The sequence below is a fragment of the Legionella nautarum genome, assembly GCF_001467895.1.
In the GTDB taxonomy this organism is placed as follows: domain Bacteria; phylum Pseudomonadota; class Gammaproteobacteria; order Legionellales; family Legionellaceae; genus Tatlockia; species Tatlockia nautarum.
The window spans coordinates 1-115,343 of the sequence record NZ_LNYO01000024.1 but is presented as its reverse complement, the minus strand read 5'-3'; the positions used below and the strand labels follow the sequence as shown (position 1 = coordinate 115,343).

Genomic DNA, 115,343 nt, shown 5'->3' with positions numbered 1-115,343 from the left:
CAACGGTAACAACAATTGGACAAACTACATTGACAGGGTTTGGCGGCAGCAAAAACTGAGCAAGAAATCGACCTTCAGTGTGCAAAAATAATTTGTACTATACTAAATCCACATCAGGAATTGCACACTAAAAGGGAATTTAAAATGAAAAAACAAGTTGTGCTCATTACTGGAGCTCTCGCAGGAATTGGTAAAGCCACTGCCTTAGCTTTTGCTCAACAAGGAGCAAAGCTTGTTATTTCGGGACGCAAAAAAGAATTAGGGCTTTCTTTAGCAAAAGAGCTCAAAGCACTCGGCTCTGAAGTAGAATTTATTCAAACTGACGTGCGTTATGAACCAGAAGTTCGCTCGCTCATTGATCAGACTGTAAAACATTTTGGCCACCTTGATGTAGCAGTGAATAATGCTGGAACAGAAGGCGCGATGACACCTATTGTCGAGTCAACAGTTGATAATTATCAATTGACCTTTGATACGAATGTATTAGGTGTCTTTTTATGTATGAAATACGAACTTCAGGTCATGATGTCACAGGGTTCGGGATCTATTATTAATCTCTCATCGATTGCCGGTAAAAAGGGCTTTCCAACAGCCGGGATCTATTGTGCATCTAAGCATGCCGTAGAAGGTTTTACGCAAGTTGCAGCGCTTGAAGCAGCTGAGTCTAATGTGAGAGTCAATGCAGTGGCGCCAGGTCCGATTATGACTGATATGTTTGACCGCTTTACTCAAACAGAGGAAAGAAAAACCGCTTTTACCTCATTGGTTCCTTTAAAACGCGCAGGAAAAGCTGCAGAAGTTGCCCAAACCATCCTATTTTTAAGTTCGGACGCAGCTTCATATATTACGGGACAAATTGTTGGCATAGATGGCGGGTTAATGGCCTAGGAGTAGCAAGCAATGATAGGGCCCCCTATCATTGCTTGCTATCACGATGTTCAGCATTTCTATCTTGTTTAAAACTGAGCTATAGTGCAAAAAAATTATTGTAGATAGTAAGAATGATCATTTGGATTGATGGCGATGCCTGTCCCAAGGCAATAAAACAAATTTTATATCGAGCGGCGATAAAACGTCAGGTTCCAGTGACAATCGTTGCAAACCATTTGGCGATGACACCCCCTTCTCCCTTTATAAAAAGGGTACAAGTAGAACCAGGATTCGATAGTGCAGATAACTATATTGTCAATCAGATTCAACCCCGCGACCTTGTTATTACTGCCGACATTATTTTGGCTGATCAGATTGTCACCAAACAGGCCCTTGCTCTTAGCCCAAGAGGTACGCTTTACTCAGTCAACAATATCAAACAAATATTAACAATGCGTAATTTAAATGAATCGCTGCGAGAAAATGGTATGTTGCGCGGAAATTTAAATACGCTCAGTGCTAAAGAAATTCAGCTTTTCTCAAATCATTTAGACAAAATAATTACCCAACATCACAGGCCGTCCTAAGCTGAGGGTATCGCCAGGAATTAAATAGATTATTTAGTTCATTGATCGTTTTGTTTGTACCGTTCACACTGAGGAAGCGCGCAGCGCTGTCGCGAAAAGCACCTCCCTTCGAGAGCTCAGGATGCGCGGAGACGTTAGGACGTCTCGAAGCCTTGCAAATCCTGATGTGAGACTTCGAGACGGCCTGAGCGTAGCAAGGATGACGTTCGGGGAATCTAATGAGCAGCTCGGTCGAATAATTAATCTTTATATTCAGAAATTGCACCAGTGGTTGCATTAATTTCTATCTTAAATTTCTTACCATCAGCGTTTAGTCCTTTCACTTCCCATTTGCCATGCTCATATTCAATTTTGCGAATATTGGTATACCCTGCCTTCTCAGCTGTAGAAAGTGCCTGCTGAATAGTTATTGAAGGATTAGTAGCTAAACTTGCAAAAGCCACTGAAGATCCTAAGAATAACAAGGCTAGACTAATTGTTCTCATTTTCATTTTTGATTCCCTCCAAAGTTTTCTATTTATTTTAATCAACTGGTCCGATATCCTACTGTATCTAATTGAGAATAGTTAATCAAAATGATTCAAGCTTTAGGTTTAATATATTGACAAATTCAACCTTATTGGGCATGATCACCATTTTTTTGTGACATCTGATTGATGTGGAGATTTTTAAGTGGCAAATATTAAATCAGCGATCAAACGTGCTCGCCAAAACGTAAAACTGCGTCAACATAATGCCAGTGCGCGTTCTATGTACCGCACCTACGTTAAAAATGTACTTAAGGCCGTTGAAGCCGGTGACCAAGAAGCTGCCCACGCAGCCTATGCTAAAGCACAACCAATTATTGATAAAGCTGCTGGAAAGGGTTTAATTCACAAAAATAAAGCTGCTCGTATTAAAAGCCGCCTGAGCGCACGCGTTAAAGCTATGGCTGCTTAACCCCGCGTTTCCGTCGCTCTAAGTCCGTAAACACCCGAACCGGTATTTTTTACCGGTTCGGTTCTATTTGAATCAATCGTTTTTCTATTGAAATCTGTTTATAAACTGAAGTGGATCCAGTCCTAATAACGGGTTTAGAAATGAACCTACTAGGCTCTGCGACTAACTCCAACTTGTTCGCGTGCCAGTGATTGGAGTATGGAATGAAATCCCTTATCTACAACAGAGAACCCACAGTATATAAGCATAAGACCTGACTTCAAGGCCACTTACTTCCAAAAACAAACCCCGTGGACAAACCACGGGGTTTCGTCAAATTACAGACATAATTAATCGGATTGATTACGTTCATTAAAAACTATTGAGAACGAAGCAGAATGCTGATTTAACTGTTCGTAAGCTCGTTTTGCTGGTACGTATTGTGGGAACTGAGTCATTAAACGTTTCAGAATCAAACGTGATAAATCCTCATCACCACGGTTCCATTCGTTTAGCGCATCAAAGTACATTAAATCAGCAGGTTGACGGGCTAGAACAGGGGAGCGATTTATTGAAATTGGCTCAATAAAACTGATCCTTTCTTGTTGTTGCGCATCGAGCCATTGCAGCATTTTGCGTGCTTGGAAACTACCATTATCGCTTGCTTGCTGTAATAAGCGCTTACCCTCTTCTGATTTATAATCTTGCGCGGTATTAAACAACATAAGAGCAAGTTGATATTGCGCATAACCATTATTGTTTGCTGCTAATTCACCATACAATTGTTTTGCTTGCTCAGTATCTTTGCTCACACCTAAACCATATTGATACATCCTAGCCAAAGCTAGTTTCGCTGTATCGTTACCTTTTGCAGCAGCTTCACTGTAATAATTCACTGCACTTGAGAAATCAAGCTTGGTTGCAACACCAGTCTCAGACAGCAAACCAAGTTGATAAAGCGCGTCTGGATCCCCTTGGACTGCCGCTTGTTTATAGAGTTGTAATGCTTTTTGTTCATTTCTATCTGTACCGAGGCCGTTAAAATACATTTCTGCCAATTGAGTCATCGCTTCGCTATAGCCTTTATCAGCAGATTTAGTAAACAGCGCTTGTGCTTTGGCATAATCAACCGGTAAGCCTTTGCCCTTTTCGTAAATTAAACCTAAGTCGTATTCACCTACTGCGTCACCTTTTTGGGCTGCTAGCTGAAAACTTTCTAAAGCCTTGAGGTAATTATCGTCAACAGTATCATAGATGAACCCAAGAGCCACGGCTGCTTTTGGATAGACTGCTTGTGCAGCAGCATACCATTTCTTAGCTTCAGCATAATCGGGTTCTTTACCGATTCGGCCTAATTGATAAAGTTGACCTAGCAAGAATTGCGCGATAGGTTGGCCTTGTTCCGCTGAAGCCAAATACCATTTAGCCGCTAATTCGCGATCAAGCTGCCCACCTAAACCTGTATCATAGAGATAACCGAGTTTTACTTGCCCCTCTTTATCTCCTTTTTCTGCTAAATATTGGTAGATATCACGAGCCTGTTGTATATTCGCTGGATCATCAGCTTGTGCAAGGTAGTAATCTGCAAGCAATAAGCTGGCTGTGGTATTACCTTCGTCTCGTGCTTTAATTAAATCATCAAGGAAGGATTCACCCTGCTGATGTTTTAGCACGGCTAAATTGAGACTTGCATAAGAAAAGCTAGCATCGGCAGCTTGTTGTAACAGTTCCAAGCCTTTTTCCACATTTTTGCCCAGACCCCTACCTTGACTGTAGTAAGTACCAAGCACGAAGGCATTTACAGGATTAAGGGGCGCTTGCTGATACCAATACAGCGCTTCAACTTGGTTAGCAGGTACCGCAATGCCTCGTTCATACATCATTCCTAATAAAAGAGCTGCTTCACCATTACCAGATCTTGCTTCTTTTTTAGCAACTTCAAAAGCTTGCATTTGCTTATCAGGATGAGCTGTGTCCATTGCATTGTAATAAGCTAAAGGCAATTCAGCTTCTGCAACACCTTGATTGACTGCACCTTGATAGAGTCGACGGATCAATTGGGTGCGATTTTGTTTAGCCATCACACTCAAGCCCCCTTGTTTTTGCTTAACTAAATACTCGGCTAAACGATATTCAGCAGGGCCATAGCCATTAGAGGAAGCAAGATAATACATCGCTAAAGCTTGTTGAACATTGGGCTCAACAATCATCGTGCCATTTCCATCAGTGAAACCTTTATCGTAAATATTAGCTAACACATATTGGGCATAAACATTTCCTTTAAACGCTGCATCAGTCATCCAACTCATTCCCTGCTTATAATCCACAGGATTGGTTTGACCTTCAAGGTATAAGATACCTAAATTGTATTCAGCACGAACATCTTGCTGTGCTGCTGCTAATTGGTAGTAAATGATAGCTTGTTGAGGACTTTTCACTACACCAATACCATATTGATAGAGCTGGCCAATTTCAAATTGAGCTGAGGAATTACCTAAAATAGCTTGGTTATAAAGTTGGCTGAGAACGGCTTGATAGTTTGCTTTATTCTTCCAGCCTACTGTTTTTTCTTTAAAATAATTAAAATCTTGTGGTCCTGATTGGTCAGGGAAGGGTGTACCTTCTTTAACCATAGATTCTCTTGGTTTATGCTCCACAGCCAGAGATTCATTTTTTTGCAAAGCCTCGATTTGCCTATCCAAGGGATAACGGGGGAAAGTCCAGGTTGCAATATGATTCGCATTTAACACGGGAGCTATGAGATCAAAATAATCATTGATCGGAATTTCACTAGGCTGAGCCATAGTAAAATTAGGTTTGTAAAGCTCAGCACGTGATAAGGCTTCCATTTGTGGAGCAGAATTATAGCTATTTTCTTTCAAGGCGAGAGGATTTTGCCAAGCGCTGTAAATACCTCCCAAACTATAATTATCAGCCGCAAAACTATCATCTCGACCATTGCTGAGCCAGCGGGCAGCTTGAATATCAGCAGCAACTTCTGATTCTTTTTTTGACAAGGTGTCTTTCGCTTTTTGTTGCCATTCGTCGGATAATTGTTGATTAGCGACCACACCTTTGCCGTCTTTATAAAGAAGCGCTAAAGCTTGTTGGGCTTCGCCAGAACCATTTTGCGCAGCTTTCAGAGTCCACATAAATCCAGTCTGCAGATTAAACAAAGCCGATTTAGGATCGGAATATAGACGAGCCAGAATCAGCTCTGCCTTCACATCATGCGCATTGGCTGCTTTGGTTAGCCAATCTTTACCAGTATCCAGTTGATTTTGTTTAATGGCCAACTCACCGAGTGTTACCATCGCTGCAGTAGAATTTTGAGCAGCGGCTTTCGTTAATAACTCAACCGCCTTAGCCGCATCACGAGTTACCCCTACGCCAGTCGCATAGAGCTCACCTAATTTGGCTTGTGCATCAACCATGCCTTGGTCGGCTGCTTTAGTTAACCAGATGGCTCCTAATTTTTTACTATTTTGATCGCGGCTACCCAGGAAATGGACTCCTAAGGTATATTGGGCAAGTGCATTACCCCCTTTCGCAGCCTCGATATAATATTTTCTAGCTATATCCTCATTCTTTTTCGTGCCTAAACCAAAGATATAAGCGGCAGCACAGTACATTTGCGCTTGGATATCTCCTGCAGCCGCCGATTTTTTAAACCAGTACAATGCCTTTTCCGGATCTTTTTCTTCGAGGAGATAATAACGGCTAAGTAATTGTTGGGCAGGTAAAATCCCTTTTTCCGCCGCTTGATTAAAATAGCGCAAGGCCAGAGTATTATTTTTTAATTGGCCGTAACCATATAAACGCATCCGACCCATATAATAATCAGCCACAGGATCGCTTCCAGACTGACTAAGTGTTTGTGCTGCAAGTGGATAATTTCCTAGACGATAAGCGTCCAATCCATCTGTAGCATAAGCCAATTGGCTTCCGGTAGCTGCAACCAAGTAAAACCATGGCACGAATGATTTCATGGTAACTCCCCTCTCATATATGTTTACTGCAAAAAATCTATCTGAGTAACTCGCTTATTTTTATTACATTCCTGGAATAATGCCATAGTGCACTACCGCACTTACCGCACCATTCCTTGTACTGCTATTCATTAACCAATAATTACCGCGATTATTTAAGCCATACCTTACATTGGTGTACTCGCAAACTCTCAAACTTTGGGCACAATCAATAACTTGTCCATATTGAGATTTTTTGTCAGGAATCGTGCAAATGAATTTAACCATTTTTTCACTTGTCGATAAAATTCCCCACTCGTGAGGCCCAATCACATGATTTAAATACAAACTCCGTGAACTTTCTTCCCCACGCATCTGAAAAAGGTTCACGGGTTGGCCGAGGGTGTTAAATAAAAAATACATCGATTGATTCTGACCATTTGCGCCGGTAACTAAATGTAAGGTTTCCAATTCAAATTGATATCCTGAGTTATAACAACCAATAGGTGGTCTATTATCCTCTTTTTCCGCTTTGTCTTCTTTCTGGCCCTTCGCATTCGCTAGGCCAACTGACAATAAAATCAATAACAGGCTTAAACCTAGGTTGGTTTTGATTGTGTTCATTCTTGTGGCTCCTCTTTTGTCAGAACAGGACGAATCACTACTTTTGTACCCAAAAAGTGATTAGCATCATTAGATAAATCGACAAAATTATGGTTTAGCCATTCCGCATCGCGAGTAAACATTCTCACACAACCATGACTTGCTCTATATCCAGGAATATCCGGGGAACCGTGTAAAGCAAAACCCTTATGGAAATACATGCAGAAGGGCATTTTTGCTCCGCCACGTCCGATAGGATATACATTAGATCGGCAGCGTTCATTTTCTTTGCTGAAAAAGCGGAAGATCCCTGTCATTGTGCGGCAGGAACGAGCAGCATCTGGACATCTGTCCCTTCCTGAGGAGATAGGGCCCCATTTCACTAACTGCCCTTCTTTATCATAAGCTCCCCAAGCTAACTTATCCTGATCAACAATCACTTGCTTTTCACCTTCGGGATTAATTTTTAATGGGAAAGGAGAAAAATCAAGAAGGTTTTTTTCAGCAAGATTACGTGGGACAGCAATCACTTTACCAGCCCACAGAGAGTTATAAGTTCTATTCAAGCGTTGGACAACATCACGCTGCTGTTCGTTAGGAAATAATTTTTCCCAAGTTTCCCCAGACCCCACTTTAATGCATTGATAATCTGGATAAGCACAGAGCGCGGTACCGTAGTAGTTTGCAGCATTAACTGCGGCTGCCTGTATCATCAGCGCAATCACTCCTGTTATTTTTTTCATGTCGTGATTCCCCTAATTCATCTTTAATTTTTCTAATGCAAGAAGCATGCTTAAATGCAAAAAATTTCTTCTTACTCGTTATTATTATTTCAATTCCCAGATTGCAGCTTAAAAGCAAGCTCCATCTCCTGTGTCGGTAGAATGTTTAAAAAGTTTAGCTTTTGGACAAAATTTATAACGAATAACTATAATTAGCTTATGTAGACTTGAATTTAAACTCTATGAATACAAAAAAATTCCTTATAAATGAGCACTCTCCGCCAAACAAGATTTGGGAGAATCGCATTCTAAATGAGGAAACTAAACGGAATTTACAAGCGACTAAGGATGCGGTAATTGTATTCGATCTGCATGGTAAGGTGATTTTTCTGAATGAGTCTGCAATAAAATATTTCCCATGCCCGCTTAGCCAAACCATAGGCAAACCAATAGGAAAATTAATCCCTCTGAACACCATTGCCCAGAAACGATTATTCTGTAAAGCAATGAAATATTTTTTTCTGGCCAGCACAGGCATTCCACAACAATTTCATTGGGTGGAAGAAAAAGGTAAACATCCGATTCGGGCTTTTAATCTGATCTTTAATGCCACTGTTCTTAACGATGAAAAAGTTATCATTACCCGATTTATTGATATCCTACAAGTAAAAACCTTTGAATGGGCACTGTGGTCTTTGGCTAAAATTACTAATTACGGCTGTATAAACGAGGTCATTGATGACATTACTGAATTAGCCTCTGAAGTATTTCGTGCCGAGTATGCTGTAGTTAATCTTTTTGATCAGGAAACTACTCACTCCATTAGTTATTTTTATCAGGGAAAAAAAGAACCGAATTTCACCCATGCCTTAGCTAATACTCCTTGTGCGCAAGTAAGAAAAGAAAAGAAAATTTGTCATTATAATGGCAATGTTCGCACTAAATTTCCTGAGACTCAGCTATTCACTGATTTCAATATTACTTCTTATTTAGGTGGTCCGCTGATTAATTCTGAGGACGAAGTGGTTGGGGCCTTGGTCGTCATGTCAGCACGAAAATTTGAAGTCGACTCTATCTATAAGACCTTGTTTCAACTGTTTATAGACAGAATAAGTCTAGAAATTGAACGACTACTTGCGCAAAGAAAATTACAATTCCTAGCCAGCATCCCACAGCAAGATCCCAATCCTGTAATTCGTATTCACTCGGATGGTACTTTTCTTTATGCCAATCAATCGGGGCTAGAAATTCTTCATCAGTGGTCAATGCGTAACAACAAAATTCCCAACGAGCTCCTGAAAGTCTGCCAACGAGCACAAGAGCAAAGGAAAGTAATTCGAGAAGAATTTACCATTAATCATCGAATTTATCTTTTCACTCTAGTTTGGATTGAAAGCTTTTCTCAAATCAATATTTATGCCATCGATATCAGCGAACTCAAATGGGCGCAGCAAAAAATGCGTGATCTTGCCAACTTCGACACCTTAACCAATGTGGCCAATCGCGAGCACTTTAAAAGGACCTTCAATCATTGGCTCATCGATGCTAAAAATAATAACGAACCATTGGCTCTTTTACTGATTGATCTTGATAATTTTAAATCAGTTAATGATACCTTTGGCCATCCGATTGGTGATCGCCTATTAAAAACGGTCACACGTAGAATATCTGGTTGTTTAAGAAGTTCAGATTTTATCGCTCGATTGGGCGGTGATGAATTCGTCGTTCTTTTAAAAATACATCAGTCTTATGATATCTTTAAAATTGCCAAAAAAATCAACCAAGTACTTTCCTCGCCCTTTGAACTCGGCGAATACCATATCGAATCCTCTTGCAGTACCGGAATTAGTTTTTACCCGCAAGATGGAGTCACGACAAGCGAGCTGCTTAAAAATGCCGATATTGCCATGTATCAAGCGAAAAAAAATGGCCGCAACCAATTTTGTTTATTTTCTAACGTCAAACATAGTAGTGAATCTAAACGACGAACTATTATCAAAAGAAGTTTAAAAAGCGCGGACTTGGCCACTCAGCTATCGATTAATTATCAACCACAATTTGATTTGCAATCAAAAAAAATAATCGGTTTTGAAGCTTTCGTTCGCTGGTATCATCCTAAAGAAGGATTAATCTCCCCCTATGAATTTATTCCTCTTGCAGAACAAACTGGCGCGATTTATTCCATTGGTTATTGGGTCATTCAGCAAGCGCTGCAAGATTATCAAAAAACGATGCAGCTCGTTTCGGATGCTAAGCTTTCGCTAAATATTGCTCTATCACAACTTAATGACCATCATTTTATTGAGTATTTGTGTGAAAATATCCATCGTTTTGAAGTCAGTAATGAACTCATTGTATTAGACTTGGCAGAGCAGATATCCACCATTCAGTACCGCCATCTTGATGAGCATTTACAAGAAATTCATAAACTGGGAATCCAATTAAGCTTAGATAATTACGGCAGCGAACATTCATCCATCTCCCGCTTACTCGAGGTTCCGATTAACGTTGTAAAAATAGACCAAAATTTTCTTCACACCCTGGAAACTCAGCCGCGGCATAGAGCGTTTATTAGCGGTATCATTGATTTGGCCAATAAAATGGAATTACAAGTGATTCAAAAAGGGGTAGAAAGCAAAAGTCAGAATGAAGTACTAAAAAATTTAGGCTGCCGCTATGCCCAGGGATTTTATTATTGCCCTCCTCTTTCATTAAGTCAGTTAAAAGAATTTTTAACAAAATATGCTATTTTGAATTAACGTCAATTATCTTCGCCCCCTTCGGGCTGAGTCCTTCGAGAACCTCAGGATGCACGAAGATGTTAGGCCGTCTCAAAGCTTTGCAAATCCTGATGTGAGACTTCGAGACGGCGTAACGCCTCCTCAGTCTGAACGGAATAAAATTAATACAAATTCCTTAGATACCCCTTCCGTGGGGATACCTCAGAGCCCGAATAGCTCACCCTAATAAAATCTTCCCACAACTGACCTAAACATCGTGAAAATGCTCAAATATTCGTGCGGCTAATTCATTGTTTATCCCATTTACCTTCGCAATTTCAGAAAGCGGCGCCTTGGCTAATTCCCGCAACCCGCCAAAGCGTCGTAATAAAGCTTGTCGCCTTTTAGGACCGACACCTTCAATTGATTCCAGCGAGGAATCGAGACTGGCATGTTGCCGTTTTTTTCGATGCGAGGTAATTGCAAAGCGATGTGCCTCGTCACGAATATGCTGCAGTAAATGTAAGGCCGGTGAATCGGAGGGTAGAGTCAGCTCTTTATTCTCAGCCACTAAAATCAAACGCTCCCAGCCCGCTTTGCGGTCAGGACCTTTAGCAATTCCTAAAAGGGTAACACCCTGGACCTGCAGAGACTTCAGAACCCTTTCTGCAACTGCCACCTGGCCTTTGCCACCGTCAATAATAAGTACATCGGGTAATTGCTGTTCTTGCTGCAAACGCTTAAACCGTCGCCCAATCGCCTGCTCCAGCGCCGCATAATCGTCTCCAGGCGTAATACCACTAATATTAAAACGACGATAATCGCTCTTACGCGGACCTTCTGCATCAAAAATCACACAGGAAGCCACCGTTTCTTCCCCTTGGGTATGGCTAATATCAAAACACTCCATACGCAGAATACTATCTTCACGTTGAAGTAGGTTGGCCAAGGCCTGATACCTCATTCTTATTGTCGATGAAGAGGCAATATGCTCGGCAATTGAAAGACGCAGATTGTTAAGCGCAAAATCCAACCATCGAGCCTTCACACCTCGTGGCTGAATTTGGATCTGACAATTTTTGCCACGTAACTCGCTCAACAACTGTTCTAAGGTTTCGCGCTCAGGAACAGCATGATGGCTAATGATCAGCGCCGGGATACGCTCTGGTGTATCGATATAATAAAAAGAAATGAAAGCGGTAAACACTTCTTGCCACAGATTCTGCCCATCATTTTCAGTTTCGGCAAAACCTTGCCTTGGTACTGATGGAAAAAAGTTTTGACTAGTCAACACATGGCCATCGCGAACAGTAACATATTGAATACAAGCAAAGCCGGGCTGGGCCTCAATAGCTATTACATCAGCATCGCCCCGGAGCTGCACAACCCCCTGCTGTTCTTGAACCAAGCGTAGGCTTTTGATTTGATCACGTAAAATTGCCGCTTCCTCAAACGCCAATTGCTTCACTGCTTGCTCCATGCGTTTAGCCAATTCTTCAAGCAAAAGTTGTGATTTACCCTGTAAAAACCTTGTTGCATCATCCACGGATTGTTGATAATCCTCTGGCGAAATATAGCCAGTACAAGGCGCTGTGCAACGTTTAATTTGGTATTGCAAACAGGGTCGAGAGCGCGTGCTAAAATAACTATCACTGCAATTGCGAATTTTAAATACTTTTTGAATCGTAGCTAAAGTCTCCCGCACTGCCGCCGCACTTGGATAAGGCCCATAAAACTCCCCCTTACGTGGCTTTTTTTTGGAGCGATATAATTCCATGCGCGGAAAAAGATGATTCGAAGTGACATGAATATAAGGATAGGATTTATCATCACGAAGAAGAACATTGTACTTAGGTCGCAGTGCTTTGATTAAATTAGATTCCAATAAAAGCGCTTCGGTTTCACTGCGGGTCACGCTGACTTCAATTGAAGCAACCTGACTAATCAAAGAGCGGGTTTTCACCCCAAGATTTTGCTTGTTAAAATAACTAGATACTCTTTTTTTTAAATTTCGCGCTTTGCCCACATAAAGCACTCTACCACTTGTATCTACCATCCGGTAAACACCAGGTTCAGTGGTGAGATTGGTTAGAAAATTGGTGATATCGATTGATGTTTTATCAGTCATGTACTGCAAGCCGGTCTAAATGCAATGGTGAATCTATTAAAGTATAGACAGTTTCCTTAACCCCCTCTTACCAACCAATAGGAGCTGGGCCAAGGCCCATAGCCGTCAAGTTAAGAGTATTTATCTGCTCCGCGCATCCTGGGCTGTCGAAGGACTCAGCCCGATCGGTTAATTTTCAACCTAAAAAACCCAATTATCAGCCAGCTTCACCTGAGACGGCTATCGGTCTTGGCTAGTGGGCTCTGCCTTAACAATAACCCTCTACAGCCTAGCTCCCGCAGCTTGTCCGCCGAATTCATGAATTTAATGCCCTAGCAAGATCGCTAGATCTTAGGGACAAACTTCCGGGGTAAAAGCAGCAGATTAGGCCAAAGCCCCACCTACAAACCTATCCTTCATCATGCAAAGCATCATTAGGCTGTTCAATAACACGATGTTTCATCGCTAAGAAAGTAAGCTCAACATCATTTTTTATACCCAGCTTCTCAAACATACGATATCGATAACCATTGATTGTTTTAGAGCTTAGGAATAAACGGTCTGCGATATCTTGTACAGTCATGCCACTCGTGATCATCAGCATCACTTGCATTTCACGCTCTGACAGTAGGTCAAAAGGAGAATCTTGTACAGCTTCTAAGCTATTAATTGCCATTTTCTGCGCAATTTCAGCACTTAAATACTTCTCTCCCTTAGCCACTTTACGGATAGCTGCAGCCATTTCTTCGGCACCCGACTCTTTTGTTAGATAACCCATAGCACCTAGTTGTAAAACTCTTGTAGGCAATGGTTCGGTACACATAGCTGTGACAGCGATGACTTTGACTTGCGGATTTGATTTTTTAAGTCGTCTAGTGACTTCCCAACCATCGATACCCGGCATTTTCATATCAAGTAGCACGACATCCGGCTTATGGGATTTAACCAAAGCCAAAGCCTGCTCACCGCTCTCCGCATCAGCAAACACTTCCATATCAGAAAGGTCATCTAATAATCGTCGAATACCCATTCGCACTAGGGCGTGGTCATCAACAATTAGCACTTTTATCAAGCCTTGCTCCTTGACTCATTCATGTCAATGAACAGAAAACATGCAAGGATATTAGCAAGACTGACTTAGCATTACAATTAGATCTCATTTTAGCCGAAACCTTTATCATCTTTTTGCTAAAATATTGCCTTATGAGCACAAAATTAGAAACTGTTGATCAGGGAAATTTACCTCCCAACAGCCTTAAAACTAGCAAGCTAAAATATGAATATTGGGATTATTCGGATCAACCGGGAATAAAGCTGGGTATTCACCTAGTTCCCGAGCGCGATCGATAAAGTGACTAATATCCGCTTCAACAAAATCATAAAGTTCTTGGTAATCATTAATGACAAAATACACGGCCTGCAACATATCAATGCGATAAGGCATACGAAAAGCAACAACTGGATCAAAGAGCACCCGCATGGATTTATCACTTTCAACGCTATAAGCCGTCTCACTGATCGAGGACAAAATTCCCCCCCCGTAAGCTCGCAAACCTTGGGGAGTTTTAATCAACCCAAACTCCACGGTAAACCAGAAAAGTCTCTGCAATAACTCCCATTTCTCTTCGGGTAGACTTAAAACCCTACGCGCATAATTACAAACAAAATCCGCATACACGGGATTGGTCAACATGGGGCAATGCCCAAAGATTTCATGAAAAATATCAGGCTCTTTCACATAATCGATCTCTTCTTCACAACGAATAAAGGTTGCGGCAGGAAATCGTCGATCCGCTAATAATTCAAAAAAAGCACGTGCGGAAATCAATGCTTCCACCGGTTCAACTCGCCATCCAGTTAAAGAATTGAGACGACGGCTCAGATCCGGTAGTTGTGGAATATGATCAGAAGATAAATTAAGGCTATCTAAACCCTGCAAAAACTCATCACAGGCTCTTCCAGGTATTACCTTCATCTGACGCTCATAAAGTATTTGCCAGATGCGATGCTCTTCATTTGAATATTCCACCAAACCTTGTGCATTAGGTCGGTGAGCAACGTAACGACTGACAAATTCCATAATAGCTCCTAAAACTGACAAATATGATCTAATTGTTTAAATTATAGCGCTTTGCTTTATTGTGCAATACCATTGCGCATCTTTGACCGGTGTTTTATATAAAGGAGATGTTGAGCTAAGTCCTACCCTCTCTCCCCTTATCAAGACTCAACCAAAATCTTACATAGCTTATCTTCCAAGGCCTTATATTTCGCACCTGATCCGATAAAACCATTAATCATAATCGAAAATATCAAAGTCTGCTTTTTGTCAGTTTCCAGATAACCCGACAAAGCAGTCACCGCGGTTTCTGAACCGGTTTTAGCATGTATTTTTCCTAACGTCGCCACCCCTTTCAATCGATCTTTAAGAGTTCCATCGACGCCTGAAACAGCGAGAGAAGCGATAAAATCAGTTGCTGCTGTAGAAGAGTAAATTTTTTGCAATAAATTGACTACCTGCTGCGGCGTCAAAAAATTATAACGGGAGGCACCCGCCCCATCGATTAGCATAGTTTTAGGAAATTTAACCTGTAGCGACTGGGCCAAAATATCACGCACCGCCCGATTTCCATTCTGGAAACTACCTGCTTCATGGGCATAATTAGAACCCATGGTCTTAAATAAGGCTTCTGCAATCGTATTATCCGAGTCTTTTAACATGATTGCTACCAGCTTTTTTAAAGGAGGCGAATCTTGACTAGCAAAGGGTTTAGTTGTCATTTCAAATTTTTTAAATTCGATCTCTCCCGAGGTAGCAATTTGGTTTTTATCGAATAAATATTTTAATAAAATTTGCACATTAGCACGCGGATTATTAATTGCCATTTCAACAGGATAAGGAGTGGCAGAAGTCTTAAGACAGCCGTTGATCACATAGCTTGTCTCATCATTTCGTTTGACTTTGATGGCACAATTTTTAACCGAAGCCGGTTCTGTTACTGCTTGATTGACAAATTGCATCGGCTGAGGATAGTTCGGCAACTCAAGTTTTACAGGCTGCCCTGCCTCTGAAGCCGGTACTAAAGTCGCAGTGACACAATTATGATTAATAATCAATGCACTAATGGGTGAACCCCAGCAATAATCCTGATCATCCCAAGCAGTTCCGGGACTCATTTTCATTTCATCAAAAGCCGTATCGTCAATAATTATTTTACCTTTGATGCGTCGAAGTCCTATTTCTGCTAATGAATTGATAAGTTGTTCAAATTGTAGGGTTGTTAAACTTGGATCCCCGGAAAATTGCAGATAAAGGTTGTCTTTTAAAATGCCTTTATGAATTTTGGTATAGTCTAAAAATAACTGCGTGTGATATCTAAACTCAGGACCTAGGGCTTGCAATGCGGCATAGGCGGTGAATAATTTCTGGGTACTAGCCGGCGTAAAATAGCGATCGACATCTTTTTTATAAAGGATCTCACCCGTTTTTGCGTCTTGCACAAAAATGCCAATGTTTATGTTTTCACCAAAGTCTTTTAAAGCCGTTTGTATTTTTTCAGCAAGCTGCCCAGACTCGGCAGCTGCGGTTGCAAAACTCATCGTTGAGAAAAAAGAGGCAAAAAACGCTAAGGCTAAAAAATACTTTTTCATAGTTATTTATTCCAATTTTGGTTGAATCAATGAGAGCCTATTAACCACTGCCATTATTAATGGTGTTGCTCTTTATCTCTACTTCCCGCGGCTTGTCCACGGGATATCGACAAAGGAGTTTTCATTAACCCTACCCTTGGTTTCGCCGAATTTGGGAAATAGGTATAAAGGTTTCCGTGCCTTTTTCCAAGCGCCGCTGACTCCCTTTCCAAGCATGTCCGTACACTACTTCATAGGTCAGTGGATATTTACCTTCTGCTGTACATAAAACCTGGTACGCCGACTCAAAAGCTTGCCACGAAGTCTTACCAGTCAAACCTTCATTGCGCGATTGATTAATGTTACGCACGCCTTGTGCTTTTAAATTCTGCAATAAATGATTGAGACTAGGATAGTGTACTGTCAATAACTCCATATCGACAACTGGATCAAGAAAATGCTCCATTAATAAACAATCACCAATGTCATGCATATCGATAAACTCATTGGTGTGCGCGTATTGATCTGCTTGTAACCATGCCTGCTTTAATTCTTTGAAGGTATCAGGGCCCAGTGTCGAAAACATTAAACAACTGTTCACGTTCATGACGCGATTTAATTCCTGAATGACCGCTGACAGCGGCTGCGCCCAATGAACTACTTGATTGGCAAAGACTAAATCAAATAAGCCATCAACAAAGGGCAGCGCGACCATATCCGCATTAATTAAAGGCCATTTGCGTCGCCATCCTTGTTTTTTCTGTGCTTGTTGCAACATCGCATAAGATAAATCCAAGCCAATAATCTCTGCTTGCGGATAAAGTTTTTTTAGCATCTTGCTAAAAAGACCCGTGCCACAGCCTAAATCAAGCACATAACGCGGATTAATTTTTAAATAATGTAGGCGTTCGAATAACCGCTCACCAATTTCATTTTGCACTTTTGCAGCTTGTTCATATTCTGTAGCATGCTTACTAAAAGCATTGCAAATTTCAGTTCTAAGATTCATCATGGATTAAAATTATTATGGAAATCCAACGTCGTGCGTCAGAAAATCGCCAGTATAACACAGATGCTGCGTTTGCCTTCGGTCTGTGTGCTTTGTTCCCAATATCATCGTCAGCCCTTTGCAGTTTGCGATAGCTGTATCCCTTTATTTCAACAAATTGGTCCGGCTTGTCGTTATTGCGCTCTTCCGCTACCCGATGAAACTTTTTTAAGCTGTGGAGTTTGTCTCAAAAAAAAACCGGCTATCGATAACACCATAACAGCTTATTTATTCGAAGAACCCTTGCGGACCCTAGTACATGAGTTTAAATATCATGAAGCACTTTATTTAGTGAGCTTTTTAGCACGGTTGATGTTGAACGCTTTACCTAATGGCGCCCTAGAAACACAATGTCTTGTTCCCGTTCCTTTGCATCCTAAGCGATTAAGGCAAAGGGGCTTTAATCAAGCAGCCGAACTTTGCAAATTTTTAGCGCGAAAATTAGATCTACCCTACGAATTGAATCTTTGTAAAAAGATTACTCATACAGCAGCGCAAGCCAGCTTAAATAAAAAGCAAAGAAAACAAAATCTACAACATGCTTTTCAAAGCCAATTGACCTCTTATCAACATATTACTTTAGTAGATGATCTGGTAACCACGGGAAGCACCGCCAATGAATTAGCGCTAGTTTTTAAGAAACAAGGCGTCGCTCAAGTTGATCTTTGGTGTTGTGCAAGAGCGGTTTAGTGCAAATAGCGCTGTAGATCATTCATCAACAGTTGCACTAACAAGACTGCAAAGATGATAAAGGCCAAGCGATGCAATAATACTTCAAGCGCAATGGGCACAGGCTTTCCACGCAATTTTTCTAGAAGGGTATAGATAATTGAGCCGCCATCCAATCCCGGGATTGGAAATAAATTAACGAAGCCCACTGCCAAACTTAAACTCGCAATAAAAGACAGAAAAACGGCAATGCCTTGAAAAAACGAACTAACCGAAGCAGCAAATAATCCCAGTGGACCCAATAAAACAGCAAAAGGAAGCACTCCTGTGATTAATTGTTTAAGCATGACCACAAAGAAAGTCAGTAAGCGGCCTAATTGCTTGATAGCATAGCCGGCGGAGGAACCAAAGGATTTACCCGCAACATGGTGGGTATGCAGCTTGGTAGCAGCAGGTTCAATCCCCAGGGCACTCAATAAAGAAGGCTCCTTTTTTTGATACTTCCATTGACTCAAATCTAAATTAACCTGATGTAAAGTTTCTTCATGATTACTAATCCAAACGGGTACCTTGGGTTTTCCCAACGCCATGATGAGACTCATGCCCACTTCTTGCCAAGAATTTGTTTTCCACCCCGCTACATTAACAATCCGATCATTCGCTTGCAACCCAGCTTCAGAAGCAATACTGGGGATAAATACTTTTTGAATAACTGGCCTTTGCTGTTCAAACCCAATCATAAATAAGAGGGTCAATGCAAACCAAGCGGTGAGCAAATTAGCTAAAGCCCCAGAAATTAAAATGATACAACGCATCCAAACGGGTTTTTTATCAAAACAAAGAGAGTAGTTTTTTTTAGGAACTTTTTCGATTCGTGAATTAAGTAAATGCACATAGCCGCCTAGTGGCCACAAAGCCCAAACCCACTCACGGCCGGATTTATCTTTATGAGTTAACAAAGGCTTGCCAAAACCAATAGCAATTCGCTTGATTTTTACACCGAACAATTTCGCTGCTAATGCATGACCTGCTTCATGGATACCAACTACTACAACTAAAGTGATAACCATGGCAAGTAACGCCAAGATCATGGACTCCCCCCTGGTCTACTTGCTTCTTTATGTTAAATCGTCTTTATTTAACCGTATTATCAACAACGAGTTGCAATAACGGCTGCCCTTTTCGCCCTTTTAACTCATGTCCTTTTCGGTAAACTTCAAATATTCGATAAGCCTGGCAGGTTTCGCTATCCACAAGCTCTACATCATCACCTTGATCATCGACTAAAGTAACCGTTAAATGCATTTCACGAAAATTTCCAATTTTATACCGCTCTTTAAACAAGCGCAGCACGCTCAATAAACTTTCCGCGGCCTCTTCACTATTGTGGTTACCTTGAAAAATGATATCCATTGCCACCCCTTATCAGGACGATACCTGTTCAAAAAGTGCTTACTAATGTTAGCGGCGCTAACCAAAAGTACTTGAGAAACCCATGTACAAATTTTAGCAAAAAAATGTTTTTTTAGAGCAACAGCGAATATTTCCTGGGTTTCTATTTTTTGAAATAAGCATTAGGGGAAAGTAAGTTAAATGGTCAATTTGCTCAAATACTGGTAGATGAAAATCTAACGACTCGTGAAATTACAAGAATTAAAAAAATCAGTCAATACAGAAAAAAGACATTTCAAGCTTATACAACCCACTCTTTTTGATTGAGGCTACAAATTTTTCCCCTAATGGTTTACAATCCCAGGATTATTCTGTGGGTCTTAAACTTCCTATGGTCTTTGTCGCTTGTGGACTAAATCATAAAACTGCTCCTTTGTCTGTGCGTGAAAAAATCGCACTGCCCCTGGCTATGCATGATAGCCTGCTTAATAATCTGGTTAATCTTAATGCTGTCAATGAAGCGGCTATTTTATCGACTTGTAATCGGACTGAAATTTACTGTGAAACCAATGAGCCGGAGAGCATCGCGTCGTGGCTGGCCCATCAGCATCAACTGTCAGCTGAATCTCTATCTCCTTACCTTTATATGCATCATGGCCCTGAGGGCATTCGCCACACTTTGCGTGTAGCAAGTGGTTTAGATTCTATGATGCTAGGTGAACCACAAATTCTGGGGCAAATGAAACAGGCTTACCAATATGCTTGCCAACTCGGAACAGTTAAAACTAATTTACGCCAAGTTTTTCAATACATTTTTAGCGCAAGCAAGCGCATCAGAAATCGCAGTGGTATCGGCAGTAACCCTGTCTCCATTGCTTACGCAGCCGTGCAACTTGTCGGTCAATTATTTTCTAATTTTAACGACTTAAACGTTTTTTTAATTGGCTCAGGCGAAACAGCCACTCTCGTCGCTAAATACTTACATAAACAAGGGGTTAGACGTTTTCTCATTGCAAGCCGCACGAGTGAAAATGCCAAACAGCTTGCAGCAGCATTTGATGGCGAGGCACTAACTATTGGCGATATTCCCCAATATCTTGCCCAAGCGGATGTCGTTATTTCAGCAACTGCTTGCCCTCTACCCTTTATTAATAAAAGTTTGGTTGAACACGCTTTGAGTAACCGAGCTAATGCGCCGATGTTTTTTCTCGACTTAGCGGTCCCTCGTGATATTGAGCCCGATGTCGCAGACTTAGAGAACGTTCACCTTTTTAATATTGATGATCTCCAATCCAAGATCGAAAAAGGCATGGACGAGCGCCGCTCTGCTGCCCTTCAAGCTGAACAATTAATCGAATCCGAATTAGACAATTATATTCGCTGGCATCGCTCATTGCGCGCTAAAGATGTCATTTGCGACTATCGTACTCGCATGCAAGATTTAGCACAGCGCGAATTACAGCGAGCCCAAGAAAAACTGCTTGCCGGCTATGGCCATGATAATGTCTTACAAGAATTTTGTGAGCGCTTACTCAATAAGCTGACGCATCTTCCAACCGTTGGCCTTCGCCAAGCAGCGCAGGATGGACGTGAAGAACTCCTCGATTTAGTCCATTATTTATTTAATTCCACCCTAACTCAAACATCTTATGAAGAAATCTCTTGAATCGAAACTCGAACAAATGCTCGAGCGCTTTCAGGAAGTAGGCCGCCTACTCTCGGAAGCATCTATCATTGCTGATCACGACAAATTTAAAAATTTATCAAAAGAATACGCACAACTGGAACCAGTCGCTAATTGTTACAATAGCTATGTGCAAACTCGCGATAACTTAAACTCCCTCCAAGAACTACTCGAAGGCGACGATAAAGAATTAGCTGCCCTGGCAACGGATGAATTGGACGCTGCGAAAGAAAAATTAGCGGTCTTGGATGAGGAATTACAATGGCATCTCATCCCTAAAGATCCAGATGATGAACGCAATATCTATCTTGAAGTAAGAGCCGGAACCGGCGGTGACGAAGCGGCAATTTTTGCCGGTGATTTATTCCGTATGTATAGTCGCTTCGCAGAAACGCAAGGCTGGCAAGTTGAAGTAGTCAGCTCCAGTCATGGGGAACATGGCGGTTATAAGGAAGTCATTGCGAGAATTAGCGGTCATTCCGTATATTCGCAATTAAAATTTGAATCAGGTGCTCACCGCGTACAACGAGTTCCTGAAACGGAATCGCAGGGTCGTGTTCATACTTCCGCCTGTACAGTCGCCATTTTGCCGGAAGTGGAAGAAATTGATGATATTGAAATTAATAACGATGAATTACGCATCGACACCTACCGCTCTTCAGGCGCTGGTGGTCAGCACGTCAATAAAACTGATTCTGCAATAAGAATTACGCATTTGCCAACAGGGCTAGTCGTTGAATGCCAAGATGAGCGTTCTCAACATAAAAATCGCGCGAAAGCCATGTCACTGCTCAGAACTCGTCTATTGGATGCCGAACAAACTAAGCAACGTCAGCAACAGGCTCAAACGCGTAAATCTTTAGTCGGTAGCGGTGATCGTTCCGAACGTATTCGCACTTATAATTTTCCCCAAGGGCGCTTAACCGATCACCGCATCAATTTAACGCTTTATCAATTGAATGAGGTCATCGCTGGGGATTTATCACCTGTAATTGATGCACTGAAACGCGAATATCATGCCGAATTACTTGCTGAGCTCGGACGACATGACTGAGATAAAAACGGCGCTATTACAAGCTACGGCTCAACTTGCCGCTGAAAGTGATAGCGCACGTTTGGATGCAGAAATTCTCCTTGCCCATGTCCTCATGAAATCACGCACCTATCTTTATACTCATCCAGACGAACAGTTAACCAAAGCGCAATGGCAAACCTTTCAGCAATTCCTATCTAAACGAGCTGAAGGGGTACCAATTGCCTATTTAACGGGTACAAGAGAATTCTGGTCCCTACCCTTAAAAGTTTGCGAAGATACTCTTATACCCCGTCCAGAAACCGAATTGCTCGTTGAACTTAGCCTAACCATGCTTAAGGATAAATTTCAAGCTCAAATTCTTGATTTAGGCACTGGAAGTGGAGCTATCGCCTTAGCCTGTGCTTCTGAGCGACCCGATTGGCAAGTGCTTGCCTGTGATTGCAGTCTCGCTGCTTTGCAGATTGCAGAAGAAAATGCGGCTCGGCTTAACCTCACTAATGTTGAGTTCTTCTATTCGAATTGGTTTGAAAAAATCGCTGAAACACAAAAATTTGACGCGATTATTACTAATCCCCCTTATATTGCAGTCGATGATCCCCATCTTGTTAGAGGCGATGTTCGCTTCGAACCAAGTTTAGCTTTAGTCGCTGGTAACAATGGTTTAGCAGCGATAAAATATATCATTCAACAGAGTCTTGCTAGGCTTCATCCGGGCGGGCTATTATTAGTTGAACATGGTTTTGATCAAAAATCTGCTGTACAGTCTATGCTTAATAATTATGGGTATAGCGAACTACAGTGTTGGCAAGACTGGCAAGGTAATGACCGAGTCAGTGGTGGTAAGCGATAAGGGTTGATGGCTGAACCGTTTTTTGATATACCTAGCGGTTTTCTATCGCATGCCATATTGGCTTGTTGGAGAGATACAAGAGCAGGAGGCATGATGCCAGAACAATTAATTGATTCAAACAATGAGAGTAAACAAAACGTGAAAAATGACGCCGTTAGCAGTATGGGAATAGCTCCTTATCAGGAAACTGAAGGCGAAGAGTACATGAACGAAAAGCAACTAGCACATATTGAAAAAATATTGCTTGCTTGGCGCCAATCCCTTATGGAAGAAGTAGACCGAACAGTAACTCATATGAAAGATGAGGCTGCTAATTTTCCCGATCCTTCCGATCGTGCGAGTCAAGAAGAAGAGTTTAGCCTTGAGTTGAGAACTCGTGATCGAGAACGTAAATTAATCAAGAAAATTGAAGATGCGCTTGAGCGCTTGCGTGATCAAGATTTCGGTTATTGTGAAGCCTGCGGTATCGAAATTGGCCTTCGCCGTTTGGAAGCACGCCCAACTGCTACGCTTTGCATCGATTGTAAAACACTTTCTGAGATTAAAGAGCGCCAAAACCAGGGCGGTTAGTAGTTAACTCTCAAATTAACCAGGATGGTCGATCGCTTGACGGCCATCCGACGCCAATAAATTTAATTTATTCTCACCCTGTAGGTCACCCCAAGTCCCGTAATCCCTACCTGAAGCATCCTCTGTTTTTTGGGCATGAATCTGTATTAATTACTCTCTTTATATGATTGTCAGCCCTGCAAAGGAGGGATAGCTCAACTTGGGATGCGGTACAGAGCAAGTTCTATTAACCAACCTTACAGCTAGATCACCATAGCTTGTGGTTTCATTGTCTCGTAATAGGCAGCTAACTCTGCGGGCATCTCTAAAGCATGTTCAGTTATAAATGAGGACAATTCATCTTCATCACCCATCTCGACACTCTCTCTTTTTAGAGCGAGGACGTCCAATATATCTTTTAGCCTACTACCGGAGCCAAAGAATTCATCCCTAATTTTATTGTGTACCAATTCAACGGCCCTAACTCTTATTGAATCAGTGCAACCCTCTGTTGCCGATAAGGTGGTTAGAAATTGAATTTCCAAATCCCTTTCGCTGCGTTGAAATTTCTGTTTTATCCATTTTATCCATCGCCAAAAGGAACTCATCGATTGATAGCCAGCCTGATACTTCTCATTAAGACTAGCCAAGCTGGCTTCTAAATCCTCATTTGGCGACGGCACTCTTAATTCTCTCTCGCTCAGGTATGAAGCACAGGCGTCGAGATCAGCAGAAAACTTATCAATCTTTTTTTGTAGAAATTGGATCGCATCCAACATATGTGAATAATGGGCCCTATCCCACTCTTCATTCTCTTCTTCACTCTCATACACTTCAATCCATTTTTGCTGACATTCCTGCAAGAGCTCAAGATGCCTTAGATAGCATTCAGCAACTTGTTCTAGTTTTTGAAGGAGACAATCATTCATTGAAAGATCTGCACCTGTTACTTGGTCTTTCCTATGTTCAAACTCCAAGTAACTAGATCCATATCTAGAGTTTGCACGAATCTCCGCATGTATCGAATTTATATTAGTCCAAGTAAGCTTTTCATAACTCTTCCAAAGTGCATTTTTTGCTTTATTCATATCCTTATCATCGGATCGGAAATCGCGACGCACACCTAGGCGCCCTTTCGCACGGGGATCTGTTTTGGAATACACAGCGAAGGGTTTAGCCAAATCTTGAAGCTTTTTTGCATTGACTTCAACTGCGCCTTTTAATTTTCGTACCCACTGTTCTTTAGACATATTTCCCCAAATTGCATATAAAATATCATAGAAGCACACGTTATAAACAAATAAAATAAGCAAAGCAATTTCAGGATGCAGTTAGGATAAAGTTCAGTCAAAGAGGTAAAACGAGGGGCTAAGTTAAATAAATGTTGGATCTTGTTGTAGCTCCAAAAATTAACCGTTCGGGCTCTGAGGTATCCCCGCGACATTAAATAGACTGTTTAGTTCATTGATCGTTTTGTTTATGCCGTTCGCTCTGAGGAAGCGCGCAGCGCTGTCTCGAAGTGTCGCAAAAATCCCCCTCCTTCGAGAACCTCAGGACAGGCCTTCGAGAACCTCAGGGCAGGCTTCGAGAACCTGAGGACAGGCCCTTCGAGCACCACAAGCCTTCGAGATGCACGCCATGCGTGCTCCTCAGGCTGAACGGAATAATGAATACAAACTCCCTAAATCATCATTTCGTGGGGATACCTCAGCCCGAACGGAGTCAGGTAAATATGAAAAATATCCTAGCCTGACGGCTATAAGCTACAAAGGGTCGCTCGCTCAGGCCAAGACCCAACATACGACTAGATAGTCAGAGTTTGTCGCGTCACTGTTTCATAATAGGCGGTTAATTGGGGAGGCATCGTTAAATTATGTTCATTAATAAATGAGCAAAACTCTTCTTCCTCACTCATCGCGACACTGTTTTCTTTTTGATCAAATATATCCGCTAAGATCTGTCTTAGCTTACTGCCTGAGCCAAAGATACTAGCTAAACCGAAGGTTTCTTTATCATAAATCTTATTGTGTAGTAAGGCGACGGCACGCATTCTTATTGCATCCGTGCAACCTTCAGTCTGCGATAACTTAGCCAGAAACTCAATCTCCTGCTCTCTTTCACTTTGTTGAAAAAACGGTTTTATCAGTCGCCAAAGAATATTCATCGACTTATAACCGGCAGTATATCGATCCTGAAGATCTGCCAAAATATCCTCTAAACTTTCTTCTGGCAGCGGCTCTTCTAAAAACTTTTCGCTAAAATATTGATAACAGTGATCTAGGTGTTTAAAAAAATCATCGATCTCGTTCTGTAATCCTTGAATAAAATGCTCTAGAAGCCCAGATTGAGCATGAGGATTGATCCCTTCTTCTTCGTCCTGTTTGTCAAACACTTCAACCCATTTACTCAGGCACTCCTGCATAATCTCGAGATGCCTTAAATAACGCTCCGCAGCTAATTCAAGTCTAGCCAAAATATCATCATTACAACGGGTTTCATCCAATGCTAGCAATTTCAGCGCTTTAAATTCATCACGGTAACCTGGTCCTCGGTATGCACCTAGTCCTCTATAAAGCGCGTCGTGGATTTCATCCATTCGCTCCCAATCAGGCGCTTCATAATAAGGATTCCAAATGTCATACCTTGCTGCGTCTATATCACTGAAATCTGCTATGAATGCAAAGAATCCCCCTGCTAATCCTTGTGCGCGTGCGCGAGAGTTTATTCTTCCATGAATGACGAAAAGTTTAGATAATTCTTTGAGTTTATTCTCATTGGCCTTAGCTAGGACTTTTAAATCCTTAACCCAAAACTTCTTTGCCTCAGCTAACTCTTCTATCGAGTATTTGCTTCGCATTATAATTCCTCAAATTGTTTATAAAATGAAAAAATAGGTTTATTGTAAACAAAGCAAATGAGATAAATCAATTTCTTAGCAACGATACACTTAAATTCAGCTCTAGTCTCTTGGATAGATCCACCATTTTAGGCCAAAACCGCCTCCGCCTTAGCCGCATAACGCTCTACAGCGCCTTTATTAGCCTCGAGCACAGAAGTCGCATTAGCGATCAAGCTTCTTTTACGACTTTCATCGCGATGTAACGCAACAATACGATCAATCAAATCATCCGCATTATCTGCAAGTTCAATCGCCTGTGCTTCCTGTAAATCGCGACAGATTGTTTTAAAATTATGAACTTGTGGCCCACAAAAAACTGGAACACGCATGGCAATAGGCTCTAAAACGTTATGCCCCCCTACCGGCACCAAACTTCCGCCAACAAAAGCGTAATCACTGATTTGATAAAAACCGAGCAATTCGCCTAAGGAATCTAAAACTACCACTTCATTCTGAGGGTTCAAGGTTTCGATTTTAGAGCGAAGGCCGGTATTAAAACCTTCATCCACACATAATTGATATACTTTTTGAAAACGCTCGGGATGGCGAGGAGCAATTAATAAAATCATATTGGCTAATCCCGCCTGCAACCTTTTTAAACGAGATAGCAGTTGCTGCTCTTCATCATCATGAGTGCTAGCAACCATAACAACCGTGCGCCCACTACCCCAGCAATTTTTTAATTGGGAAAAGATTTCTGAATTAATATTTTGTGTTTGTAAATCAAACTTCATATTTCCCAATACAGTGACTCGTCCTACATCAGCACCGAGGGATTTAAAGCGCTTGGCATCATCCTCGCTTTGAGTAAAGATGGCCTTAAATTGATTTAGTACCGGTTTGAATAAAAATTCAACTTTTTTATAGCCCTGACAGGAGCGATCGGACAACCGGGCGTTAATGAGAAAAAGCGGCACTTTTGCTTTTGTTGCATAATGAATCAAATTCGGCCAAAGCTCTGTTTCCACAAATAGTCCTAAACGCGGTTTGGTTTTCTTAAAAAAGCGGCTCACAACCAGGGGTAAATCATAGGGAACATAGCGATGACTTACTTTATCGCCGAAACGGACTTTCACGCGCTCTGCCCCAGTAGGCGTCATCGTAGTAATTAAAATTCGCCATTTCTTATCGAGGAGCGTATCAATCAAAGGGGTTACTGCAATTACTTCTCCCAAAGAAACAGCATGCACCCAAATATCAACTTCCGATGTAGGTCGTTTATCAAGGGAAAACCGTTCAGAGATGCGTTGCCGATAACTGGGCAAGCGACGCCCTTTCCACCAAAGACGAAAGATTAAATACGGAGTCAATAAGTACATTAGGAAAGAATAAATCCGACGCATAAGATTCTCTGATGAAAAACGATAATTATATACCCATTCTAACTGAAGATACTTTTTTTTTGCATTAACTAATATTTTTGAACCAGGGGAAAAATCAAAAAATACGCATATTAATTAAAAATTAATCTCAATAGCAGTGTCGTCCACGCTATTTTAAAGCTAAAATTAGAAATAACTGAAATTGGAATACGAGCTAATGAATTTTCGCCAATTTTTTATCAGCACTCAATGGTGGGGAAAACTGATTGGCGCCTTCCTAGGGTATCTAGTAGGAGGCTCCGCAGGCGCTCTCTTTGGTCTTTTGATTGGTAATTTTTTCGATCGTGCGCTTGTTGAATACTACAATCGGCCTGATTGGTATTATTATTCAGAAAAACGAGATGCTGTACAGAAAGTATTTTTCGAAGCCACCTTTTCGATTATGGGCCATCTTGCTAAAGCAGATGGACGAGTATCAGAACAAGAAATCCAAATGGCTAAAAACTTAATGGATGAGATGCGGTTAAATCGCGAGCAACGAACAGCAGCGCAGCAGTTTTTTAATGAGGGGAAAAAAATAACCTTCGATAAGATAGAAATACTTAATTCTTTAGAAAACGCCTGCCGTGATAACCCTGATTTATTGAAATTATTTATGGATATTCAATACCGTGCAGCGCTAACCGATGGCTTATCTGAAAGAAAAATCCAAGCACTTGATGTAATATTCCAACGTTTAGGCTTTGCCCCCCTACGCAGTCAATATCGCTTTTATGAAGATTTTGGTTTTCAAAATACTCGCAACTCCTCCCAATCGGGCAATCAACGCTCTTATACCTATAATCGCAGTCGTGGATATCAAGCTCCCCCCCAGCAAAATGGTTTAGCACATGCTTATGCCATACTGGAATTAAATCAAAATGCCAATAAACAAGAAGTGAAGCGAGCTTATCGACGCTTAATAAGTCGTAATCACCCGGATAAATTGATAGCCCAAGGTTTACCTGAAGAAATGATCAAAATTGCTAATGATAAAACACAAAAAATAACCAAAGCTTACGAACAAATTTGTACAAGTAAAGGTTGGTAATTTTTAAAAAGTTAGCAAAATATCTTATTGTTTCATTCTCAAAAGCGCCGAGTTGGAAAGCCTTTCATTGGCGTGACCGGCGGCTTCGCACGTTCAGTAGGACGTAAATGCTTCATCCATCCATGCAAATAAGCCACTAGCATTCGTCGATCATACAAATAATCATGAGTTGCTCCAGGAATTTGCATGACTTTGTATTGTGGATTCTGATTAGTCTTACGGCGTGCTGCAACCTGAGCTAAAACGGGTGCATAATCAAATTGACCGATGATATCCAGCACGGGAAAGGCTATTTTTTTCAGCATCTCTGGCTCGTCTTTTCCCATAGGCTCACTAAAAGCCGAGAGCAAAATCAATCCATTGACTTGTTTGGCTTGTAATTTGGAGAAATACCCTAATAAGACTTGTAATTGGGAACCATAATAAAGCAGCACTATCCGCTTATTTGTTTTTTGACGTAAATTCGACAGAGCATCAGGTAATTGTCCAATCCAGGCCATTCTATCTTTTTGTTGCGCATCCAGGATAGCAACAGACCAGCCCAATTTCGCAAATCGTTGCGCTAAATTAGTCGATATAGAAAAACCCTCCCCAAAAGGCTCTTCCTTTACAATCAGAATTCCGCCATATTGTTTTTTAGTTTGCGCCGGCCAAAAAGGCAAGCTTAATTTTTGCCCATTGGCTTGAATGTCAAGATTGTCAGCCTTACTCTCAGAAATTGTCAAAATGACCAATAAACAAATTCCGATAAATAGTCGCATTGTTAATTCGTCTTAGTGAGGAATAGATTAATAAAGCAAAATCTCTGCCTGATCTGTTAGATATTTCCGCTTGTGTTGCGATGAAGGAAATCTATTATTAAAAACTGTGTGCTGATGTAGGAGATTTTCCATCTATTATTGAGCACCGTTTGGGCTCTGAGATATCCCCAGAAAATTAAATAGACTTTTTAGTTCATGGATCGTTTTGCTTATCCCGTTCGCACTGAGAAAGCGCGCAGCGCTGTCTCGAAGTGTCGCAGAAGCCCCCCTTCGAGAGCCTCAGGGCAGGCCCTTCAAGAGCCAAGCCTTCGAGACGCACGCCCTGCGTGCTCCTCAGGCTGAACGGGATACAATGAATACAAATTGCTTAGGTACTCATTTCGTGGGGATACCCCAGAGCCCGAAAGGGTTATATTACTGAGCAAACTCAACACCTTCCGCATCCAAATTGGCTCTAGCATATTCAGCTAATAATTTATGGGCAGGAGCTGTAGGATGAACGGGGTCGAAAAAGAAATAGCCTTCGCAAATATCGTCTGAAGCATTGCGTTTAACTTGGGCTGCAATCCGAATAATGGAATTTCCTGTGGATTTATCAATCTTTGCGGCATAGCAAGTGTCATTGATATTAGCAAATCCATAACTCTCAGGAGAATTCAGCAATTTACTCATCTCGCTTTCGACATCTAAATAGATCCATTGCACTTCTGGATCTGTTTCTTTGAGCTGATTCACAGACTTACGTAAGAGCGAATTGTGTCGTTTACTAAAAAACGAGAGCGCTTTTTTCTCTTGAAACTCACTGGCAATCGGCGTTCTTCCTAAATCAGGTATATTGACAACCATGATATGTCTAGCCCCAGCCTTAGCTAAGCGCTTTATTCCTGTCATGATTCCATTATTGACATCGACTAGGGTATCTTCTGCACTTTCTGGAACGCCTAAGTAATTATTCGCTCCAATCCAGACGATATATAAATTATTTTCATCTGCTTTACCTTGGTGTGCGTTCAAATAGATATCGAGTTCCCGTTTTAAGGTCATTAGTACATCGCTTTCTTCATCGGAGATCCCTGCTCCACCAAAAGCATAATCAAACAAATGCTTTTCAGGATTCGTGGGAAAATAAGATTCAGTTAGACGCTCAACCCAAATAGGGCCATTGGAGAAGCGCCCTGCAAAATAGGGTGGGGATTGAGGTATTTTACGACCCATATATTCATAAAGATTGCCATTGTCAGATAAGCTATCACCAAAAATAACTATATTATTTAAAGGATTAGCCATAACAAGACCGGAAAACAAAAACGCAAATAAAGTAAATAGGACTCTCATCTGCAACCTTATCAATTAAATTCATTAACACAACGAACGGATTATAATATACAACATCCAAATCACTAGGCAATCAATTTTTTTTACACTATGAATATCTGAGCTGCTTTATTAGCGTAGATTCAACTCTTTTCGCTTAAATCCTCCTATAATTTAACCAAATATACCTCTTATTGAGATGAATCAATGCAAATTTCTCGAACTCTTTTAGCTAAAGCTGTCGAGGCAAACATTATCACTGAGCAACAGGCAAATGCCTTATTTGACTTTATTGAACAACAAACCGAACAAGGTCCCAATTTTACAATGACTAATGTGCTCTATTATTTGGGGGGATTAATTGCCATTGGCGCAATGACCTTGTTTATGAATCTTGGTTGGGAAATCTTTGGTGGATGGGGAATTTTTTTTCTCACCTTACTCTACGCGGTCATTGGTTTGTATTTATCCTCATTGTTTAAGAAAAAAAATCTTGTTATCCCGGCAGGAATATGTGCAACCTTTGTCATTGCTTTGACCCCTTTAGCGATTTATGGATTACAACGAGGCATGGGTTGGTGGCCGGATGAGACAACTTATCGCGATTACCATACTTTTATTAAATGGCATTGGATTTTTATGGAATTGGGTACCTTGATTGTGGGATTGATTTTGGCGTGGAGCTATCGTTACCCCTTTATGGTTATGCCAATTGCCGCGACGCTGTGGTATATGTCGATGGATTTAACTTCCATGCTCACTGGTGGTGATGCGAGTTATGATCTCAGCACCAAGGTGTCCATGTACTTTGGTTTATTAACTATTCTAATTGCCTTCTGGACTGATATAAAATCACGACATTCTGCGGACTATGCTTTTTGGCTCTATCTTTTTGGTGTAATGGCCTTTTGGGGTGGTCTAACTTGTCAACATTCGGATAGTGAATTATCGAAATTCTTCTATATGTGCCTGAATCTACTCATGATTGTTATAGGCGTTATTCTCGTTAGAAAAGTTTTTGTCATTTTTGGTGCCTTAGGTTGCAGTATTTATCTGGTACATCTTGCTTCAGAAATTTTCAAAGACAGCCTACTTTTCCCTTTTGTCCTCTCTTTGATTGGTTTAATCATTATTTATCTTGGTACTCTATGGCAAAAGCACGAGGCGTTAATCACACAAAAAGTCCAATCCATTCTTCCGAAAGCAGTACGAGAACTGTTACAGGCACGGCATTGAGTTTAAACTCAACATGAAAAAAAGCTTTTCTGATTCCAAAAACTACTGTATAGTTTTTTTATAAACACTTTTTTTACTTAACAATGCTACTATATCGCATCACCAATCTTACTATTATTTCTCGTCATATTATCGGCTGATAGCCGATCCCATACTCTCATATTCAAAATTTATCTCCAAAAACTCTTTTAAACACCAAGCGATAAGGTGACTTATGACCTACCAGAAAAAAAATTACCTACCCTATTCCATGTGGCTTTTACCACTACTTTTTTTTGCTTACCAATTTATCTTGCGCTTATGGCCAGGTTTGATGATGCAGCAAATTATGGGGCAATTTTCTATTGATGCCAGTCATTTTGGTTTTCTTGCTGCACTTTATTACTATGGTTATTCTGGTATGCAAATTCCGGCTGCTATTCTGCTTGAACGTTTTAGTACTCGCTCCGTAATTTGTTTCTTTGCCCTACTTTGTGGTCTGGCCACTTTAACCTTCACCTACACCAATAATTGGTATCTGGCCTGTCTAAGCCGTCTATTGGTGGGTGCTGGATCAGCCATTGGTTTTCTTGGCGTCTCTAAAGTTGTATCGGAATGGTTCCCTAAAAGCCGCTATGCCAGAATGGTTGGTCTCTCTTTTTCTTTTGGGCTTCTTGGTGCAATTTATGGTGGCAAACCCATTAGTTTACTCGTTGCAAATTATAGTTGGCAAACGGTGGCTTCGTGTTTGGCTGTGGCTGCCCTTTTACTTGGTTTTACCGTTTATTTTTTCTTGTCAACTCCTGCACAAGGCATTGATTCCGACGCTGAAAATCAATTCAAACTTGGCTATTTTAAAACGCTCCTTTCCTCGCCGCTTATATGGCTTTTAGCGATCGCTAATTTTCTGATGGTAGGGTCTTTAGAAGGGTTTGCAGACGTTTGGGGAGTTTCCTATTTGATGACTGCCTTTCATTTACCTAAAGGAGATGCAGCACAATTAGTCTCGTTTATTTTTATCGGTATGTTGTTTGGCGGTCCCTTGCTGGCCTTTTTTAGCAATCGATTTGGTAATTATTTTACCATCAGCTCGGCGGGTATGCTGATGGCGATTGCCTTCTTATTATTGCTATCCACTTCAGAATATAACTGGTTTTGGTTAGCGGGCTTATTCTTTGTCATTGGTGTCATGTGCTGTTACCAAGTGATTGTTTTTGCTGCCGGCGCCGACTTAGTCAGCCGCAAGTTATTGGGAGTTACGGTTGCTTTTCTTAACTGCATTAATATGCTGGGCGGCTCGTTTTTTCACACGCTTATTGGGCAGCTTATGGACTCCAGCTGGGCTGGCGAAATGAGCAAAGACGGATTAAAGTTATATACTCTAAATTCTTATTATTCATCCTTAAATATGATTCCCTATTGCGCAATACTTGGCGCTTGCCTCTGTGGACTTCTTGGTTATTTATTACGTAGCCAGCGAGGGGTAGAGCAAAAATTAAGCGAAGCGGAGCTTTGAAAGCTGGCCTGGTGAGCAAAGCCAGCTTTGCTGCCTAATTAAATGCAAGAAGAGAGGTACGCCCGCTTCGTAGCGGGCTTTTATTGTGATCTTGAAATCAGGGTAATTCTTCAAAATTTAACCTGAAGTTTTCAAAGCATCGAAAAATTAATTTTTTTCTTGCGCAACGCCTAAAGACGTTAATTTTAATTGCCTACCACAAACCCATGCCTTATTTAAATCTTGAAAAACTTCTTTAGACATGCCTTTAGGTAAACGAACTGTTGAATGATCATCATGAATTTTCAGTCCAGTAATAAAACGGCTTTGCAATCCTGCTTCATTAGCGATTGCACCAACAATATTACCTGGTTTTACTCCATGAACCCGACCTACTTCAAGACGGAATAATTCTTGTGGGTGATCATCACGAAAATTCTTTCTATCGCCTTTTCCACGCTCACTCATTCCCCGACTTGAGCCACGGCCAGATTTAAAGTCGCCATCCCTAACTCGCGCTTCTTTAGCAGCACGGGGAGCTTTTGGAAATTCTTGTTGCCAAGGTTTATCTTGATTGAGCATGAGCGCCAATGCTGCTGCCACATCCACTGGCGATGCTTCGTTATTTTTAAGGAATTCTTCAATAATTCGCTGATAAGCAGGAAGGTTCTCATGTTGCAAGCGAGAAGTGATATTCGCCATAAAGCGCTGCTGTCGCGCGATTTGAATCAGGTGATCATTTGGCACAGTAATTTTTTCAATGCGCTGACGAGTATGACGTTCAATAGTATTTAAAATACGTGACTCTTTAGGGGTAACAAATAAAACCGTCACTCCACTGCGTCCCGCTCTTCCTGTACGTCCTATGCGATGCACATAAGTTTCACAATCATGAGGAACATCATAGTTGATAACATGGGTAACGCGTTCAACATCTAAACCACGAGCAGCCACATCAGTTGCAACGAGAACATCAATTACACCCTGTCTAAATTGTGCAATAATTCGCTCACGCAACGCTTGAGTGATGTCTCCATGGATTGCCATAGCGCGATAACCTTGTTGTTGTAACAACTCAGCAACTTCTTCGGTACTGCTTTTAGTACGCACAAAAACGATGACGCCTTGATAATCTTCAACAGCCAAAATGCGTAGCAAGGCATCTGGTTTCTGAGCGACAGAAGCAAAGACAAAACGTTGTTCGATGCTTTTTACAGTTGCGGTTTCTGCGCGAATCTCTACGGAAACAGGGTCATTCAAATAGTTATTGGCGATTTTACGAATCTGATAGGGCATCGTTGCTGAAAATAAGGCCATTTGCTTTGCAGAAGGTAATTTAGCGAGAATGGTTTCAACGTCTTCAATAAAGCCCATACGCAACATTTCATCTGCTTCATCAAGAATGAAGGTAGAAAGTTGACCAAGCTGCAAGGTTCCTCGATCAATATGATCTAAAATCCGGCCAGGTGTACCTACTACCACTTGCGCCCCATCCCGTAATTGCTTTAATTGACGGCGGTAATCTTGACCACCGCAAAGAACAGAAACAGTAATATTTTGACGGGCACTCAATAATTCAAATTGCTCAGCAACTTGAATGGCCAGTTCACGAGTTGGCGCTAAAATTAAGGCTTGCGTCGCTTGCGAATTGTGGGACAAACGTTCAAGAATAGGCAATGCGAAAGCAGCCGTTTTACCCGTACCTGTTTGCGCCTGAGCAATTAAGTCACGGCCTTGAAGTAATAAAGGGATAGTTTGTGCCTGAATAGGTGAAGGTGTTATAAACTTCATATCCTCAAGTGCTTTTAATAAATTACTAGATAAATTGAGGTCCGCGAAGTTTAGAGATTGTGGTGTCATATGAAGTTCCAAAAATAAAGCAATAATCAAAAAATGGGTTTAGTAATGTAAAATTTGCTCAGTATAATAACAAAATAAGCAAGATTATGCACGAAATTTTATTCTTTACTCTTCTGAATGAACTGAGCAAAAAAAGAAAAACTGCAAATTGCTCAACCAATTCGGCAGCGAAAAATAACTTCCTCAGCCTTTAATTTCTCGTGGCTGCGATAAAGTTATTTCATCTCTCTGCTTTTTGGCAAGATACATGGCTCGATCGGCTAACATCATTAATTCCTCGAGTGATTGACTATCATCGGGATAAGTTGCCAATCCTATGCTAATCGAGCTGTAAAAGTCTTTATTTTTAAACTTAAAGACTTTTTTGAAGGCATGTTTAATTCGTTTAGTAATGACTTCAGAAATTTTTTCGCCCTGGGAGTGTACTACAATTGCAGCGAATTCGTCTCCACCTAAACGCGCAATAAAATCAACCTCTCGAAAACAGCTTCTTAGCCGTTTTGCCGTCTCTACAAGTAAATAATCACCGACCTCATGGCCCCAATGATCATTGATATACTTGAGATTATCAAGATCCATGAAAAAAATAGTGACACAGTGTTGCGGAGGTAGTGAAGCAATACTCGTTTCTAAATTAAATTTAAAATATTGTCGATTAGGTAAATTAGTGAGTTCATCAAAACAGGCTAAGTAATGATACTTGTCTTTTTCAAGGCGTAAAGAGTAATTTTTGTTGTTTAATAACTGCTCATATCGCTTACTTTCTCGCATTAAACTATCCAAGGTGGTAACAATGATCACAAAAGCAAATAAATGGTTTAGCCAATCGACAATAGACAAATGAGTCTCGGAAAGAGAATAGTGAGGGGGAATTGAAACGATCCTGCATCCAATAATAACAAGAAGAATTAAGATTGAATAAATGTATAAACCAGAGCGCCCCAGAAGCGACACACTAAGTATAGGAATAATATAAAACCAGACCGAAAAAGTTGGCCCTATTCCTCGCACGAGATAATTGGCGAGCAAAACCGTTAAAAAGATAATTAAAGTGACCACATGCCCGCAAAAGACTGTGTTTTTAGTGCGGATTAGAAGATACCCATTCCACAAACCTAAGAAACTTGCCGTAGAGATCATTGCGACTAGATACCAAAGCTTTAAATAAGTATAAAGAGAAAGGACCAAGGCGCAGATAATTAAGAACTCCACAGTTATATACTGAATTAGATAATATTGACGACGATGAGCGTCTACTAAGTCAGAATTGCTCTTGTACTTGTGGTTTTTTCCTTGCATAAAGTCCTTCACTCTATTGCGTCGGCGATTTAAGGGGTTTGCTCTATAATTATGAACCATAAATCAGGAAAATAACGCACAGCTAGGTTATCGGTACTCAATTTAGCAAGGATGGTCAAATTTTTGTTTCACTAAGCGCTTACTATCTGTTTTGTAATTAAGTGAAAATCTGAATCGAGAAAATTATGAATTATGAACATCAATTAGAAAAAGTCATCCGCTTTATCGGGAAACATCTTGATGAAAAACTGACTCTAAGCCAATTGAGCGATCTCGCATGCTTTTCAAAATATCATTTTCATCGCTTATTTACAGTCCATACAGGCTTATCTTTACAGCAATATATTCGCTGGCTGCGGTTAAAACGAGCGGCTCATCAATTATTGATTAATCAAGATAAAACCATTATTGAAATTGCAATCAATGCGGGTTTTGAATCTCATGAAGCCTTCGCGCGTGCATTCAAACAGAGTTGCGGTATGAGTCCTAAAGCATTTCGCTTGCATTCAAACTGGCAGCTCTGGGAAAAACAACCCTATTGTTTGCCAAAACAAGGTGAAATAATAATGCAGGTCATAATTAAAAACATGAACGCTAAACGTCTGGCAGCCATAGAACATCGCGGCTCTCCTGAACTGTTACAAGCGAGTGTTAACAAGTTGATTAATTGGGCAAAATCTCAAGCCATGAATCTAAAACCCAAAGCTGGAGAGGCGTTTGGCTTTGCTTACGATGATCCAAAAACAACGGAGCCCGCCGATTTTCGCTTCGATTTAGCGATCACCGTGCCAGAACAATTAAAACTCGAAGGGGAGGTCATTGAAAAACGCCTGCCCGCTGGCCGTTATGCAGTAGCAATACATAGAGGTTCGCGCGATTTAATTGGTGATACCGTCTATGGTTTGTATCGGGACTGGCTTCCTAAATCGGGGGAGGAATTGGGCGATTTACCCTGTATCTTTTGTTATTACAACTTTGATCATGAAGTGGCTGAAACTGAGTTACTTACAGAGTGTTGGCTATTACTGAAGTAGCCTTAAAGATAAAATGAAACAACCTAGCTCGATCTAATGTTGTTCTAGGTTGCATCGCTAACCGATCTAATTGTTGATAAACTTTTAACGTCAGTTACCAATAAAGCGCGCCATTGTTGACTAAAAGTTCATAGTGAATTAATATTGCGCCATTTTTTACAATGGATAATTGATATGACAAAAGAACTTCAAGCTATTACAATTCCTGCTTTTCTTAACAAGAGTAGAGATGAACAGTCAGCTTTCCTCCAGGGGTTAACAAACTACTTTAGGATACCTGAGAACAGAAAAAATCCTCTTTTAAAAAAATACGTGGCGTTAGTTGTACTAATGGAAGCTCGTTGCGCAGCCGAGGATAAGAGTTCATTTAATTTAACGGCCCAATTTCGCAATTTCCTTGCATTTTTTGGCCTCGAGGACTTGAAACTCGGTGCCGATCGAGGTAACTCACATGCTAGGACTATGTATTCAGAGGAAAAAAGAACTGGCGATATCGCAATAAATGGTTACCGCTTATTTCATATTAGTAACATGGGCCATCGTATTTGGACTCGTAAATTTTTCAATATAGGCCTTGATAAGGACCATAATATCCTCACTCAAAAAGTACGAATACAAGGTAAGATAGGTGAGAGCCCTGAACCTCTTGTAGAAGACATGGAACTTTGGGAAACCTTAAATAGGGACCAGTTAAAAGCACTATTTGCTACCATTAAAGAAGAAAGCAGTTACGAAAATACCTTTGGTTATGATTTACTCTGCGCGGGCATGTACTGCGCCAATGGATTACTTCTATTAAACTACCTCTGTGCTACTGAAGGATCATTGGGCTGTGGATTACTCCTTCTTCCTTTTGCTCTAGCATTAAGTCTTGCTATTTATGCCGTAACCCTCCCACCTGCTTTAACCTTTATGGCGATAGAGTACTGCATTGTTGAGCCCATTAAATTGGTCGTTAAGATGGCTAGACCTGATAAATATGAAGCATTTATTGAAGCGGTAACCAGCGCTCCTGATGATGGAGAGAGCGACGAAGAGATTCGCGCGGAAGAGTTCCATCAGGGATTATGATAATTCCTAATTCATCTGCTTATCTCCCTAGGTCTCTCGGGCTGCCCGCGAGACCTAGGTAAAAGGAGTTATATAACCCATTTTTAACTGAAAGAATTTATATGTCACTTCAAGCTATTACCATTCCCGCTTTTATAGAAATGTCTAGAGAAGCACAACGTAACTTTCTTAAACCGATAAAAATTAGTGAACTTAAAAGTAACCGGCTTCTTTTGCAAAAATTCGTTGCCCTAAAAGTGCTCATGGAAGCTCGTGCCGCAGTCGAAGATCAAAGTTTATTTAATTTAACGGCACAATTTCGCAATTTTATCGCAAGTTTTGGTCTCAAGGACTGGAAATTCCAGGTTGAGGGATCTAGCCCTGATGAGCTAACGACAAACAATAGTTATCGCTTATTTCATATAAGTGATATAGGTCGGTCTTATTGGACTCGTAAAACCTTTCATATCGGCATTGATGAAAATAATGAACTGTTCACTCAACAAATGGAAGTAAAAGCCAAACTTGATAAAGATTCTGAAGAGCATTCCAAAGAACTGCATATTTGGAAAATCTTAAATAGGGCCGATCTGCAAGCGGTATTTGCTGAAATTAAAAAAGAAACCAGATATGAGAATCCCTTTGGCTATGATTTATTTTGCGTAGCTATATACTACGCCAATAAATTACTTTTATTGAACTACAAAACTATTATCGATAGGGGTTGGGGAGCTGGGCTACTGCTTCTTCCTTTTGTTTTCGCATTAAATCTTGCTATTTATGCCATAACTCTCCCCCTTGCTTTAACCACTATTGCGCTGGAATATTGCATTATTGAACCCATTAAATGGGTGGTTAAGGCAGTTAGACCTGAGGATTATGAGGAATTTATTGAAAACATAACCAGCGGACTTGAGGGTGAAAAGAACAATGAAGGCAATATCGCGGAATTTTTTTATCCGACTTGAGGATAATTCATTGGACTGTCATCCCCGCAGAGATGACAACCCAACCAGATTAGCGCTACCTCATACCTTGTTATAAACACAATGAGAAGACAAATTATCGATTAAACTGCCATCCTTAAATAGGGACGAAGTATTGTGATAAACGAGCTGTGCATTCTCAATAGACCAGCTAAATTTTCCCACAACCATCTCGACACCGCCCTGCGACAAATTACCGGGTTTGTAATAAATGAATTGAGAACCCACAAGTTGTTGACCATCACTACTCCAACGGAGATGGATCAGGTTTTGTTCGACTTCAAAATTTTCATTATTGCTATGACTTGAGATTGCATCAATAGGAATTCGTACATTATCCATGGTGATGGAGGAAAAATCTGGACTCTGCTCGATAGTTAACAGTTGTTCATCGAGCTCATCATCACAAACACCTGTCCAGCGACCTGAAAAGTTAGCATAACCTTTGTGAGAGGCTATTGCTTTTTGGAGATTCTCAGGCGCTTTGCGTTTATCAAATTTAGAAAATAAGGGCGAAGCATAACTTGAGGAAGCTAAAGCTAGGCATATATTGATTAGAACTAATTGTTTTTTCATTGAATTAACCCGGTTTACGATGGTTTGATACAGTGGGTGGTAGCAATACCAACCTCTCTAAAAGCAGTTTCGATGGGATCAATCGCTAGATTTAAATCTCTAGCAGCATCGATTACCCCACAAGCGGCTTCATTAAAGTCAGTCGTAGGCGTCCAATATTTTGAGTTGGCAATAATCATGACTTGAAAGGCCGTTTTAATACCTAGCTGTTTTGCCATCAGATAAAATACTCTATTAAATACACCGCTACCCGTATGGACTAAAGAGCCTTGTTTTTCTTCTTCGTTATCGGGGTATTTTGATTCGAGATAGGCAGAAAGCTCTTCATAGCTAATGGCACAGATACTTTGCTGCATCCTAGCCATCTTTTTATCAACACAATCAGCCGAGCTACCATCTAAAGAAGGCAAATCTAAAAACCTAAATGCTTTTATCGGTAAGGAGTCAGGTATTATTGTTTCTCCTATGCCCCAAGTCACCTCATTCGGAGTTAAGTGGGCTTTATTATATAATTCAGGAAATTTTTCCAAAAAATAAGCGCGCGACGCTTGAGCCGCCATATCTGAAAAAGATTCATTCAGTGCCCCAGATTGGTCGTGATACTCAAGGTTAGAATGTTGTTGGGTAAAGCCATGGGCTACTTCATGTCCAGCAACATCCATGGATACTAAAGGATAAAAAAAGGAGCCGTCACCAAAAGACATGGTTTTGCCATCCCAAAATGCATTATCAAAAGCAGAACCAAAATGCACCCGCATAATGAGTTTTTGCGGATTTCCTTGTTCATCTTCTAAGGCATTCAGTCCATACCAATCTTTATACAAATCATAAATAAGATGCCCCAAAAAGTAGGCGTCATTACTAACGGAATAGGAGCCATTGACGGGATCTTCTACATTAGAACCACAAGGATAGCGATAAGGAGTACGCATTTCGCTGTACCAATCCCACCTATAATTGAGGTTAACCAGAGTCACTTTTTCATCATCCAGTATGCAACTTTCATTATCTTGAGTCACCTCCAAACCAGGTAAGCCCTCTTTTCCATACCAATACTCATGAACCTTTTCATTACCTCCGGGGCCAGTCTCTGTATGGTATTGAATGTTATTCCATTGTTTAAGCACTTCGCCTGTTTTTGCATCAATGATAAAAAACGGCCAGACCGGTTTATCCTTTGATAGACCTTTAAAAGAAACTAAATAAGTGAGCTGTAATTGCTTGTCTTCACTTGCCCTAATTTGCAGTTCGCTTTTTTCGTTATGTACATCGGTCAAGTTAGCTTGAGTGAGGTAGTGGTTTTTAGCCCTTTGCGTGGCTTGTTGTGAACTCAGTACTGGATTTGTATCCAGCTGAATATCATTAAATACATGACCATTCACCTGGCCACCAGCCAGCCCTCGAGTCATTGGATTTTGACTCACAGTGATTTGAGCACCAATAATTGGAATGCCTTTATACACTTGTTGGTAACGTGTAATGCTAAGCTTGGCCTGTCGTGTTTGACTAACTTGCTTTAAGTTGCCGTTTGATGAAGTCGAAGATGAAGCTGCTTTCATCGTGGGCAAAAGAGAAAATTGCTTCAAAGTACTTAAGGAGGCTTGATGCAAATTGACATAATTTGCTGCCCAACTAGTAGAATAGAGCGTTAAAACAAGACCTATTATTACCTTTATCATCTCATAACTCTGAGGCTTTAAATGCCAACCATTTTGTCATGAAAAAAATCAGCAAGCAATAATTTTATCAATAAAGCTTTTTTTAAGACTTAAAGGCCATTATTTGTTTATAATACCCCTTAATTCGTCATCATGAACTTCTATTGACCAATAATTTTAATAAGAACTCTTTTATCCCGACGTCCATCAAATTCGCCATAAAAAATTTGCTCCCAGGGACCAAAATCCAATTTTCCTTCAGTAATAGCAACCACCACTTCACGCCCCATGATTTGCCGCTTAATATGAGCATCAGCATTGTCTTCACCAGTATTATTATGCTGATAGCGTGTTATTGGTTCATGAGGAGCAATAGCTTCTAGCCACTTTTTATAATCTTGATGCAAACCTTGTTCATCATCATTAATAAAAACAGAAGCAGTAATATGCATCGCATTAACTAAAATTAATCCTTCCTGAACCCCACTTTCCTCTAAGCAGACAATGATTTGATCAGTTATATTCAAAAATCCCATCCGTTCCGGAATATGAAACCACAACTCTTTTCTGTAAGTTTTCATTGTAAAATCCAAATAAAAATCAGTAGCCAGCTCTTGGCCGATCAGTTTTTATATCAACGCTGCCAAACGACAAGCCTGGTCAATGGCATGACGGGCATCTAATTCTAAGGCTTTAAACGCGCCGCCTATCAGATGGACTGATTGCCCCAGTTCTTTTAAAGGTTCAAATAAATCACGTAACTCATTTTGCCCAGTACAAATCACTATCGAATCGACCTCTAATAACCGTGGCTGGTCATCAATGCGGATATGCAAACCCTCATCATCAATTAGTTCATAACTGACTCCTGCCAGCATTTTTACTTGCTTATGCTTTAGGCTTAAGCGATGGATCCAACCTGTGGTTTTACCTAAGCGCTTACCATGTTTTTCTTTTTTACGTTGCAATAAATAGACTTCGCGTGGACTTTTGCTAATTTCAGCTTGCTTGATTCCACCGCGATGGGACATGCTAATATCAATACCCCATTCATCATAGAACTGTGGTTTGTTCTCTCCCTGATGCTCATGAGTTAACCATTCGGCAACATCAAACCCTATCCCTCCCGCACCAATCACTGCTACGCGTTTTCCCGGACTTTTCCGACCTTGAATAAGCTCAACATAAGTCATTACTTTTTCATGATCCAAGCCTTTGATCTCAGGAATTCGAGGCGTAATTCCTGTTGCTAAAATCACTTCATCAAATCCTTTTAAACAATCGATATCTGCCGCTGTATTCAAATGAATATCCACTTGATATTTTCTCAGCTGGTAATTGAAATAATTAATCGTATATTGAAATATTTCTTTACCAGGAATATTTTTTGCCAAGTTAAATTGGCCACCTAAGACCTCAGCCTTCTCGAATAAGCTGACTTTATGACCGCGTTCAGCAGCGACGGCAGCAAAAGCAAGCCCTGCCGGCCCTGCACCGACCACTGCAATTTGCTTCGGATGATGAACAGTCTGATAAACTAATTCGGTCTCATTACAAGCTCGAGGATTTACTAAACAAGAAGCTGTTTTATTCACAAAAACACGATCTAAACAGGCTTGATTACAAGCAATGCATATATTAATTGCCTCACTTTCCCCTAGTTTTGCTTTATTTGCAAATTGCGGATCAGCCAAAAATGGTCTCGCCATCGACACCATATCGGCAAACCCTTCCGCGAGTAAGTCATTGGCAAGCTCTGGAGTGTTGATCCGATTGGAAGTGATTAAAGGAATACTCACCTCCGGTTTGAGCCGTTTAGTAATTTGGGTAAACGCAGCGGCAGGGACCATCGTTGCAATGGTAGGAATGCGTGCCTCATGCCAGCCAATGCCCGTGTTAATCAGGGTGGCGCCCGCATTTTCGATGGCTTTAGCCAGCAGAACAATTTCTTCCCAACTAGAACCTTCAGCAATTAAATCGAGCATAGATAAACGGTAAATGATAATAAAATTGCTGCCTACCGCTTCTCGCACTGCTTTAACCACTTCGACCGGAAAACGCATACGATTGGCAAAACTACCGCCCCACTCATCCTGCCTTTGATTAGTATGTGCAACAATGAACTGATTGATGAGGTAACCCTCACTCCCCATGATTTCCACCCCGTCATAACCCGCTTCCTTGGCTAATCGAGCACAGCGAGCAAAATGTTTGATGGTTTTTACCACGCGTCGTTTACTCATCACCCAAGGTTTAAAAGGGCTAATCGGCGATTTTATGCCACTTGGCGCCACAATAAAGGGATGATAACCATAGCGGCCTGCATGCAAAATCTGTAAGGCGATTTTTCCTCCGGCTTCATGTACTGTATGGGTAACGGTTTCATGGCGTTGCTGTTCTTTGCTGGAAGTCAATTTAGCTGCAAAAGGGGCTAAACGCCCTGCCCGATTAGGCGCAAAACCACCCGTAACAATGAGTGCCGCGCCCCCTTGGGCCCTTTCACGATAGAACGCAGCTAAGCGATCTAGCCCTTCCTTTTCTTCCTCTAAACCGGTATGCATCGATCCCATTAACAGGCGATTTCTTAGTTGAGTAAATCCTAAATTTAAAGGCTGAAAAATAGCTTTAAAGGGAGTATTGTCGATTCTCAGTTCCATGAAGCACTCACACTAAAGACGAAAAATCCAGTATAAAACTTTTAAGGGCTCTCATGAATAAGTTATTTATTTTATTATTAACTTCTTTTTACCTGTCATCCGTTAAGCAACTCTAGACTCCATAGCGGGCAATAGTAGCGCTGTTTCTTGTGAATAAACTATTTAGCGTGGCCGAAGGCGAGTTTTTATACCATACTAATAATAAACTCGCTAAACTGGAGACCCTATGGAAATACGGGCATTTCAGTACATACAAGAAACAGGATGGAACCTTAAAAACTTTCCCGAATTAGATTCAGAACAAACTCTCATTTTGATATTTGCTGCGCCAAACTTTTTAAATCATGCGCAACCCATCAAAGAGCTAGCTAATTTTTATAAGAAATCCAAGATATTAGGCTGTTCTAGTGCGGGTGAAATTTTTGGAGCGCATATTTTTGACAATAGCCTTTCTGTAGTCATAGTGAAATTTGCTAATACCCGAATCAACATTGCTAAAGCAAAAGTCAATAATACTGATGATTCATTCACAGCCGGTTCATCAATTACTGAGCAGCTACTCGCCGACGATTTACAAAGTATTTTTGTCTTATCGGATGGATTACAAATTAACGGTTCCGAATTAGTTAAAGGCTTAAATTCTGCTACCAAAGAACCTCTCATTATCACAGGCGGCCTCGCTGGCGATGGGAGTGATTTCAAACATACTTGGACTGTTTTTAATGGTGAAATACTCACTAATCACGTGATAGGTGCTGGATTTTACGGTGACCATATTCGCATTGGCCATGCTTCTAAAGCAGGATGGGATATTTTTGGGCCCGCAAGGCGTATTACTCGCTCTTCTAAGAATATTCTCTACGAGTTAGATAACAGGCCAGCATTATTACTTTATAAAGAATATCTCGGTGAAAGGGCAGCCGAATTACCTGCTTCAGGCTTACTTTACCCCTTGGCAATAAAAGACATGAGTTCAAAGGAAAAAACACCGCTTATTCGTACGATTTTAGGTATCGATGAAAAAACACAATCGCTAATTTTTGCAGGTGATATGCCCATCGGCTACCATGCCCAATTAATGCGGGCTAATTTTGAACGTTTAATCATCAGTGCCAACGAAGCAGGCGAAATTGCTAAAAAACACATGGGGGAAAATGGCTCCCCCGTTCTTATTATTAGTATTAGCTGTGTTGGGCGACGACTACTATTGGGAGAGCGAACAGAAGAAGAAACTGAAGCAACCTTAGAAGTATTTCCAACTGGATCAACCCAAGTAGGTTTTTATTCCTATGGAGAACTATCCCCCTTGGTTACCCCTGATTGTAAACTTCATAACCAAACAATGACATTAACAACCTTTTCAGAAATTTGAATTAGGTTAAATTGAGGCGATTATGGAAATACATAAGTTATTGATAAGACAACTTAATCGAGCTGAATTGAATATCGATGAGTTACCCTCCAACTTAGAGAAATGGCAAGAATTTCTTTCTCGTATTAACAAAACTTATCAAGAAAATGATCAAGACCGTTATTTGTTAGATCGCTCGATGGATATTTCCTCTCGGGAAATGATGCTTTTGAATGAAAAACTTGAGCATGCACAGCATTTAGCTCGCCTGTGTTATTGGCAATATGATGGTAATACAGATTATATTTTTGGCTCAAATGAACTTTATAATATTTTCAACTTAAACCCTTTAAAACCTGTTTTTTCTTATAAAGAATTATTGCAATTTATTCACCCTGACGATCGTAAAAAACTTCAGAATCTAATGACCAACTGCTTGGTTAGAAAAATAAATTATGAATGCGAAATCAGGTTAAAGAATCGTGAAGACAATTACGGTTGGTATCGTATTATTGCCCACTATCAAAAACAGGGCGACCTGCTAACAGGTGTTATTATCGATATTAATAAAGATAAAGAAACCGAAGCGAAGATTAAAGAATTAAATCAAAAATTATTAGTTACAGCGCGCAGAGCAGGTATGTCAGAAGTCGCCACATCGATACTGCATAATATAGGTAATATCTTAAATAGCTCAAATATTTCTCTTAATTTATTGAAAGAAAGTTTAACACAACCTTATTATGATAAGCTGTTTCAAATTGTCAACATGATTAAAGAACATATCGATACACTTTCGGTTTATTTAAGTGAAGATAGTAAAGGTAAACTAATCCCTAACTATTTGATTGCCCTAACCGAAATCATTTCAAATAACCATCAAAAAAACTTGGAAGAAATAGAGAGTATCTATCAAGATTTACTCCATATTAAAGATATTGTATCGATTCAACAATCAATCAGTGGAGAATCCGGCATCCCTGAGAAAATTTTCATCCCAGAATTAATAGATACTGCTTTGCAAATGTCATCCAATCCTTCGCAAGATAAATTGATTAAATTAAATAAGAAAAATATCGAATGCCTTAGTATTATGGCTGATAAATCGAAATTACTGCAGATCTTAATCAACCTTATTCAAAATGCTAAAGATGCCGTCCTGTGTAATAAAAATAAAAAAGATAAAACGATCAAATTTATTGTCGATGACAAAAAATCACAAAAAATTGGCATTGAAGTCATCGATAATGGCATGGGGATTTCTCCTGAAAATCTCGGTCATATTTTTTCCTTTGGCTTTACCACCAAAGAAAATGGACATGGCTTCGGTTTACATAGCTCTGCGTTATCAGCTCAGGATATGGGAGGTTCGCTCAAGGCAGAAAGTAAAGGACTAGGAAAAGGGGCGCGATTTATCTTGACTTTACCCATTCATAAGCAGCTAATTAGTAAAGGAATTTTCAATGAATAATCAAAGGCTACGTATTATAGTTATCGATGATAATCCTGCAATACATCAGGATTTTATCAAGGTTTTGTCCATTAAAGAAAATTCCCAAGTTTTCAAAGAATTAGATGAGCAATTATTTGGTGAAAATAATTCTCACAAGCATCGAAATTTATTACCTCATTTTCAAATCGATACAGCCGAACAAGGGCGTGAAGGTGTCGAGAAAGTTAAGGTTGCATTAGAAGAAAAAAAACCTTATGCCCTCGCCTTTGTCGATATACGAATGCCACCAGGCTGGGATGGCTTAGAAACCATAGTTCGCATGTGGGAAATTGATAAGGATATTCAAGTCGTAATTTGCACGGCTTATTCTGATTATTCCTGGGAAGAAACCGTCCGAAAATTGGGAATGAGTGACAATTTACTTATTCTTAAAAAACCATTTGATAAGATTGCAGTCAGACAATTAGCTTGTGCATTAACAAGAAAATGGATCCTGGCAAAAGAATCTAAAAGTCACACGGAATCACTTCATCGAATTGTCAATGAAAGAACCGAATCCTTGCAACAATCGCTTTCTTTACTTAGAGCAACGATCGAATCATCTACCAACGGGATTTTGGTTGTTGACTTATCAAAAAAAATCGTTGATTACAATCAACAATTTATAAAAATTTGGGATATCCCTCAATTTATTATAGAAGTAAAAGATGAAGATTTACTATTCAAATATATGCTAAGTCTATTAAATAAATCCGATGAATTTCTCGAAAAGGTTAATCAACTTTATGAACACATAGACGACACATGTATGCAGCTTGTCAAATTTAAAAATCAAGAAAAAATCATCGAATGTTATTCTCAACCCCACCGTGTAAATACTAAAACGGTGGGCCGAGTCTGGAGTTTTCGTGATATTACCGAGCGTGCTTTTCTTGAGAGAAAGCTTGAACATCAAGCCACTCATGACTCATTAACTGATTTGCCCAATCGTGTACTACTGACCGATCGCATACAGCAGACCATTGCCATTGCAGCACGACGACATCAAGCTTTTGCTATTTTGTTTTTTGATTTGGATCGATTCAAATTGATCAATGACAGCTTAAGTCATAAAGTGGGTGATGCTTTGTTACTCGCAGTAACCAAACGTCTCTCCGAATTGCTGCGCGAAGAAGATACTTTAGCTCGACTAGGTGGTGACGAGTTTGTCATGATTATTCCAGAGTTTAAAAAATTGAAAGATGTAGTCAATGTTGCTCAAAAAATACTTAGATCTTTAAGCCAACCATTTTATATCACGGGGCGTGAAATTCTGATCTCGACCAGTATAGGAATTAGTCTTTATCCCACAGACGGAAAGACAACAGGAAAACTCTTAAAAAATGCAGATTTGGCGATGTACCATGCGAAAGAACAAGGTGGAAATCAATTGAAATTCTATACTCCTAAATTAAATGAAAATATCTGTTACCGATTACAACTTGAATCGGAATTACGACGAGCGCTAATCAATCATGAGTTTTTCTTACTTTATCAGCCACAATTTGACATGGATAAACGAAATTTAGTTGGTGTTGAAGCACTTATTCGCTGGAAAAATCCCAAAAAAGGCATCCTTTCACCCTTTGATTTTATCCCTATTGCAGAAGAATCTGGCCTTATAGTTCCTATTGGAGAATGGGTGATTCACGAAATTTGCAAACAACTGCAAACTTGGAAAAAAAATAAACTTCCTTTAATACGAATTTCGATAAATGTTACCACCCAACAATTAAAACAAGCTAATTTTGCAAAAATGCTCAATAGTATTATTAAAAAATATAGGGTTAACCCTGAATATCTGGAACTTGAAATCATGGAAAATGTGATTATTACTCACGTTGAGATTCAACAAATGATTCATCGGATTAAAAAAATTGGCGTAAAAATTGTTCTCGATGATTTTGGCACCGGAAATTCAAGCATCAATTATCTCAAAAAAATACATTTTGACCGCTTGAAAATCGACCAATCTTTCGTCCAAAATATTTCACGCTCAAAGTGCGATGAAGTCATTATTGAAGCAATCATTGCAATGGCCCGCAGCTTTAATTTTAAAGTGTTAGCAGAAGGTGTTGAAACAGAAAAACAAATTAATTTCTTGAAGGAAAAAAAATGTGATGGAGTACAAGGATTTCTTTTAAGTAAACCGGTATATCCTGAGCAGATTACAAAAATACTTCAGGAGAAAAGACTTTAAAATTTAAAGACTCAGTGGTTGCGTTTCTCCAACAAACCAAATCGTATAGTCTATTAAACATAAAATATGAAGACTCAAAGCTTGTACATGAACAGAGTAGGAAAATGGCTGCTTCTAGAGCAAGGACTCCGCTATCAACAAATGGTGTAGGTTTTTATTCTCAATTACAACAATGTACAAATAAAGCCAAAACTGAAACTAATCATCAGCCACTACGATTTAATACTGGAAATAATTAAATAATCTAGATTCTCTCTCCCCTCAACAAAAATCTTTGGGGAGAGAACTAAGTACATTAAGAATTTGTTCTGGCTGATTACAATGTGTAATTCACAGACATCGTTTCAAATACAGAGACTGCTCCTATAATTTAAGACTAACATGAACAGCATGAATTACCGCTGCGATTCGACCGATACGCGCCAACGCTTGCGCTGATAAACCTTGCTCTTGCAGTTGCCGCGTATGAGCACTAATGCATGTACCGCAGCCATTTAAAATCGATACCGCCAGCGATAATACTTCAAAAGTTAGGCGATCAACCCCGGGGTTCATCATTCCCTGCATACGCAGACCGGCTGGAACTTGCGCTAATTCAGCATGATGACTCAGATGAACAAAGCGATAATAAATATTAGTCATTGCCATTAAACTAGCGGCAAGCTTCGCAGCTTCAGCAATTTTTTCCTCCTTATTCATCTCGAGTAAATCTGCTAAAACTAATTTATCACCCAAATGATAAGCTACGGCTAGTGCTGCACCGATAATTTGCTGTTCTGTTAAACCGTCTGTTTGCGTCAAATCCAATACTTTTGCCGTATTTAACCGTACATCTTTAGCAAATTCCGGTAATTGTTGTTTTATTATTTCGAGCATGATTCACTCCTCTTAAGCCGCATGAATTGTTTCTTCACCTTTTTTCCAATTACAAGGACAAAGCTCATCGGTCTGTAAAGCATCAAGCACCCGCAGTACTTCTTGCGGGTTACGACCTACGTTTAAATCAGTCACCATCACAAAGCGAGTGATCCCTTCTGGATCGACGATGAAAGTTGCCCGTTGAGCCACACCTTCTTTTTCATCCAAAATACCTAAGGCTTGTGTCAGCTCTCGTTTAATATCTGAAAGCATAGGAAAAGGGAGTGCACGTAAATCAGGATGCTGATTGCGCCATGCTAAATGAACAAATTCGCTGTCAATACTTGCACCCAGAATTTGCGCATCGCGATCATTAAACTCGGCATTCAACTCGCCGAAGGCAGCAATCTCGGTGGGACAAACAAAAGTAAAATCCTTAGGCCAGAAAAATACAACTAACCACTTACCTTTATAAGTTTCGTTAGAAATGGATTGAAAAGCCTCAGTCATTTCAGTACTTACTGTTGCCTTCAAATTAAATGGGGGAAATTGGTTACCTACTCTAATCATTTTTCTCTCCTCTAAAGTTCTGCAAAGTTAAGAACCCGCTTTAAGTTCTATATTGTTACTTTAGAAAAAGAAGAACGATAAGTAAAATCGAATATATTGATTACATCAATCAATATTAACTATGGTAGTCTCTGCATTTTGGTCCGCTTCTCGAGATGTTAAAAGAAGAGTACCCATGCCAATTAAACTAAATACCACAGCAGGAACGGCTAAAGGTAAAGTCGAAACCACTGTTTTATTAATTAGAAAATAACCTACAACACCTGCAAATAAGAAACGTAGGGCTCCTCCAGCCGCAGCCGCAGCGCCTTTTGCTTCTTCGAAAGGTGCCATTGCACCACCCGATCCAGCCCCCATGCTAAAGGAACCGCCGATTCCGATAGCCAGCATGGGGTAAATAAAGTTATGGATACTTAAACCCTGTGCAAGATACCAAACTAACATCCATAATCCGCCAATTAAACTTAGAAAATAACCCAGCAAGCAGGTTTTAAAAATACCCACACGCTCAACAATGGAACCGCCTATAAAACTCCCAATTAACACAGAGATGCCCATAAAACAGAAATAAAAACCATATTGAGTCTGAGGGATTTCTAAAACTCGAATAATTAAATAAGGCGATAGAGCACAGAATAAATAGAAATAACAATGACCAAAAGACGAGGCCAAAGTATAAATCGCAAATTCTTGGTTACGAATGACATCGAGATATTGTCTAAATACTTTGGTTGTTAACGGGGTTCGCCGGCTGCGTGGCAAGCTTTCGTCTAACCAAAAACCAACGGTAAATAATGCTGGAATTGCGACAAGTAATAGAGCCCAAAAAGTCGATGACCATCCTAAATATAAGTCAAGATAACTACCAATAAACGTAGCGAAAATAGGCGAGAACGAAATCATCCCATTTAGAAAACTATAAGCTTTTGCACTTTTATCACCAGCATAATGATCACGAACTATCGCAAAACCCAGAACTATCATGCCACAAGAACCTAAAGCTTGAATAATTCGATAAGCAATGAGCTCGTTAACGTTGGTTGCTAAACCGCAAGCTATCGATCCCAAAGCAAAACACAAGGTCGTTAGTATTGCAATTTTTCTTCGTCCAAAATGATCAGAAATAGGCCCAATTACTAATTGCATGAAGCCCGCACTCAGCATAAACAGATTTAAGGTCATCAACATTTGCGTGTCAGTGGCATGAAACTCTTGAGTGAGATGGGGGATAGCAGGCACATAAATATCCATTGCCAAAGGCAAGGCGAGCACCATAGGAGTTAAGGCGATAATTAGTTTGGCAAACATTGGATTTAACCTGGTTATTTTCAAGACAATTTATTTTAACTCGGAACAGTCAATAGATTCCATCACTTGAGGCTTTAATAATTTCGTATCTCTTATCGACAAGGCATTTTAGATGACGTATTATCAAGAAGCTCTTTCTGCCATTAACTCAGGCCTAGTCTAGTTTCATCGCGGCCGAAGAGCATTAAACAAATGCAGCAAATAATAATTTTAATACCATCTTTGGAGTAAAGCCATGGCTGCCGAGCAAATTTCGGCTTCTTTTGTCAGCCCCCTATCTTTACCTGGCACTCAAAAAATGCCACAAGGCTATTATCGCTCTAAATTATTTATTGCTCCTTTTACGACCAATCTGTTGGTCGCAGCAGCGGGTCCATTATTATCCTTATTAGAGCGTTTGTATGTCACTCCTTCACTTCCTCCAATCAACAGTATCCGCGAAAATATTGAACATGAATTGCGCGCATTCCATAGTCGTTTAAATAGCAAAGCCTACACTGAAGAATTCGATGCCATCGCGCATTATCTACTTTGCGCGACCATTGACGAATTGATTGGCAAAAACTATCTTCGCCTCTATGGAAAAATCGCTGAATTTCAGGCGTTTACTCCTTCATCTCAAGACGATAAAGGTCCGCAACGCCGATTCTTCGACATTGTTGACTACATCAAACAAAGGCCCAATCAATATTTGGATCTCCTTGAACTCGCTTATTATTGCCTAATTACAGGTTTCGAAGGCGAACAACATAGCCGCGCCGATGGCAGGCAAGTTCTGGATAATTTAATTGAGGAGTTGTATCAACTCATTAAGCAACATCGCGTTAATAAATCCCATCGTCTATTCAACGAGCAAAAAGGGGTTGAGAGTTTTCCTAAAAATCGTAAACCCTTGTTTGCAGTCTCTACTATTGCCTTAGCTGTACTAGCCGCAAGTTATTTTGCTAGTCAAATTCTCTTAGAAAAACAGGCTAAAACATTCCAGTTTGGGCATACTGTAACTGCAAAACTGGATGATTAATGGATAGATCGCTAACCGCGCTTTGTGACGCGCTAAAAAAAATCCTCGGACATTTAAAACCTCAACATAATGCCATTTCATTTTTACTGATGACCGGCAAAATAAATCAAGGCAAAACGACCCTCTTAAGGCAAAGTAATTTAACCCACTATCCAGTAGATAATGATACCTCTGCGAATTTTTTTTATAACCAACAGGGGGTGATTCTAGAACTTGGCGAATCATGGCTTAATCAAACTGAAAATTTAATTGCTTATACGCTTAAACAATTAAATCGCTGTCACAAAAGCGTCAGAATTTCAGGAATTATTTTGTGTGTCGATTCGAGTGAATTCTTGCTCGCCGAACCCGTGCATCTTTTAGAACAATGTAAATCGCATGCTCAATTGCTTGAACGCTTTGGTCAAGGCTTAGGCTACACAGTCGACACCGCCCTTTTATTTACCAAACTGGATGCGGTCGCCGGATTTTGTGATTTTTTTCAGTCCGATCATCCGAGTGATTTAACCCAACCTTTAGGTTTTTCGCTAGATTACGCTAAGCAAAGAAAGAAATTACTGGAAAATTACCGACAACAATTTGATCAAATGCTCGAGGTTTTAGGCCAGCAAATTATTAACAAAATGCATCCGGCCCGTTCAACCGTCAAACGCACTTTAATTAGAGAATTTCCGCTGCAACTCTCCAGTTTAAGAATGCCGGTTCAATCATTAATTCAGAATTTACCCTTACAACTTTTTCGCTTAAAAGCGATCTATTTTACTAGCGCTGAACAAGGCGGTTTGAGTGTTGATCGTTTAAATAAAAAGATTCAACATGAATATGCTTTAACCATCCAAGATAAATTTCCGCAATCAAATAATTATCGCGCTTATTTTATTGAAGGTGCGTTAAAAGCTTTTCAAGAACAAACAAAACGCTATATTCCACAAATTAGTAATTCGCAAAAATGGCTAGCCAGTATCGCGGCTGGAGGCGTTGGATTAACACTGCTCTGGCTTATCAGTCAGCATTATAAAACAACTCAACTTTTAGATGAGGCCAGCAAAGAGTTACTCACTTACGAAGCGCTGCTAGGCCAAGCAAATGACAAAACTTCGGCCCTCTATCATCTTTCATTGGCAACGACCAAATTGGAGCAAATTCCTAGCAATTTCTTTTCGGTTCCTACGATTGAGCAGTTAAAAGCACAGTTACAAAATAATAATAAACATCGTTTATATGATAATTTTATTCCAGAATTGATAGCGGATTTAGAACAAATTCTTTCTGATCCAACACAGACACAAATGGCGCATTATGAAGCCTTAAAAATTTATTTAATGCTTGCAGAACCCAAGCATTATTCCGAAGCAGAAATCACTCATTGGTTCAGTCAATATTGGATAGCTCGTAATCAGCAGAAAAATATTGATAAGGAGCTAGTATTACTCAAAAATGCGCTAAAGCAACCTATCCAATCGCTAGTTATTAATCGGCAATTAGTCAGTGATGTGCGTAATTATCTCAATGCCTTACCCGCCACTTATCTTTATTATTCACTAGCGAAGAATCATCTACCGCAAGAAAAACAAAAAATTACAGCCCCAGGCTTTGATTTAGCAACACAAGATTTACCTAAGTTTTATACGAAAGAAGGTTTCCAAGAAATTACTACTGAGCTGCCTAAAATTGCGCAACAATTGCAACATGAAAATTGGGTTCTTGCGCGACAAGATCTTGATAATTTACCCGCTTTATTAGAAGAAGCTTATAGCTTTGAATACGTCACTTGGTGGCAAAATTTTATCCGCCATACTAAACCTCAGCATTATCAAGATTATCAGCAGGCACGCCAGCTTACTTTAAGCATGCATCAATCGAACTCCATTGCCAAACTTATTGAGCTTATTCAGCAGCAAACCAGCCCCGAAGTCAGTAACGATACGAGTCGATTCAATGAAAAAATTGCCAATCAATTCACCAATCTCAACTTAATGAGTGCCTCGGCAACCAATGAATTGACGCAAAATATTAATGAACTGGAAAAATTCTTAACTACTTTATCCTTAGTTAACGATCAAGGAAAAACGGTATTTGAATTGACTAAATCAAGATTCCAAGGCGCCACGCTCTCCGATCCACTCAGTACGCTGTACAATCGCTCACGCCAACTACCAGAGCCTATTGCAGCCTGGGCAAAACAATTAGCCGACGACACTTGGTTTATTTTCATTAATGAAAGTAAAAACTATCTGAACAGACAATGGCAACAGGTCGTTTACCGCGAATATCAAATGACAATCGCCAATCGCTATCCGCTTGATTCGGCACAAGCGAGCGAAGTGAGTATTTCTGATTTTGATCATTTTTTTGCGCCCCATGGCACACTGAACGCTTTTGTAAACGCTTACATAAAACCCTTCTTAGATACTTCTATTCCGCAATGGCAACCCAAAGAATTAAATGGCTATGTATTGCCGATATCAAGCAATATCACTAATGAATTGATACGTGCCAATGTGATTTCTAATATGTTCTTTCCAGACAATAACGAGACAAGCAAGATTGAATTTAGTTTACAAAAAATCAATCTAGATCCTGTTGTTGCTAACTTCGAGCTCACTATTGGATCCAATAAATTAGCTGATAATCAAAGCTCAGATTCTTTCACTCAATTCAATTGGCCACAAAATAATGCGAAATTGGTATTATATTCGATTGAAGGCAACCACTACGAACTGGAAGAAACAGGCCCCTGGGCGTTCTTTAAGATGTTACAGAAAGTCAATGTCTTGGTTGATAGTAATGACAGTTCAAGCTTACAAATCTTGTTTGAAGTCAATGGCAATTCGGGACGCTATGTCCTGAAAACACAAAATCAAATTAATCCTTTCAGTCCTGGGATTTTAGCGGGTTTTGTACTTAAGCAAGAGGTAACTTAGGCGATGGATTGAAGATGACAAGCATACCAGCTTTGCTTTTATTCCAGTTTAAATGGCCTTTTTTCTGAAAATGCTTGCATCAGTTGTTCAAAATCTTCTTGATCTTCAAATTCAAACTCTAACTCCTCTTCAAATTCTTCTTCTGCAGCCAGGCTTTTCATTCTGGTACAATTCAAAGCGTCTATTAAACGTTCTGTATTTTCTGGATCAAATAGATGGTATTCATCAATTTCTGCTATTCGATCCAATAAATTGCACTCATGCAACAAGGAACCGACATAAAGCCGCTCATCCAGATTAGGTCCATCAATCAAGGTAGCAAATACCTCTAGTTTCTGCGCCTTGGCGAGTTTTATTAAGATAGATGCCAAATTAGTTGCTTGTTCTGGACATTTATTAATTGCACAACGCACATCCTTTTCCAGCCACCTGGTGAGCAGTCCTTGTTCATCAAGGATATTAAGCTGCTCAAAATTATCTTCTATTAAACTTATATTACTCAGTATCAATTTTCTAAAATAATCCTGTTCATCCATGTTTCCAATTTGCCATTTAATAATCGACTCACAAATGCTGGTTGAATGTTCAGGATAGGTTAACACGGCTGTCAGGAAATCATCTTGAAATAAATTGTTAGCTTTTAGTGTGATTAATGTGTTGAGTAATTGCAGTGCTGATTCGGGATGACCTGCTAAAACTTTAGTAATCAGATCGTTCGGTAGAACAGCTTCTTTTTGTAAAAAAATTGTATTTGCTACTAACTGTCGGGAATAAACAGGATTTTTTATAATTGCTTCACGTAAAAAAGGGATAGATAACAATTTGTAGTCTTTAAGAAGATAGATACCTTCTAACAGGGAACTAAAATACTCAGGATTCTCATTACTAAAATATAGCCCGTCAATTTGCGCTAGGGAAATAATTAAATCACTATTATTATTTTCAAAGGCAAAATCGACTAGTTTGCTTCCCTTTTCAACGCTCAGATTAGCTAATCTTAAAAAGGAAGTGAGTTTTGTATTAGCTATGCCCTGCAATAAATGAAGAGCATGGTTCCAATCTCTTTCAACCGCGTCCCTGAACTCAAGAATCTGATTAGAAACAAGCTCTTCATCTTTCTTTTCAACAGAAGGAGCTGTTGCATTAATACTTTTTAATACCTCAGAAAACTCGGGCTTATCATACATAAGATCGCGAGCCGTTTTTTTTATACCTCCTGGATAAGTTGCTAATAAGTCAGGGTTAGCCCCCGCTTCCAATAAAAGAATAGCAGCGGGCACATTACCTCCTGAAACCGCAATATGTAAAGCTGTCTCCTGTTTGTAAGAATAGGGCGTTGTTTTAGCAACTCTCATATTGACATCAGCACCATACTTTATTAACGATCTAAGAAAATTAGTATCGGAAGATTGCGCTGCTAAAAATAGTTCATGCATCACCCTTCCTCTACCTTGTTTATGAATAAATAGACTTGGATTGTAGATTTTACGTGAGTTGTATTTATGTGTATTACTATAATATTTGATAAGGCCTAACTCTTTTATTTTGATAAAATTGGTATCCAAATCTGGAACAATCCAGAGCTCCATTCCACCTCGACGAAAAACGTTTATAATAGGCATTATTGCTGCTGCTAAATCATAATATCTTGCATCCTCACCGTGTTCCTTGCGATATTGCTCAGACTTAATCCATTTTTTATAATATTTATCAAGGAGATCTTTAGATTGGATATTTTCTTTCGCAGGCGAATAAAGCATCCAAAATTCAAGGTCATCTGGATTAACAGGATTATCGATAAACGCTGGTGCATGAAAAGTTAAATAACTCGGAAGTTTGATCTCATCTGTATCTGGCATCACATTGGTATCAAGGGTATAACCACCTACTGTATAGAGTAAAAACAGACTAAACGCCTCTTTAACAGTCACTCTATCCCGTATTGAATCTCTTGTTTTATCCAAACAGGTTAGCATTATATCAATTAGACAATCTGTCTCCGATTGAAACTCGCGAACCTCAGAACAATCTCTTATATGATGTTCAATTGCAATAACTTTTATCGGATAGTCCTTGAATTTGACACTGTAGTGCTCAAGATGATCATATAAACACCAAAAATGGATGGGATTATTTTTGTTAGCTTTAGCCATTTCTATCGGGCCGGCCACATCATGGCCTGGCACACCCACTCCAGATATATTAGGAGGGCCAACCCAAATATAATGTAGTGTAGGAAACTCCTCGTATTTTGATTGCATCAATTGATCCTTTTCTAAAAAAGGCTATTTTTGTATTTGGAGATTTATAATAATTATAGATAACAATTTGTTTCTATGCCGGTTAGTTATTTCCGGGTTTACCCAATTTATGTGTGTAATATCTAATGCTTAGTAGTGAGCTTAGGTTAAGGGGCGTTGTTGCATGATTGAACCCTCTCCCTACGTCCCGCGACTTGTTCGGGATCCAGAGATCTCAGTATGGAAGAAGATCGCCTGGATACCGCAGACAAGCCGCGGTAGGTAGGGACGAGAGTAGAGTTTGCAACAACGCCGGTTGAAGGGCGGAGTGTTTGAATAGGGTCATTGCTATTCTAGAGTGGCGTTAGGAAAAAAAGACTTTGGACTTTAACGAGGTTAATCAGCTTAAAACCAATTCCTTCGCTGATAACGTGATTCAGCTGCGTCAATCTGTTCTCTCGTTTGCGGGGTGGTTTTGAAGAAAGAAGCATTATTATATGGTCTTTCAGTAAAACCATCCTTTAGCTGTTGTTTAAGTACATCCTGGACTTTATAGGTACCCTTTCTATCAAGTCCAACCATAAACATTGAAATGAATTCCCATAATTCCGCAGGTAAATTGGTCCTGTTGTTTACATCAACTCGATTGTTATCAATATCATGAGCTGTAACAAGCTGCAACCATCCTTGTAAAAGCCAAGTACGAGTGCTCTCTTGCATGGCCAACAAAGCTTCTGCCTCGTTAAGCTGTAATTTATATTTTGTTATGAGAAAATTTAGTTTTCTCGCATTCTTAATGAGGGCTTCAATATCTGGTAAATTGTCCTGCTCTTTTGCTCTCTCTGCGATTGTGCGAAGCAGATCTTCATCAGTAATAAAAGGCATATCTTGCAATGCAAGTTTATAATTACCCTTTTCCAGATTGATTTTACTGCGATTGATGTAAGCAGCTATACAAAAAGGATCGATCTCAACTGCTTTATTATAATCTGCAAGAGCAAGATCTTTTTCTCCTAAAGCAAGATAAGCATTTCCACGATTATTGTAGGCTGATGCATGATTTGGGTCGTATTGAATTGCTTGGTCAAAATACGCCTTTGCTGCGTTCAGATCGCCGCCATTTCTGTAATAAATATTTCCTAAATTATAATAAGGCACTACAAAACTTGGTTTAATTTCAATCGCCTTTTTATAACATTTGTCAGCCATTTTAAAATGATCATGCACAGGACTGTTTACATTCAAACCCTCATATGCTCTCGTATAGCTTAAAGCCCAATTTGTATAGGATGGGAAATGATTAGGGTCTATTGAGGTCGCTTTTTTATAATTTCTGCGAGCTGCTAAAAAATTACCCAATTTTCTATAGGCATTACCACGACAAAAAAAATATTCTGCATTGGTACAATTTAAATCTATTGCCTTATTAAAGTCTAAAATGGCTTTTTCAAAACGACCTTCATTAAAATGAATTAGACCGCTTTTATACCATTTTTCTGCATCGGCCTTTTTTTTCTTGATTGGCATAACAATTCCTATTCTTTTTCCTGTAATTACCAGATAGCTCCAAATAGGTTACATGGTCTAGGAAAGTATTTTTTAACCGGTATAATAAATCAATACTATTGGCCACTCAAACACAGTCGCAATGAGCAATTTGGAATGGTTTGGTGGACAATACAAGGTAATAGATTTTTGGGGATTGTCTTAAACTATTGGGGATAGGCATCCCATTAACCAGTAATTTTGAGATAAAATTGCTTTTTTCACGAAACAACTATCTATGTTTTTTATACAAATAGAAAAGAGTCTCAATTAACTCTATTCGAGCACCTTGAAGTGTTTTACAATCGGAAAAGAATCCATTCGATTTTAGGGTTTGAGAACCCGAGCAATTACGCGTCGGAAGTTTTTTCCATTAGGACTGAGTTGATAAGGACATAGTGATGATTCATGGTATCAAGTTGGATGAACTCTTATATTTTTTAGCTTCAATTATTGGCATTTCATCATTTTTCTTAACCAATATTTTATTATTACGTTCCTTATATATGGTTTCGAGTGCCTTATTCGTTCTGTCAGGCTTCCTGTATCATATCAATATTATTATTATTATGAATTCGCTTTATTTTTTGGTAAATGGTGTCCAAGTTATACGTCTGTTGTTAGAACACAGCACCATAATATTACCTAAAGATCTGAAGCCGATTTATAACAAAATATTCTATAATATGACCCCTAGAGAATTTCTATCTTTTATTAAATTAGGGAATAATAAATCTGCAGAGAATAATGAATTTTTGTGTCATGAGGGAGAATCAACAGACCATTTATTATTGATACTTAGTGGAGCGGTTGCTATAGAAAAACACTCTAAGAAAATAGCAACCTTATCCGATTACTTCTTTATCGGTGAGATGCACTTTTTAACAAAAAAACCAATGTCTACAGATGTGCGTGCGGAAACCCCAGTGCATTACTTAGAATGGAGCCATGATCAAATTAATCGACTACATCAGAAAAAACCTGAAGTATATATGAAGATTTTAGCTTCAATTGGAAGAGATTTAATTACAAAAATACAACAGGAAACAATGCCCGCTTAAGGTGGGGTATCCTAGTGCTGTTTTTGCCGCTTCTGAGTCATATCAAAAGCATTAAAAAGTTATTTATCTCAGGATGTTACCCGTAGCAGCAGATTGAGAGAATCTCGCCTCAGAGAGCCAACTCGGGCAACCTTTAGGTTATATTTTTGCTGGCAACATCTTTATATTCGGATCTTTCGCATAAGCATTGAGAATATCACTCACTAATTGCGACACAACAGATGCCTTTGCATCTTCCTCGATAAGCCCGGTTTCCATTTTCATAGACGCTAAACGCGTTTCAATTTCTTTTGCTATGGATCCGTTAGGGAACAAAGCAGCGAGCAACCTTCTGGCTTCTCCAGGCCCTAAATGACGGTATAATTGATTCCGCACTGTCGCGTCTTCCGCCGTGGTACTAAAAGCCCATAACTCAACCGGCCCCAGCGTCAGGGTTAATAATTGGACGTTAACCCCATTTTTAGTTGCATATTGTACAAGAAAAGTTGCCCCACCTTGGCGTGGACCATGGACTCGTGTACGCAAAGCGACTTTGGCTGTGCTTGATAGACCGAAAATCTGAGCAGTTTTCTCCACTGCCTGTGAAGGACCGGCATCCATCACGTAGATAGCAGTACTAAAATCGATCATTACCGGATCAAAGTCATCAACGGATTGAGAAAGTAATGCAATTTGCACTTTCCACTTACGTCCTTCCCGCATATCAATAATAACTTGATCGCGAACCGCTTTGGATTTGGCTGTTCGGTGGAATTCATCATAAACAATACGTTTGGGATCTTCTCTTATCTCTAGAATTCGCTCTTTATGATATTCCCTATATTGCTCCGGCATATTACTTACACTTTCTTCCGTTAAGTAATAATGTCGAGCGAGGACATACCGAGCCAACATATACATCACTGATGTTTGACGATCGGCGGCATCCCCCCCACTTTTAGCCACTTCGTCTAAGTCAAGCGATACCACACGCGCATCACCTATATCAAAGCTGGTTACTCGAGACAAAATTGAATATTCGCGTACAGCTCCAGAAATCATCCGTGAAAACGCATTGATTAAGGACTCTCCGGTCGGTGCAGTTACTTTCTCGTACAAATCCTCAATAGAAGGAGTACGGCAAATGGACGCTGCATCAGCTAATAAAGGCATAGCATAACGCTGAGCCAGCATCGCCTCATGAGCAAAGCCTGCTGAATAGAGAGAATCGGTTACTTCCCACCACGTGGATTTTGAATCCCTCACAAAACCAATTTCTTCTAAGATACTGTCAATAAATTCTTCCACCCCAGGTGCATAAGGGGTTGGATTATATTCATCCGCTAAGCTTTTATATAATTCATCAACAACCATCCCTGCCAAATCAGGCATACCATCGTAGGGCTTAGCAGCACCGAGGGGAGTCGTCAACAAGGTTAAAAAGTTAACCAAAAATGAACGTTCTGTCGCCGTAGGGTAACGGCATCCTAACTGAGTATCGAAGGGATTAATAGAATACTCTGGCGTCATCCTTAAACGATGATAAGCTACCAAATGCCTTTTGGATGCTGGCAGCGCTTCTTTAAGAAGTGAAATCAAGCCGCTACTTGATGGGCCAATATCGATAATCGCAATTCGCGGTAGACGCGTTAATCCACCAGAGAGGCAAAGTGCTAAATTTAAGGCATTGGATAACACTGATTTACCAGAACCTGGGCGCGCATATACTAGATCAATCCAGGTCGTTTGTTGGGTTGAACCAGGTTGAAAAGGCCAAGGCTTACCGTCGGGGGAGCGGAAAAGTAAAGCGCCATGCTCCCAGGGTGAGGCTGGTCGCGTGATGGGTAACATGGAAATCACATCGGATAAAGGAGCGACTGAGGGTACCGCAGCACTATTCTGAGTGGTAGCCAACATACTTGAAACGAAACCGGCGAAAGCATCGCCACAAATTTCAGAAACATCTGTTGAACCCCAACCCTGAATGGCTTTAACCAACTCTGAACTACGACGACGCAACAAAGGAAGCTCACCTTCAGGAGCCCAAGTCGCCGCTACAACACGCAAACGGATAATGGCATCATCCGTATTGAGCTGTAAATATTTGAGCAAATTCACAGAGTCACTGATCAAGCGGTTTTGTGCTGAAGAGAAACTTAAAATAGCAGAAAGCAACCCTTTTAACTTTATGGTGTTTAAACCTTCACTCTCAAGAAAAAAAGAAATTCGCCAGGGGATATGTGACGGTAAGATACGCGAAAATAAAGTAATAAAAGGCCGAATATCTTTTGGAAATAAATCAATAAAGACAGAGGAATAGATTTTGTTACCCACTCTAACTGTTCTTAAGTCCAAAATCTCCCCATCCCTAGGAATAATCTGTTTTGCTAGAGAAGGCCAAAGTAAGTCGGAGGGATCACCATTAAAGCTATCTATTTCACGCGGTAAGATTTTATCGCCTGGGAGGCTAGCACGCCAATCATCAGCCGTAAAATCAGGATCAGCTGTCATCCGTATTGCATGAACAGCATCATGAACATTCATTAATCTCGCATAGATATTTAAAGCATCAAGATCATTAAGGATGGAGCGCACATAAGCATCGTGTGTATCGCGTAATTCAGGAATAGCCGCAAAGATGGTTTGACTATTTTTAAATGCCGGCGCTTTTTTGTCCTTGAGCATTTTTATCTTAGCTTTATTAGCAGCCTTGAGTTGCTCTTGCGGTAGATTGAAGGGCCTAGTAAATAAAGCAAAATATAGACGTTCTTCCGCACAATACTGCGCCAGAAAGCCTACACGCTCATGAAATAAGTCATCTAAATTGAGTTCTAGTCGCTTTGCAGTTGCTTCAGCGGGTGAATAAATGTCTTGAATAACTTTTCTGATATTTTGTTTATCATGACTAAAATGCACTTGCAAAGCGTGACCTGGTCGCCCCATAGCGGCCTGAAAAGCATTGCTTAACCCTTCAACCAGTCGCTCAAACTCTTCGGCACCGGCAAGCGCTGTTACCCCTTCAATTTTTATAATGGAAACTAAAGAACCATCATGATTAACCAAAACAGTCGGGCTGTCGGCGGTTTCCAAATCACAATAAGACTCTGTTGTCTGTTTAAGAGAAGTACTTAGCCAGGCAAAAAAAGTGTCAACACCTTCAAAAAATGAATCTGCCCATTTTCCCATATCATTTCCTACTAATTCATAATTATCTAGGCTTTGCTCTCGGTTATCTCCTCTAGTGCACTCGCAGCCCAACGTTCGATTTGCTTACGAAACTTAGCCCTTGAAGGTAATAATCGAACATCCTTAAATAATTTGTCAGAAACCTCAGTTGAAGTGACCCCTGAGTCAATGATTAACTGGCCAAATATAGCCGGATCACTAGTCCCTTCACCATATTTTTCTTCAACTAGCTGCGAACGAAATTTAAAACTTCGATAAATATTTTGTGCACTATTTTTATAGCCAGTATCATTCGTAATAGCACAAAAAAGCACATGGCATAAACTATTTAACTCGGTTTGGCTAAGCTCAGGCAGGTAGACTAAAGTGCCGCCGCCATAACCACCCACACCCACCGATTCAATAAAAAAGCATTGGGCACAAAAGCAACATGCAGTTGCTAAGTTAGCTAATTTATTATTCGTGAAGTCATGATCAAGATTAACTACCTCTTGAAATAATCTTGCCTGAAATCCACAAAATTGGCAGGTATACCTATCCCTCTGGAATACCTTAAGTTCGTAACCTTTGAAGCGCTCGTCCGCTTTTCTGGCTGAATATAAACGCCATGAACCCGGGCTAGCAACGAGCTTCAACCTATTTTGCTCTTTAACAGCCATTAAATATGCTCACAAATTAGCAAAAAACCTTAGTAAAATATTACAAAACACTATTAATAAATAGCGGAGGCAAATAGCTCGCCTCCCAACTATTAACTACCAAAGATTGTACCTGAAGGACCAGCAACAGAACCACTAGTTCCAAACATAGTTTGTCCAGCAACACCTAGAATTGATGGTAGGAATAATAAGGCTGCTGCTATGAAAACTAACGCAATTGGCGTACCGATTTGGATTTGGGTGGGGTTATCTTTATGCTGCTTAAACTTCATGATTGCACCAATAGAAAAACCTAGGCCCGCCAAGTAAGATCCCGCTGTAATTAATTTAGCCACGCTGGTAAACGAAGACGTTATACTTGATGCCATCGTACCAAGACTTGTCGAAGCCGCCACTTCACCGGCTACGGCCATCAAGCTAAAGCAAGCAACCCATGTTAGCAAGCGCTCTAATCGGCGCTTTACTTTTAACGGCATTTTCACTGTTCTCTCTCCTTTTGTATAAAGACTATTAACCTGTACCATATAACGTATTATTGATGATTTCTAGTGTGGCGACAATGTTCATGGCTAAAATTCCACCAAAAACATGCACCAAGCCCTTTCCTGTACCACCCGGAGGCTGTCCTTGTGAGGCAGATCGTGCAATGAGAATCCAACCTCTTACAAAAGCGATGACACCAATAGTCTGTATTATAATCGCTAAAGGTCTTCCAACAAGACTGCCACTGCCAAACATCCCGCTAATCATTTGATTATTACTATTCACGGGCGCATATTGTAAGATACTTGAAGAACCAAAAGTAGTCTGCAACATGATAGCTAAACCTGTGGGGAAATAGATAAATATACCCGCAACGATCAAATAAATGATAGGTTCTTTGATGTTCGAACTCGACGACATCATCGTGCGGGATTCCCCATAAGATTTCAAAGTATAGATCGCTTTAAAAGCGAAAGCTAAGCCAATTAAATATGCTGCTCCTGTTATTAGTCGCTCAACAGGTAACAAATTATTCGCTATGTTAGTTAAAATATCGACTTGATTTGTTAGCCATTGTGGCAAACCAGTTCCAGACATAAAGCCCTCAACTATCTTGCTGACTAAACCTAATCACTCGTCCTGAGCTGGTTAAGATGCGTCCTTGATTAGGATCAATCAATTTAATTACACCGTAACCGGTAATTTGGGTTCCTTCTCTAACGGTAAGTGTAGACCCATTTGGAGCAATTAACCAAGCTCGCCCAGGTATTACAGCTTGTATATAATAAATGGGTATAGTGATTGGTTTTGTAACAACGGTGCGAACCGGTGGAGGCTTTGGTTTTGTCCTCTCTGTAAGTATAGCAATTTGGTTGGATTGTTGATCAACTTTGTTCGCCAGAACACTAATCTCCCGGTTAAGACTAGCAATTTTTTCAGAAAGATCATTCACATTCGAATTGATCCCACCTAATTGACTATTCACTGAATTGACTTCAGAACGAACGTTCTGCTGTGAGATCTCTAAATCAGAAAGCTTTTGAGTGACTTGCGAATTATCTACCGTTGGCTGAGGCGGCGGTGTCTCTACGGGTGCAGCAGCAGGTTGTACGGCCTGAACAGGTGGTGTTTCCACAGGTGGCGTAGATTGAGTCGTCGTAGTTATTGTAGGAACAATAGTCTCGTCAGCCGCTTTGCGATTGGCCCAATAAGAGGCAAAAAATTTATATCCCAGCATGGCAAGAACGATTAAAATGACAGCAATTAAGGCATTACGCAAAATATTCTTACCTTGACGAGGCTGCTTTCCTCCTGGATCTTCGCCGCCGGCTATAGGCTCCTCATCACCTAAATGATCCGAACCCATTGAATCTAAATCAGCGAACTGATATTCATCATTGTACTCATTATCTGCCATTTCTTACCTGCTCATCATGTTAAAGTGAGGTCACATCTTGAGTGAATAATATCCCCAAAGTAGTGCCTGAATAAACTTCGACAGTCGTTGGCGTACTAAACTGCTGCTGAGCAACCTGTCCCCATGCTTTTCCGAGTGTTGCTAATCCAATTACCGCATTTTGCAGCGCTGAGCGGCCAATGCCATTCTGGACGGTTACGTTTTGTCCACCACCAGTACCCCCAATCGTTACAGTTGTATTTGCTGATTGGAACGCATTACCAAAACCTTCAAGGAAAGAGGAGGCAAACAAAGAGCCGTAGCGCAATAAATAGTGGTGATTGGTCTTGCTTGATAAGGCTGTACGTGCCGTATTCGGGTCAATTGCATAAGCACTGATTGAAGTCGTTTTAGGAGCACCAGGAACAGACATGGTATTAAAACTAATCACCATCTTCTCGGCATTGGTGGGTAAGTTAAAACTGCCAATTAATTTTGCGCCTCTTAATTTACCTGAAACAATTGTCGCGAGAATAGGACCTGGCTCATCACTATTTACTGAAGTATCAAGCACTGCAAAAAGGACATCACCTGTTTTAATTATAGCTCCCTGTGGTCTGATTGGAGCATTTTCTCCCTCCGTCCCAGGACCTGACGGCATTGAAGATTGGTGTATTTCTGTAGTCGTTGAGGACTTCTTTTTCTCCTCATTACCGGAAACATAGGTTTGTGTAGTTACTTTCTGCCAAGCATTGAGAGATTGATTTGCCGTTCCTAGCATCTGAGAAGTGCGCTGTTGAATTTTTTGCTGGTATTTTTGGTCAGCTAATTGTTGATTTTGCTTTCTTAAAATATCTTGGAGTTTTTTAGCATTTGCTGCCTGGGCAGTGACTGCAGCATTAGGTGCTTGTCCAGGTAAACCTGGCAGGGCAGGAATTGGGGACACATTAGAAGGAACAGTCGCAGGAATATTAGCACCTCCTAAACCTGCAACTTCTGTAGTCAGCCCAGCGTTCTTGATCTCAGCATCGCTATAGCCTGCATTCTTTAAATCCGCAGCAGAATAGCCTGCATCCGCTAAATCTTTTGCAGAATAACCAGCCTGACGTAGAGCTGCGGCACCAAAACCAGCATCTTTTAAATCTCTAGCACTAAAGCCTGCATTTTTAAGATCTGCAGCAGAAAATCCTGCATCGCGCAGTTCCTTCGCAGAGAATCCAGCATTTTTAAGATCCGCAGCACTAAAGCCTGCATTTCTTAACTCACCCGCAGTAAAACCAGCATCTCTTAATTCTTTCGCCGTATAGCCCGCAGCTTTCATCGCTGCCGCACTGCAACCTAAGGTTTGTTTGATTGTAGCTGCTGACACACCAGCCGCACGTGCTGCTTGTAAAGAAGCAACACTACAATCTGCTGTCCGTCCTGCAGCGATAACCGCCGCACCGCCTACCCCAGCCTGCCTGAGTTGGTCAGGGCTAAAACCAGCATCCAATAAATCTTTAGGGGTAAAACCTGCATCGGATAGTTCTTTTGCACCATAACCCGCATTTCTTAGAGCCGCAGCACTACAACCGTTTAAATCTCGAATGCGTTTTGCAGATACACCAAGATTAAACAATTGCTTGAGTTTTGCTGGATCACAATCATCGGCGCGAATAGCATCATCAGTTAATGCTCCTCGCACCTGATCCGGCGTGAAGCCCGCTGCTAAAAGTTGCTGAGGAGTAAAACCAGCTGCCGCAAGTTGTTTTGCATCATAGCCAGCAGCTCTTAATTGTGCAGCGCTACAGCCATTTAAAGCACGAATTCTTGCAGCAGAGACACCTTGAGCAAAAAGGACTTTCAATTTATTAGGATCGCAATCATCGGCGCGAATGGCATCATCACTAAGACTTGCTGCACGAATTTGGGCAGGGGCAAATCCTGCATTCGCTAAATCGGCATCAGTAAAACCTGCGTCTTTTAGTGCCTTCGCACTACAACCAGCATATTGTTTAATTAGCCTAGCGCTGACCCCTGCAAGACGTTCTTTCTTAAGCGCCTCAACGTCACAACCTGCACTCTTGATATCTGCAGGGCTAATTCCAGGAGGCAATTCAGATTCGGCCGATGAGATTTCACCGGGTGTATAACCTGCGTTAGCAAGATCGTCAGGACTGAATCCTGCATTCAATAAATCTCTTGCGCCATAACCTGCCTGTCTAAGTTCCGCAGGACTAAAACCAGCATTTTTGAGGTCGGCAGCACTAAAGCCAGCATTTCTTAGATCGGCAGCAGTATAGCCTGCCGCTTTTAATTGAGCTGCACTACAACCATTTATCCGGCGAATTGCTGCCGCAGAAACCCCAGATGCACGTAAACGTTTTAACGCATCAACCTGACAATCTGCTTTGCGAACATCTGCTTCACTGATGCCATTAGGTAAGCCGCTTGCTTTCGCAATATCATCATCGGAGAAGCCTGCCCCTTTTAACTCGCCGTCAGAAAAACCACCATCTTTCATTTGTTGGGCCGTAAAACCTGCATTCCGTAATTCGCAAGCATCAAATCCGCAAAGGCGTAATCGGCCTGCCGTAAAGCCAGCATCTTTTAGCTGGCGAGAATTAAACCCCGCTGCCCTTAATTCTTTGCATGAGCAAATTTGTTGTAGATCGCCGATCTGATAGCCATTAGCTTTTAATTGCGTACAAGTACAGCCTGCCTTTAAATCCGTCAGCTTGGCGCCCTGGCTTACTACAGTGGCAACAGCAGCTTTACTACAACTGCTATTTTGCAAAGTTTGTAGCCAGTCGTTACGTTGGGCTCCAGCTTCATCTTCACGGGCTAGGGTTGCAAAGCCAACCCCCCCTTGGCCGCTTGGTGGTTGATCTATCGGTTGTACGCCCTCTCCTAATTCTTGGGTACGGATAATCGTAGGAATCGCACTTCCACCTGTTTTCAGTGCAGAAGCTGCTTGGTTGACATTTTGGGCTTGTTGCAATTTCGCATATTGCACAGTTGGATTTAATGCACCAGGAATGGATTGAATGCCTGGCGCATTGGATACATTCGATGAAACATTACCTATTTCATTTGAGACCTTTAATTTGAAAAAACCAATAACTACTGCAGTAATTAGCAGTATCGCCGTGAACACAATAATCACTCGTGTCCGAGTATTTGTAAATAGCGATTTAAGATTCTCTTTTCTACCTGCCATTTGATTATAACCCTTCTACCTTGAGCTGCATGACTTTTCCATGCCATGAAACGAGTAGCACTGGCGATTTTTGCATCTCGTAAGCATGCATACCATCGGCGCTAGTCATACTTCCTATCCAGCCTGGAGACAAAATTGTAAGGTTGGTTCTGACATACATTCTGTCATTAATTATCCATGCCCTCGCATCTCCGCCACTTACTGTTAAGCGCTGACTTCCTGCTGGAGGCACTCCATCGAGCACATGCAAAAGAACATCGCTTGCACTGGGAGGCAACCCTTCTTCCATTGGCATTGTTTTGGCATTAGGGCCGAAGCCTTGAATTCTTAAGTCTACTCGATAGTCTACTGCTTTCTGGCCAGGAATAAGGGTTAGCATGACAGGGGTATTTAAACCACGTAATCTCACGGCAAGGTTGCCATAATTGTATAATTTTAAGGCTTGAATCATGAGGGTATTACTTGTTTTATCCCATTGAATGTTAAAAGCGGAAGGATCGCCTAAATCATAGGCGCTAATTGGCCAAGGAGCTCCAGTTGAATCTAGAAAAACCAATGAAGACACAAATCCTTGAGATAAACGAATTACAGGCGGGGTAGAGCCTGGTGATAAGTTGACAATTTGTGAGGTTGCCGTCGGTTTTGGTGGTGTTCCAGCCGTAGAGGCTTCAGCAAATTCGTTAGCTTGATACAATTGCTTCAAGCGAAGAATCTGCTCAGGGGTAAGCGGAAATAATTGTCTAGTTACCCCTTCAAAAGCCTTAATATCAATTAATTCAGTATCTTCAGTAGATAAGACAGTTTCGTCTGCTTCCCCTGTGGCGGCAGGATTAGCGCCCGCGGCTGCAAGAGGGGGGGCTACCCCTCTCCGAGCAGGTGGGTTAGCTGCATTAGCCGCCCTATTAGGCTGAGCTGGTTGGTTGGCTCCCGCAGCGGGTTGCGGAGGGGTTATACCTGACTGTGATAAGCGTTGTTGTAAAAGACGAAGCTGCTGCAGCGCCTGCTGTGCGGAATCAGTCTCCGCAGACGCATACGCTGAGAAAGAGATTGAATGAGCTATGAATGCTATAGTCAATCCAATGAAAGGGAATAAATTCTTCTTTTTCTTCATTGACCTATTCCACCACTAGCAGGGCCTACCACAAACTGAGCTATACCAATACCACGTGGAGAATTCAAGGTTGATACCCGTGTTATCAACATTGTCACCACATTATTTTGTTGAGAAAATTCACTAGCACTTTGATAAGTGACCAAAATGGGCATTTGTACTCGCCAAGAATAAACTCCATTTAATAAACCTTTTTGCAAAATGATCGGAGCACGCGTAGCCACCGCCGATACAATCAGTTTTTTTGCTTTTACTGCATCTAAGTTATTGGATTGCTGTAAAGCATTCAAAAACTGTGTCCATCCATCTGCAGTAAAAAATCCAGACGAAGCTTGTAGTTCATCACGATAATTCACAAAGTTATAGGTAAATGCTGCAATCGCGGCTTGGTTTGCCCATTGCAACACCGCTGAGTCTGATTGGTTAGGCTCATCTAAAGGGAACAAAGGAGTAATTCGGCCACTGATACTTGTCGCAAAATATTTCGGAGCAGGCGGATGCGTTAACATATAAACCAAAAGCGAGGCCAAAATAAAATTAATAAGAACAGAAAATAGCAAAGCAAATATTATTTTACGTTGACCGTCACGATAAAACTCATTTCTCAGTTTAACAGCAGTTAGAGCATCTTGAGCCATAATTTCCTCATTATTGCGGTATGACCTTTACGGTTTCATTCTCAATTGGATCAGGTGCAAGCAACGGAGTCGTCGAATAATTCGGCTCATCCATTGGTGTTAATTGAACTGGTGGAGTAATGCCACTAGTCGCATAAAAATCACGTTCAGGTTGGTGGAAATAGAGGAAGTAAATAGCCAGTCCTAATAATATATTGATAATCAACGAGACAATAAGGGCTCTTCCCCCCGTTCGATAAGTGCGAACATAAAAGGATTTAGAGTTTATTATTGTCTTCCAAGTCTCTCGACTCATCGTTGCCTCATCTAAACAATTGCATCTCTGAAAGTAATTTCGATGCGTGAATTAGGCGTTTTATCACCTTCTCGGGTAAAGCCCATTATTGGTTTATCACTTCCCATTCCTTCGGTAAAAATAAAACGACTATCAATACCTTGTGTCCATAAATAATCGCCAACTGCCCTTGCTCTCGCTAATGTTAAAGCATGTTCCCGCCTCTCGGAAACATATTTCCCACTAAAACCGGTAATATTTACTGCAACTTTACGGAATTGCTTTAAAAACCGCACCACATTATTGAGTAAACCATAAGAAGCCCAAGTTAATTGAGGAGATTGGTTTGGAAACAACGAAGCAGAAGGAATGCTAATTAAATAATCTTGACCTATAGTAATAACGGCAACACCGCAGCGCTTAAGGCTTTTTTGTAATCCTATTATTGCCCTATCTTCTGCACCTTCTACTTTATAGGGTAACTTCAACGCTTCGTTCTCTAAAGGTCGATAGACCTTTACCTTACACCCTGTCAGGGCTATAAGTGCAAGTAGAGTAACAACATGCCATGTTGAAACAGCAAATAAACCAACACGCAATCGTCTCACCTAAACCCCTCAGATTCATTAAATATAGATCTACTCACAGTAATGAAATAAAAACATACAAATCATTACGTTACAAGCAGTTCTTGAAAATTCTACTAATTAAGCTAAGTTCCATGCCAAAGAAAGCAATATTTGCTCTATCAGGATTATTAGATCTGATAACAACAGTCCAACGCTGGTGAATCTCTACGATTTTAAATTTTTATAATTAAGTTTCTTCTTGAGCCTTAGCCTTTGCTTTTTCTCGCTCGCTGACAATCTTAGTTGAAAGCTCATTCACCATGAGTGTTAAGTCCTCAGGATTGATCGCATCACGCTCGTAAGGGGGATAACTGGTTGCCATTTGAAAATCTTTGATTAATTCATTGGCTACTGTTCCAGCATATTTATCTTTTGCTCCACTAGCTCGCTCAACAGTAGAAAGATAATTCCTTGTCTCATTAATTGGTAACAAGGGCAATGAAAACTGCTCAGTGTCTTTAACCAATAAGGGTAAACTCACTCCAGAACGACGCAGTCTACTAAAGATGGTCAAGGCCCCTTCTTCCTCTTCTTCAACTAGTTCTTCGATAGGCTCAGGTTCATTGAAACCATGGAAGGCCAGTAAGGCTGCTACACCGCGTTCAATAGGTTCAGTGATATTTGATTCGTGCAATGCTTTTGTAATTAAGTTAATTTCTTCTGTTTCAACGGTTTTGTCGATACTGAGACTACCGCTGTCCAATACTTGCTGGAAGCCAGCAAGTTGTTTTTGTAATTTAATTAAATAATCATCAGGTGGCGGCTCGACTTTTAGGAATTGATTCAACTTTAAGTGTTTAACTGGTGACGGATTAGCATAGAACATCCGCGCCCGCACAATCTTGGATTTGAAAAAGATATGCGCCTCACCTTCAGTTTGATCTTTTAAATCTAATAAATCAATACGGGCTCTTTTTTCAAAAGAAGAACTTTTCGTATCCATATAACTGTTGGCAATACTCGTATCTTTGGTTTGGAATGAATCCACTTTGGTTACATAGGCTTCGCCTGCGGTTTTGGTGAAAAAGTCCCAGGTTTCTGAGGGGTCTTCAAGCTTCATACAAATTTTAATGTTAGTGTTCGCACCGATTGAAGCCGCTTCTTCTTTTGATGCTTTTTGGAACGCAGGCAAATCTTGTCCTGCAAAAATAGCTGAGAAGCCAAGGGAACGCGCCTGCGCTGGCACAACAGCAAAACCTTGTACAGCGTAATAACCATACTCATCCAAAATACACATATAAGGTGTCGGTGAATTGGTTGGTTTTCGTAAAATAACGTCGCGATAGTCACCTTCGACCTGGTCTCCTAAACCTGCAGCCATCATCGCTTTTAAAGAAGAGACAATAACCTTGCCCAAGTTGGATAATTCATCGGGTGATTTTTCCAAAGCAGGTAGCAAAACAACGAGGATACGTCGGTTAAGTACGACGTCTTTGAAGTCCACTTCTGCTAAGTTAGTTCTAATGATATGGCCATAGGTATCAGCAAGGGATGAAAATACTCGTACCAACTGCATGGTAATAAAACCATGTTGCTCCAAAACCTGAGAAACTTGCTTACCTTTTTTTTCCTTATTATAACCTGGTAAGTTGAAAACATAGTTACGAAGGGGGTCTGTAACTAGCTTCGGTACTGATTCAATATTAATACTTTCCTGTTCATCACGTGGGAAGACTTTATCGATCACTATTGCTTCTAAACGCTGCAAATCAAAATAATTTCTTATGGTATTTGCATCAAGTAAAATAGCGCCCTCGTCGCGCATGTAAACGAGTAATTTCATCAGCGCTTCCACGAAGCTAATCGCACGACCTTTCCACATATCGCCATCGGATGACTGCTGGGAAGATCCCATCAAACTGACTACTAACTGAGTTAACATACTCGAAGAACCCTGACAGAAAGGGTTTAAGGTATTAGATAGACGTTTTTCTTGAGGGCCAATAATATCGCGAGCGCCTGTCATGAAGTTAATCAGTAATAAATCGTCTTCGCGACCCATGCTGCGTACCATGGAAAATATTTTGGCGTAGAGTGAGTTATCCCCTTTTCCATCGACATAAATAAAACCACTGGCTTGCACTAAAGCATTATAAGCAAGTGAGACCAAAGCTTCCGTTTTACCGCTACCGGTAGAGCCGAAAATGAGCGCATGGGTTCTTAAATCGTCATTAGCAAACCATAATTCTTCATTGGTTTTTCGGTCATTACCAAAAAACGCGATACCTCGCGCAATATTGGGTGTACCCACTCCAGGCTTTAAGTCATTGTAATCTTTCACGCCAGCAATTTGAGGCAATCTGAAAGGTAATTTTTGTTTGCGCGAATAACTAAAAAGAAAAAATAAAAATCCTAGGACCAGAACTAAACTTGAAATTTCAGAAAGATAATAAGCAATAGCCGCTAAGGAAACTAAGACAATAGATACATTAGTTGGGTCAGAAAAAAAGTCGCCCATCCGTTGGCCAAGAGTCCGGGTGTCCCTTAGCAATAAAGTAGGATCTATTTCATGACGCGAATCTATACCACGCATTAGGGCTCTAACTCCTGCAACTCTTTTGGGGTCAACTTAACTTCTTTTACAGCAATTTCGAGTGCTTTAATTGCTTCATCAATCATCGGCACTAGTGAACGCCTACCCATCTCCTTTTCAGCTCGCCAATGGGCAAAAGGCCCACCCACTTCTACGAAAGGGGTTTGCCTACCAATACTATTAAGCATATACCATAATCGACGATCGAGAGGTTTTAACCACAAAAATTCTGCAGTTGGGACTACACCATCCTCCCGTGCCCCCTCAATCAGAGAAGCTAGCACGGTTAGGAGGTAAGCATGTTTCGCTATAATTTCTTGCACATTTTCCGAATTCTGGTATTTCCTTAATACCGGTCTTGCTACACTGAAATCTGGTTTTCCAGCTGTGCAGGTTTTATCAAGTGTCTCTAGGATGAGGTTAGCTGAATCCCTATCGCGATTCATGCGCGCCATAAACACGGCTGCTAAAGCATAGGCCTGAGGAGAGCAGCGCTCGAATCCATCCCAATAAGGCCCTAATTGCAAAGTAAATACTCTTTTAGCATCCCCTTTTTTGATTCCAGCAGTCATCTCTTGTCCAGGAACAGGATTATCTAAAATAGCATCCTCTTTCTTTAGAAGATGATATTTACGTGCAAATTCCATAGGGGTTAGCGCCATAGCCCAAGGGCCTTTATTAATATCACTATTGGTTAAATCCTCTTTGATGACCGGCATAATTGCAAGCCAATTATGCTGTTCCTGTGCACGTAAGCTTTTCATATTATGGGCTTTACGAAACTTAAGAGTAATGTCCGATTTATAGAGAAAAATAGCGAGTAGAACGAGAATTGCAACAACGGGATAGCGAATGTAATCGCCTACACTTCGAGTTAAGCCAACAAATTGATCCCAATCAACTGTTGCCGGATCGATGGTCTGCATGACATAAACGTTGTTTTCTAATTGAGGATTGCTAACAAAATAACTCACCAATTTGGCTTGCAATACATTTAGATAAAACACAAAAGCAACGATATACTCATGCGCGCTTTTCCAAATAATAAAGGCAGTAAGGAACAACAACACCATAATCCATACAGGTGCCATCGAATTATCATTGTTACCACCGCCTTGCTGTTGTGATTGTTGAGCCATGCAATTTTCAATAAACTGATTATAAATTCAAGTATATACTTTGTTTTAGTGCCGTGCGAGATTCAACTTAGTCTGATTGAGTATTTTTGACTAAGCGCCCTTTAAAATAATGATAGGTACCGGACAGATGAACAAATCGCGTTATACTCTCCAAATTGATCGCATGACCTTTAAGAGTCAGCAAAGGCTTACCAAACTTATCTAGGGGCACCTTATCAGGTGACATTGTTAATAAGTCTGCCTCATTGATATAAATAGCCACATAGGCTTCATTCGCTTTGTTTTCTTTTGATTTAATAGAAAATTGGATTGCTTCTTCATCAGCATAGATTGGCCGTGAAATAATTTGGCGCGATAAATTAGCAAGGAGACGCTCCCAAGATTGTATGTTAGATCCCTCAGAAGAATAGAGGGAAATAAAGACTTCTAACTGACCAGGGCGCGGTACTACGCGATTAACATGGTGGGTTTCGATTTTGGGGGCATCCGAATGGGCACCACTAAGATGAGAAGCAAATTTATCACGTATTTCTTGAAGATTCTTACCTATAACACGTAAAAAATTTGATTCTTCCCAAGGACCTGTCTCCAATGCTTCATCTAAAGCGGCAAGGATGGCATTGGCCTGTTCTTTTGTTAATTCATCTTTCATAAGGGGTACATCAGATCCATACTGATAAAATTAAGTTTCTAACGAAATTATAACAGCATTCAGCGTCTAACGCTGAGTACTGTTATCTAAAGCTTGGTGAGCTTGGAGTTGTTTCTTCTTGCCCAGCTTCAACTTTGGCCCCTTGTGTCTCTTTAATCTTATTACCGCTTGTATAACTATGAATTGTATTGTAACAATCTTTTAAAATCCGTTTTGCTAAACTATTCATTTCATTAGGCCGAATCGCGTCCATCTTCTCGGTTTGGGTATATAAGGTCCTGACACCACGTGCTGCTTCCGCTCCTTCCGTTGTTGGAATTTTCTCAGAACTTTCTTGCGTAGAACTTTCTTTTTGCTCTTTTTGTAGCTTACTAAAATGAGCGTACGGATTTATAGCCATAATAAAAGGTACTCCAATACCAAATTCTAATTTAGTATAAACATACCAAACATTTCCTTAAGATAAACTTAAAGAGGGTTAAACTTTCACTTTTTTTACACTTTGTTTGATAAAAACAACTAATCATACATTAACTCGTCTAAAGGAGTGTAGTCTTTACTCGGACCCCCTTGAATTAATTCATTTAATACATCCGTCATACATAATAAACGCAAGGAGTTAGGGGTAACCTCATCAAACACTACACGTATACCTAACAAGGCGTTTTCTGCCTCATCGAAGGTTGCACCTAAACCATAGCCAAGACAAAGCGAGCAGAGTTGATCCGCACGGCGAGCTATAGCGGGTAGTAAACCAGTATCCGCAAATACTTCTTCAAAACTAACAAAACGATCGTTTAAATAAAATTTAGCATTTAAGGCTGCTGCAATTTTAATCATACATTTACGAATATCGGTTTCCATTATTATTTCCACCAAGGTTGTGATGAACGCAGAGAGCCAGCCAGCAAACTTCTAAGCCAACGCAAAAAAACGGGAACGGTAAACCCATAGTGTTCGATAATGCCAAAAAAGACAGCTGAGACAAGTACTAAAATACCCGTCCAAACTCTTATATGCATTAAAAACAGGAAAATGGGGAAAGCGGCTCTTGCATCCACTAAAAAGAAACGAGCACTTCTAGCGGAGTCCCGCCAGTGCGATGTTTCAGCAAAACCTGCCATAAAAACCTCAGAATGAGAAAAAACAATATAAATTAAGTATATCGTCCAGGGATGAGAATTCAAGGGGACAGAAAAGGAACAAGGTTAAACAGGGCTTTTCTCATCTCAAAGAATCTGTTGGGCCGAGGTCAATACTCATTAGCTAAATTTTGTAAGAGGTATTTATGATTTGGGAGTAAGGGTAGGTCCGCCCTTTTTAGGGGTAAGAATTCCTTTTAATTCATCAGCCATGTTTAATTCATTTGGCTTGATAGGATTACGAACCGGAGCGCTAACAGGATTTGCGGAAAAATTAGCAGTTTGTGCTGGAGCATGCTTTTTCTTTTTTTCTGCATCACGCACCTTGTTTTTTTCTTGTGCATTTCCAGGCTTGGTCGACTTTAATATTAAGCCTCCTAAAATATTTAAAGTGCTGCTGCCCTTTGCCATGATTAGCTCCGAAGAGAATTTGATAATTTCATCATATCAGTAAAATCTTAAGGTTTTCTTAAGATATCTTAATAAATCATAAAAAACTTGCTTCTGTCGAGGGTGGGTCTGAGAAAAAACTCGCCAAATTGCGCTCCAAAGAAGGGTAATCAATTTTGCCTGAGGCTAATAATGGAATCTTAACGTTTGAAAAAATAGCTTGGGGAACTAGTATTTCAGGGTACTTTTGTGAATGTACATGATGGACAAAAGCCGATTTGCTAGCCTCAGAATATTCTGAGAAGAGAATAATTTGCTCCCCTCTGCGTGGACATTTTCTACTTAAAGCAGCATGCAATTGTTCTGGCCACAAGGCGGAAGCAATTGATTCAACTACTGATAAAGAAATCATTTCACCGCCCAATTTAGCAAAACGCTTCACACGACCGTTAATAAATAAAAATCCATCCTCATCTGTACTGACAATGTCACCCGTGTCATACCATCCATCGTTTTCAATGGATTTGTTTGTGTCCGCAGTCAAATAACCAGCCATCACATTGGGGCCGCGAATAAACAGCCGCCCCCCTTCTGCAATCCCTTCGACAGGTTCGATTCGATATTCGATAGCTGGTAAAGCTAAACCTATACTATCCTCTCTCGATGCGAGGGGACAGTTGAGTGAAATCACAGGTGAAGCTTCTGTAGCGCCGTAGCCCTCATAGATTTGAGCATTAAAGGTTTCTTGCCAATGATGTATAGTTTCGGGTTTCACTTTTTCGGCTCCTGCGAAAATATAACGCAGGGAACTAAAATCTTTCGGTCGAGCCGCGCGGGCATACCCTGTCAAAAAAGTATCCGTGGCGAAGAAAATGCTTGCTTTAGTTTCATAAACTAGTCTCGCAATCAATTTAAAATGCAAAGGCGAAGGATAGAAAAAACAAGAATTTCCTGACAGCAAAGGCACAATAGATCCTGCAGTTAAACCAAAACAATGGAAAATAGGTAAGGCATTAAAAAAGATATCCTGAGCAGAAAAATCCACTCGCGACATCATTTGATAACAATTGGCTAAAATATTTTTATGACTTAAGGGTACTCCTTTAGGCACACCTTCTGAGCCTGAAGTAAATAGCACTAAAGCAGTATCCGTAGGTTTAACGGCTTTACCGATTAGAGAATAGGTTAAATTAGGTAATAAAGCTTTTAACAAACCTGCAACTTTTTGAGCTAAGTTAATTTGGGGGGCAAAATCCTCAAGATATTTTAATTTAAATCCCGCAGCGCTTAACTCTCCAACTAAAGCTTCAAGCTTAGCTGTTTGAATAAATTGACGCGAACTGTAAATCGTTTTAATCCCCGCAATTTGACAAATTGAATAGAGATTATAAAAACCGCTGCTAAAATTTAGCATCGCAGGGACACGTCGATATCCTTGTAAAGCAAAAACACTAATTATCCCGGCAATAGTCGAAGGCATCATTACACCGACTATCTCAGCAACCTGGGTTTCCTTTTTAAATTGTCGTCCTAAAATAAAACAACGTGCGATAAATTGGCGGAAAGAGATAGGCTGGCGCTTACTATCTTCAATCAGGGCCGATTGTTTATTGGCATGTTTCGCACCTTGAAGTATCGCGCTAAAAAGGGATTTTTCTGGATTAAAATTAGCAAAACTCATTTCGCTCATTAGGAGGAATAGCTTCCTGCCTATTCGTTTTTCATCTATCGATTTATTCTGTTCAGGAATAAAAGAGAGCTCTCTCATTAGATGAAGTGTAATTTTGGGAAAAAAATGAATGGCGTACTTATCTTTAGCAAGAGAAAAAAAACTATGCTGGGCGCCTTCAATACGCAAGGGGCTAACTTTCTTCTGCAGCTGCCCCAAGACAAAGCCATAATCATCAAAACTCTTCACTTCTCTTGTGAATTCTTGAGGAAATAATACCCAGGATTTTTCAGTTCGAAGCGCATTGATTAGCAATTCCTTGTCTGACAACTGAGATAGATCAAGAAATATCACTTCAGCTAATACGCTCAGAATCTTAATCCATAACTTATTGGCGAGTTGCGGCGGTAATACAAAACTTAAGCGCTCAGAAAAAAATAAGGCCAGTAGCAGCGGATCAATCTTCGAAGTGCAATTCGCAATAATAATAGTAGGGCTGTCTAGCTGGTTGTTCTCATTTCTGACAGTTACTTGAAACCATGCACTTAAAATGGTTTTAAATAGCCAATACATCGGCTTTGCCAAGAATCTCTGCCAACTCCTTTCTAACATGTTTTTAGTCCCCAAAGAGATTAGTCTAAAATCTAGCATTACTTAATTGCCTTTGTCATTGCAATAGATCTATTTCATGCTTGCCCAAAATACCGGGCTGTAATAAAGTGTTGTGCATGTGGCTTAAAAATCAATATCTGAAAACGCTTGCTCTTCTATTAATAATAGTAGCGTTCATCATCTGTACGACAGTTTTTCAAGAGAAAATACCAATTATCCTTCATAAGATTAAAGGATTAGGTTGGCTAGCACCTATTTTATTTCTATTGATTTATTGTCTTGCAAGCATTTTTCTTCTACCTACTATGGTTTTGACACTTGCGGGAGGCGCTTTATTTGGCCCCTTACTAGGCACTCTATTTAATTTGCTGGGGGCAACACTTGGAGCTGCATCTGCTTTTTGCATTAGTCGCCATCTGGCCATTGATTGGTTGGCTGCTACACGCGGGCCTAAGTTAGAAAAGTTAATTTCAGGAGTGGAACGCAGCGGTTGGCAATCGGTTGCTTTGCTTCGCTTACTACCTATCGTGCCTTTTAGTTTAGTGAATTATAGTTTAGGAATGACCCGCATCAAATTTAGTCATTATGTAATAACCACCTTTATTTTTTTAATTCCAGGTGAAATTATTTACACTTATTGCGGGCATGCAGGGATGGATGCGCTTACTCGTCCAGCTCCCTTTTATAAAAATATCAGTCTTCTTACTCTGCTTAGTTTAGCGTTACTTTTTTTCTTATTTAAGCTGCTCAGCCGCTATCGTCATAAAAATAGTTAGCGCTTATCTTCTGCTAATAATTGTACAAGTAAGGAGAGTAAAGGATGGTTTATATTAAACATCTGTCCATCAAAAGAACGAACAGGCTGGATTCCTTGTAAGGCATTACAAGTAAAAGCGGCATCGGCTTGCATTATGTTCTCTTTAGGTAATTCACGGACTGAACAATCTATCCCCCCTTGTTTGCAAAGAACCAATAATCGCTCTCTGATTATTCCAGCTAAAACACCGCTATGACAGGGAGGAGTAATCAGGCAATCATTTTTGATGATAAAAAAATTAGCCACAGAAGTCTCAGTAGCCTGATCTTGAAAATTAAAAAATAAGACTTCATCGGCCTGCGCTGCCTCAGCGCCGCGACGGGCAATAATCGCTTCTAAATAATTTAGCGATTTCAATTGATAAATGGGATTTTTTGCATCGCGCCGCCAAGGAGCACTAATTAGTTCGAGCGGTTGTGAATTTCTATTATAGTGAAATGCGTTAAAAAGAAGATAAGTTTCGCTACCTTGTGCAACTAAACCCCTTGGTGCTCTACCACCACTAAGAATAACTTTAATGCCCCCTTCTTGTAATTTTTTTATGTGGATACAGTGCTTAAGTTTTTCGAGCCACAGATCAAAACTGACCTCGAATGCTAAACCCAAAAAAGCAGCCGCTTTTTTTAACCGCTGCCAGTGGGCCTCAGGGTAACAAGGCTTTTTCTCAACAATCCGGATTGTCTCAAAAAGCCCCTCCCCTAGAAAAATGCGATCATCAAGAGCAAAAGAAAAATCAGCCTCATTTTCTTGAATAAAAATGAGCGTAGGCATTAGTGCTTAGTAATCATCATCAAATTCATCCTTAAGCTCAGCCTCTAAGCGCAAGTCATCCAATTTATTCTCAAGTCGGCGACGCGCATCCATTGTTGAGTTTTCGCTTATATCAATATCCACATCTTCGACAGGACTAGCAAATGAATCACTCTCTACTAAATCATCATCTTCTTCAAACATATCACTCATTTCACTCTCTCAAGGGTTGACTTATTCTATGAGCTAGATAACAGCAATAACTTTGCGCTATATACCTTATTTTTTTCATTCTGCCTAGATCTGAAAAAAAAAATCTTTCAATTTTGCTAACTTGAACTTAGATATCCATCTGAGCAATAATCGAGTAAAAATGACGAAAAATCAAACCATGCCCAATCGCTTTAAGCTTGCCCTTCGACGAAGTTGTCGACAGGTACGCGAAAAATTATCCTCCGAATATCAGCATGCGGCATCCGCTAAACTATGCTCACGTATAAGCAACTTACACCAATACCGCCATGCGAAACGTATTGCTCTCTATCAAGCAACTGGTGGAGAAATCAGCCTAAATCGTTTATGGAACTCAGCTCCTCTTCAAGGGAAGTTTTGCTATTTTCCCGTCCTTAGAGAGGATAAAACCTTATTATTCTTGCCCGCTACCCCTGCAACCGCCTTTGTCAATAATCAATATGGGATTGCAGAACCGGATGTGGATAAATCTCAAGCTATAGCGCCTAAATTACTTGATATTATTTTTATGCCCTTAGTTGCTTTTGATCATTATGGCACTCGCCTAGGTATGGGTGCTGGCTATTATGATCGAACCTTAGCGAATGAAGATCATCCTATGCTTATTGGGGTTGCTTATGAATTTCAACACTATCCTTATATTGAACCACAGACTTGGGATATTCCCCTTACAGCAATAATAACCGAACGAAACACATACTGGAGTAAGAAAGAAAATGACTAAATATTGGTTAATGAAATCAGAGCCGTCCTGTTTTAGTATCGACGATTTACGTGCTTCACCTAATCAATCCACTCATTGGGATGGTGTACGAAATTATCAAGCACGTAACTTTATCCGCAATGAGATGTCAATTGGTGATCAAGTACTGTTTTATCATTCGAATTGTAATCCACCAGGAATTATTGGCATTGCCGAAGTCACCTCTAAACCTTATCCTGACTATACGGCTTTTGATCCGAATAGCGAACATCCTGATCCCAAGAGTAATCCTGATAATCCACGATGGTTTATGGTTGATATTCGTTTCAAAGAGAAATTTAAAGAACTTATTCCACTTGATACCTTAAAACGCTACCCCGAGCTTGAAAACATGCCTCTCGTTCGTAAAGGCAATCGCTTATCGGTTTCGCCTGTAAGTCGCGATGAGTGGTTATTTATTACAAAAGAGTTGGTTGCGGGTTGAGTGAGGCGGCTACTCCACGGACGAGCTTAAAGCGCATCCCCCCCTACTTCGCCCGTTCTTATCCGTACTACCTGTTGCAATTCATAGACAAAAATCTTGCCATCACCGATTTTGCCTGTATGGGCTGCTTTGCAAATGGCATCAATTGCTGCTTCTACCATATCATCGGCTAAAGCCAATTCAATTTTTATCTTAGGTAAAAAATCGACGACATATTCCGCACCGCGGTAAAGTTCCGTATGTCCTTTTTGGCGACCAAAACCTCTTGTTTCCGAGATAGTAATACCGGGCACGCCAATTTCCATTAGCGCCTCATGTACGTCATCAAGTTTGAACGGCTTGATAATCGCTGTCAGCATTTTCATAGACTTATTCTCCAAAACGACTCGCACTAAAGGGCTGTGGATTAGTTAGTAATTCCTCTCCAGTCATCATTTCAGCGATTAAGCGTCCAGTGACCGGACCCAGTGTTAGTCCATGATGTGCATGGCCAAATGCAAACCAAAGCTCCTTGTGACGAGGGGCTTTACCGATGATAGGAAGCATATCAGCTGTACAGGGCCTAGAGCCCATCCAGGGTAATTCTTCAAGTCGCTCGGTAATAGGAAAAAGGCTTCGTGCAATTGGTTCTACTCTATTAAGTTGTACTGGAGTTTTTTTTGAATCCCGCTTTGCAAATTCAGCTCCCGTTGTTATGCGAACACCACGTGTCATCGGGACCATCATGTAACCATTCTCAATGTCTAATACCGGATGTGTAAGGCGTGTGTTTGGCCTAGCATTGTAATGCATATGATAACCACGCTTGACCGCCAGTGGAAAACGATAGCCAAGTCGAGAACTCAATAGATCTGACCAAGGTCCCAAAGTTACCACAACCGAATCGGCTTTGATCTGACCTTCTTTAGTTTTAACGGTCCATTGATTGGCTAAGCTAAGCGCATCACCAAAAAAGAAGCGGCCACCTAAGCGTTCAAAATAGTTTGCATAGGCAGCGACTAATCTGCCAGGATCGCTCACTGATTCTGATTCAGTATAATGAAGAGCCCCAACCAAGCGTTGATCAAGATCAGGCTCAACCAGACGTAATGAAGCCGCAGTTAAATGTTTAAATTGAATGCCATGCTCAGCCTGGCATTTTTCAGCAAATCGTGTTTCTTTATCTTGGACTTTTGTAGTTCTGAACACTTTAAGCCATCCGTCTGCCCGAAATAAATGTTTAGCCCCAGCTAATTCAGCCAAGCGATGATGCTCGCTGACACTGTGTTGAATCAAGGTTGCATAGGATCGAGCAATTTGAGCATGACGTTGAGGATGAGAATTAAACCAATATTTCCATAGAAAAGGCGCCAATTTCGGTATTGAAGCGGGGTGATAGCTGACCTCAGGTGAACGATTAAATGCATATTTAATCAGGGAGCGCAAATCTCTCGGAAAAGCATAAGGGTAGACTCCCTCCCGTTGAATCAATCCGGCATTGCCAAAAGAGGTTTCAGATCCTGGAGCTTTTAAATCAACTAAAGCGACTGAACAACCTCGCATGCGCAAGTGCATAGCGACTGATACACCAACAATTCCGCCACCAAGCACCATGGCATCAAACTTCATAACCTAAATCTCCATTTACTGAATGAATTTGATTTTGCAAAGTTATTATTGTGCACTAAGCCTCGAATTTACAACCTTTATTCCCAGAAAATAACGATAAGTTTGCGATTGACCTAAAAAAAATTAGATTTTATTGAGGGCAAATTTATAAATAATTGCTATTGTAAAATTGATTTGTGCTGTTTATTATCAATTAAAATATAACCGCTCTGTTAATAAATAACTCGGCAAGGAGAAAAATTATGCCTAAAGAACCCTACCAATCATCATCACCTATCCCTATTCCTAGAAGACAGACAAACCCTCAAACGTCTCAAAGTTCTTATCCTGCTTTCTTTTCACCAAAACAAGAAGAGGCTGCTAAAGCCAGCGAAAGAGCAGAAAGCTTAATAAGTGGTGATGCTCGTATGAGTCCATCTGCTTCCTTACAACCACTCTCTTCCATAGCAGGTTAACCTATCAGAAAAATAAAATCTCTTCCAGCCGACCTGCTAGTAGAATTACTAGCTCAGCATTGCTAGACTGTCGCTATTACAATTATTATGCGGGAATTTAGCAATGTTCGATCCAAAACACTTCGATGACTTGGCCAAAAAACTGTTCGCCAGCTTACCAACCAGCTTTCAAAATTTTGAAAATGATATCCAACAAAAGTTTAAGGAAATCCTGCAAGCAACTTTTGCTCGTATGGATTTAATTACTCGCGAAGAGTTCGACGTGCAAACCAAAGTATTAGCAAGAACACGTGAGAAATTAGACGCGTTACAAGAACAGGTCGATGCCTTGTTAGCAGCAAAACAAAGCAAAGAAAAAAAAGCAAAGCATTAATCCTGTCATAACAACAGAAATGATAAACTTTCGCTAAAGGATAGGAACTCTGCTTAGCAAAGTAAATTTAGTCCAATCTTAAGGAAGATCCATGAATCTCGCTTTTAGCAAAACCCGCTCTACGGTGGGTATTCAGGCGCAACCCGTTTCCGTTGAAGTCCATTTATCGAATGGCTTACCCAGCTTTACTATCGTGGGTTTAGCAGAAACAGCCGTCAAAGAAAGTAAAGACCGCGTACGTAGTGCTATTATTAATAGTCAGTTTGACTTTCCTTGCCGTAAAATCACCGTTAACCTGGCTCCTGCTGATTTACCCAAATCGGGCAGCGGCTTTGATTTACCTATAGCCCTTGGCATTCTTGCCGCTTCCGGACAAATACCTCTGCACAAATTAGCCTCCCATGAGTTTATTGGTGAACTCGCCCTAAGCGGTAACCTACGAGGCGTCTCTGCAATTATCCCTGCTGTGCTTGCCGCTCGTCGAGACCAGCAATTATTAATTATCGCCGCAGCTAATGCCGAAGAAGCGTCTCTCGCAGGACCAAACAAAGTATACGCAGCAAACAACCTTCGTGAAGTCTGCAGTTATTTATGCCAAGATACTCCCCTACAAACTCTCCCTCCTCAACCACAATCCGATTCTTCTCATGCTGCAATGGATTGGTCGGATGTAAAGGGGCAAACTCACGCCAAACACGCTTTTGAGATAGCAGCCTGCGGTGGTCATAGCATTTTATTAAGTGGACCCCCAGGTAGCGGGAAAACGATGCTAGCCAAACGTTTTATTACTTTATTACCTCAATTAACTGAAGCAGAAGCCCTTGAGTGTGCAGCAATTAACTCAATACATGGTCGACTGCCCAATTATAATGAATGGCGCCATCCACCATTTCGTTCACCCCATCATACGGCTTCGCCAGTGGCCTTGGTCGGGGGAGGTAATCCGCCCAAACCCGGTGAAATTTCACTTGCCCATCATGGGGTTCTATTTCTTGATGAACTGCCTGAGTTTCATACTCGTGTTTTAGAAACATTGCGTGAACCTTTGGAGTCGGGCCATATTTGCATTTCAAGGGCAGCGGCGCAAATTGAATTTCCTGCAAAATTTCAACTTATCGCCGCAATGAATCCCTGTCCTTGTGGTCAATGGGGAAATCCCCAAGCTAATTGTCTATGTTCGCCGGATCGTATAAATCGTTATTTGGCTAAATTATCCGCTCCGCTTCTTGATCGAATTGATATGCAAATTAATGTACAAGCCCTGTCACAGGCCGAGTTAGTCAAACCCCATGATGAGAAAGTGGAGCAAAGTCAGACAATCAAGCAGCGCGTAGATAAAATTCGTTTGTTACAATTGAAGCGTCAAGCTTGCTTGAATGCAGAATTAAACACAAAAGATTGCGAACGATTCTGCGCTCTGCAACAAGAAGAACAGCAGTTTTTAAGTCAGGCTTTAGAGCGGCTTAAATTATCAGCTCGCGCCTATCATCGCCTTTTAAAAGTAGCTAGAACAATTGCGGATATGAATCAGCGAGAGAACGTAGAACTTAGTTGCTTGCAGCAGGCTTTGGCTTTTAAACAAACTATTAAGGCACCCATATAAGGATGACTATCTCCTTTTATCTGGTTCCATTACGGTGCTGAGGCATCAGAATTTTTATCTCTGTGCATTTTTGTTACCCTGCGCAAGACTGAAGCCTAGAAACCCAGCCTGCGAATAGACAGGCTAGTTTTTAGATTTATAACTACCTGTTTCCAGTTTCATAATCATTTCATTGACTAGAGTTTGTAATTGATCAACTTCATTATTTTTGCACTCGTTTATTGTTTCTAAATTTTTCATGCTCATTAAATCTGCGTGATCGATTTCATTTTTTAAAACTAGAATAGTGTGTTTTAATTGTTGTTTAAAATCCTCTTTGGTTTTCGCAAGTTTTTCTTGTGTATCCAAACAGATTTCCTCCAATTCTGAACGTAGGTCAAGAACAATTTTATTTAATTTTTGCTCTCCCTTTTCACGCTTCACTAAAGACATCTTTTTCTCCAAAAAGTTCTCCGCCCGAGAAGACTTCGAGTTAATAATATTAATCAAAACGTTCTATATAAAATATAGACTAATTTTTCCACCAAGAGAAACTCAATTAATATTCAAAACGTTAGTTCTCAATTTATAAAAATAAAAATATTTTTTATTTTTGTAGCTATAATTTTATAGCAATCAAACAATAATGGACTATTGATGGCTTATCAGAGAAAGGTATTTAACCAGCTATTTAAGGTAGACGCCCAGGAATTCGAACAGCATTTATCTAAAGAAACTGCTCTGCTTGAGGAATGGTTTATTCAGCAAAAGTTCATGGAGCGTGAATTAGCTATTGGTGCTGAAATTGAATTTTTCCTTCTTGATAAATACTATGCGCCTCTACCAAAAAATTTAACATTCATTGACTTAGTCAATCAACCTTTCTTAAAACAAGAGGTTGGAGCAGCTCAACTTGAAATCAATAGCTTACACTTCAGCCTGCACGATGATTGCTTTAGTTCTTTTCATAATAATATTTTAGAGTTCTGGCAACAGTGTCTGCGGGTAGCCAACAATCATAATCATCATTTGGCTCTAATAGGGACCTTACCTACTGCCTCTAGTGAATATACTTCACTCAAATTTATGACCAATAAATCAAGATACCAAACACTGACTTATAACATGAAGAGTTTTTGTAAAGGTAAATTGCCAAAATTGCATATTGAAGGCCAAGATATTTTGTCAATAGTACCTAAATCTTTGGCAATTAATGGGTTAATATCCGCTTTGCAGTTACATATCCAAGTTGGACAAAGCCAATCGGTTCAATATTATAATATTGCTCAAGCCATTGCAGGCCCCATTTTGGCAATCTCTGCCAATAGCCCTTTTTTATTTGGGAAGCAACTTTGGAGTGAAACAAGAATCCCCATATTTGAACAAACCATGGCAGTGCATTTATTTGGCCAAGAAGGAGGATTTAAATCTTGTTTGTTTGGCACTAATTATCTCCGTGATTCTTTTTTTGAATTATTCGATCAAAATTATCATTTCTTTCCGCGACTTATGCCTGAAGTTTCCCTCAATTTACCACCAGAAAAAATGGTTCATGTGAAACGGCAAAATGGCGTAGTCTATCGTTGGAATCGCCCTGTCATCGATTTTAATCCCGATTTAAAACCGCATTTACGTATTGAGCATCGTGGCCCATCTTGCGGGCCAACGATTATTGATATGGTTGCCAATGCGGCCTTTTTTTATGGCCTTCTTTATTATTTTGCTACTCAAACTGTCCCGATTGATCATCTTTTACCCTTTTATGATGCTCGTCGAAATTTTTTCAATGCAGCACGTTTCGGCATAAAAACAAAATTTAAATGGTTTGCTAATCATGAAATCTCTGCCTTAAAACTTTTGGAAGAATTACTGCCGTTATCTTATAAAGGATTGGAGGCACTTGGGGTTTCTTCAGCAGATAGTAAATTTTATTTGGAAATTATAAAACAGCGAGTGAAAGCAAAAACAAATGGCAGTGAATGGCAAATCAGTTTCATCGAAAAATACGGCAAAGATTTCTATAATATGATGGGATGCTATTTGGAAAATCAATACCAAGATCGCCCCATTTCAGAATGGAAAGTCTGAGGAAAAATTATGAGTAGTTCTATTATTAAAAGCCTTAAAAATCATTCTTTATTTCATAATTTTTTAGAGGATGAATTATTATTTATTTCGCAGCACAGCGAAGTAAAGCAATACCAAGCAGGCGAAACAATTATGACTCAAGGCTCCTATGGCAATCAACTGTATCTGCTTGAAAAAGGGAAGGTTTCGGTATACGTCAGTTTGCCGGGCGATACCAAGAAATTAGCAACAATCCTTGAGTCTGGACAAATTTTCGGAGAAGTGACTTTTCTTACAGAAACCCCTGCTACCGCTTCAATAATTGCCAAAAATAATTGTCTTTGCTTGATTTTTTCTAGAGAAATTTTAAATATGTTTTATTTATCTCATCCCATAGCGGCTTATAAATTTGTAACCAACATTATCGAACAAACCCGAGAAAAAATTATCCACCAAATTCATTTACTTTCCTCCCTTCTAAAAAAAGCAGCAAAAGGAGTCGATATTTCCTCTCAATATGCACTACAAATGCTGAAACATAAAGTGCGATGTAAAAAAATTCCCAACGCAAATATCGATCTCAATTATCTCAAGGAAATTCATTTTTTTTCAGGATTAAAGGAACAACAACTTTTTCATTTATTATCTTATATCTCTATTCATCAATATGAGAGAGGTTATCCCTTTCAACTTCTAAACACTAACTCTCGATTATGCATCCCTTACTCAGGAGCGGTAATGATGTTTATCAAACAAGATAATGTGCTGAGCAAATCGATCGCAGTTTTTGGTACAGGAGAACTATTCCTAGAAAATCCAACACCTATTTTTCCTGAATTCCAAGATAATTTTGCTTATCTCAGCAGTGAAAAATCTATAATTCTAGCCTTGGATTTTGACTCTTACTACAAACTTCAACATTCGGAACCAGCCATTTTTTTTCATATCAGCAAAGAGATAAATCATCATATTGCCCGTCTGGTTTATCTTGTTAATCGAGAGTTCATCAGAATTAATTGTGAATATGAAGATCTAATAAGGTGAAAATTATGTGCAGAGTATTAATTTACCTCGGTCAAAATGAAGCAAGTGTTTATGACTTACTTTATGGCTCAGACAATGGGTTAGTTCACCAAAGCTATGCACCGCAACTAATGAAATATATTCAAAACCTTGCGGGACTTGGTTTTTGCTCTTGGTCTAAATCATCCCATTCTCCTGAAGAACCCTATTTCTATAGAACAACCTATCTTCCTTTTTTTGATAAAAATCTTTATCGCTTATCAAAAAAACTAACCGCAAATTGCATCGTTGCCCATGTCCGTGGCGTTCCCTACCAAATCGTCGAAACGATTTCGGAAGAAAATGTCCATCCCTTCAAACTGGAAGACACTCGCTTCGTCTTAGCGCATAACGGTAGCTTGGCTCATATGGAACGTTTAAAATTAGCGCTTATTAAATACATAAAACCCCATCTACTCACTTTGATAAAAGGCACAACAGATAGTGAATGGATTTACTTACTCTTTTTATCGCAGCTAGCCGACTATCGAGACAACAGTCCGATGGCCGAAACTTATCAAGCCATTGTAGATACCTTTAAAATTTTAAACAAAGCAAGGGAAGAATGTGGTATCGAAGACTCTTCACCAGTGAATTTATTCATAACCAATGGAGAATACGTTTTTGTGACCCGCTTTGTTTTTGACTTTGGACGTAACACCTCTGATGTGCATAAAGCATTTCTTGAATACCATAGTTTATGGCTCACTTTTGGTGAGAGTTATAGCATTGTTAATGGGAAGTATAAAATGCATGGGGCTGGAGTCCGACGTGATATTATCTTCGCTTCCGAACCGCTTTCAAGTGATCGAACGACCTGGATAGAACTGCCGGAGTATTCCATTACCCAAGCCTGGATTCAAGATGAACAGGTCAGGTTTAGAACTTTCGATTTAGTAGTTTAAAAAAGCACAGTCGGTAGGTATTACTACTAAATCTCTAATGCATATTCGTTGCGGTAACCGGTACTTTATTTGAAATGACGGCAAAAGTTGCGATCTTTAGTCAATTGACAGGACATATCATCTTCATTACACTTTATGGCAAATAAAAATCCTTTTTGGTTGTTTTATGTCACATGGAAAATCGACTTATAAAATTAAGCAAAGCAACGATCAGCTGCTCAATAGTTTAGATGCTCTTCTTAATCAATATAAGGAATCGCACTACATATCTCATTCAAGCGAACGCCAATTACACGGACTTTATCGTTTTGAAGCTACTTTTAACTACTTAAGAAAACAATCTGAAATGCCTACAGAAGCAATCATTCTTATTGTTTATGATCTTGCAATATTTGATAGTTCCAATCCTTTTTTAACTGGTTTTATCAGACATCATTTAGAACAAACCATTGAGTGTCCTTTACTGGAGGCACTTCGCTACAAAGGAGGGGTAGATTGGACTGGAAAAATGTTACAAATGCTTTACATGAATTTGGATGAAGAAATGCAATTGCAGCTACCTAAGCTAAAAACATTAGGAATTGTTGCTGGGTTAGAACAATATGCCAATCATCTTTGCCAACAGGAAATCAGTGCTTTGGTTGGTAAACAATTATTAGATACTTCTAAAGAAATAGTCAATGCTATTAACAGCCATGAGCAGTTGGACAGGCGTTTATTCAGAAACATTATTCAACAGGCACGACAGCCTAACAAAGATGAACAAATACCTTTACCCCCTAGCCTTTATTTAAAAGCACTCGCTTACTTGTGCTCTGCCATTGCTTATGTATTTAATTGTCCTATAAATAAGCTAAGTTCTCATAAAGAAGTGCATCATTTCTTCTACAATGCAAATGCAAATAGTGAATTAGCTGAAATGGAGTATATTGGTTCCCATCAATACGCTTTTAGATAAGGGAGCTTGGGTAGTCATGGAACGGCCTGCCCATTTGAGGACAATTGAAATTTCTAACGACCTTAATCTTCTGTCTTTTACTTCACCAGGCATCAAGAATATACCGCAATCTCATTTGGCTTATAGATTCCACAATCTAAAATAAAGGCCGTGACTAAGTTGGCAGGTGTCACATCAAAAGCTGGATTAAAGACGGGGCTATTGGGCATACTCCACGTGAGACTTTCAGAGTTTCCAACGAAGCCACGAACTTCATTAGCGGAACGTTCTTCAACAACGATGTCATGGCCAGAAACACAATGCGGGTCGATAGTGGTATAAGGTGCGGCGACATAAAAGGGAATACGGTGATAATGGCTTAGTACCGCTAAGTTATAAGTTCCAATTTTATTGGCAAAATCACCATTGCGCGCAATTCGGTCAGCACCGACAATAACTTTTTGAATACGGCCTGCCCGCATTAATGTGGCAGCCATGTTGTCACAAATGAGCGTGTAGGGTATCGATTTTCTTGAGAGCTCCCAGGTTGTGAGTCGTGCCCCTTGCAATAAAGGTCGTGTTTCGTCGACATAAACATGTATTTTTTTATTATGTTGATGGGCTGATGCAATAACGCCAAGTGCGGTCCCCTCCCCGACTGTTACCAGACAACCTGTATTACAATGCGTGATAATATTATCACCATCCTCCAGAACAGTATGACCATGCGCCGCGATATTTTGGCATAAGCGCAGATCTTCATAAAATAATTCTTCAGCAATAGTCACCACGCTGCTTGTTTTTCGAGTTTCCTCTAACGCGGTCATTTGCCTATCAATGCAATGCATTAAATTAACCGCAGTGGGACGAGCTGCTCTTAATTGCTGCGCGGCTTCTTTGATTTGATGGAAATCAGCACCAACTTCCGCATACTGTGCCAAAGCCAGGGCGGCTGCAATTCCAATCAGGGGTGCACCACGTACTTTTAATGATTGAATCAGTTCAACCATATGCTTTGGTGATTGACAGTCAATCCATACTTCTGCATGCGGTAATTTTTGTTGATCTAGAATGGCTACGGTATTATTTCGAACGCGTAAAGCAAGCGAAATTAAGTCCCTCATAATACGCCTTTCCTCGTTTTTTGATACATCTCTCGGAGAATAGCAACTTCACTGGCAGGCAATGCAGTAACTCCTCCAAACGAACAGGCATACAATAAAATTTCAGCTGAGTGTTCTAAGCGCTCCATACCATTTAATGCCTCTTGCAAATCTTCAGCCCAAGTTAACGCACCATGTCGGGCTAATACAATCACACGATATTCTGGTAAAAATGGCTTTAAACTCTCGCCCATCGCTTCTGTTCCTGGTCGAGCGAAAGGTGCAATGGGAATTCGACCAAGACTTAAAATAAGCTCAGAAAAACACTCCCCAGGTAATTCAGTAGATTCAGGCCGCGCAATTGTCCAGGCAATCGCACGCGGCGGATGTGCATGAATAATGCAGCGTGCTTTTGGACATTGTTGATACACGCTCAAATGCATCAGTCGTTCACTGGATGGATTGCCTTTGACGATTTGATTATCTAAGGTGATTATTGCCATCTCATCCGCTTGGAGACATGCTTTCGCTTTCCCTGCGGGAGTAATTAAAATTTCCTGCTCGTTCAGTCGACAACTGATGTTTCCATCAGCAGCAGCCAACATATTTTTTGCATGCAGTTGGCGAGCGACCTGAATTATTTCCTCAGATAATTGTTGTATCACGATTGACCTATTACACTAAAGCCTTATCGGCATGTTGATGAAGCACCTTAAAATATCTTGTAACCGGCTATAATCACAATAACTAACAACAAACTTACGCGTAATAGCAACCCCAGGGATTTAGCACGGATTGCGGTTGCCTCATCTTCGGATATCATTAGTATAGTATACTAGCTGAATCATTACCTGATGATATTAAGACTGCATTATCAACAATAGAGCTCAAGAGTTTATTAAGTATGTTCTAGCTAGAAATTTTTAATCTAATTGGCAATGTGAATCCTTTAGTTAACCATCCCAACTCTTCCTCTTCTTCAATTTCGATTACAGAAAATTTTGCGCGACCTCAGGTGAATTTTGCTGCTTAAAGAAAGTCTTCAATTTGTCAATGGTTATTGGTTTGTTGCGTTTTGTATCGACACAAACAATCGTGTTGATACTGGAGCAAGTTAACAAACTCTCTTCATTCATTATTTTTTGCTCGAAAATCAATTTTAGCTTTCCTTCTTGTCTAATAAAGGATTCGACTTTAAATCGATCAAAGGCACGAAGTGGGGCTAAAAATTTTATCTCTGTATGGGCTAAAACTAAATTCAGGCCTTCCTGGCTTAATTGAACCCAATTCACCCCTAAGGCATTCAGGTGAACAGTCCGAGCATGATCAAAATAACTTAAGTAATGTGCATTATTTACAATTCCCTGTACATCAATTTCATGGGCACGAACTTCATTATACCAAACGAAAAAATCCATAGTTTATCCTGTAACAATTTGAATACTACCTACCAAAGTACAAATAAAAAATTAGTTTGATAGAATACCTTGGAGAAGGGCTCATGGATAAACTCAAAGAATCCTTGAATCCTTATCTTGGGTTTTTGTAGAATTTTCATAATTAATTTTCTATTAGGCCCTTGGAAAGTTATGGAACCGCCAACCCATTATATAGCATATTGATATATCAGTTTTAGCTCAATTAACGGTATTTACTGACTAACTTTACTTGATTTATCTTTGTCGAATATTAAGATAAATAATCCCTATAAACTAAGATCATAACTATTAAGTTCTGGGCTTTCCTCAATATCAACCGAGCTAAATTGCTCTCGCTTATTACAGTTAGAATAAAAACCATACCTTGCTTTGCCAGGACTCTGAAACTCTTTTCTGGTTTGATTCAACCCAATCTCATTACCTTTAAAATCATACACAAGGATAGCTTGATCGTGGTATCTTAAAATATCATAAGGTGTAATAGATTCTTTCAAGATTACTTTTTGATAACATAACTTCAAATGCTTTTTAAGCAAGGCATCATCAACCTAACATATGAGCTAGACTGAGATACATAGAACACGCTTCATTCCAATTCTGCAACAAAACTCCGAGAATACTTGCTAATACAGTTAAACTAAAGACAGATTGGAACAAAAGCCAACGTAATTTTTTCTTAAGTCTATTTTCTACTTGGTGATAATCCCCTTCATAAATGATCATCGGTTTATCGGCTACCATTACAGCTGGTAGGTTATTCTTTGCAGGTTGAATATGCCCTTGAAAGGTATAAATTTTTCCTTCGATAAGACAATATTCTCTCAGATGATGATCAATTAGTGGCTCTAGGCACATTTGTGAAAGCAAAAATTGTAATCTTTTTTCTATTAGGAAATTACCCTTTGATGTTTCTAAAATAAAATCAACAGATTCGCTTTGTTCTTTTAAGGGTTTCGATTTCTTGGCTCTCGAAGGCATAATATGCGATAAATACCCACAACAAATCTGTTTGAATAAGGGGGATTGGATAGTCTCGATAGACTGTATACGCCCTGAAATTGTAATGCATGACTTAGAAAAATCCTCAAAATTTATGAATCGTGATTTCCTAAATTTAATAAAAAATATTAAATCTCTTATCGAGAGACATATTAATATTATCGGTGATATTAAAATTATCAATGAACAGATTATAAATTGTTGCTGGGCTGATCCATGTATATGCATATCTTAAAATGTTCAAAAGTGAAATATGTCCATTTTAACATATACGAAGCATGCATTGATCAAACAGTGATCATACTGTAACTGAGCATAACATTTTAGAGAATGTATCAATCTAATGTGATCTGCTTACCGGAGTAATTCAAAGTTTATTTTGCTTGCTGACCAAGGGAAATATCACAGCATTTACCCCAGCAGTATTTATAAAAATAATTAATACATTACAAAGATGCTGATTATATCAATGGGCCTTATCGGCCGCTCGATGTTATTGCCTATTCATTAGCAAAATTGCACAAAAAGAACGCATCGATTATAATGCGCTCATAAACCTCTATAGTCGAATCTGATATGCGTTATAAAAACTTTTCCTCGTTCCATGCTATCAAAAAAGCATTTGGTGATGTTGTAGATCTAAATCATGGTTTTACAGCCAAGCCAGAAGGGGGCTGTGCGGATAGCGATGCATTCGAGAATGATTTTTTTCTGCTCTTCAGACGCAGTGAATATGCTGCTCAAGTGGAGTTAGCTTGTGCACGAATATTCAAAATGATGATGGGCTATGGTCCTGAAATGGAAATTGTTAAAGAGAGAGATAAATTTTATATCGCAAGTAGACGTATCAAAAGTTTCAAAGAAGGATATCCTGATTTTTCAGATCCTACGAAATTCCAGCATATAAGTGGTTTAGCTGCAACTCAAATGCTTTATTATTTTCTTTGTGGGACAGATAATCATAGTGGTAATTTTGGTATACAACGCCTAGGTCAAGATGAAAAAACATATAGGCTAGATATGCCTGATTGTTTTGATTTAAATTTCTTAGCACAGACCTTGGAACTCCGTTCGTTGCAACGAATCCCCTATATCGTTGAAGAACATTTTGATGGGGATTATCCATATTCGCTTCCTGTTGCCTATGTGATGACGCCTGGGTTTCAAAATGAAAAGAGAGCGATGATAAAAAAAATAGCTGAGACATCGTTTAGTCAATTTGAAGAAATTTTAAGAGCCACAATTACCACTGATGCCTATTCACATGTCCAAGCGATGACTACTCTTATGATTGCCTCACACTTGCTCAATGAAAAACAAATAGAAGAAATGAAAGCTAGAGTTGAAACTATTAAATCCGAAGAATTTAGCCTTGATCATATGATAAATCTATTCAAACTTAGACACAGCCAATGGAGGCAAATAGTAGAGATAAATCCTGTCATTGAACAAGACTTAACTTTGGCCGATCCTAAAAAGTTTATGGCAGAAGAAAGGTTGTATCACAACAACTCATCCTCAGATGAGGAGGAAAAGGAGCATTTTGCTGCATCGGAGCATGATGAACCGAATGAAGCATCAAACGTTATTGATTTTAATCGCAACAGGCTTTTTCAACCGTGTAATTCAAGCCCTAACCAAGACACACGCCCTATACAGTCTTATGCCATGCAATAATTTAAATAGCTAATTAGCCTACAGATTTTATTAATAAAAATTCAGGATATATTATCGTGTGAAAACTTAGCGTACGTTTTCGGTCGTGAGGACTTCAAACCCCTGAAACGCAGGATTAACATCTATGCTTTGCTCTTTTCTATATTTAAAATCATAGCTTGGATAAAACACCTTGGTAGAAAGGTGCATTATTAACAGAAATAGAACCTGAAAAAGGAAAATCAAAACTTAAAGCTAAAGTTAAATTAAATCCTATCACTGTAGCTAAACAAAAGTTTGCAAAAATGCGGATAGAGCCCTCATTTGCTTTAAGTAAACTTGATAGAAAAATAATCATGACAGCACCTAGGATCAATGCAACCCTAAGCTCATCATTCAAAATACTTTTTGAGGCAATTAATCTGTCGCGTCTATCTTTAAGTAAACCATCTAAATAGTTCATTATTTGTCGATAATATAAATTTTCTTTTGTAGAATGAGGGGTGTATTCTTGAAAGGAACGATACAATTTATAAGCATTATTCCAGGTTTTTTCACTTCTTTCACCCTTTTTCATTTTTTCCCATTCATCATTGCGAACAGAATGTAAATAGTTCACTAAACTACTCTTGAGTGGAACAGTAGCTGAAGGGGGTAGCACTTCTAAATCACGCACAACAACGCTCAGGGCATCGGCTTCATGGTAAACTATCTTTTGTACATTCAAGTAATGATTCCAAAGTGTAATTATGACAAAACCTAAAAAAACGCCATATCCGCTTCCTAAGATGCTTAATACATTATCTGTGCTTTTAGAATATTCCTTGTCTTTTTTCTCTGGACATATAAAAAAGCGCCCTATATAAAAAGCAGTAAGTGAGATAACCATTAAGATCGCTAGATTAATTACAAATAGTTCCCAGATGGAAAAGTGATTGATTACGTCGCGAAAGAACATATTTTCTCCTTGGGATTAAGTTATATTAAATAAATCTAATCACCGAATTCACATACTCTCTCATCCTTGAATTAACCATTTATTTATCAAAAATCGAGCCGATTCGCTTTTGCCCCAAATATGTAACCCCATTGATGTACTAAAATTAAATCAATGTACTTTTCTTTCAGAGATAATAGTGAAAATAAAATTAATATTATCCTCAAAACAACGATTCGAAATTAATATAGATAATGAATCCATGTTACCCCCTGCTGAACAAATTAGAAAGTTCATGGCTGAAGAAGAAATAGATCCCGATGATATGTTCGCCCTGGAATATGAAAGTGCGCGTAGTTATAATCTAGATGATTTTGATGATTGGTACAAAAAAAAGGAAGCTCTCGCAAACCATAATCTGCGCCAGTTAAAAGAATTAATGGATGATGAAGCTTTTGAAATAATACCAACGAATGCGCTAGATGCATTAAAAACATTTTATTCCCAGTATCCTCGAAATCGCGTTTGGCAATTGGCTGTGGATGGACAGTTGTATACCCAAATAACAGGTAACTCAAAAGAACAAATCATAAAAAGAACAGATAATAAAGGATGGTTTGATTATGAAAACCGAGAAGTAGGTTCATTAAAAGCATTTTTTTGGGGAGTTAATACTGGATTAGAACATATTGAGGAACAAGAGCTATCGCTTAGTCTGATTAATCAAATTCATTTTTGTGTTACCAATGCCGTCCAGGGATTAGAAGGCGAGATTATACGTGGTGGGTATAGGAATAAAGAAGCCAATTTTAATATTTATAAAGATACTGGTCGTATAACACCGGAAGGATTAGAGGATTTACTAAATAAAATAGATCGCGGCGAGTTGGGCAGTGCTGCATTATTTTTAGGCTCTACTAATCCAAAGGTTAAAGAGGATGCGCTTCACATAAATAGAGCTAAAATTACGGAAATAAAAGCCCAGTTGTTTCACGAGGGAAAAATTGGCAATCGTAGCAATCTAGCCCTAGCAGAATATCTTATTAGTACGTTTCCACGATTTCGATATCAGGCACCCGCATGTTCTGAAATAAGCAAGTTGATGGAGCAAGTTATTGATCATTATAATAGGAATTTAACTCAAGTTAGTACCCCTGAAGAAAGGCTTGAATTAATTGGAAAAACCATTGAATCATTTCAAAGAATACATCCCTATGGAGATGCCAACGGCAGAGTATTTGTTAATATCTTGCAAAACCGATTGCTAATACAACATGGCTTTGCACCTGCAACATTTTTTCAACCGAATATTTACGATATTTATGGTCATCATGTGGCTGTTCTAAAACGTGGGATACTTAACACGGTAATTATTTATAACTCAGGAAATCCATTCGGTTATTACATGCATAAGGAAAACAGCCCTGAAGAACAAGCAATTTTTTTAGATATGGAGGAGTTAAATGCATTTACAGCGCAGACCTTTACTAATCCACTTTTTACATTCTTAAATACACCGGACAGCTCGAGGATTGATGAAGAGGACATTTTGAGATCGCTTGGTTTTACTGATGATATATTATTAAAGTTGGATTGTATTGATGATGTGCTTGCCAATATTAATTCTGAAAATTCTCAATTAATTGATCCAATTAATAGAGTATATAGGGAACTGATTCAAGATATTCCCTCCCCTGAATACAATCAAACCAGCAAAGATTTTGCACGACAGGAATTAAATATCCAGATTGAGAAACGAGTAAGAGCACATATTGCCTTAATGGAAACATTAATGAGTTTCGATGAGGAAGAGGAGAAAGAGCCCCCAGAAGTTGAAATTTCCAAGACGCAAATAAGCAATCCAAACACTCTTTTATCTATAGATAATTTTATAGCTGATTTAAACTACTTTATAGAATGCCAGCCTATGGAAACATCAGGCCTAGTTTCCCCCGCTTCATTTTGGGGAAATGAGAGTCAAGCAAACATTGAGGCCGCTCGAAAATTAATCAAATTACTCCAAGGTGAAGATCTGCACGAAGATTCCTTAACCCCAATAAATATAAAATCCCTTAACTCATCTGAACTGGGCGAAATCATTGCAAAATATCGTCCACTATATGAGAGGGCTATTTCTGATGTTTCCAGTAAAAATCAGCATTATCTTTGACATAAATCGCGAGCTATTGGGTTTAGTCTAGATATGCGGGAAACCCCCATTGCTCCCCCTGGGCCAGTAAATTATTTTGGTAATAGCGCTAAGCTTTTAATAAATTGCTCTGCTTGTTCTTTGGTTAATCCTGCTACCAAAAACTCAGCCCCCAGTTTTCCTCGGATTATTGCGGAGGATATTAGCCTATCATTCAAGATGATATTTCCCTTCTTACCTATACCGTCTTCAGTAAGTTGGTCAAATTTATTAGCAGCCAGGGGTTTTAATTTCAATTGTACTCCATAGGTTTCCCTTGGGTTTTCTGGGGAGACCAGTGTTGCATTTTCAACAGTTGACGCATCAAATACCATTTGATTTTGAACAACTTGAAATAGTATTGCAGGTCGAACTGATGTTGTACTTTCGGCCCTGGTTGGCTTTGATGCCATAAGAGGTGAAAATGAAATTACTCCTAAAAAGATAAAAAAAACCTTAACTAAATTAGGCATACTAAATTCCCAAGACCAAATTAAAAGATGTATTATATGCTCGTTTATTGAGCTAGAAACTATATCATATTGCTACGTTATAAACGATAATAATATCTATAGTGTTATGTGCAAAAAATCTTTAATACAACTTCAGGAAGTAGAAGGAATAAAGATTCGGGCATATTTTGAAGCAAAAACAAGCAATTTTTTCATATTTCTTTTTTCTAACGTACATTTCTCATACATTGTTCTTTATTAAAACTCATGAATGATAGCTCCTTTATCACCAACAGAAAATGACTGCCAAGTAGACTTTTTTATAGCCTTTTGTGCATCGGTATATCCTAAATTCCTATGCGCTTTAATTGCCTGTTCAGAAAAATTATAGTCTTTACTTAGTAAATCACTTTTCTCTTTTTGATAATGAAAACGAACAATATTGAGTGCTGTAGGATGACCAGATTGCACAATTCTTTGCATGGCATGCTTAATGTCTTTATCTTTTATTAGTTCTTTAGGTAATTCATGAATAGTATGTTGGAGATAATGGAGCTCACTAAAATAGTCTAATACTTTATGATGACGGCTTGCGAATACTATTTCCTTTTTGCACTTCAAAACATCCATAAATGATGAAGGGAGATTTTCAGGATAGGAAAAGAGATTAACAATAAAGCATAATAGTCTTTTAGGCATTTTCTCTTCTAAAAGAACAGCAAATGGAGTATTAGAACTTAGCCCTCCATCCCAATAATACTCATTAGCAATTTTAACTGCAGGAAATCCAGGGGGTAACGCACAGCTCGCCATAATATGCTCAGGCCCAATTTCTTGATGAGTATTGTCAAAGTGAACTGTTTTTCCTCCTTTTATGCGAACAGCCCCAACTGTCAATCGGGTTTTTTTTTGATTAATTAACTTAAAGTCGATTACTTTTTCTAAAGTTTTACGCAATTCGCTTGTATCATAAATACTAATTTTATCTGGTGTGTTTGCTGAAAAGAATATTGGATTTATCAACCATGGCTTAAAAAAGTTATCTTGTCCAAAAAAAGCAATCCAATAAGCAGACATATAATTCTGGAACTCTTGGAGTAAAATATTATCTTCTGCATCAATAAACCTGGGTAATGAAGATGTGATTGAACTCCAAAATTCATTTAATTTCGTAACGCGGTTCTGAGGTTTATTCCCTGCAATAATTGCCGAATTAATCGCTCCAATAGAAGTCCCCACTACCCAGTCTGGACTATAATCATGCTCTAATAACGCCTCACAAACCCCTAATTGATATGAACCTAAAGCACCGCCACCTTGTAAAACATAAACAATTTTATCATATGATTTATTTCTTTCGGTCATGATAAATTTCCTTATAGAAAAACTGGTTCTGTTACAAAAGAATCAGCTTAAGAAAAAATAAGTCTTGGACAGATCTCAGCTGTAAAGTCCAATTTGCTCATTAATAAAAGATATCTCTGTAAAACAGGTCTCTCATCATTTCTTCCAAATCCCTATAGCTGATGCCTTATTTACAATACCAGCGCGCACATTGCAGGATTACTTCATCATTAAAATGACGCCGTTTAAATGCTGCAGGTTGCGTTGAAGGCATTTCAATCTCGTTTAATCGTTTTACCTTGAAGTATAACCCATCGTTCGTTTTTGCAACGGAATCCTTTAGGTTAGCAGCTTATTGCTGGTACAAGTTTTCGAGGAAGGATCAGACTATGAATTTGAAAAAAAAACCAAGTAAAGTAAAAAAGCAAGAGAAAAAATAAGTCGAGAGAACCCTGAAGAAGAGCTTTTAAAGCTAATTAAGATATCCTCGCGATAAATCAATACCTCGTCGATGCAATTTTAAAGTGTATATATTTTCACGGCAAAAAAAGTAACGAACAAGATAAGCGATTAGTACAGTGATTATTAGAGGTAAAATAAAATGATAATTTCTCATCATTTCACAAGTCAAAATGATTGAGGTAATTAATGCGCCTGTGGTACTTCCTAACATTGCTGCCATACCGATTAAGGTAAACAAGACTGGGGCGACAGCAACTGTTGGGACCAAATAATTAATCACAAGAGCGAAAACGCTCCCTAAGATTGCTCCTATAAATAATGAAGGTGAAAATATTCCTCCAGATGCACCTGAGCCTAGGGTCAAACAAGTCGCCAATAATTTAGTTAAAACCAAAAAAACTAACAACCGTGGATTGAGTATCTGATTGTTGAGGCAGTCTTGAATTGTTGCAAATCCTATTCCTTCGATGTAGTAATGACCGAATAAATTCATTGATAAATACATGAAACAGCCGACAATTAACATTCCAGTCATATGACGCAGATACAAACTTTTAAAGTATCTATTAAAAAAATCTTCGAAGTAATAAACGCTCCGGATTAGCACAATTGAAATGATTCCTACAACCATTCCAAAAGAAACAAATAACAAAAGATTAGGTAACGTCAGGTTACTATTTATTTGAGTTACTGATTGAATAGAAAAAATCGGCTTTACATTAATCAAAATATATTCAATGCCAAGAGCAAAAAATGTAGCAATAATAATAAGCGCTACACCAAAAAAAGAAATGGTCTCCAACATAAATTCACTGGCGAATATAATTCCAGCGAAGGGAGCATCGAATATTACAGCGGTACAAGCGGCTACGCCTGCCGCAATGAGCATTTTTCTTTGTTGTATGGATAAATGCAGCAAATTACTGATGATGGAACTTAACAACGCGCCAATTTGAAAAACAGGACCCTCACGTCCTACTGAGCCTCCAGTCCCTATGGTTATAGTAGATGCTATTATTTTAGCCAAGGAGACTGAAGGTTGAATTCTTCCCTCTTGGTAAAATATAGCTTTTAAAATCTCTGGAACTCCAAGCCCACTTTGTCCAGGAGCAAATTTTTTGAGGAGCCAAATAACAATGATGCTGCCAACCATAGGTATAAGAATAGCTCCTAATCCCCATAAGCTGGCTAATGTATGAAAATTTTCATTATAAATAAAACTGAAATGACCCAAAAAAGCGACATTATGGATAAGGGCGACTAAATTACGAAATAATATTGTCCCTAATCCACATAAAATACCTAAAATGATTGCAAACACGACCATTTTAATAGGATGCAAAGATTCTAGTTGACTCGATTTTTGTGCTCTTCTTCTAATGTGTTTCAACTATGTTCCAGGTATATGTTTCGCAATCATATATTCTCATTTGTTGGCATGACGCTGATTATAATTTTACTTTCATTATCACTAATAATAACTCAATTCAGCTCATTAGTTTTATCATCTATTTTAATGCCCAAACAAATGAGATGTTCGCAGATTTTTTTGCGGATAATTACAGCATTTTCATCAAGTTACGCAGTAAATACCAATGCATTACATCCTTTGAGTGCGGTTGATAAAGAGCCCACTTCAAGTGCAGTTCGACATGAAAGGCAATCACAATCCCCTATAAATTTAGTTCATCTATCATGGGTTTTCCTGTGAGTAGACTGGTTCCTCTATAAGTTTAGATAAGGCTTCGTATTCTCTGTTGCTATCTGGTTTCCCGATAAATTTTAGTCGCCAGTACCCATTTCGCGTTTTACCCCAGTAACAAGTAAACCCCAGGAATTTGTAGGTCGGTAAACGTTTACCCTGATTATGACTACGAGCCGCCGCTGCATGGCCTGAGCAAATAAGTTGCGATTTTTCCTCATGAAGCGTGAGTTCGTATTTGGTTAATCGCTTAGGAAGTACATTGTAAAAACGTTCAGCATCTTCCTTTCGTTGGAACACAAACACCATATCGTCACAGTACCGAATTAACTCTGCTTTACCTCGCAAGTGAGTTTGCCTGATTTGAGCAAACCAACTATCAATAACTTCATGCAGATAGATATTACAAAGTATTGGGGACAAAATAGACCCTTGTGGGCAACCTTTTTGATTAGGAATGACCTGCTTTCCTTGGAGTGTCGGGGTCTTAAGCAGGATAGTTACTAATCGTAGAAAGCGCTTATCTGATATTTTATTAGACAAGCAGCCCATGAGCTTTTCATGAGAAATTGAGTTGAAACATTGACGCAAATCAATTTCAACTATAGCGCCGTCCCAATAGTGGAATGTACTTTGATTTAGCGCCCTAAGTGCATCATGACAGCTTTTTCCAGGTCGAAATCCATAAGAGCAATTAAGGAATAGTGGTTCAAAGATCGATGCCAGAATAACATTAACTGTGCTTTGCACTAGTTTGTCTTCTAAACACGCGATTGCTAAGGGCCTTTTACTCCCATCTTCTTTTGGAATTTCTATCCATTTTGCCGGCTGTGGATTATAAGTACCTTTACGAATTCGAGCCAGAAGCTGTTTAAGATTTTCTTCTAGTCGTTCTCCATAGGCAATTTTGGTAATACCATCTATTCCCACCGCTTTATTTCCTTCTAGCAGGTGGTATTGTTCTTTCAGCATGGATATATCAATCAAATGCCCAAGATTATTGAACTTTATTGATTTATCTCCTGCTGATAACTCGCTAATGCGATCTAGTTTCGTTTTCCATGGTTCTCCATCAATGCTGTGTATGGACATGGTTTCCCCTTTTCACGTGATTTATCTACCAGCCCTTCGCTCCACGATCATTACTCGCTTCATAGCTACTACAGCTGATTCAGCCGCCCTTAGTACCATCTCTGGTCACTTATGTTTTAGCATTTGCTTCCAAATACTCCCTTCCTGGAAGAATACTAAGGGTTTCCTAGGTTGCGTCAGTCATCTCTATTTACTCGCTGTCATTTAGAACCCCGATGGCTGACATAGATTGGATTTACCAGTTGACCGTTCTATGTCTGTTGCTTGCTACCTATGCGACGGTATCAGCAGCCATGATGACCACTTTCGAGGCTAATTCATGTTCACGTTTGTTACGGCTCGCAAATTTCGCTGTCTACGCTTCAACTCTTTTGTTACCGCCAGAGTTGCAAGACTCGCTATGTAGTAGTACTGGCTCTACCTTCTACAGCAGGACTTTCACCTGCAAGACAACTGCGCCTTATCCTAGCGCACCGCATATCTGGTCCAAACTGGCAATGAGCTTTTAAATTGATTGTTTTTTAAAAAAGCCATCCAGGTATTTAAGATTAGCCTGATACGCAGGGGCATTAATATTATTCCAAGTTCCTTTTTTAACAGTAAATCCTATAATCGAAAAAGCACGATTCATAAGTAAGAGAGGAATTATTAGCTGATATTTAGGGATTGGACGTATGCTCGCATAACCTTTTAAAAAGGATTTTTTTAGCTTGGATTCATCTGACCATTCATTAAGCTCTAAAGGACTAAAGTCCTCTTCGGCAAAGCTCGCACGTGCGGAAGCCCAGTCAATAATACCTGTAATTTTCCCATCAAATAAAATTATATTACCAGGTCTAAAATCACGATGAATTAGGCATGCGCCATCTACTAAATTCAATGCATCAACATGTGTCTTATAATATTGCCAGGATTTTTCAATGAGCTCTTTGGGTAAATTATTACAACATTCCGAAAAACTTTCTTCAAATTTATGCTTGAATGGGGTACGTGGATCTGGACTTAAACTGTGTTTTTGAGTTAAATCACCATACTGATAAACTCGATTAAGATGAAGACTTGCGAGTAATACTCCCGTTTCATAGCTAATTTTATCGGTAATGTCTTTTTTGTTCAGTAGATTACCTGAAAAACACTCCATTAAGATAGCGCCATAATTTGATACGGTTGGTGGTTCTGCCTGTATAATTTTGGCGACTGGTAATACATCTGCAAGAAAATTTAAAAAATAAACTTCACGCCAGTAATCTTCAGCTCGTGGGCATATTTTCAAAATAAACGAGCTGCTTTTTGGAATAACAATTTTATATACAATGGCAACCATTGCTTCTTCATGCTCAATAGGGATGAAAGTGGCATTGGCAAGATTAAATCGTTGTTTATAGAAGATGAGATTATTCATACACAGAAACTTGGTTTGATTTGTTAATAAAGGCTTTAAGTGACAGATACTTTACATAACCAGGTGTATTGTAATCATTTTTTGCATGGGAACACCCAGTTGATAAAGGGAAAGAATTTTTTCTTTGCTCCAAATGCTTTAAAATTTTGCAATTTTAGTGTCCTTCACCTACAGCTGCAAGGCTAAGAGAGAAAATATTTAAGATCAACTAGCCCACCAGCAAAATTGAATAAAATTTAAGAAATTCAAAATAGAAGGTAGAGTAGCGCGGTTGTTTGCTGTGGCATCACAATTAAGTCTGATTAATATAGATAATCAGACCTAACTCATTGATTATAATAGAATTTTTATTATTACTCTAAATGGTCTTTTATTAATTGCTTCTGAAATTTTATAAAATCATCCGCTGTTATTACATCGCAAATATTTTCTTTCGCGCAATATACTATTACTGCACTTCCATTCTTAATTTTATCCAAAAGCTGCTCTTTTTTAATTTGAAGATTAATTTCAAATTCGCCATACTCTGTAGCTTGGCGAGTAATTACTTCTATTATTAAATTTTCTAAAGCCATTTTACTTAATAAGGCTGAGTCAATTTCAATCATATTGTATTTATTCTTTTGTTAATCCTGGCAACTCCATCCAGTGTGTTACTTCGGCAGGTTTTTGTGAGAAATACTCATCCCACCAAGTATCATTAAAGATCTCATATTCACAAATATAGATTTTTTTATTTTTTGATAAAGCTAAATAGCGACCGTATTTAAGAGGCCGCTCATCAACACTTTTCCATTTCATATAAAACTTATTATTTTTTCTGTAAAGCTTTTATTTCATTGGTTGATAGGCCAGTTACTTTCGCTATAAAAACGAGCTCTGAGCCTGCATCAAGCATGCGTTGAGCCATTTCAAGTTCCGCCTCTCTACGTCCTTTTTCTATACCTTCTTGTCTCAATTGTTCTGCAGACTCATGATTTTTTCTCCGACATCAGGGAATATTTCTTTGTTAATGAGCGAAAAAAACTTACTTTGATCACTTAATTCCCCTCGTTCTAACAAATATTGTAACACAATCTCGATATAATGGCGGCCACCTGATAGGGTCAGTTTATGCAAAATATCTGCAATTTCTTTTAAATAAGGTAAGATGTCTCTGGCAAAAATGTGCTTTAAGGCAAACTCCATAACACCTGACCAAGCATGCTGTTTTAGAACTTTATCATCAATTTGCCCTAAGTCCATGAGTTGAAATGGTTTTAAAAAATAAGAATCTACCAATTCCTTAGGTGCATCAATTAAATCAGAGAGATTCGTTGAAAAAGGATACTTGCGCTTTCCATGATAAATGACAAGCGGATAGACCAGCGGTAATTTTTTGGCTTTCTGGCTTTTCAAATGATTATCCATAATATTGCAAAGATACTTTAATAAACGAAAAGGCATTAGTTCATCAGGCGAAGACTGGTGCTCTAATAGAATATATAGATAAGCCTCCTTTTTACCTATTTTGGTTTTGAAAAGCACATCAACCTCAGACTCTTGTCGTATATCATTGATTTGTGAGCGTGATTGAAGCTCAAGCTGTTCAAAATCAATTTGCTGAAGTAGATTTTAACTCAATATGTATGCAGGCAATGTTCACTATGTTATCCCCAATGCGTGGATTCACAAAAATAATATCTTATTTTGGCCTAATTCAATAATTTAATAATGAAATCAAATAGTTAAAAATAATCTCCTTGCTTACTCCCAATTCACCAACTATAGTAAATTGTATTAAACATCAGCAGGATGTTTTATGTTTGACGAAGCAAGTTTAATACTAAATCCGAACGGCAGTATTTATCACTTAGCCCTATTCCCCTATGAGATAGCAGATACAATCATTACGGTTGGCGATCCTGAGCGCGTTGCCGATATCAGTAAACATTTTGATAAAATCGAATGCAAGCGCCAAAATCGTGAATTTACAACCCATACCGGTTATCTTAATGGCAAACACATTAGCGTAATATCAACAGGAATAGGAACTGACAATATTGATATTTGTATCAATGAATTAGATGCTTTGGCCAATATTGATCTGCAATCACGTACTGTTAAATCCACTCTCAAATCATTAAATATTATTCGCGTGGGTACTTCGGGTTCTATGCAAGCCGACATACCCGTAAATTCATTTCTGCTGGCAAGATTTGCCCTGGGTTTTGATAATCTCCTGCGTTATTACCAGTATACCACTCCTTACCAAAATGAAATTGATTTGCAGCAAGCTATTCATAATCATCTGGATATTTTTCCAGCCAATATGCAACCTTATTTAGTGAGTGGTTCAGACATCCTTGCTGATCAGTTTGCGGATACGTTTATCAGTGGAATCACAGCAACTTGTGTCGGATTTTATGCACCTCAAGGACGACAACTACGTGCAACAATAGCATTTCCGGATATTTTGAATAAATTACAATCATTTCGACAACAAGGAATTCGCATCACCAATTTTGAAATGGAAACATCCGGCATTTATGCCTTGGGCCGTGTATTAAATCACCACTGTTGTTCATTAAGTGCAATCATTGTTAATCGCATTTTAGGGCAAAAATCCAATGATATTCCACGATTAATGGAAAAATTTATTCAGAAAATTTTGGAAAAATTACTATAAAATGAGCCTCTCATGATAAACATAACTACAGACCATAATTTAAATCATTATATCCCTCCTGCATTGCAAGAAATTATTGAAAAAATGTATGAAGAAAAAATTAATAAAAATTTATTATTCGAAAATGTAATTCAGGATCCCCTTTTTTTAGAAGATCCTTTGGCTCATATTGCTCTTTATACGGATCATGGCGTAGTTCATATTCGTGATATTGCGCGATTGGTGTTAGAGCTTTTGCCACAAATTAATGGCGTGTTAATTCCACACCGTGATAATTTTCGGCTTGAATTCATGAAAGCTTATGCCTGCTTGCTGGCGTATTTTCATGATATTGGTATGCTTAACACAACCCCATTTGGCCGGGCAACTCATGCTGAATACGTAGCTCATGAAGCATTTTCTCCGCATTATGATGAAATTATTAATATGATTTGGCAACATAATGTTGGCGGAATCCCCTGGAAAATATTAAATTTTTACAGAGAAAAATCAATAAAGGTTGAGCCACAAATTATGATAAGGGAATTACTTGCTTTAGCCTATTGTCATAGCAAAAGCTCAGTACCAATCAGTATGATTAATAATACAATCAATTTGCAAAAACAGATGCATTATTGTTTAAGACATACCCTGGTTGAAATTTTCTGGGAAAAAAAAATCAGGCAATTAAAATCAAAGCCCAATACTATAAAGCAAAGAGAGTTAGAGGAAGCCGAAGCACAATATCAACAACTTAAACATACACAAACTACCGATACGCAGGCTAAAATCCTCGCTGCCTATTATGAGGATTTTGCCCATCAATCTTACCATTGGCTTACCGACCGTACTTCAGCAAATCTTATTGAATTTACGGAAGATGTACTGGATACCGTACGTTTGATTCGCAGTGCAGATGCCATGCGACAACGAGGTACTGCGCTTAAAACATCAGGAGATTATCAAATCTTTATTGATCAATGCACTGCTAATGCTGTTTATGCCTTAAAGATGGGAGCTAATAAATTATTTTTATTATCAGGCGACAGGCCTATAAATTCTGCTGAAGCCAATCTTTCCAGCGTTAGTTTAACGCCTGAAGGTAATTTAAGTTTTGCATTTTATCGAGGGGAATTTGCAACAAAAGAGGCAACTGAAAAAGCCATTAACAGCGCAGCGATGCTGATTGGAGATATCCAGGCAGATGTGATTGACGGTTTTTACCGCCCACCTGAATTGGCCGCTGAAACGGGAAATTTTTTAAAAAAAAATAAAAAAATATTCATTTTGCTGGAATCAACCGAGGACAATATGAACTTTACACCTGCCTTGCGCACCACATTGATTAAAGGAAATCCTGCACTTGAGCCATTAATAAAGCTGGTTCCATCCTTGCAAAAAGTACCGGCAGAGGAAAAGCAGCGATATATAACCGCGAAAACCGTTGACTGGGATACGTCGTATAAACAACAGATTTTGCATAATATTGGCCAAACAGGCCATAAAGTCGATTCTATTCCATTGGATGGAGGATTTGATTACGTCAAATTGTTTACCCTGGAAACCGGACAAGTGCTGACGCATGCAGGAGACTATGCCGGGTTTGTTTATATTCCGCTAGGCTTGGGATTAAAAGGTATTCCTGGTGGTGGTTACAGTATGTTTGAAGTCTCCCCCTGGATTCCTCTGGGTAGTACCGGTGTAATACGTGGCGATATAAGAAATGCGACTATTGTTGCAGAAAATCAGGTGGATATACTTATCATACCCAAAGAAATTTATCTAAAGCATTGGCATCATACCTATAGTCCTGCAGAGTTTAAGCAAATTATTCATAATTATAACCTGGGAACATTATCTCATTCATGAGGCCAAATCAGATATTAAATACCGCGATAACAGTAAAATTTTGCAATTTGAAATTATTAATATGGGTTTAATTACAGAAGCGAGGCAAAAGCGAATTAGCTCTTCATTAGATAAAAAATTGGGCTCCGTTGCAAAAACCAAACACTGAATTATACTTGAGTAATTTTATTCAGGAGTTCCTAACCATGAAGAATCCGGAGTTCAAATGGCGTCATTTTCATGGTGAGGTTATTCTGCAATGCGTGCGCTGGTACTGTAAATATGGGATCAGCTATCGTGACCTGGAAGAAATGATATCAGAGAGAGGTTTGTCCATTGATCATACAACGCTCTATCGATGGGTTCAGCACTATGCGCCGGAACTGAAGAAACGGCTTGACTGGTATAAAAGGCGCTATTCCAGCAGATGGCATCTGGATGAAACTTACATACGTGTAAAAGGCGAATGGAAGTATCTCTACCGAGCCTTAGATGAACATAGTAATACCATTGATTTTTATCTTTCGCACCGCAGGAATGCAAAGGCTGCGAAACGCTTCCTGAAAAAGCTTATTAAAAGTAATCCAACCTGTGATTTGACCGTTATTAATACGGATAAAAATCCGGCCTACGGGCAGGCAATCAGGGAGCTGAAGCAGGAAGGAAGTCTTTCTGAAAATACAGAACACCACCAGATCAAGTATCGCAACAACCGCCTGGAAGCAGACCATGGTAAGCTCAAACGTCTTATCAATCCTGTTCGAGGGTTTCAATCCATGAAAACAGCCTATGCCACCATCAGGGGGTTTGAAGTCCTCATGGCCGAAAACGTACGCCAAGCAGTATCTATATGATTTATAATAAATATTAAAAATAAAAAATCATCATGATTGCGTTATTTTAATAATTTCTATAACAGAAAAAATCCATATTGTTTTTAATTCGCACTGAATTCTAGCTTAGCGTACGTTTTCGGCCATGAGGACTTCAAACCCCGTGCGACACGATGTCGCCAAATAGAGCTGCGGTGCTCTGATACCGCCATCCATGCTACTGGATGAACCTACGATCCTGAATAAAGAGCGGATCGGACAAAGTAGCGAAACACGCAAGTGTGGGATTTGAAGCGCAAGTGAATAATCCTCCTGGAAGCCGTGATCCGGGTAAGCGCAAGGTAGTGAATATGCCGAAGATACCTGAACCTGTGTTGAAAGATCGACAGAGGCGAGCCCATGGTAAACGGCTGTTACCATGGCATAGAAGTTGGAGGAAGCTGGGGGTAACCTTCCTCGTAGCCACCATAACTTCTCGGTCTATAGCGGGCGGCTAAGTTCACATGCTCTAATGGCGGAACGTGGTAAACCTGTATGGTTCCCTATGGAAAGGTTCATCGTAAGATGCACTATGATCATGCAGGCAAAGGATGTCCGAGAAAGCAAAAGCTAGTTTGTAATGAACTAGATAGTGTGCCATCACACAGCATGAAAGTGCGCCCACTTCGGACTGGTCCAAACTGGTGAGATAATTTGAAGAATCAAAATAACGAAGAAACGCAAATGACGATAGGTAACACTGTTGGTGCCTCTTCGGCGCAGCGCCTATGTACTTGGGATTCAATACCTTGGTCAAAGGCAAAAGCACACGTATTTCGACTTCAAACGCGTATCGCCAAGGCAGAGAGAGAAGGACATCGCGGCAAAGTCAAGGCTCTGCAACGACTTCTGACGAGTTCATTTTATGGAAGATGTACTGCCATAAAACGAGTAACTAGCAGCACTGGTGGAAAAACACCGGGCGTCGATGGTGTGGTTCTGAGAACACCCCAACAAAAGATGAAGGCCATATTCGAACTTAAAAATCGAGGGTACAAACCTTTACCTTTAAGAAGAATATATATCCCCAAGAAATCAGGAAAGCTGAGACCGCTCTCAATTCCAACTATCAAAGATCGATGCATGCAAGCCCTATGGCATGCAGCTCTGGTGCCGATTGCGGAAGAAAGAGCAGATCCAAATGCCTATGGTTTTAGACCAAAGCGTTCGACACATGATGCTATAGAGCAATGCTTCAAAATGCTGGCAAGAAGAAACTCAGCACAATGGATCTTTGAAGGCGACATCCGTGCCTGTTTTGATCAAATCAGCCATGAGTGGTTATTAGATAATGTTCCTATGAACAAAACTGTTCTTAGAAAATTTCTAAAAGCTGGATTCATGGAGGATGGAAAACACCATCCAACTGAACTTGGGACACCTCAAGGCGGTATTATTTCACCAACACTTGCAGTGATAGCTCTCTCAGGGCTTGAAACTAAATTAGTCAGCACAAGGAAAAGACAGCGGGATAAGGAAAAGATTCACATGATCACTTATGCCGATGATTTTATAGTAACTGCTGCAAGTGAGCAATATCTGAGGGACAAGGTAATACCGACCTTAATCGTGTCACTAAAAGAAGTCGGCTTGGAGTTATCCATTGAGAAAAGCAAAATAACCAAAATAGAAGACGGATTCAACTTTCTTGGATTCAATGTCCGAAAATACTCGGGTGGGAAACTATTAATTAAGCCATCTAAGGCAAGTATTAAAACGTTTCTCGAGGATGTTCGAGCAATTATCAAATCAGCAATAGCCCTTCCTACAGAAATATTGATCCGCCAGTTGAACCAAAAAATAACTGGATGGACAAACTATTATAAAGGAGGCGTATCGTCAAAAGTATTCGCAAAGATCGACTTTGAAATCTACTCAGCCCTAAAAAACTGGTGCCTGAAAAGACACGCCAGAAAAGGCAAACATTGGATTTCTCGTAAATACTTTACGGCACTTGCTGGAGACAATTGGCGGTTTCATTGCACCATAAAAGACAAAGAAGGAAATAAGAAAACTCTTTATCTCAAACGTGCAACGGACACACACATAAGACGTCATATAAAAGTGAAAGCAGAGGCAAATCCATTTAACCCCCGCTTCAAAGAGTACTTCAAAGAACGGGAGAAGAAAATCAGAAAAGCAAATCTGCCCACACACGCTGCAACTGCTGGGCTGCATTCAATCAGCCTTATGAGGGCTTGAGCGATGTGCTGGGAAACTAGCCCGCATCGTTCTTAGAGGGCTGCTCCTCAATAATGGGGAGTGGCTACTCGACTTATAATAATGAACGCACTCATCAAGGCAAAATGTGCTGTGGACGAACTCCTATGCAAACATTGATTGATGGCAAACAAATCTGGAAGGAAAAATTTATA

The 115,343-nt window shown here is 39.7% G+C and carries 103 protein-coding genes and 1 pseudogene (1 of these 104 running past the window's edge); 38 read left to right on the top strand and 66 right to left on the bottom strand.

Translation table 11 applies throughout. The features are described from left to right. The 3 genes from Lnau_RS12355 to Lnau_RS12345 form a co-directional block, all read left to right on the top strand. Positions 1-59 carry the end of a uridine kinase family protein gene (locus tag Lnau_RS12355; protein WP_058505457.1) on the top strand. It extends 688 nt beyond the left edge of the window, so the window shows 59 of its 747 coding nt (coding positions 689-747); its start codon lies beyond the left edge, outside the window; it ends in the stop codon at positions 57-59. Between the two features lie 85 nt (positions 60-144). After that, positions 145-888: an SDR family NAD(P)-dependent oxidoreductase gene (locus Lnau_RS12350; protein ID WP_058505456.1), complete on the top strand. Its 744-nt coding sequence runs from the start codon at positions 145-147 to the stop codon at positions 886-888. Positions 889-1,001: 113 nt separating this feature from the next. After that, complete coding sequence (locus Lnau_RS12345) at positions 1,002-1,457, top strand: YaiI/YqxD family protein (RefSeq protein ID WP_058505455.1); 456 nt, start codon at positions 1,002-1,004, stop codon at positions 1,455-1,457. A 239-nt stretch (positions 1,458-1,696) separates the two neighbouring features. Here the strand turns inward: Lnau_RS12345 and Lnau_RS12340 are convergent, their stop codons facing one another. After that, the gene (locus tag Lnau_RS12340; RefSeq protein ID WP_058505454.1) at positions 1,697-1,948 is read right to left on the bottom strand and encodes a PepSY domain-containing protein; all 252 of its coding nucleotides are present in this window, start codon (positions 1,946-1,948) and stop codon (positions 1,697-1,699) included. Between the two features lie 181 nt (positions 1,949-2,129). Here Lnau_RS12340 and rpsT point away from each other — a divergent pair, with 181 nt between their 5' ends. Beyond that, a complete protein-coding gene (rpsT, locus tag Lnau_RS12335; RefSeq protein ID WP_058505453.1) occupies positions 2,130-2,396 on the top strand; it encodes a 30S ribosomal protein S20 in 267 nt (88 codons plus the stop codon). Between the two features lie 329 nt (positions 2,397-2,725). Here the strand turns inward: rpsT and Lnau_RS12330 are convergent, their stop codons facing one another. The 3 genes from Lnau_RS12330 to Lnau_RS12320 form a co-directional block, all read right to left on the bottom strand. After that, positions 2,726-6,364, bottom strand: a complete 3,639-nt coding sequence (locus tag Lnau_RS12330) for an SEL1-like repeat protein (RefSeq protein ID WP_058505452.1) — start codon at positions 6,362-6,364, stop codon at positions 2,726-2,728. A 63-nt stretch (positions 6,365-6,427) separates the two neighbouring features. Continuing rightward, a complete protein-coding gene (locus tag Lnau_RS12325; RefSeq protein ID WP_058505451.1) occupies positions 6,428-6,967 on the bottom strand; it encodes a hypothetical protein in 540 nt (179 codons plus the stop codon). Beyond that, on the bottom strand, positions 6,964-7,689 hold the full coding sequence (locus Lnau_RS12320) for a L,D-transpeptidase (protein ID WP_058505450.1): 726 nt from the start codon (positions 7,687-7,689) through the stop codon (positions 6,964-6,966). Before Lnau_RS12320 ends, Lnau_RS12325 begins: the two co-directional genes overlap by 4 nt. 221 nt (positions 7,690-7,910) lie before the next feature. On the opposite strand from Lnau_RS12320, the gene Lnau_RS12315 reads away from it, so the two are divergent. After that, positions 7,911-10,427 carry an EAL domain-containing protein gene (locus Lnau_RS12315; RefSeq protein WP_058505449.1) on the top strand — a complete coding sequence of 839 codons (2,517 nt, stop codon included), beginning with the start codon at positions 7,911-7,913 and terminating at the stop codon, positions 10,425-10,427. A gap of 229 nt (positions 10,428-10,656) precedes the next feature. Here the strand turns inward: Lnau_RS12315 and uvrC are convergent, their stop codons facing one another. The 5 genes from uvrC to bioC all read right to left on the bottom strand — a co-directional run bounded on the left by uvrC (position 10,657) and on the right by bioC (position 17,134). Further along, positions 10,657-12,516, bottom strand: a complete 1,860-nt coding sequence (uvrC, locus tag Lnau_RS12310) for an excinuclease ABC subunit UvrC (RefSeq protein ID WP_058505448.1) — start codon at positions 12,514-12,516, stop codon at positions 10,657-10,659. A gap of 388 nt (positions 12,517-12,904) precedes the next feature. Continuing rightward, complete coding sequence (gene letA, locus Lnau_RS12305) at positions 12,905-13,567, bottom strand: two-component system response regulator LetA (protein ID WP_058505447.1); 663 nt, start codon at positions 13,565-13,567, stop codon at positions 12,905-12,907. A 189-nt stretch (positions 13,568-13,756) separates the two neighbouring features. Then, the gene (gene phhA / locus Lnau_RS12300; RefSeq protein ID WP_058505446.1) at positions 13,757-14,575 is read right to left on the bottom strand and encodes a phenylalanine 4-monooxygenase; all 819 of its coding nucleotides are present in this window, start codon (positions 14,573-14,575) and stop codon (positions 13,757-13,759) included. Between the two features lie 140 nt (positions 14,576-14,715). Beyond that, positions 14,716-16,146 (bottom strand): D-alanyl-D-alanine carboxypeptidase/D-alanyl-D-alanine endopeptidase, encoded by a 1,431-nt coding sequence (gene dacB, locus Lnau_RS12295; RefSeq protein ID WP_058505445.1) that lies wholly within the window; start codon positions 16,144-16,146, stop codon positions 14,716-14,718. 130 nt (positions 16,147-16,276) lie between these two features. Then, on the bottom strand, positions 16,277-17,134 hold the full coding sequence (bioC, locus tag Lnau_RS12290; RefSeq protein ID WP_058505444.1) for a malonyl-ACP O-methyltransferase BioC: 858 nt from the start codon (positions 17,132-17,134) through the stop codon (positions 16,277-16,279). Between the two features lie 33 nt (positions 17,135-17,167). On the opposite strand from bioC, the gene Lnau_RS12285 reads away from it, so the two are divergent. After that, entirely contained in the window at positions 17,168-17,863 is a 696-nt protein-coding gene (locus Lnau_RS12285; protein ID WP_238585977.1) for a ComF family protein, read from the top strand. On the opposite strand, the gene Lnau_RS12280 is transcribed toward Lnau_RS12285, so the two are convergent. Continuing rightward, on the bottom strand, positions 17,860-18,933 hold the full coding sequence (locus Lnau_RS12280; RefSeq protein ID WP_058505443.1) for a M50 family metallopeptidase: 1,074 nt from the start codon (positions 18,931-18,933) through the stop codon (positions 17,860-17,862). The two genes, Lnau_RS12285 and Lnau_RS12280, sit on opposite strands and share 4 nt — an antisense overlap. A gap of 43 nt (positions 18,934-18,976) precedes the next feature. Then, positions 18,977-19,255 (bottom strand): hypothetical protein, encoded by a 279-nt coding sequence (locus Lnau_RS12275; protein WP_058505442.1) that lies wholly within the window; start codon positions 19,253-19,255, stop codon positions 18,977-18,979. A gap of 370 nt (positions 19,256-19,625) precedes the next feature. On the opposite strand from Lnau_RS12275, the gene hemA reads away from it, so the two are divergent. The 4 genes from hemA (at position 19,626) to dksA (ending at position 23,374) form a co-directional block, all read left to right on the top strand. Then, positions 19,626-20,900 (top strand): glutamyl-tRNA reductase, encoded by a 1,275-nt coding sequence (gene hemA / locus Lnau_RS12270; RefSeq protein ID WP_058506002.1) that lies wholly within the window; start codon positions 19,626-19,628, stop codon positions 20,898-20,900. Continuing rightward, positions 20,884-21,972 carry a peptide chain release factor 1 gene (prfA, locus tag Lnau_RS12265; protein WP_058505441.1) on the top strand — a complete coding sequence of 363 codons (1,089 nt, stop codon included), beginning with the start codon at positions 20,884-20,886 and terminating at the stop codon, positions 21,970-21,972. The genes hemA and prfA overlap by 17 nt, the downstream gene beginning before the upstream one ends. Continuing rightward, positions 21,965-22,804: a peptide chain release factor N(5)-glutamine methyltransferase gene (prmC, locus tag Lnau_RS12260; RefSeq protein ID WP_058505440.1), complete on the top strand. Its 840-nt coding sequence runs from the start codon at positions 21,965-21,967 to the stop codon at positions 22,802-22,804. Before prfA ends, prmC begins: the two co-directional genes overlap by 8 nt. 93 nt (positions 22,805-22,897) lie before the next feature. Continuing rightward, the gene (gene dksA / locus Lnau_RS12255; RefSeq protein WP_058496509.1) at positions 22,898-23,374 is read left to right on the top strand and encodes an RNA polymerase-binding protein DksA; all 477 of its coding nucleotides are present in this window, start codon (positions 22,898-22,900) and stop codon (positions 23,372-23,374) included. Positions 23,375-23,616: 242 nt separating this feature from the next. Here the strand turns inward: dksA and Lnau_RS12250 are convergent, their stop codons facing one another. From Lnau_RS12250 to waaA, 3 genes are all read right to left on the bottom strand, one after another. Next, entirely contained in the window at positions 23,617-24,603 is a 987-nt protein-coding gene (locus Lnau_RS12250; RefSeq protein ID WP_058505439.1) for a hypothetical protein, read from the bottom strand. Between the two features lie 554 nt (positions 24,604-25,157). After that, the gene (locus Lnau_RS12245) at positions 25,158-26,210 is read right to left on the bottom strand and encodes a hypothetical protein (RefSeq protein ID WP_058505438.1); all 1,053 of its coding nucleotides are present in this window, start codon (positions 26,208-26,210) and stop codon (positions 25,158-25,160) included. 128 nt (positions 26,211-26,338) lie between these two features. Beyond that, entirely contained in the window at positions 26,339-27,595 is a 1,257-nt protein-coding gene (gene waaA, locus Lnau_RS12240) for a lipid IV(A) 3-deoxy-D-manno-octulosonic acid transferase (protein ID WP_058505437.1), read from the bottom strand. Between the two features lie 196 nt (positions 27,596-27,791). Between waaA and djlA the strand changes: the two genes are divergently transcribed. Then, positions 27,792-28,664 carry a co-chaperone DjlA gene (gene djlA / locus Lnau_RS12235; RefSeq protein ID WP_058505436.1) on the top strand — a complete coding sequence of 291 codons (873 nt, stop codon included), beginning with the start codon at positions 27,792-27,794 and terminating at the stop codon, positions 28,662-28,664. A 38-nt stretch (positions 28,665-28,702) separates the two neighbouring features. On the opposite strand, the gene Lnau_RS12230 is transcribed toward djlA, so the two are convergent. Together Lnau_RS12230 and plaA are read right to left on the bottom strand one after the other, a co-directional pair. Beyond that, complete coding sequence (locus Lnau_RS12230; RefSeq protein ID WP_058505435.1) at positions 28,703-29,425, bottom strand: alpha/beta hydrolase family protein; 723 nt, start codon at positions 29,423-29,425, stop codon at positions 28,703-28,705. A gap of 414 nt (positions 29,426-29,839) precedes the next feature. Next, positions 29,840-30,760: a GDSL family lysophospholipase PlaA gene (gene plaA, locus Lnau_RS12220; protein WP_058505433.1), complete on the bottom strand. Its 921-nt coding sequence runs from the start codon at positions 30,758-30,760 to the stop codon at positions 29,840-29,842. Positions 30,761-30,946: 186 nt separating this feature from the next. Between plaA and Lnau_RS12215 the strand changes: the two genes are divergently transcribed. Beyond that, entirely contained in the window at positions 30,947-31,975 is a 1,029-nt protein-coding gene (locus tag Lnau_RS12215; protein ID WP_058505432.1) for a hypothetical protein, read from the top strand. Between the two features lie 214 nt (positions 31,976-32,189). Beyond that, positions 32,190-33,470, top strand: coding sequence for an MFS transporter (locus tag Lnau_RS12210; protein ID WP_058505431.1), 1,281 nt, complete (start codon positions 32,190-32,192; stop codon positions 33,468-33,470). 147 nt (positions 33,471-33,617) lie between these two features. On the opposite strand, the gene Lnau_RS12205 is transcribed toward Lnau_RS12210, so the two are convergent. Continuing rightward, the gene (locus tag Lnau_RS12205; RefSeq protein WP_058505430.1) at positions 33,618-35,309 is read right to left on the bottom strand and encodes a DEAD/DEAH box helicase; all 1,692 of its coding nucleotides are present in this window, start codon (positions 35,307-35,309) and stop codon (positions 33,618-33,620) included. Positions 35,310-35,492: 183 nt separating this feature from the next. Beyond that, positions 35,493-36,608 carry a GGDEF domain-containing protein gene (locus tag Lnau_RS12200; RefSeq protein WP_065240301.1) on the bottom strand — a complete coding sequence of 372 codons (1,116 nt, stop codon included), beginning with the start codon at positions 36,606-36,608 and terminating at the stop codon, positions 35,493-35,495. Positions 36,609-36,793: 185 nt separating this feature from the next. Between Lnau_RS12200 and Lnau_RS12195 the strand changes: the two genes are divergently transcribed. From Lnau_RS12195 to Lnau_RS12185, 3 genes are all read left to right on the top strand, one after another. Then, the gene (locus tag Lnau_RS12195; RefSeq protein WP_058505429.1) at positions 36,794-37,642 is read left to right on the top strand and encodes an AraC family transcriptional regulator; all 849 of its coding nucleotides are present in this window, start codon (positions 36,794-36,796) and stop codon (positions 37,640-37,642) included. Positions 37,643-37,816: 174 nt separating this feature from the next. After that, positions 37,817-38,713 carry a hypothetical protein gene (locus tag Lnau_RS12190; protein WP_058505428.1) on the top strand — a complete coding sequence of 299 codons (897 nt, stop codon included), beginning with the start codon at positions 37,817-37,819 and terminating at the stop codon, positions 38,711-38,713. A gap of 101 nt (positions 38,714-38,814) precedes the next feature. Beyond that, positions 38,815-39,660, top strand: coding sequence for a hypothetical protein (locus tag Lnau_RS12185; RefSeq protein ID WP_058505427.1), 846 nt, complete (start codon positions 38,815-38,817; stop codon positions 39,658-39,660). A gap of 60 nt (positions 39,661-39,720) precedes the next feature. Here Lnau_RS12185 and Lnau_RS12180 read toward each other — a convergent pair whose 3' ends face one another. The 4 genes from Lnau_RS12180 to Lnau_RS12165 form a co-directional block, all read right to left on the bottom strand. Further along, complete coding sequence (locus tag Lnau_RS12180; protein WP_058505426.1) at positions 39,721-40,254, bottom strand: hypothetical protein; 534 nt, start codon at positions 40,252-40,254, stop codon at positions 39,721-39,723. Between the two features lie 14 nt (positions 40,255-40,268). Then, entirely contained in the window at positions 40,269-41,933 is a 1,665-nt protein-coding gene (locus Lnau_RS12175) for a M4 family metallopeptidase (RefSeq protein WP_058505425.1), read from the bottom strand. Positions 41,934-42,073: 140 nt separating this feature from the next. Further along, positions 42,074-42,493 (bottom strand): secondary thiamine-phosphate synthase enzyme YjbQ, encoded by a 420-nt coding sequence (locus Lnau_RS12170; RefSeq protein ID WP_058505424.1) that lies wholly within the window; start codon positions 42,491-42,493, stop codon positions 42,074-42,076. A gap of 48 nt (positions 42,494-42,541) precedes the next feature. Next, the gene (locus tag Lnau_RS12165) at positions 42,542-44,569 is read right to left on the bottom strand and encodes an NADPH-dependent 2,4-dienoyl-CoA reductase (protein ID WP_058505423.1); all 2,028 of its coding nucleotides are present in this window, start codon (positions 44,567-44,569) and stop codon (positions 42,542-42,544) included. Between the two features lie 226 nt (positions 44,570-44,795). On the opposite strand from Lnau_RS12165, the gene Lnau_RS12160 reads away from it, so the two are divergent. Genes Lnau_RS12160 through Lnau_RS12150 form a run of 3 tightly spaced genes read left to right on the top strand, consistent with a single transcriptional unit; the run spans position 44,796 to position 49,612 of the window. Continuing rightward, positions 44,796-45,941 carry an FIST signal transduction protein gene (locus Lnau_RS12160; protein WP_058505422.1) on the top strand — a complete coding sequence of 382 codons (1,146 nt, stop codon included), beginning with the start codon at positions 44,796-44,798 and terminating at the stop codon, positions 45,939-45,941. A 22-nt stretch (positions 45,942-45,963) separates the two neighbouring features. Next, on the top strand, positions 45,964-47,391 hold the full coding sequence (locus tag Lnau_RS12155) for an ATP-binding protein (protein WP_058505421.1): 1,428 nt from the start codon (positions 45,964-45,966) through the stop codon (positions 47,389-47,391). Continuing rightward, positions 47,384-49,612, top strand: a complete 2,229-nt coding sequence (locus tag Lnau_RS12150; protein WP_058505420.1) for a GGDEF/EAL domain-containing response regulator — start codon at positions 47,384-47,386, stop codon at positions 49,610-49,612. The genes Lnau_RS12155 and Lnau_RS12150 overlap by 8 nt, the downstream gene beginning before the upstream one ends. A 363-nt stretch (positions 49,613-49,975) precedes the next feature. On the opposite strand, the gene Lnau_RS12140 is transcribed toward Lnau_RS12150, so the two are convergent. The 3 genes from Lnau_RS12140 to Lnau_RS12130 all read right to left on the bottom strand — a co-directional run bounded on the left by Lnau_RS12140 (position 49,976) and on the right by Lnau_RS12130 (position 52,348). Next, on the bottom strand, positions 49,976-50,488 hold the full coding sequence (locus tag Lnau_RS12140; RefSeq protein WP_058505418.1) for a carboxymuconolactone decarboxylase family protein: 513 nt from the start codon (positions 50,486-50,488) through the stop codon (positions 49,976-49,978). Positions 50,489-50,500: 12 nt separating this feature from the next. Then, entirely contained in the window at positions 50,501-51,040 is a 540-nt protein-coding gene (locus Lnau_RS12135; protein ID WP_058505417.1) for a peroxiredoxin, read from the bottom strand. A gap of 105 nt (positions 51,041-51,145) precedes the next feature. Next, positions 51,146-52,348 carry a multidrug effflux MFS transporter gene (locus Lnau_RS12130; protein WP_065240299.1) on the bottom strand — a complete coding sequence of 401 codons (1,203 nt, stop codon included), beginning with the start codon at positions 52,346-52,348 and terminating at the stop codon, positions 51,146-51,148. 235 nt (positions 52,349-52,583) lie between these two features. Between Lnau_RS12130 and icmH the strand changes: the two genes are divergently transcribed. Next, positions 52,584-53,369 (top strand): type IVB secretion system protein IcmH/DotU, encoded by a 786-nt coding sequence (gene icmH / locus Lnau_RS12125; RefSeq protein ID WP_058505416.1) that lies wholly within the window; start codon positions 52,584-52,586, stop codon positions 53,367-53,369. After that, complete coding sequence (gene icmF, locus Lnau_RS12120) at positions 53,369-56,293, top strand: type IVB secretion system protein IcmF (RefSeq protein WP_058505415.1); 2,925 nt, start codon at positions 53,369-53,371, stop codon at positions 56,291-56,293. The genes icmH and icmF overlap by 1 nt, the downstream gene beginning before the upstream one ends. A gap of 38 nt (positions 56,294-56,331) precedes the next feature. On the opposite strand, the gene Lnau_RS12115 is transcribed toward icmF, so the two are convergent. Beyond that, positions 56,332-58,554, bottom strand: coding sequence for an ankyrin repeat domain-containing protein (locus tag Lnau_RS12115; RefSeq protein ID WP_058505414.1), 2,223 nt, complete (start codon positions 58,552-58,554; stop codon positions 56,332-56,334). 384 nt (positions 58,555-58,938) lie between these two features. After that, a complete protein-coding gene (locus tag Lnau_RS12110) occupies positions 58,939-60,060 on the bottom strand; it encodes a tetratricopeptide repeat protein (RefSeq protein WP_058505413.1) in 1,122 nt (373 codons plus the stop codon). Between the two features lie 419 nt (positions 60,061-60,479). Between Lnau_RS12110 and Lnau_RS12105 the strand changes: the two genes are divergently transcribed. Further along, on the top strand, positions 60,480-61,139 hold the full coding sequence (locus Lnau_RS12105; protein WP_058505412.1) for a Crp/Fnr family transcriptional regulator: 660 nt from the start codon (positions 60,480-60,482) through the stop codon (positions 61,137-61,139). Between the two features lie 138 nt (positions 61,140-61,277). Here Lnau_RS12105 and Lnau_RS12100 read toward each other — a convergent pair whose 3' ends face one another. The 18 genes from Lnau_RS12100 to Lnau_RS12015 form a co-directional block, all read right to left on the bottom strand. Next, the gene (locus Lnau_RS12100) at positions 61,278-64,304 is read right to left on the bottom strand and encodes a type IV secretion protein IcmB (protein WP_058505411.1); all 3,027 of its coding nucleotides are present in this window, start codon (positions 64,302-64,304) and stop codon (positions 61,278-61,280) included. 26 nt (positions 64,305-64,330) lie between these two features. Then, positions 64,331-64,963, bottom strand: coding sequence for a type IVB secretion system protein IcmJDotN (icmJ, locus tag Lnau_RS12095; RefSeq protein WP_058505410.1), 633 nt, complete (start codon positions 64,961-64,963; stop codon positions 64,331-64,333). A gap of 92 nt (positions 64,964-65,055) precedes the next feature. Next, positions 65,056-65,376, bottom strand: a complete 321-nt coding sequence (locus Lnau_RS12090; RefSeq protein ID WP_420795484.1) for a type IV secretion protein IcmD — start codon at positions 65,374-65,376, stop codon at positions 65,056-65,058. Between the two features lie 97 nt (positions 65,377-65,473). Continuing rightward, positions 65,474-66,043, bottom strand: coding sequence for a hypothetical protein (locus tag Lnau_RS12085; protein WP_058505409.1), 570 nt, complete (start codon positions 66,041-66,043; stop codon positions 65,474-65,476). 7 nt (positions 66,044-66,050) lie between these two features. Continuing rightward, entirely contained in the window at positions 66,051-66,863 is an 813-nt protein-coding gene (icmG, locus tag Lnau_RS12080; protein WP_058505408.1) for a type IVB secretion system protein IcmG/DotF, read from the bottom strand. A gap of 19 nt (positions 66,864-66,882) precedes the next feature. Beyond that, positions 66,883-70,041, bottom strand: coding sequence for a type IVB secretion system protein DotG/IcmE (dotG, locus tag Lnau_RS12075; RefSeq protein ID WP_058505407.1), 3,159 nt, complete (start codon positions 70,039-70,041; stop codon positions 66,883-66,885). Between the two features lie 4 nt (positions 70,042-70,045). After that, positions 70,046-71,152 carry a DotH/IcmK family type IV secretion protein gene (locus Lnau_RS12070; protein WP_058505406.1) on the bottom strand — a complete coding sequence of 369 codons (1,107 nt, stop codon included), beginning with the start codon at positions 71,150-71,152 and terminating at the stop codon, positions 70,046-70,048. Then, positions 71,149-71,790 (bottom strand): type IVB secretion system apparatus protein IcmL/DotI, encoded by a 642-nt coding sequence (locus Lnau_RS12065; RefSeq protein ID WP_058505405.1) that lies wholly within the window; start codon positions 71,788-71,790, stop codon positions 71,149-71,151. The genes Lnau_RS12070 and Lnau_RS12065 overlap by 4 nt, the downstream gene beginning before the upstream one ends. Before the next feature lie 10 nt (positions 71,791-71,800). Continuing rightward, positions 71,801-72,085: a type IVB secretion system protein IcmM/DotJ gene (gene icmM, locus Lnau_RS12060; protein ID WP_058505404.1), complete on the bottom strand. Its 285-nt coding sequence runs from the start codon at positions 72,083-72,085 to the stop codon at positions 71,801-71,803. 11 nt (positions 72,086-72,096) lie between these two features. Next, complete coding sequence (gene icmN / locus Lnau_RS12055; protein ID WP_133134860.1) at positions 72,097-72,672, bottom strand: type IVB secretion system protein IcmN/DotK; 576 nt, start codon at positions 72,670-72,672, stop codon at positions 72,097-72,099. A 208-nt stretch (positions 72,673-72,880) separates the two neighbouring features. Continuing rightward, positions 72,881-75,226 carry a TraM recognition domain-containing protein gene (locus tag Lnau_RS12050; protein WP_058505402.1) on the bottom strand — a complete coding sequence of 782 codons (2,346 nt, stop codon included), beginning with the start codon at positions 75,224-75,226 and terminating at the stop codon, positions 72,881-72,883. After that, a complete protein-coding gene (gene icmP, locus Lnau_RS12045; protein WP_058505401.1) occupies positions 75,226-76,365 on the bottom strand; it encodes a type IVB secretion system coupling complex protein DotM/IcmP in 1,140 nt (379 codons plus the stop codon). Before icmP ends, Lnau_RS12050 begins: the two co-directional genes overlap by 1 nt. 67 nt (positions 76,366-76,432) lie before the next feature. Next, positions 76,433-77,017, bottom strand: coding sequence for a Dot/Icm secretion system protein IcmQ (icmQ, locus tag Lnau_RS12040; protein ID WP_058505400.1), 585 nt, complete (start codon positions 77,015-77,017; stop codon positions 76,433-76,435). A gap of 82 nt (positions 77,018-77,099) precedes the next feature. Beyond that, positions 77,100-77,417, bottom strand: a complete 318-nt coding sequence (locus Lnau_RS12035) for a hypothetical protein (protein WP_058505399.1) — start codon at positions 77,415-77,417, stop codon at positions 77,100-77,102. A gap of 119 nt (positions 77,418-77,536) precedes the next feature. Further along, positions 77,537-77,881 (bottom strand): type IV secretion IcmS family protein, encoded by a 345-nt coding sequence (locus Lnau_RS12030; protein ID WP_058505398.1) that lies wholly within the window; start codon positions 77,879-77,881, stop codon positions 77,537-77,539. A gap of 2 nt (positions 77,882-77,883) precedes the next feature. Continuing rightward, positions 77,884-78,141, bottom strand: coding sequence for an IcmT/TraK family protein (gene icmT / locus Lnau_RS12025; RefSeq protein WP_058505397.1), 258 nt, complete (start codon positions 78,139-78,141; stop codon positions 77,884-77,886). A 162-nt stretch (positions 78,142-78,303) separates the two neighbouring features. Next, the gene (locus tag Lnau_RS12020; protein ID WP_058505396.1) at positions 78,304-78,570 is read right to left on the bottom strand and encodes a hypothetical protein; all 267 of its coding nucleotides are present in this window, start codon (positions 78,568-78,570) and stop codon (positions 78,304-78,306) included. 76 nt (positions 78,571-78,646) lie between these two features. After that, the gene (locus Lnau_RS12015) at positions 78,647-80,830 is read right to left on the bottom strand and encodes an AMP-binding protein (RefSeq protein WP_058505395.1); all 2,184 of its coding nucleotides are present in this window, start codon (positions 80,828-80,830) and stop codon (positions 78,647-78,649) included. A gap of 116 nt (positions 80,831-80,946) precedes the next feature. Between Lnau_RS12015 and Lnau_RS12010 the strand changes: the two genes are divergently transcribed. Then, complete coding sequence (locus Lnau_RS12010) at positions 80,947-81,606, top strand: TVP38/TMEM64 family protein (protein WP_058505394.1); 660 nt, start codon at positions 80,947-80,949, stop codon at positions 81,604-81,606. Here Lnau_RS12010 and Lnau_RS12005 read toward each other — a convergent pair. Together Lnau_RS12005 and Lnau_RS16015 are read right to left on the bottom strand one after the other, a co-directional pair. Beyond that, a complete protein-coding gene (locus Lnau_RS12005) occupies positions 81,603-82,418 on the bottom strand; it encodes an aminotransferase class IV (protein WP_058505393.1) in 816 nt (271 codons plus the stop codon). The genes Lnau_RS12010 and Lnau_RS12005 overlap by 4 nt on opposite strands. A gap of 6 nt (positions 82,419-82,424) precedes the next feature. Next, positions 82,425-82,610 carry a PA3496 family putative envelope integrity protein gene (locus tag Lnau_RS16015; RefSeq protein ID WP_065240298.1) on the bottom strand — a complete coding sequence of 62 codons (186 nt, stop codon included), beginning with the start codon at positions 82,608-82,610 and terminating at the stop codon, positions 82,425-82,427. Between the two features lie 160 nt (positions 82,611-82,770). Between Lnau_RS16015 and Lnau_RS12000 the strand changes: the two genes are divergently transcribed. Next, positions 82,771-83,373, top strand: a complete 603-nt coding sequence (locus Lnau_RS12000; RefSeq protein WP_238585976.1) for a 5-formyltetrahydrofolate cyclo-ligase — start codon at positions 82,771-82,773, stop codon at positions 83,371-83,373. Next, positions 83,366-83,836 carry an EVE domain-containing protein gene (locus tag Lnau_RS11995; protein ID WP_058505392.1) on the top strand — a complete coding sequence of 157 codons (471 nt, stop codon included), beginning with the start codon at positions 83,366-83,368 and terminating at the stop codon, positions 83,834-83,836. The genes Lnau_RS12000 and Lnau_RS11995 overlap by 8 nt, the downstream gene beginning before the upstream one ends. A 26-nt stretch (positions 83,837-83,862) precedes the next feature. Here Lnau_RS11995 and Lnau_RS11990 read toward each other — a convergent pair whose 3' ends face one another. After that, complete coding sequence (locus Lnau_RS11990; protein ID WP_058505391.1) at positions 83,863-84,201, bottom strand: P-II family nitrogen regulator; 339 nt, start codon at positions 84,199-84,201, stop codon at positions 83,863-83,865. Positions 84,202-84,205: 4 nt separating this feature from the next. After that, positions 84,206-85,444: an NAD(P)/FAD-dependent oxidoreductase gene (locus Lnau_RS11985; protein WP_058505390.1), complete on the bottom strand. Its 1,239-nt coding sequence runs from the start codon at positions 85,442-85,444 to the stop codon at positions 84,206-84,208. 242 nt (positions 85,445-85,686) lie between these two features. Here Lnau_RS11985 and Lnau_RS11980 point away from each other — a divergent pair, with 242 nt between their 5' ends. The 3 genes from Lnau_RS11980 to Lnau_RS11970 all read left to right on the top strand — a co-directional run bounded on the left by Lnau_RS11980 (position 85,687) and on the right by Lnau_RS11970 (position 87,875). Further along, on the top strand, positions 85,687-85,899 hold the full coding sequence (locus tag Lnau_RS11980; protein WP_058505389.1) for a hypothetical protein: 213 nt from the start codon (positions 85,687-85,689) through the stop codon (positions 85,897-85,899). Positions 85,900-86,002: 103 nt separating this feature from the next. Then, on the top strand, positions 86,003-86,272 hold the full coding sequence (gene ubiK / locus Lnau_RS11975) for a ubiquinone biosynthesis accessory factor UbiK (RefSeq protein WP_058505388.1): 270 nt from the start codon (positions 86,003-86,005) through the stop codon (positions 86,270-86,272). Positions 86,273-86,363: 91 nt separating this feature from the next. Further along, positions 86,364-87,875 (top strand): YifB family Mg chelatase-like AAA ATPase, encoded by a 1,512-nt coding sequence (locus tag Lnau_RS11970; protein WP_058505387.1) that lies wholly within the window; start codon positions 86,364-86,366, stop codon positions 87,873-87,875. Positions 87,876-87,998: 123 nt separating this feature from the next. On the opposite strand, the gene Lnau_RS11965 is transcribed toward Lnau_RS11970, so the two are convergent. Then, positions 87,999-88,307 (bottom strand): hypothetical protein, encoded by a 309-nt coding sequence (locus tag Lnau_RS11965; protein WP_058505386.1) that lies wholly within the window; start codon positions 88,305-88,307, stop codon positions 87,999-88,001. A gap of 204 nt (positions 88,308-88,511) precedes the next feature. On the opposite strand from Lnau_RS11965, the gene Lnau_RS11960 reads away from it, so the two are divergent. From Lnau_RS11960 to Lnau_RS11945, 4 genes are all read left to right on the top strand, one after another. Next, complete coding sequence (locus Lnau_RS11960; protein ID WP_058505385.1) at positions 88,512-89,942, top strand: glutamate-cysteine ligase family protein; 1,431 nt, start codon at positions 88,512-88,514, stop codon at positions 89,940-89,942. 9 nt (positions 89,943-89,951) lie between these two features. After that, on the top strand, positions 89,952-90,965 hold the full coding sequence (locus Lnau_RS11955; protein WP_058505384.1) for a cyclic nucleotide-binding domain-containing protein: 1,014 nt from the start codon (positions 89,952-89,954) through the stop codon (positions 90,963-90,965). Positions 90,966-90,970: 5 nt separating this feature from the next. Continuing rightward, positions 90,971-91,888, top strand: a complete 918-nt coding sequence (locus Lnau_RS11950) for a class II glutamine amidotransferase (RefSeq protein WP_058505383.1) — start codon at positions 90,971-90,973, stop codon at positions 91,886-91,888. 166 nt (positions 91,889-92,054) lie between these two features. Then, positions 92,055-92,846: a hypothetical protein gene (locus Lnau_RS11945; protein WP_058505382.1), complete on the top strand. Its 792-nt coding sequence runs from the start codon at positions 92,055-92,057 to the stop codon at positions 92,844-92,846. A gap of 92 nt (positions 92,847-92,938) precedes the next feature. Here the strand turns inward: Lnau_RS11945 and mtnA are convergent, their stop codons facing one another. The 5 genes from mtnA to Lnau_RS11920 all read right to left on the bottom strand — a co-directional run bounded on the left by mtnA (position 92,939) and on the right by Lnau_RS11920 (position 96,345). After that, positions 92,939-93,949, bottom strand: coding sequence for an S-methyl-5-thioribose-1-phosphate isomerase (gene mtnA / locus Lnau_RS11940; protein WP_058505381.1), 1,011 nt, complete (start codon positions 93,947-93,949; stop codon positions 92,939-92,941). Beyond that, positions 93,946-94,593, bottom strand: coding sequence for a class II aldolase/adducin family protein (locus Lnau_RS11935; RefSeq protein ID WP_202972582.1), 648 nt, complete (start codon positions 94,591-94,593; stop codon positions 93,946-93,948). The genes mtnA and Lnau_RS11935 overlap by 4 nt, the downstream gene beginning before the upstream one ends. Positions 94,594-94,917: 324 nt before the next feature. After that, the gene (locus Lnau_RS11930) at positions 94,918-95,346 is read right to left on the bottom strand and encodes an acyl-CoA thioesterase (RefSeq protein WP_058505379.1); all 429 of its coding nucleotides are present in this window, start codon (positions 95,344-95,346) and stop codon (positions 94,918-94,920) included. Between the two features lie 287 nt (positions 95,347-95,633). Beyond that, positions 95,634-95,861, bottom strand: a complete 228-nt coding sequence (locus tag Lnau_RS11925) for a hypothetical protein (protein ID WP_133134859.1) — start codon at positions 95,859-95,861, stop codon at positions 95,634-95,636. A gap of 49 nt (positions 95,862-95,910) precedes the next feature. Beyond that, a complete protein-coding gene (locus Lnau_RS11920) occupies positions 95,911-96,345 on the bottom strand; it encodes a hypothetical protein (RefSeq protein ID WP_058505377.1) in 435 nt (144 codons plus the stop codon). A 597-nt stretch (positions 96,346-96,942) separates the two neighbouring features. Here Lnau_RS11920 and Lnau_RS11915 point away from each other — a divergent pair. Further along, positions 96,943-98,043: a hypothetical protein gene (locus tag Lnau_RS11915; protein WP_058505376.1), complete on the top strand. Its 1,101-nt coding sequence runs from the start codon at positions 96,943-96,945 to the stop codon at positions 98,041-98,043. Positions 98,044-98,194: 151 nt separating this feature from the next. Here Lnau_RS11915 and Lnau_RS11910 read toward each other — a convergent pair whose 3' ends face one another. Then, positions 98,195-98,911, bottom strand: a complete 717-nt coding sequence (locus tag Lnau_RS11910) for a bestrophin-like domain (protein WP_162263205.1) — start codon at positions 98,909-98,911, stop codon at positions 98,195-98,197. Positions 98,912-99,158: 247 nt separating this feature from the next. On the opposite strand from Lnau_RS11910, the gene Lnau_RS11905 reads away from it, so the two are divergent. Then, complete coding sequence (locus Lnau_RS11905) at positions 99,159-101,129, top strand: Fic family protein (RefSeq protein ID WP_133134858.1); 1,971 nt, start codon at positions 99,159-99,161, stop codon at positions 101,127-101,129. A gap of 71 nt (positions 101,130-101,200) precedes the next feature. On the opposite strand, the gene Lnau_RS11900 is transcribed toward Lnau_RS11905, so the two are convergent. The 10 genes and pseudogenes from Lnau_RS11900 to Lnau_RS11860 all read right to left on the bottom strand — a co-directional run bounded on the left by Lnau_RS11900 (position 101,201) and on the right by Lnau_RS11860 (position 109,200). Further along, entirely contained in the window at positions 101,201-101,620 is a 420-nt protein-coding gene (locus Lnau_RS11900) for a SecDF P1 head subdomain-containing protein (RefSeq protein WP_065240297.1), read from the bottom strand. 237 nt (positions 101,621-101,857) lie between these two features. Beyond that, complete coding sequence (locus tag Lnau_RS11895) at positions 101,858-102,964, bottom strand: patatin-like phospholipase family protein (protein WP_058505373.1); 1,107 nt, start codon at positions 102,962-102,964, stop codon at positions 101,858-101,860. Positions 102,965-103,133: 169 nt separating this feature from the next. After that, a pseudogene (locus tag Lnau_RS16925) lies at positions 103,134-103,217 on the bottom strand (IS6 family transposase); the annotation flags it as partial. Between the two features lie 198 nt (positions 103,218-103,415). Next, entirely contained in the window at positions 103,416-104,795 is a 1,380-nt protein-coding gene (locus Lnau_RS11890) for a chloride channel protein (RefSeq protein WP_058505372.1), read from the bottom strand. Positions 104,796-105,098: 303 nt separating this feature from the next. Continuing rightward, on the bottom strand, positions 105,099-106,199 hold the full coding sequence (locus Lnau_RS11880; RefSeq protein ID WP_058505370.1) for a reverse transcriptase domain-containing protein: 1,101 nt from the start codon (positions 106,197-106,199) through the stop codon (positions 105,099-105,101). 505 nt (positions 106,200-106,704) lie between these two features. Next, on the bottom strand, positions 106,705-107,601 hold the full coding sequence (locus Lnau_RS11875) for an aminoglycoside phosphotransferase family protein (RefSeq protein WP_058505369.1): 897 nt from the start codon (positions 107,599-107,601) through the stop codon (positions 106,705-106,707). Between the two features lie 353 nt (positions 107,602-107,954). After that, complete coding sequence (locus Lnau_RS11870) at positions 107,955-108,209, bottom strand: YheU family protein (protein WP_058505368.1); 255 nt, start codon at positions 108,207-108,209, stop codon at positions 107,955-107,957. A 7-nt stretch (positions 108,210-108,216) separates the two neighbouring features. After that, on the bottom strand, positions 108,217-108,402 hold the full coding sequence (locus Lnau_RS11865; protein WP_058505367.1) for a DUF551 domain-containing protein: 186 nt from the start codon (positions 108,400-108,402) through the stop codon (positions 108,217-108,219). 10 nt (positions 108,403-108,412) lie between these two features. Beyond that, on the bottom strand, positions 108,413-108,559 hold the full coding sequence (locus Lnau_RS16465; RefSeq protein ID WP_157070658.1) for a hypothetical protein: 147 nt from the start codon (positions 108,557-108,559) through the stop codon (positions 108,413-108,415). After that, the gene (locus tag Lnau_RS11860; protein ID WP_083503838.1) at positions 108,556-109,200 is read right to left on the bottom strand and encodes an Rpn family recombination-promoting nuclease/putative transposase; all 645 of its coding nucleotides are present in this window, start codon (positions 109,198-109,200) and stop codon (positions 108,556-108,558) included. The genes Lnau_RS16465 and Lnau_RS11860 overlap by 4 nt, the downstream gene beginning before the upstream one ends. 202 nt (positions 109,201-109,402) lie before the next feature. Here Lnau_RS11860 and Lnau_RS11855 point away from each other — a divergent pair, with 202 nt between their 5' ends. The 4 genes from Lnau_RS11855 to ltrA all read left to right on the top strand — a co-directional run bounded on the left by Lnau_RS11855 (position 109,403) and on the right by ltrA (position 115,170). Then, entirely contained in the window at positions 109,403-110,269 is an 867-nt protein-coding gene (locus tag Lnau_RS11855) for a nucleoside phosphorylase (protein ID WP_058505365.1), read from the top strand. A gap of 12 nt (positions 110,270-110,281) precedes the next feature. Further along, entirely contained in the window at positions 110,282-112,117 is a 1,836-nt protein-coding gene (locus Lnau_RS11850) for a cyclic nucleotide-binding domain-containing protein (RefSeq protein ID WP_058505364.1), read from the top strand. A gap of 185 nt (positions 112,118-112,302) precedes the next feature. Beyond that, positions 112,303-112,950, top strand: a complete 648-nt coding sequence (locus tag Lnau_RS11845; protein ID WP_058505363.1) for an IS6 family transposase — start codon at positions 112,303-112,305, stop codon at positions 112,948-112,950. Positions 112,951-113,622: 672 nt separating this feature from the next. Further along, positions 113,623-115,170: a group II intron reverse transcriptase/maturase gene (gene ltrA, locus Lnau_RS11840; protein WP_065240296.1), complete on the top strand. Its 1,548-nt coding sequence runs from the start codon at positions 113,623-113,625 to the stop codon at positions 115,168-115,170. The last annotated feature ends 173 nt before the right edge of the window (positions 115,171-115,343 follow it).

Coding starts and splice junctions, on each gene's coding strand:
- Lnau_RS11920 (WP_058505377.1), bottom strand. CDS start 96,345: ATGCCTTCGAGAGCCAAGAAATCGAAACCCTTAAAAGAACAAAGCGAA.
- Lnau_RS11870 (WP_058505368.1), bottom strand. CDS start 108,209: ATGATTGAAATTGACTCAGCCTTATTAAGTAAAATGGCTTTAGAAAAT.
- Lnau_RS12155 (WP_058505421.1), top strand. CDS start 45,964: ATGGAAATACATAAGTTATTGATAAGACAACTTAATCGAGCTGAATTG.
- Lnau_RS12205 (WP_058505430.1), bottom strand. CDS start 35,309: ATGACACCACAATCTCTAAACTTCGCGGACCTCAATTTATCTAGTAAT.
- Lnau_RS12150 (WP_058505420.1), top strand. CDS start 47,384: ATGAATAATCAAAGGCTACGTATTATAGTTATCGATGATAATCCTGCA.
- icmH (WP_058505416.1), top strand. CDS start 52,584: ATGGCTGCCGAGCAAATTTCGGCTTCTTTTGTCAGCCCCCTATCTTTA.
- Lnau_RS12010 (WP_058505394.1), top strand. CDS start 80,947: ATGTGGCTTAAAAATCAATATCTGAAAACGCTTGCTCTTCTATTAATA.
- Lnau_RS12035 (WP_058505399.1), bottom strand. CDS start 77,417: ATGGCTATAAATCCGTACGCTCATTTTAGTAAGCTACAAAAAGAGCAA.
- Lnau_RS11965 (WP_058505386.1), bottom strand. CDS start 88,307: ATGTCTTTAGTGAAGCGTGAAAAGGGAGAGCAAAAATTAAATAAAATT.
- Lnau_RS11980 (WP_058505389.1), top strand. CDS start 85,687: ATGCCTAAAGAACCCTACCAATCATCATCACCTATCCCTATTCCTAGA.
- Lnau_RS11855 (WP_058505365.1), top strand. CDS start 109,403: ATGTTTGACGAAGCAAGTTTAATACTAAATCCGAACGGCAGTATTTAT.
- Lnau_RS12195 (WP_058505429.1), top strand. CDS start 36,794: ATGAATTATGAACATCAATTAGAAAAAGTCATCCGCTTTATCGGGAAA.
- prfA (WP_058505441.1), top strand. CDS start 20,884: ATGAAGAAATCTCTTGAATCGAAACTCGAACAAATGCTCGAGCGCTTT.
- Lnau_RS12275 (WP_058505442.1), bottom strand. CDS start 19,255: ATGGATATCATTTTTCAAGGTAACCACAATAGTGAAGAGGCCGCGGAA.
- dacB (WP_058505445.1), bottom strand. CDS start 16,146: ATGAAAAAGTATTTTTTAGCCTTAGCGTTTTTTGCCTCTTTTTTCTCA.
- prmC (WP_058505440.1), top strand. CDS start 21,965: ATGACTGAGATAAAAACGGCGCTATTACAAGCTACGGCTCAACTTGCC.
- Lnau_RS12180 (WP_058505426.1), bottom strand. CDS start 40,254: ATGAAAAAACAATTAGTTCTAATCAATATATGCCTAGCTTTAGCTTCC.
- Lnau_RS12165 (WP_058505423.1), bottom strand. CDS start 44,569: ATGGAACTGAGAATCGACAATACTCCCTTTAAAGCTATTTTTCAGCCT.
- Lnau_RS11845 (WP_058505363.1), top strand. CDS start 112,303: ATGAAGAATCCGGAGTTCAAATGGCGTCATTTTCATGGTGAGGTTATT.
- Lnau_RS11915 (WP_058505376.1), top strand. CDS start 96,943: ATGCGTTATAAAAACTTTTCCTCGTTCCATGCTATCAAAAAAGCATTT.
- djlA (WP_058505436.1), top strand. CDS start 27,792: ATGAATTTTCGCCAATTTTTTATCAGCACTCAATGGTGGGGAAAACTG.
- Lnau_RS12115 (WP_058505414.1), bottom strand. CDS start 58,554: ATGCAATCAAAATACGAGGAGTTTCCTACACTACATTATATTTGGGTT.
- plaA (WP_058505433.1), bottom strand. CDS start 30,760: ATGAGAGTCCTATTTACTTTATTTGCGTTTTTGTTTTCCGGTCTTGTT.
- Lnau_RS12250 (WP_058505439.1), bottom strand. CDS start 24,603: ATGTCTAAAGAACAGTGGGTACGAAAATTAAAAGGCGCAGTTGAAGTC.
- icmJ (WP_058505410.1), bottom strand. CDS start 64,963: ATGGCTGTTAAAGAGCAAAATAGGTTGAAGCTCGTTGCTAGCCCGGGT.
- Lnau_RS12130 (WP_065240299.1), bottom strand. CDS start 52,348: ATGTTTGCCAAACTAATTATCGCCTTAACTCCTATGGTGCTCGCCTTG.
- Lnau_RS12160 (WP_058505422.1), top strand. CDS start 44,796: ATGGAAATACGGGCATTTCAGTACATACAAGAAACAGGATGGAACCTT.
- Lnau_RS11945 (WP_058505382.1), top strand. CDS start 92,055: ATGTCACATGGAAAATCGACTTATAAAATTAAGCAAAGCAACGATCAG.
- Lnau_RS12315 (WP_058505449.1), top strand. CDS start 7,911: ATGAATACAAAAAAATTCCTTATAAATGAGCACTCTCCGCCAAACAAG.
- Lnau_RS11970 (WP_058505387.1), top strand. CDS start 86,364: ATGAATCTCGCTTTTAGCAAAACCCGCTCTACGGTGGGTATTCAGGCG.
- Lnau_RS11910 (WP_162263205.1), bottom strand. CDS start 98,911: ATGGTTATCTCACTTACTGCTTTTTATATAGGGCGCTTTTTTATATGT.
- Lnau_RS12135 (WP_058505417.1), bottom strand. CDS start 51,040: ATGATTAGAGTAGGTAACCAATTTCCCCCATTTAATTTGAAGGCAACA.
- Lnau_RS11955 (WP_058505384.1), top strand. CDS start 89,952: ATGAGTAGTTCTATTATTAAAAGCCTTAAAAATCATTCTTTATTTCAT.
- Lnau_RS12105 (WP_058505412.1), top strand. CDS start 60,480: ATGATTCATGGTATCAAGTTGGATGAACTCTTATATTTTTTAGCTTCA.
- Lnau_RS12070 (WP_058505406.1), bottom strand. CDS start 71,152: ATGAAGAAAAAGAAGAATTTATTCCCTTTCATTGGATTGACTATAGCA.
- Lnau_RS12090 (WP_420795484.1), bottom strand. CDS start 65,376: ATGGCCGTAGCCGGTGAAGTGGCGGCTTCGACAAGTCTTGGTACGATG.
- phhA (WP_058505446.1), bottom strand. CDS start 14,575: ATGGAATTTGTCAGTCGTTACGTTGCTCACCGACCTAATGCACAAGGT.
- Lnau_RS12175 (WP_058505425.1), bottom strand. CDS start 41,933: ATGATAAAGGTAATAATAGGTCTTGTTTTAACGCTCTATTCTACTAGT.
- Lnau_RS12030 (WP_058505398.1), bottom strand. CDS start 77,881: ATGGAAACCGATATTCGTAAATGTATGATTAAAATTGCAGCAGCCTTA.
- hemA (WP_058506002.1), top strand. CDS start 19,626: ATGGTCTTTGTCGCTTGTGGACTAAATCATAAAACTGCTCCTTTGTCT.
- uvrC (WP_058505448.1), bottom strand. CDS start 12,516: ATGACTGATAAAACATCAATCGATATCACCAATTTTCTAACCAATCTC.
- Lnau_RS12100 (WP_058505411.1), bottom strand. CDS start 64,304: ATGGGAAAATGGGCAGATTCATTTTTTGAAGGTGTTGACACTTTTTTT.
- mtnA (WP_058505381.1), bottom strand. CDS start 93,949: ATGAGGGACTTAATTTCGCTTGCTTTACGCGTTCGAAATAATACCGTA.
- Lnau_RS12280 (WP_058505443.1), bottom strand. CDS start 18,933: ATGATCTTGGCGTTACTTGCCATGGTTATCACTTTAGTTGTAGTAGTT.
- Lnau_RS16015 (WP_065240298.1), bottom strand. CDS start 82,610: ATGAGTGATATGTTTGAAGAAGATGATGATTTAGTAGAGAGTGATTCA.
- Lnau_RS12015 (WP_058505395.1), bottom strand. CDS start 80,830: ATGTTAGAAAGGAGTTGGCAGAGATTCTTGGCAAAGCCGATGTATTGG.
- Lnau_RS12065 (WP_058505405.1), bottom strand. CDS start 71,790: ATGGCTCAAGATGCTCTAACTGCTGTTAAACTGAGAAATGAGTTTTAT.
- Lnau_RS12110 (WP_058505413.1), bottom strand. CDS start 60,060: ATGCCAATCAAGAAAAAAAAGGCCGATGCAGAAAAATGGTATAAAAGC.
- Lnau_RS11995 (WP_058505392.1), top strand. CDS start 83,366: ATGACTAAATATTGGTTAATGAAATCAGAGCCGTCCTGTTTTAGTATC.
- Lnau_RS12050 (WP_058505402.1), bottom strand. CDS start 75,226: ATGCGTGGTATAGATTCGCGTCATGAAATAGATCCTACTTTATTGCTA.
- icmQ (WP_058505400.1), bottom strand. CDS start 77,017: ATGAAAGATGAATTAACAAAAGAACAGGCCAATGCCATCCTTGCCGCT.
- Lnau_RS12320 (WP_058505450.1), bottom strand. CDS start 7,689: ATGAAAAAAATAACAGGAGTGATTGCGCTGATGATACAGGCAGCCGCA.
- Lnau_RS11990 (WP_058505391.1), bottom strand. CDS start 84,201: ATGAAAATGCTGACAGCGATTATCAAGCCGTTCAAACTTGATGACGTA.
- Lnau_RS12200 (WP_065240301.1), bottom strand. CDS start 36,608: ATGCAAGGAAAAAACCACAAGTACAAGAGCAATTCTGACTTAGTAGAC.
- Lnau_RS12215 (WP_058505432.1), top strand. CDS start 30,947: ATGCAAATTTCTCGAACTCTTTTAGCTAAAGCTGTCGAGGCAAACATT.
- Lnau_RS12005 (WP_058505393.1), bottom strand. CDS start 82,418: ATGCCTACGCTCATTTTTATTCAAGAAAATGAGGCTGATTTTTCTTTT.
- Lnau_RS12345 (WP_058505455.1), top strand. CDS start 1,002: ATGATCATTTGGATTGATGGCGATGCCTGTCCCAAGGCAATAAAACAA.
- icmF (WP_058505415.1), top strand. CDS start 53,369: ATGGATAGATCGCTAACCGCGCTTTGTGACGCGCTAAAAAAAATCCTC.
- Lnau_RS11985 (WP_058505390.1), bottom strand. CDS start 85,444: ATGAAGTTTGATGCCATGGTGCTTGGTGGCGGAATTGTTGGTGTATCA.
- Lnau_RS11850 (WP_058505364.1), top strand. CDS start 110,282: ATGATAAACATAACTACAGACCATAATTTAAATCATTATATCCCTCCT.
- Lnau_RS12190 (WP_058505428.1), top strand. CDS start 37,817: ATGACAAAAGAACTTCAAGCTATTACAATTCCTGCTTTTCTTAACAAG.
- Lnau_RS12085 (WP_058505409.1), bottom strand. CDS start 66,043: ATGTCTGGAACTGGTTTGCCACAATGGCTAACAAATCAAGTCGATATT.
- Lnau_RS11960 (WP_058505385.1), top strand. CDS start 88,512: ATGGCTTATCAGAGAAAGGTATTTAACCAGCTATTTAAGGTAGACGCC.
- Lnau_RS12330 (WP_058505452.1), bottom strand. CDS start 6,364: ATGAAATCATTCGTGCCATGGTTTTACTTGGTTGCAGCTACCGGAAGC.
- Lnau_RS12245 (WP_058505438.1), bottom strand. CDS start 26,210: ATGCGAAGCAAATACTCGATAGAAGAGTTAGCTGAGGCAAAGAAGTTT.
- Lnau_RS11895 (WP_058505373.1), bottom strand. CDS start 102,964: ATGACCGAAAGAAATAAATCATATGATAAAATTGTTTATGTTTTACAA.
- Lnau_RS12350 (WP_058505456.1), top strand. CDS start 145: ATGAAAAAACAAGTTGTGCTCATTACTGGAGCTCTCGCAGGAATTGGT.
- waaA (WP_058505437.1), bottom strand. CDS start 27,595: ATGCGTCGGATTTATTCTTTCCTAATGTACTTATTGACTCCGTATTTA.
- Lnau_RS12020 (WP_058505396.1), bottom strand. CDS start 78,570: ATGGCAAAGGGCAGCAGCACTTTAAATATTTTAGGAGGCTTAATATTA.
- Lnau_RS11900 (WP_065240297.1), bottom strand. CDS start 101,620: ATGCCTAATTTAGTTAAGGTTTTTTTTATCTTTTTAGGAGTAATTTCA.
- icmT (WP_058505397.1), bottom strand. CDS start 78,141: ATGGCAGGTTTTGCTGAAACATCGCACTGGCGGGACTCCGCTAGAAGT.
- Lnau_RS12170 (WP_058505424.1), bottom strand. CDS start 42,493: ATGAAAACTTACAGAAAAGAGTTGTGGTTTCATATTCCGGAACGGATG.
- Lnau_RS12140 (WP_058505418.1), bottom strand. CDS start 50,488: ATGCTCGAAATAATAAAACAACAATTACCGGAATTTGCTAAAGATGTA.
- icmP (WP_058505401.1), bottom strand. CDS start 76,365: ATGGCTCAACAATCACAACAGCAAGGCGGTGGTAACAATGATAATTCG.
- Lnau_RS11950 (WP_058505383.1), top strand. CDS start 90,971: ATGTGCAGAGTATTAATTTACCTCGGTCAAAATGAAGCAAGTGTTTAT.
- Lnau_RS12185 (WP_058505427.1), top strand. CDS start 38,815: ATGTCACTTCAAGCTATTACCATTCCCGCTTTTATAGAAATGTCTAGA.
- icmG (WP_058505408.1), bottom strand. CDS start 66,863: ATGGCAGATAATGAGTACAATGATGAATATCAGTTCGCTGATTTAGAT.
- Lnau_RS12230 (WP_058505435.1), bottom strand. CDS start 29,425: ATGCGACTATTTATCGGAATTTGTTTATTGGTCATTTTGACAATTTCT.
- Lnau_RS11875 (WP_058505369.1), bottom strand. CDS start 107,601: ATGAATAATCTCATCTTCTATAAACAACGATTTAATCTTGCCAATGCC.
- icmM (WP_058505404.1), bottom strand. CDS start 72,085: ATGAGTCGAGAGACTTGGAAGACAATAATAAACTCTAAATCCTTTTAT.
- bioC (WP_058505444.1), bottom strand. CDS start 17,134: ATGAATCTTAGAACTGAAATTTGCAATGCTTTTAGTAAGCATGCTACA.
- dotG (WP_058505407.1), bottom strand. CDS start 70,041: ATGGCAGGTAGAAAAGAGAATCTTAAATCGCTATTTACAAATACTCGG.
- dksA (WP_058496509.1), top strand. CDS start 22,898: ATGCCAGAACAATTAATTGATTCAAACAATGAGAGTAAACAAAACGTG.
- Lnau_RS12325 (WP_058505451.1), bottom strand. CDS start 6,967: ATGAACACAATCAAAACCAACCTAGGTTTAAGCCTGTTATTGATTTTA.
- Lnau_RS11865 (WP_058505367.1), bottom strand. CDS start 108,402: ATGAAATGGAAAAGTGTTGATGAGCGGCCTCTTAAATACGGTCGCTAT.
- Lnau_RS11930 (WP_058505379.1), bottom strand. CDS start 95,346: ATGGATTTTTTCGTTTGGTATAATGAAGTTCGTGCCCATGAAATTGAT.
- Lnau_RS12340 (WP_058505454.1), bottom strand. CDS start 1,948: ATGAAAATGAGAACAATTAGTCTAGCCTTGTTATTCTTAGGATCTTCA.
- ubiK (WP_058505388.1), top strand. CDS start 86,003: ATGTTCGATCCAAAACACTTCGATGACTTGGCCAAAAAACTGTTCGCC.
- Lnau_RS12000 (WP_238585976.1), top strand. CDS start 82,771: ATGACGAAAAATCAAACCATGCCCAATCGCTTTAAGCTTGCCCTTCGA.
- Lnau_RS12210 (WP_058505431.1), top strand. CDS start 32,190: ATGACCTACCAGAAAAAAAATTACCTACCCTATTCCATGTGGCTTTTA.
- Lnau_RS11880 (WP_058505370.1), bottom strand. CDS start 106,199: ATGTCCATACACAGCATTGATGGAGAACCATGGAAAACGAAACTAGAT.